The sequence below is a fragment of the Paenibacillus amylolyticus genome, from assembly GCF_001570725.1.
GTDB lineage: Bacteria > Bacillota > Bacilli > Paenibacillales > Paenibacillaceae > Paenibacillus > Paenibacillus amylolyticus_A.
In genome coordinates this window covers 3,228,038-3,343,380 of the sequence record NZ_BCNV01000001.1, presented here as the reverse complement: position 1 = coordinate 3,343,380, position 115,343 = coordinate 3,228,038, and the positions used below count along the sequence as shown (strand labels likewise).

Genomic DNA, 115,343 nt, shown 5'->3' with positions numbered 1-115,343 from the left:
GGAACAACCGTATGCGGCAGGTTCTGAGGTAGTGTTGAGCGCTGATCACATGAAAGGGATGAAGGGTGCGAAGGCCATTATTGATTCTGCTGAAGAGACAACGGTATATATGGTTGATTATCCCCCGACAACAGGGGGAGATTTGGTTAAGAATCACAAATGGGTCACAGAAGAAGAACTGACGGCTATCCAATAGAACCATTTGTATGAAACAGCCCTTTTTATGCAGAAAAATCAAATTCTTACTCCATTATGGGTTATAATGGTATTAGGATTATATAAAGTTGCTGAAAGGGGCATGTACTTATGATGGATTTTAGCAAACCACCCCATGGCTCTGAGACCGATACACACCGTCAGCGTCATCAAGAGAATGAACAGAAATACCTGTCCGGAGGGAAGGGCATTTGGTACGAAATCAGTAACTGGCTCATTCTGGGAGGCATCCTTCTTGTCATCTTCTTATTATTTAAATACGTTTTCTAAGTGCACCAAGCTTGACTATGTCAAAGTACTGTAAATTGTAAAGCTTGTTGATATATATGATAAGGAAGCAAAAGAGCCAAGTTTTAATAGGCTCTTTTTTTGTTATGACGTTATTGAAAGTTAAAAATAATAATAGATAAATAATAACAAATGACAAAAATCAATAATTGTCATTTGTTATCGAGTATGTTAATCTAATCTCATTGGAGGTGGCAAGTGGATGGTGTTAACCATCTCGTTCATATGGTAAAAGACAAAACTTCTGAATTTCTCACCAAAGAGCAGATTATATCAGCTACTCAGGAAACGATAAGACGCTTCGGTGCTGCCAAAACATCCGTCACCGATGTCGCCAAATTACTCGGAGTCAGTCATGGAACGATATACAGACATTATGCCAGCAAGAAGGAATTGCTTGAAGGTGTCACTGAACAATGGCTTAAAGATGAAATAATCACACCTTTAACTTCGGTAACTGAGGATGAGAACAACGCAAGGGAAGGTATATATCATCTGAAAGTATATATAGAAACATTAATACATCTTAAACGTCATTATGCTGAGTCAGATCCCGAATTATTTGAGATGTATGCGCGGGTTACGCAGGAATCAGCTGATCTGATCCGCAAACATGTGGAACATCTTATACTCCATTTGAGCGAAATTATTCGACAGAATCACCAGTTTAAGTTCAGTGATCCTAAGGTAACAGCAACGGCTATTCTTCATGCAACGGCTCGTTTCCATCACCCGGCACATGCCTATGAATGGCGCAGCGATGCGATAGATGATGAATTTGCACAAGTATGGTTATTAGTCGAACACGGTTTATCTAATATGAATGAAGAAGGTGGGAGATCGAATGAATAAACTAACAGGTAAGGTTGCTGTGGTCACAGGATCGTCGCGAGGTATTGGGCGTGCCATTGCGGAGCAACTCGCGGAGCTCGGAGCCGATGTGGTGATTAATTATGCAAGTCGTCCGGACAAAGCAGAAGAGGTAGCAGACATTGTTCGGCAAAAAGGAGTTCGTGCCATTACCGTGCAAGCGGATTTGGCGAGGAAGGAAGATGTGGAACGTCTGTTTTCCGAAACGATCAGCGAGCTTGGCAAAGTGGATATTTTAATCAATAATGCAGGCATCATGAAGACAACTCCTCTAGCGGAAGTGACAGAGGAAGAGTTTGATCAGCAGTTTGCCATTAATGTCAAAGGCACGTTCTTTGCTTGCCAACAAGCGCTTAAACATATGGAAGATGCAGGACGTATCGTGAACTTTTCTACCTCGGTAACAGGACAGATGTTTCCTGGGTACAGTGTGTATGCAGGGACCAAGGGGGCGGTAGAGCAGATCACCCGTCAACTCGCCAAGGAGTTTGGTTCCAAACAGATTACGATTAATGCAGTCGCACCAGGTCCGGTCAACACGGAGTTGTTCTCGGTTGGCAAGACGGAGCAACAGCTGGAAGGAATCCGTAAAATGAATGCATTCGGTCGTCTGGGTGAGCCGGAAGACATCGCGAGTGTCATTTCATTTCTGGTAGGCCCGGAGTCTCAATGGGTTACGGGTCAGACGATCCGAGTGAATGGTGGCTTTATTTAACATAACTGAAATCAGTTCGATTATTCCATTTGACACACAACCGGGCGAATCCCCATATGATGCATTACATCAGTAAGCACTTGGGGAAATGGGGAATCCGGGATGGCAAAGGCAAAAGGAAAGAAAGCTCCCGCGTTAAAGAGTGACAAAATTCGTGTATCCATGAAGTTGGTGACTTCGGATGTATGCGAGAGATGCAAGACACCATGTACACGAGGAATGGATTACGCTGCACGTATGAGAATTGAAGGGGCACTAGGCAAGGGTGTTCCCTGTATTTTGACCCGCCATACTTCTTCGTAACTCTTCGTATAATCCCGTATATATAACAATAATAGGACAGAGGCATCCTTTAATGAGGATCGCCTCTTTTTGAGTACTCCAAGGGGTGGAAAAAAATCTGGATAAAAAATGAAAAATGATGAAAAACAGCGCAACTTTGTGGATGAATCTGCAGTATAAATGTACAACAGCTAGCAGCAGGGGAGGGAATATTGACGGGATGAAATGGAAACGAATATTGCTTTGTGTCACGGTATTCTCCTTGCTCGGCGGGTCTTTATTGTTTGCAGATTCGGTGAACGAGAAGATTCGAGTTCTCATTAACGGCAAGGAAGCAGCTGATGGAGGTTATCTCATTGATGGAACGACCTATGTACCTGTAAGGGAAACCGGAGGCGTCGTCAAATGGGATAGCAGCAACAAGAGAGTAACGGTGATCAAACCGAATGTACATATTTTTCTCTTCAAGGGAGACACTGTATTTGGCAACGTTAACGTAGGTAAGTTGAAATTTAATGTATTTTCACAAGTGGACAGTCTGACAGCTGATGTAGCTGCTGTGAAAGTTACGATCACTAATCCGAGCGGTCAGGTGAAAGATATCCAGTCCCAGGAGCTTACGACCCAGAAGGATAACTTCTGGTTCCGCACATATGATTTTACGTACGATTTCAGTCGTGCTGGCAAGTACCAGGTAGGCTTTCATATTAAAGAAAATGCAAACAGTAGCTACGTCCTGGTAGCGGAGAAAATCATTACAGCGCTGAACGATTGAAGCGAAAGTAACGCTGCCCTTTTAAATTGACCTAGGTCATTGAACATGTTACGATATGCAAGGTTACACAATTTCTATTTATAAAGCGAGGTATTTCAATGAGCGATCACACACATGAACACGGCGATGGCTGCGGATGCGGGCAAGACCACGACCACGACCACGAGCATGAAGAAGTCCTTCTCACATTAACAGACGAGAACGGCCAAGACGTGGAGATGGTTTTGGTGGAGACGTTTGACGTGGAGAAGCATGTTTATGCGCTCCTGCTGGAACGTAACAATCCTGAAGCTGACGGCATCATCCTGCGTATGGAAGAAGAAGACGAGGAAATGGTGCTCTACAATATTGAAGACGAAGAAGAGTGGAACCGCGTTGAAGCGGCTTACAACGAACTCGTTGCATCACAAGAATAGTCATTCTTTTGGAACATAACATGAAGGCTCCTTGATTTCAGGGGGCCTTTTGTTTGTTCTCAAGAGGAAGACGAGCATTTTCATGACCGGTTTGAACGACGAAATAGACGGGAAAATGCAAACTCACTTATCCCATAAAATAAAAAAGGACCAAGCTTAGGGCTTGGTCCTTTACGTTCATCCCATTTACAGCGCAAATGGGGTTGTTTTAGAAAATGGCATCGGCTTCCACGATCACTTTAACGTTGGTTACGCTGCGATCTTCGGGGCCTTTGACAGGCAAGCCAACTTCGACATGATCAATGATGTAGTCGATGTTCTCTTGGGTAATAACTTCACCCGGTAACAGGATTGGAATACCTGGCGGATACACATAGATGAATTCCGAAATAATACGTCCTGCGGATTCCTTGAACGGAATGACTTCGGTATCACCGTAGAATGCATCACGTGGAGTCAGCATCAACTGTGGAATATCCGGAACTTTAACCACCAGTTCATGGGCCGGGTTCACTTGATAATACGTACGGGAGAGATCCTGCAAAGCGTTCAGCAAGATATCTACGCTGTCATCCGTATCTCCTGGCGTGATGAGACAAAGAATATTGTACATATCACTAAGTTCGACCTCGATGTTGTAATGTTCGCGCAGCCAGTTCTCTGTCTCATATCCTGTAATACCCAAGTGACGGACATGGATCGTAACTTTGGTTGGATCATAGTTGAAGGTCGCTTCTGTACCCAGCAGCTCTTTACCGAAGCAATACAGTCCATCCATATCGTTAATCGAACGTCTGGCAAACTCGGCTAATTCAATCGCCTTCTGTGCAATTTCACGACCGTGGAGTGCCAGGTTACGTCTTGATGTGTCGAGTGAAGCAAGCAAAATGTATGAAGTTGATGTTGAGGTGAGCAGACTCAGAATCGTCTGTACACGCTGTGGATTCACGAACCCGTTCTTCGTGTTCAGGTTGAGTACGGAGCTCTGTGTCATGGAGCCACCAAGCTTGTGGACACTGGTTGCAGCCATATCGGCACCTGCTGCCATCGCTGACAACGGCAGATCCTCATGGAAATGAATAAGTACGCCATGTGCCTCATCAACAAGTACAGGGACTTGATAGCTATGTGCAAGCTCAACAATCTCTTTTAGATCGGTAACTACACCGTAGTAGGTCGGGTTAATCACGAGCAATGCCTTGGCATCTGGATGACGCTCAAGTGCGCGACGGATAGACTGTGTAGTCACTCCGTGATCAATACCCAGATTGACGTCTTGTGAAGGGGAAACAAATACAGGTTTGGCGCCTGAGAAAATAATGGCGGACAAAACCGATTTATGCACATTACGGGGCACAATAATTTTGTCACCCGGTGTACATACAGACAGAATCATGGTCATGATGGCACTGCTTGTGCCTTGTACACTAAAATAGGTATAATCGGCTCCGAAGGCATCTGCTGCCAGGATCTGTGCTTCCTGAATGACACCGGTAGGCTGATGCAGGTCATCCAGCGGTGCGATGTTAATCAAATCTATGGAGAAGGCATTATCGCCAATAAATTCACGGAATTCGGTATCCGCTCCCAATCCTTTTTTATGGCCCGGAATATGAAACTGTACCGGATTGAGTGCCGCATGATTTTTTAAAGCGGTAAACAGCGGCGTACGGTGGTGATTCATCAGTGCTGTCACAACCCTTCCTAATAAAATTGGTAAACAAAGATGAGTATAGCAAATTAAGAACCGAATGCAACAGTATAATCGACAATTTTTTAAATTGCCGAGATTTGGGCACATTCCCCACGGTTACACTAAGGATAAGGAATGGGTTAATGAACGCCGAAAGGGGAAAAAGAATGCAAACCGACACAAAACCAGCCAAAATTTTGCGATCACCATTTTTTATCGCGATGTGGCTGACACTTTTTCTAGTTGAAATTATCAAAGGAGCCCTGTTGGTAGCTGTTTTGCCCGTGTATATGGACAATATTCTGGGTCTGTCCGCAGGTGTTATCGGTGTAGCCTTTGCGCTTCAATATCTGGGAGATAATCTGTTCCGGGCACCTTCCGGGTGGGCCGCAGAACGGATCGGCTTTCGTGCAACGATGGTTACAGCACTAATCTGTACCTTAATCGCTGTTATTATGATCCTTTTTCTTAAAAGCGCCTTTGGACTGGCCATGGCCTGTCTGATCCTTGGTGTTGGTACGTCACCGCTCTGGCCTTGCGCCATGACAGGGGTGACTGCGATGTCAGGCCCACAGAACAAAAATGGTACAGCAATGGGAGCGCTGGAGATGGCCGCTTTGGGCGGCACAGGGCTTGGACCCGTGGGCATGAACTGGTTGCTGGAGCGCACGCATCATGATTATCGAACCATATTTCTCGTGCTGATGGGATGTGCCATTCTGGTTATCCTGGTAGCCATGATTCTTCCCGGACGTGTCATCGTCGAAGGAGAGCATGCCGAGCAAGCAGCGAAGAATGGAGATGTGAAGTATCCAGCCAAACCGAATCTGCTCACGCCGTTTATCCGGCTGCAAAAGAGTGTGAAGGGCACATTGCAACGGGTGCGCAGCACGCTTAATGTCAATCCGCTCGTGTATCCTGCGTTGTTTATGCAGTCGTTTGTGATCGGGCTGCTCAGTCCGGTAATTACGTTATACACACGCACAGACCTGCACATCTCTCCGAACCTATACAGTTTGTTGCTGATTGCGGGCGGTGGAATAACAGTCATTGCCTTACTGCCTGTTGGTAAAATGGTAGACAGGTTCGGCACCAAACCGTTCCTGAACGTTGGTTTTTTGATGGCGGCAGCGAGTCTGTTCGCATTCTCCTCCATAACATCCATTCCCGTGGTGTTTGGTGTTGTCATGCTGGTGGGAATCAGTTATGCCATGATTTTGCCAGCCTGGAATGCGTTTGTAGCCACACTGATTCCCAAAGGGGAGCGGGGAGCAATCTGGGGATTTTTCCTTACACTACAAGGATCAGGAATGGTTGTAGGCCCCATTGTTTCCGGACTGCTGTGGGATCACGTTAGTCATCCGGCTCCATTCATCGGTAGTGCCATCGTCATGGCAGGACTTGCCGTCGTGCATTTTGTATTATCTCGGAATCCGTTCCGTACTGCTCCGGCCAAATAAGCAACAGAAAAGGGAGTTCCGTGAACCTTCGTGGTTGTGGAGCTCCCTTTTTCGCGCCCATAATATCAACAAAATCGGGGGCTTGCCCCTGTGCTCCTGCGGAAAGCTGCAATCCTGCGGCCCTTTCGGTGAAAAATAGTCAAATAACCAAGTACCCTTACATAAAATGAAGTATAAAATAGGGTAAGCCGATTGAGTAGAAGCGATTGAAGACGAGGGCCGGAGCAATTCCGGTACAGATGGAGGGAGTGCCGTGAATAAGAGTTATGAAGTTGAATATTGCAATCTGGAGCTGCGGTTCAACCGTCGGCATATCCAAAATTTGATCAAAGACCTTATTCGTGAGGGGTATTCACTATATTGGAGCGAGGACGAATCCTTTTTTATCCTGTCTGTCCGTACTGGCCGCAAGCTGGTAAAGCTCCGTTTTCAACAGACACGCAGTGGTAACTATAAGATGACAGGTGATTACATTATCAAGGACGCGAAGCTTGCAGAGTGGCTGGAGAAGCTGATTGGAGATACACGCGGGCATGCGGTTGTGAAGCGGTTCAAGGATCAGCAGATGACCGTGGAGAACATTTTATTCGGAGAAGTTATTCGGCTCGTGGAAGTGTCCGGGTTCAAACAGCGTGTTATTTTTCAAAAGGAACCTGCGCCGACGGCGGAAGAGATGGAAGAAATGTTCCTCTCGCGCGAAGGCGAAGAGCGACTCATGTTGTTACGCATGGAAGTGGACGATGAACTGGAGCGCCTGTATACGGCTGTTCAGCTGAATAATACGGAAAAGGCAAATGCCTGCCGCGAAGCATTGAAACAGTTGTCTGGACATCTGTTAATGCTGGAAGGTTGATGAATATTTCTTTTGAAAGTCATCTATTCCAAAGCCCCGGCGCAAGCCAGGGCTCTATTTTTGTGCCTAACGGGCATCACGGACGACAGGGGTCGACGATAGAATATTGCGAGCTTTCAATCCAGGCATCAAATTCATCCAATCCTTTGGTGAGCAACAGGTTGGCTTCGAAAGAAGTGATGGGTACTGCCCACAGTAATGCTACCGTCTCATGACCCACATGAATCTGTTCGAGGGATTCTTTTTCTCCCCGCAATTCATCAATGAGAAAGGCATTCGCATTCCATCGGGCTAGTGCTAATTCGCTTGATTCCATCACACGGGGAACCGTCGAATTCGGCACATTTTCGATGTGATGGGAGATCAGATCGACCAGGTACGTGTTGACACGCTCCACCTCTTCACCGCCAAGATCCGGTTGCAGCGCAAGCATCCATTCAGCAGCTACAAGCTCTCCTGAGGGCCGCGTTGCCTGAGACAACCCTACCGTCACGAATCTTGCGATGCCAGATTGAATTGTGGCCGGAAAATAATAGATTTCTACATGAATGTTTCTGTCTGGCTTCGAAAGAACGATCCTGAGCTCTGGCACCCCCCATTCATTCATATACGCCCCCAGAAGAAATGTTCTTCGAATATCCAGGGAAAACCGTTCCTCTTTTGAGAGCTGCTCTAACGCCATTATGTACAATCCTCCTTTTTGTTCGAACTTCATTGGATATAATTATAGCATTGTACAATACAATATTGGATTACTTTGGCATGATGTATTGCCTTCACGGTTCTATTTATGAAAATACGATGAACACCTCAGCAGATTGGGGTGTTTTATCGTTGCGTAACGGTGTCACGGGGTTCACTTCTATACATAAAACCGTTAAAATAGGAGTATTGTTGAGAATTTATTTCAATAAAATTAATTGGAGCAAAGGATGGAGGACCAGATGACAAAACAACAAATCGGCGTAATTGGCCTGGCTGTCATGGGCAAAAATTTGGCCCTTAACATTGAAAGCAGAGGTTTCTCGGTATCGGTATATAACCGTTCCCCGGAGAAAACCAATGATCTTCTGAAAGAAGCTGAAGGTAAAAACCTGACAGGCTCATTCTCCATTGAAGAGTTCGTAGCATCCCTGGAATCCCCGCGCAAAATTTTGATCATGGTACAAGCCGGCAAAGCGACCGACGCTACCATTGAACAACTGCTTCCTCACTTGGATGAGGGCGACATCATCATCGATGGAGGGAACGCATACTTCCCTGACACGCAACGTCGCAGCAAAGAGTTGGAAGACAAAGGCATTCGCTTCATCGGTACAGGTGTATCCGGTGGTGAAGAAGGCGCATTGAAAGGCCCTTCCATTATGCCAGGTGGACAGGAAAGTGCTTATAAACTGGTTGAACCGATTCTGACGGCAATCTCGGCCAAAGTCGGTGACGATCCATGTTGTACATATATTGGACCTGACGGTGCCGGACATTATGTAAAAATGGTGCATAACGGTATCGAGTACGGAGACATGCAGTTGATTGGTGAAGCTTACCACTTGCTCAAATCCGTATTGAACGTTTCCGTTGAAGAGCTGCACGCGATCTTTACGGAATGGAATCAAGGAGAGCTGGATAGCTACCTGATCGAAATTACGGCGGATATCTTCTCCAAATACGATCCAGAAACTGGCAAACCAATGGTTGATGTCATTCTGGACGCTGCAGGACAAAAAGGAACAGGTAAATGGACAAGCCAAAGCGCGCTGGATCTCGGCGTACCATTGTCCATGATTACGGAATCCGTATTCTCCCGTTTCCTTTCTGCCATGAAGGACGAGCGTGTAGCAGCTAGCAAAATCCTGAGTGGACCAGCGACTGAAGCGTTCTCCGGGGACAAAAAAGCATTCATTGAGAGCGTGCGTAAAGCCCTCTTCGCAAGTAAAATCGTATCCTATGCACAAGGATTTGCACAAATGCGTGCAGCTTCCGATGAGTATGGCTGGGATCTGAAATACGGCAACATTGCCATGATCTTCCGTGGTGGTTGCATCATCCGTTCGCAGTTCCTGCAAAACATCAAGGAAGCTTATGATAAAGACGCAGCTCTGAAAAACTTGCTCTTGGATCCTTACTTCCAAAACATCGTTGAGTCTTATCAAGGCGCATGGCGTGAAGTTGTAGCGGCTGCTGTACAACAAGGTGTTCCGGTACCAGGCTTCTCAAGCGCTCTTTCTTACTACGACAGCTACCGTACAGAGCGTTTGCCAGCAAACTTGCTGCAAGCACAACGTGACTACTTCGGTGCTCACACTTTCAAACGTGTGGACAAAGAAGGCAGCTTCCACCACAACTGGATGGAGTAGTACCACATATACAAGTCTATTAGATTTGGCTAGTGCCCCTTTAAGTGGCAGCTTTGGCCTGTTGAAAGGCTCATAAAGAGGTTTGGTGTTCCGGTTATTGCCGGTTAACGCCAGGCTTCTTTTTTATAAATAAGCTCATTGGAGTTCGTTATGTTGCTGGATGGTCCAACGGAAGTCGGTAAGGAGATGGTCTTTCCCAGTCCGCAGGGCTGTGTTATGATAGGACAAAAGTGCTCACGAATTGCTTGAATTAAAGGAGTGTACACCTTGAGCAAGTCTAACAATATTATTCTCATTGGCATGATGGGAACTGGCAAATCTACCGTCGCTGACATGCTTGCACGCGAGCTTGGCTACCGATTGATTGATGTGGACGCCGCGGTGGAAAAAGAGGAAGGTTGTACGATTCCAGAACTGTTCACTGACAAGGGAGAGACGTATTTCCGTGATGCCGAGAGCCGTACGTTATGCTCGGTACTGGAGAAAAAGTCACAGGTCATAGCGACCGGAGGTGGCGTGGTGCTGCGTTCGGATAATTGTGACGTGATGTCGAAGAATGGTTGGGTTGTAGCCCTGACTGCTGATCCAGCAGTGATTGTAGAACGTGTTAGCGGCTGTGACAATCGTCCGCTTCTTGCAGGCAATGCAGAGGAACGCATCAAGACGATTATGGAAGAACGTAAAGACGCATATCGGTTCGCGCATTATACGGTGGATACAACCGAGTTATCCGCTGCTGAAGTGACTCGTTTAATTTTAGCGCATTACCGCGTCTAAGCTTGTGATCATCGAAGTTTCTTGGTGGATAGATGGTGGCAGATAACACAAAACGGGCCATATGGCCCGCTTCTAGGAGTGGAGTAGAGGTCACACAAGGTTACAATGACTTAACTCCGCTCCGAGTTTTTCTAGTCTTCCTGTTGCCATTGAAGCATGCCACCGACCATGTTCGTACAGCCTTCATATCCGAGTTGCTGCAGATATTCACATGCACGTTCACTGCGGTAACCGCTGCGACAGATGATTACGATCTCGCCTGACTTATCAATCTCAGACAGTCGGTCCGGAATCTGTCCAAGCGGGATATGCTTGGCGCCTTCGATCATGCCTTGTGCCACTTCATCGTCCTCGCGGACGTCTATCATCTGCAGCTTCTCTCCTGCCTGTAAACGGCGGCGCAGCTCAGATGTTTCAATTTCAGCTATTTGTGTCATATTCAGGTCCTCTTTTCTGTATGGACTTAACGCCTATAATGATACCCAAGCGATGCACGGAATGTCAATTTGGCAACAATATAATCAACGAAGGAGAATTTCATCCATGGACGTTATTGTTAAACCAACCCCTACCCTGAACGGGGAAATCGGAGCTCTGTCCTCCAAAAACTACACGACTCGTTATTTGCTGGCTGCTGCCTTGGCAGAAGGCACAAGTACCATTCATTTCCCGGCACACAGTGAAGACAGTGACGCCATGCGCAGATGTATTCGCGATCTGGGGGCAGTGCTTGAAGAAGACGACAGCAAGATTGTGATCCAGGGCTTTGGCAGTGATCCCCGTGATGTGCGTGAATTGAATGTAGGCAATGCGGGTGCAGTACTTCGTTTCCTGATGGGCGTTACAGCGCTTTGTCCTGAAGTTACTTTTGTGAATACGTACCCGGATTCGCTCGGCAAACGCCCGCATGATGACCTGATCGATGCGCTTGGTCAACTGGGTGTAGAAGTACAACATGAACAAGGGCGCCTGCCGATTACGATCAAAGGTGGCAATGCCAAGGGGGGACACATTCGTGTATCCGGCTCCGTTAGCTCCCAATATCTTAGCGCATTGCTGTTTGTTACGCCTTTGCTTGCAGAAGACAGCACCATTGAAGTGCTGAATGACCTGAAGTCCAAGGTCGTTATCGGACAGACCCTGGAAGTACTGGAGCAGGCAGGCATCGTTATCCATGCAAGTGATGATTACATGTCCTTCCGTGTACCAGGTGGACAGGCTTACCAGCCAACGACCTACACAGTTCAAGGGGACTACCCGGGCTCAGCAGCGGTTCTTGCCGCAGCAGCGGTTACACAGTCTGATGTGAAGATTTTGCGCTTGATGGAGCAGAGTAAGCAAGGTGAACGTGCCATCGTTGATGTGTTGCGTATGATGGAAGTGCCATTGACACATGAGAACGATGTCGTACACGTTCAAGGCAATGGTAGACTGAAAGCGATCGAATTCGACGGGGATGCCGCGACGGACGCCGTTTTGGCTATGGTAGCCGCAGCTGTGTTTGCGGAAGGCACGTCACGGTTCTATAATGTAGAGAACCTGCGTTACAAGGAATGTGACCGAATCACTGATTATTTGAACGAGCTGCGGAAGGCAGGAGCGAACGTCGAAGAGCGTCAGGCTGAGATTATCGTACACGGGCGTCCGGAAGGCGTTGAAGGTGGCGTTGAGATTAACGCTCATTACGATCATCGCGTAATTATGGCGCTTACAGTCGTTGGTCTGCGTTCCAAGGAACCACTTCGTATTCGGGATGCACACCATGTAGCCAAGTCTTATCCGCAATATTTCGATCATTTGCAGGCGCTTGGCGCCTCGGTTCAATGGGTAAAAGAGTAAATAACTGAAAACTGTCTTTTGAACACGCACTTTAATCAGAAAAGGATGGTGCTTGAACATGGAATTTAACAACCCTACTCGTGAAGAAATTGGACAACTTTTGCGCAAGGCAGGCAACATCGCAGTCGTCGGCTTATCAGACAAATCGGATCGCACTTCCTATATGGTAGCCGAAGCCATGCAGAGCAGAGGCTATCGCATCATCCCGGTTAATCCACAGGTGCAAGGTGAAATCCTTGGAGAGACGGTATATGCCACACTCGCGGATATTCCAGAGCCGGTAGACATCGTCAATGTCTTTCGTCGCGAAGAGTTTTGCGCGGATGTCGCTCGTGACGCTGCCGCCATCAAAGCGAATGTACTGTGGCTGCAGCTTGGCATCCATAGTGATGAAGCGGTCCAGATTGCTGCGGAGAACGGGATGACAGCGGTAACGAATCGTTGTATCAAGGTAGAGGATTCCATCGTTCTGCGCGGCGCTGGACGCGGCTGAGAGGCTCGTTCACCTGTGATCAGATGATCTCCTGATCTGTCCCAATTGAATGATTATAGGATGAATCCCGTTAACTTGAAGTTGACGGGATTTTTTCTGTTCTATTTTTGCCGTATTAATTACCAATTGGTTACTGTTTTACTTTGACAAAACGTTGCGTAAAGCTTACCATCTAGGATAGAAAGGAGAGGTCGCCATGAATTGGCTCGGATCCTTGCAGCAGCTCGGACGAGCGGTAATGCTGCCTACAATGGTCCTGCCCGCCGCCGCAATTTTGCTCAGTGTTGGCAGTCTGCCTTGGGACGCCTGGGGATTGGAAGTTGTCGGTGAAGTGTCTACCGTGGCCGGACACGGTATTTTTTATTTCTTGCCGTATTTGTTCGCTGTCGGTGTAGCACTGGGACTCTCCAACCAGGCCGGACAAGCGGGACTCGCTGCGCTGGCTGGTATCGTGATATATGATCAGGTCACTCGCAACTTCGGCGACGGCACCGTTCAGCCCGCTTCCTTAATCGGAATCATACTCGGCGCGCTTGCCGGGGGAATGCATAATCGCTTTAAAAGCATTAAACTGCCTGAAATTTTACAATTTTTCGGGGGTTCAAGGTTTGTTTTACTCATTGTTGGACTCTGTTCGGCACTGTTCTCCTGTTTTATGTTATGGCTTGCTCCGATCCTTCAGCATGGATTGAACGCCATCGCCACTTGGGAATACAGTCTCGGGGGTTTTGGGCTGTTCATCTACGGGGTGTTATACAGGGTGCTGGTCGCTTTCGGCCTTCATCACCTGCTTAACAATGTGTTTTGGTTCCAGTTAGGGACGTTCGAAACGCCTGATGGTAACATTGTGCAAGGTGATTTGCCTCGATTTTTTGCAGGTGATCCCACCGCAGGATTTTTTATGGCGGGTTTGTTTCCCATCATGATGTTCGCCATTCCGGCAATAGCCTTCGCTATTATTCAGGAAGCCAGGGAAGATCTGAAACCGAAAATCAAGAAAACCTTTCTGACATCGGCACTCGTTTGTTTTCTGACCGGGGTATCGGAGCAGATTGAGTTTGCTTTTTTGTTCGCCGCACCTTATCTGTTCATCGTGCATGCAGTCATGTCCGGTGTTGCCATGTGGATTAGCTACTGGCTCGATATTAGGCACGGGTTTTCTTACTCCGCAGGTATTATTGATTACATACTCAATTTCCATCTATCGGAGAATGCTTGGAAGCTCATTCCGGTTGGCATACTATATGGGCTGGTCTATTACTTCCTGTTCCGATGGGCGATTCGTACGTTCAAGATACCAACACCAGGACGTGAAGAGGGGTCTATGTTGGAAGATTGGGTAGGTAACATTCCTTATCAGGCACCTTTGATTCTCGAAGCTTTGGGTGGAAAAGGGAACATTGTGCAGGTTGAAGCCTGTATTACGCGTCTTCGCCTGACTGTGCATGATGACCGTCTGATCGACACGGGTGCCATGAAGAGTATGGGGTCCGCTGGACTGATCAAGCTGGGTGGCGGTAACGTACAGGTGGTATTCGGTACCTACTCGGAATTGATCCGGGAAGAAATCGCGAAACTGCTGGAAAGAGATCTGCAACAGGTGCTGTTCTGTGCTCCCGTTCAGGGTAAAATGCTCCCGATTGAAGAGGTGCCCGATCAGATCTTTGCAGCCAAGCTTGTTGGGGATGGTGTAGCCTTTGTTCCGGAAAAGGGAGAGCTGGTCTCACCCGTGTACGGAACGATTATGCACTTGTACCCGACCATGCACGCCCTGGGTATTTCCACCCGAGAGGGGCTTGAGGTGTTACTGCATATCGGCATCGATACCTCTCAGTTGAAAGGCCATTTTGAAGCTTTTGTTCAGGAGGGCGATACGGTGGAGCCAGGGCAGTTGTTGATCAAGTTCGATCTGGCAGTACTTCGCGAGCAAGCGGCGTCACTGACAACACCAATGGTAATTACGAATCCAGATCGTGTAAAATCATGGAGTTTTGCTCCATTTAAGCAAGTTAAGAAAGGTCAGGCATCCGTTATGTCCGTGGTGCTCTATGACAGGAACGTTGGAGGGGTAGAATGAAGATACAAGGCATCAACGGAGCTGCAGGCATAGCCATCGGCAAAGCATTTGTCCTGCCCAGTTGGGAATGGGATCTGCCGGATCAGAAGATGGATTCGGTGGATCTCGCCCAGGAGTTCGAACGGCTGTATGAGGGCATACGGACATCTAAGGATGAGATCGAATATATCAAAAATGAGTTCAAGGAAGTCGTTGGTCCAGAGGAGTCCAGTATTTTTGATGCACATCTGGCAATCCTCGAAGATCCGGTATTTATGAACGAAATTCGCGGTATTATCGAACGACAGTACAAGGCAGCAGAAGTGGCGGTCAAAGAAGCCATTGACCATTTTGTCACGATGTTTGATCTGCTGGAAGATGAGTATATGAAGGAGCGGGCTATTGACATCAAGGATGTGGGTAACCGTCTGCTCAAGCATTTGCTTGGCGCACCAGAGATTACACTTCCTTCGGATACCCAGCCTTATGTACTCGTTGCAAAAGAGCTGTCGCCATCTCAACTGGCACATCTAAATCCCACTCATGTGCTAGGCATTGTAACCTTAATTGGCGGGAAAACATCACACTCTGCGATTATGGCTCGTGCACTCGGCATTCCTCTCGTTTCCGGTCTGGAAGCGAGTCTTGGCATGCCGGTAGAGACAGGGGATATGCTTGTGGTAGATGGTGACAATGGCTTGGTATTTACCGATCCGGACCGCAAGACGATTGAACGGTATACGATGCTGCGCAGCAAGCAACTGAAGAAAAAGGAACAACTTCAAGTGCTTGCTACGGTAGATGCCGTGACTAAAGACGGGGCCGTATTACACCTTGCTTCCAATATCAGTTCCGTGAAGGAACTGGACATGGCTTTAAAACATGGAGCGAAGGGCGTAGGCTTGTTCCGGACAGAGTTCCTGTATATGGACCGGGCTACGTTCCCGGGCGAGCAAGAGCAGTATGAGGTGTACCGCCTTGTGGCAGAGAAAACAGCAGGCCAATCCGTTGTCATTCGTACACTGGATATCGGTGGTGATAAGCAGCTCGATTATTTTGAATTGCCTGAGGAAGACAATCCGTTTCTGGGGTACCGTGCCATTCGGATTAGTCTGGACCGCAAGGATCTGTTCAAAACACAGCTTACAGCCATTCTGCGTGCCAGTGCTGCTGGTAATGTCAAAATCATGTATCCGATGATCTCTTCGGTGGAAGAGCTTCAGCAGGCCAATGAGATTCTTCGTGAGGCGATGTCCGATCTGGACGAGCGGGGACTGTCATACGATCCTCACATTCAGGTAGGGATTATGATTGAAGTTCCTGCAGCGGTGATGATTGCTGACCTTCTGGCTGAGGAAGCAGATTTCTTTAGTATTGGTACGAACGATCTGGTTCAATATGTATTGGCAGTAGATCGAATGAATGAGCAGATAGCTCATATGTATCATCCATATCATCCGGCTGTTCTACGGATGCTTCGTGCCACAGCGGATGCGGCTCACACCGCCGGAATTGATGTTAGTGTGTGCGGAGAGATGGCAGGGGACGAACGTGCCATACCGCTTTGGCTGGAGCTTGGCATCCGCCACTTGAGTATGTCTCCACAATCCCTGCTACGTGTGAAGCACAGAGTGCTGAATACAACTGCATCGGAAGCCAAAGAAGAAGCACGTAAGTGCTTCGCCCTGCGCACCAGTGGAGATATTGAGGAGCGCCTACAGGTTTTTAATGATTCCACAGGTAGTCCAGACGAGCAAAGTGGTTCGAATGCATCATGAACTGGATAATTGGATATAAATACCTTTAAGTTAATATATTTACATTTGTGATAAATAGTTGTTAAGAAACTTGTGATAGTAAAATAACCCCGTTGTGCATGAGATCAGCACAACGGGGTTATTTTTATTTGTCAGCGAGTGCATCACAGAATGCTTTACCGTAAGGTGGAAGGTCTGGTGGACGACGCGCTGAGATGATATGGCCATCAACAACAACCGCTTCATCTTTCCATATGGCACCTGCATTTTCCATGTCATCTCGAATGCCTGGTGTAGAGGTTACCGTTACTCCGTCCAGAATTTTGGCGGAGATCAGCACCCAACCTGCATGACAGATCTGTCCAATCGGTTTCTTGTCTGCATTCATTTCCTTCACAAGCTCAAGTACCTTGGGATAACGACGCAGCTTGTCCGGCGCCCAGCCCCCTGGCACGAGAATACCATCATAATGTGAACTGTCGAGTTCATCGAAACTGTATTCAGCTTCAGCAGGGACACCATATTTGCCAATATAGGTTTTTCCTTTTTTCTCTCCAGCCAGATGCACCTCCGCGCCTTCTTCACGAACACGATGCACAGGGTACCACAATTCCAGATCTTCGAATTCTTCATCGACCAGAGCGATGACTTTTTTACCGGTTAATCTCATATCCATCTCTCCTTTTTGTGGTGATTAGGGATGTCGCGTCTATAATTGTAACAGATTCTCCGTGGGAGTTCATGGAAGTGCATATTCACTTTTGAGGAAGCGATTACAAGTCAAGGACTGCCTGCATTCGACAACCTTCATCTGGTGGGAGTGGTAATTTGTGCAACCTCTCATTTGCAGCAGGATTTGAGCCGAAATAGGTCGAATGGTACTTATATAAGAGTATAGAACGAATGAGGTGATGGTTGTGCGCAAGTCGTGCAGATGTGGACATGTAATGGAGTTGGAATTAAGAACAGTGGTATACGCCAAAAAGGTGGAAATTCGAAACGTACCTGTATTTGCATGTACAGACTGTGTATCCTACGAAGTGCTTCCGCCGGTCAAGCCGGACTTAACAGAATGCATAAGCACACTGGGTGAACAACCCGTGAAGCAGGACGTATCTTTTGGTGAACGGAATGAACTGGCAGATCTGTTTCATGAGCAATTGCTAGCCTGGCCAGATGCGACGGATCGGGAGATGGAATATCGCATGCAGCAAGCGGTGGAGGAACGTATTAATCTGCTGCTGGACATTATGGGTTACGCAACGAAGTCTGGAGATACAGCGTGGATTGAGACCACACAGCGCAGATTAAGTCAATTATCCGGATTTGTGTGGCAGGAGTACTTCTCGAATGCTGTCTAATTTTGACGTGTAAAATGCTTGTTTTCATGAAAATTGGCTTTTTCGCGCACTTTTTGTTAAGATATCGAAGAGTGAAAACGCTCAACATAGCGGTATTCCTGGTAAAGGGGGATGTATATCTAATGGCTGACATGACTAAAATGACAAGTATTGAACAGCTAAACTCCGCAGTGGAGGCTACCGAGGATCAACCTTTGCTTCTGTTTAAGCACAGCACACGCTGCCCGATCAGCTCGAATGCTTATCAGGAGATGAACGATTATTTGCATAACAATCCCAATGAACAAGTGAAATATGGCATCATTTATGTTGTGGAAGATCGCCCGGTATCCAATGAAGCAGCAGATAAGCTGGGTGTTAAGCACGAATCTCCACAGGCGATCCTGATCAAAAAGGGAATTCCTGTATGGCATACTTCCCATTCAGATATTACTAGCGCCACACTTACGAATGTTTTGAGTGAGTCCTAAAGCCTATTTTAATTGATTAATGCAAAAATTTGTCGTAATATAAATCTTAATGAAAATGGTATGAAAATTTACTGGTAATGGAGAGAAGTACTGTGACGGTAACCATTTATGATGTGGCACGTGAAGCTGGAGTGTCTATGGCAACGGTATCACGGGTAGTTAATAATAACCCTAATGTCAAACCGCAAACGCGGAAAAAAGTATATGAAGCCATCGAACGGTTGGGATATCGTCCGAATGCGGTAGCCAGAGGTCTGGCAAGCAAGAAGACAACCACGGTCGGGGTCGTTATTCCGGATATTTCGAACTCAACCTTCGCGGAGATTGCCCGCGGAATTGAAGATATTGCGAATATGTATCACTACAATATCATTTTGTGTAATGCAGATAAGAAGAAAGAAAAAGAAATTCGTGTTATTAACACCTTGCTTGAAAAACAAGTAGACGGACTGCTCTTCATGGGCGGAACAGTAACGGACGAACACATTCAGGCGTTCCAGTCTGCGGCTGTGCCGATTGTACTTTGTGCAACGAGTGATGAGAAGGGAACATTCCCTTCGGTGGATATTGACCATGAGGCGGCTGCGTTTGACGCCGTAAACACCCTGATTCGTCATGGACACAAGGAAATTGCAATGATCAGTGGTACACTGCAAGATCCTGCGAATGGATATGCCCGTTTCCAAGGTTACAAGAAAGCACTGGAAGCAGCAGGCATGGAATATCAAGAGGATCTGGTACGTATCGGTAACTATCGTTACGAATCCGGTGTGGAAGCGATGAAGTATTTCCTCGGACTGAAGAAGAAACCGTCGGCGATCTTTGCTGCAACAGATGAAATGGCGATTGGTGCCATTCACAGCATTCAGGATGAAGGCCTGAAAGTGCCGGATGATTTCTCCATTATTAGTGTGGATAACATCCGTATGGCTTCCATGGTGCGCCCTCAGTTGACGACAGTGGCACAGCCAATGTACGATCTTGGTGCAGTAGCGATGCGTTTGCTGACCAAGCTGATGAAGAAGGAAAATGTGGAGAACCCACGGGTTATTTTGCCGCATGAAACGATTCTTCGTCTGTCTGTAAGTCACGCAGATGTAGTTTAATCGGGATTATATACAGGAAAGGGAGAAGTCATTCTCTCTACATAGTGGATATGCGAAAGCTCCGGAGACGGAGCTTTTGTGCTGAATGAGTTTAAAAATAAAAACAGGGGGTATCAGAAGATGCGCGAAACGATTGGTATTATCGGAGCGATGGATGAGGAAGTAGAGCTTTTGCTAGCAGGTATGAAGCAGCTGGAGACGGTCAAACAAACCGGGATTACATACGTTGCAGGCGAGTGGCTTGGCAAGCAAATCGTGGTTTGCAAATCCGGTGTAGGTAAAGTAAACGCAGCGGTTACGACACAGATCTTGATCGATCGTTTTCAGGTCAACCGCATTATTTTCACAGGTGTTGCGGGTGCGGTTAACCCGGAGCTGAACATTGGAGATATGGTTATATCGTCTGTATGTGTTCAGCACGACATGGATGTAACGCCACTGGGGTTCGAACGCGGAGTAATTCCTTACCAGGAGACATCTGCATTCCCTGCCGAGGCTTCACTTATTGCACTTGCTGAAGAAGCGTGCAAAGCTCAGGGGGCCAATTATCTGATCGGTAAAGTGTTATCTGGAGACCAATTTATTGCGAATAAAGATACGGTTAATATGTTATATACCGAAATGGACGGTGCATGTGCCGAGATGGAAGGGGCAGCAGTCGCTCAGGTCTGTTATATGAATCGTGTACCATTTGTTGTCCTGCGTGGGATGTCGGATAAAGCGGATGGTTCAGCGCATGTTAACTTTGCTGAATTTACCGTGGAATCTTCGCAGCGTTCACACCGCATTGTGGAGCACATGTTAGAAAATATGTAATGGCATAGTTTCGAAAGTAATGCGATACGTTATGAATGAAAAACCGCCCTTTGATGAGCTGTTCCATGAATGATGGAGCAACGCTGCGAGAGGCGGTTTTTGTTATGTATATCGTTTTCGAAAATAGATCATCGAATTAGTACATGAACCGATGACGGAAGCGTACACGATCAAACTGTTCTTCCGATGTCATGGGCACCTGACTTCCGATACGTACCATCAAACAGTTGGCAGGATGTGAACAGATTTCAGGGTCGTCTGTTGCATACCACGTCATGTCGATCGTTTCCATCAGCCTCTCCATCATTTTGCGATAATCCCATACGTTTAGTCCGCTGCCCTTAAGGTCCCAATGCCAATAATATTCTGTCGTGAAAATAATGTAGTTCTCCATATGTTTATCTTCCAGAGCCGTAAGCAGCATTTCACGTCCAATGCCAAGCGAGCGGTATTCGTCCGCAACCTCGATTGCCCCAAGCTCAATCAGATCAGTCATGTTGCCCTCAGACCAGCGTTCACACTCATCCGCATAGTGAAAGGTTACATAGCCGATAATCGTTTCATTTTCATGTGCGAGGATAATTCGACCTTCTGGCAATGCTGCAATCTCAGCCAACGCTTCCTGTTGCTCGGTTGGGCGCCGAAAGGCATCCAGATCCGGATGGAAGGCAAGGTGGGTTATTTCCTCGGCCTGCATGGGGCCTTCAACAGTAATTCGGTGGCCGGACTTGAAGATGGAACGAATGTGATATTCCTTGATATGTTCCATGGTTCATGCTCCTCTCCCCCTACTTATAGAGGTTGTTCAAAAAGGCCGCTATAGCAAAAATCCAAAAAATTGAAAAGCCATAGACGACAATTGAAAAGATTTGCTATAATTGCGTAGACAAAAAATGTTCACAATTCAATACAGTATAGTTAACATCTGTTTGGCCGAGCAAGTACATGATGAGAAGTTCTCTCTACTAATGTAAGCGCTAACTGGAAGTTCAGTCAACACCAAGGCAATGAGAATTAACCCATAATGGGAATCGAAATGTCGAGTTGAAGGAGGCTGGCAAGCATGAGTCAAGCACATGGTGAGATGCTGCAAACGGTTGTGTCCGAATCTAACCTGGGCGATTACACGGAGGCGAGAAGCCGGTTCGATTGGGAATCGGTGGAAAGGCACTTTACGTGGCACGCCAGCGGAAAAGTGAACATGGCGCATGAAGCGATTGACCGTCATGTACTGGAAGGAAGAGGCGGAAGAACCGCTTTATTGTATAGTGATGCTTCGCGTGAAGAGGCCTATACCTTCGCTGATCTGAGTGAACAGTCGAGTCGGTTCGGGAATGTTCTCCGCAAATATGGCATAGCCAAAGGGGAGCGCGTGTTTATTTTTATGCCGCGTAGCCCGGAGCTGTATTTTAGTCTTCTGGGTATATTGAAGGCTGGAGCCATCGCGGGCCCTTTGTTCGAAGCGTTTATGGAAACGGCTGTGAAGGATCGGCTGGAGGATAGCGGGGCTGTAGCACTCGTCACGACTCCGGAATTGCTGGGGCGGATTAAACGTTCCGAACTGCCTGAACTCAAACATATCTTTATTGTGGGTGGCGGCGTACAGCATGAAGAAGGACTCATTGATTTTGATGCAGAGATGTCTGCAGCTTCGGATGAGATGGAAGTGGAGTGGTTGAATCGTGAGGATGGCTTGTTAATTCACTATACCTCAGGCTCTACGGGTAAACCCAAAGGGGTCTACCATGTTCAGAATGCCATGATTCAGCACTATTATACAGGTAAGGTTGTTCTGGATTTGCGTGAGGATGACGTGTATTGGTGTACAGCTGACCCTGGTTGGGTGACAGGTACGTCTTATGGGATCTTTGCCCCGTGGCTCAACGGAGTGACTAATGTGATACGTGGCGGTCGCTTCAGTCCTCAAGATTGGTACAATACCATCCAGAAGAACAAAGTCACCATCTGGTACAGTGCACCAACGGCCTTCCGTATGCTGATGGGTGCAGGAGAAGAGACGATTGCCCAGCATGATCTGAGCAGTCTGCGTCACGTGATGTCTGTCGGTGAACCGCTCAATCCGGAGGTTGTTCGTTGGGGATGGAAAGCCTATGGTCAGCGAATTCATGATACATGGTGGATGACCGAAACAGGTGCGCAGCTGATCTGTAACTATCCTGGAATGCCGATTAAGCCTGGCTCCATGGGACGTCCATTGCCTGGAATTGAGGCAGCTATTATTGATGATCGCGGGCAGGAATTGCCGCCGTACAGTATGGGCAATCTGGCGATACGAACACCTTGGCCATCCATGATGGCGAAGATCTGGAATAATCCTGCGAAATACGAGGAGTATTTCAGGCTTACGGGCTGGTATGTGTCTGGCGACTCTGCTTATATGGATGAAGAAGGATATTTTTGGTTCCAGGGACGGATTGATGATGTGATTAATTCGTCAGGTGAGCGTATTGGACCCTTTGAGGTGGAGAGCAAGCTTGTGGAGCATCCTGCGGTAGCGGAGGCGGGGGTAATCGGCAAGCCGGATGTGACACGTGGGGAGATTATCAAGGCCTTTGTAGCGCTTCGTGAAGGATATGAGCCGACCCCGGAGCTAAAAGAAGAGATTTATCGTTTTGTAAAAGAAGGCCTGTCTGCTCATGCCGCTCCGCGTGAGATTGAGTTTAAGGATAAACTGCCCAAGACACGTTCCGGCAAGATCATGCGCCGGGTACTGAAAGCCTGGGAGCTTGATCTGCCAGCAGGGGATCTATCCACCATTGAAGACTAACGTGACAGTATTAGGATCATGAATGTGTCGGTATCGTGTCGATACCAACGAGTGTGGGGAAGAAGTTAATACTTTACGAATCCAAATACGGTGACTCTACGCATTTAAATCGTTTGTAAAAGCCTGCTTTATGCCAATGGCATGAAAGCAGGCTTTTTTTGCTGAGAATGCAAATGAAAAAGCCGCACTCTCAGATATGGTCTGAGCGTGCGGCTTTTTGCGGATCACGATGTTGAATCAGGGTTGAAAATGTACGGCTGCAGAAGCTTCGGATTCACCCGCACTGTTGCTGGCAGATACCTTGAACCATCCAGCGGTAGTCGCAGGTACGCCATAATCCATGGTCGTTCCCGACGTTGTTCCAATTTTGGTGTAAGGAGCCGAACCTGTTTCACTGTAATATACAGCGTAACTATCTGCGTTCGGAGTGGACGCCCATTGAATACGTAGTCCTTGAGAGAGCGCAGATACGCTGACTTGACCAGGTGTACCTGGGGCTGTCGTTGTCGTATTATCGTTCTGCGTTTCTCCCGGAGTAATGACTGTACCTGGAACTTCAATTGGCTCATTAATCTCTTCTTCCACAGGAGGGGCTACACTTCCAGCACTATTTACGGTAGCGCTAGGAGCAGACTCTCTGCCCGCAACATCCACTGCGGTTACATAGAAGGCGAAGTTGCCGCCTGGCGCTGCATATGCAGAGAATGATCTGGATTCACCGGTCAGGACAACTTGACCCTGATTCTGGAATCCTCCACCGTTTACAGAACGATACAGACGATAACCAACGACATCATTTTCTGGTGTGGCATTGAATGTAATTACAGCTCGGTCACCCGAGGTAGAGATTCGTACGTTACCTGGTGCATCAGGAGCTTTGCCGTTATCTGTTCTTGGATCAACCTGTGTTGGCATGTCTGCATCAGCATCTTCAGGAAGGTAATAAGCAAGTGACTCATGTCGACTCATACGTGAGAATGCATTTTGCAATTCCTTGATGAGATCAGAGATCGGCTTTTTACGCTTGATTACCGTTTTTTCCTTCAACATGTCCGCAGGCGTTCCATCACGCGGAATGTAATTCACACCATTGTAAGTAATGTACTTGGCTTTGGCGACGCCGTCATCGCTATCCTTCGGAACAAATTTGCTGTTGAAAATATCCGTAACAAATTTGTCAGTCATGGAGGTTGGCAATTTTCCGCTGTAAGCCGAAACCGTCCGCGTTTCAATGCCAGATGGTTTTTTGAACGAGTCCGTGACAAACAGATCTTTTTGCGTATCGATTACTTCATTCAAGATTTTCGACCACAGTTGCTGCGCACGTTTTCTCTGTGATTTGCTTTCCAGCGTATTCACTGGCTGCTTGTATCCAACCCACACACCAAGTGTGACATCTGGCGTATAGCCTTCGAACCAGACATCTGCATAGTTTTGGGTGGAGCCCGTTTTACCTACGATCGGCACACTCTTGGAATATTTGTAATTTTCCCGTACCTTATCTGCCGTACCTTCCGTAATAACGGTTCGTAACATATCGGTCATCAGGTATGCTGTCTGCTCCGAGAAAGCTTGGACTGGTTCAGTATCATGTTTATACACGATGTTGCCTTTGGAATCTACAATTTTACTAATCATGTAGGAGTCGTTATACACACCATTATTGGCGATGGCCCCATAGGCACTGGTCAGTTCTTCAACGGTTACACCGTACTGGAGACCTCCGAGAACACCTGTTTGAGCCTGATAGTCTTCCTTCTGAATGGTGGTAATTCCAAGTTTCTTGGCGAAGGTCCAAGCCTTCTCGATCCCTACTTCTTCATTAAACAACTTCAGAGCCGGTATATTAAGAGAATAATTTAATGCTCTGCGCGCAGTGACCAATCCCTGATAACGGTTATTGGCATTCTTTGCAATGTGATACCCGCTCGGACCATTTTTCAGGATGATCGGTGAGTCATCAATAATTGAAGCCGGCTGAACAAGACCTTCATCTAGCGCAGGAAGATAAGCGGCAATAGGTTTCATTGTTGAACCTGGCTGACGCACCATCTGCGTTGCGTAGTTCATCTGTTCATCCTGGAAATCCCGTCCCTCAATCATGCCTAGAATAGCACCTGTTTTGTGATTAATCAGCATGGCAGCAGTTTGTTCTTTCCCTTTGACAGGATCATCTGCTGAGAAATTGCTGTCATCTTCGGCAATGGTACGCATCGTTTTGTAGATACTTTTGTTGATGGTCGTGTAAATGCGGTATCCACCTGTACGCAGTTGCGTCTGAGCTTCCTCTAATAACGCACTACTTTCCTTCTGAGGTGTGTCTGCATCCGTACCTTTGTCTGTGGATTCAGCTGTATCGGAATTCAATTGTTTCATCAAAATCTGTGCAGCTTGTCGTTCCGTTTCCATCATAAGATATGGATAAGTATTGTAAGCCTTGATGGTCTTCGGAGCGAGTGAACTTTTAATATCAAAAGCAAGAGCTTCATCATGCTCGGACTGATTGATTTTGCCCAGTTCAAGCATACGGCGTAATACCAGATGCTGACGGTTGATTGCGCGGTCAAAATTTTCCTCTACAAAATCGCCTTTACCGTTAAAGGCAGAGTAAGAGGAGGGGAGCTGCGGCAATCCAGCAAGATAAGCAGCCTGAGCGATGTTGATTTTTTCAAGATCATTAATATTGAACAGACCTTTGGCAGCGGCCTTGATTCCGTAAACGTTGTATCCGCTGGAACCGTTACCGAAAGGAACCTTGTTCAGATAGGCTGTCATGATCTCGTCTTTGGTCAGGAAACGTTCGAGTCGGAGTGAGAGCAAGATTTCTTTCACTTTCCGATCTTCCGTGCGATCCAAATTCAGAAACACACGACGCGCCAATTGCTGAGTCAGTGTACTACCGCCGGTTTGTACTGATTCTTTCAGCACTTTTTGTTTCACGGCACGGAGCGTTCCGCTCATGTCTACACCTTTATGTTCGTAAAAATGATTGTCTTCAATTGAAACGACAGCATCAATAACCTTTTGTGGGATCTGATCCGTAGTGACCGGACGCCTGTCTTCTTCTGTACGTAATTGACCGATCGGACTGCCGTCGGCAAAGTAAGCAAAGCCTGTGATGGAGTTTTCGCTGACTTTTTGTTCAATCAGGGCCCTTGAACGGACAGGCTCGTCTTTCACAATGGAACTGACGTATCCCATCAAAGCACCGCCTACAAATAGTGCCCCCATAAAGCCAAGGACAACCATCCATTTGACGAAACTTCCCAGTCTGCGGGCAAAGCTGCGCTTGCGTACAGGCTGTTCATCGGGCTTTTTCTTATTAACATCAACCATTCAGTGTCTTCCTCCTTTTAACAGCACTTATTATAGCATAAAAAGGCGGGTTTGCATGCCTGAGAAATACAAGTAATGGTCGAAATTTGCCATTCTGCCATGGATTATGCTATATATCATGCGATATTGAAGCACATTTCATGAGTTGTAAGTCAAAATAAGCAGGCCACCTCCATGCTGAGGTGCATAGGGTGGCCTGAATGATGTGTCGTATTTGAGGTCTTCTACATCAGGTTTTGAAGCGTTGAATCAGTTCCAATAGTTCCTGGGTAAGATTAGCCAGCGAGGCAGATGCCGCTGTGATCTCTTCCATGGATGCAAGTTGTTCTTCAGAAGCAGAGGCAACACGAGTTGCGTGATCGGCTGTCTCATGTCCAATGGTTTTGAGATGCACCAACGTGGCATCCACTTGTTGCGATCCAGCTGACATCTGCTGCGCAATGGCTGAGACATGCTCAATTTGCTCATTTACATCTGAAATCTGTGATGAGATGGTAAGGAAGAGTTCCCCGCTTTCATTAATCACTTCCGCAATATGGCTAACTTCGGAGTTCCCGTGTTCCATATTTTCAACGAGAGAAAGGACCTCTTGCTGAACGCTATGAATCAACGCTGCAATCTGCGCTGCTGATATTCTGGATTGTTCAGCCAGATTACGAATTTCCGAGGCAACAACACCAAACCCTCGTCCGTGTTCACCTGCTCGTGATGCTTCAATGGAAGCATTAAGTGCGAGAAGGTTGGTTTGCCGACTAACTTCCGTGATCATGCCCGTAATATGTCCAATCTCTTCAGAGCGTTGACGGAAATTCTCCAGTGCGGTCATGGACGTTTGCACAGAAGAGGTGGCACTATCCACCAGACGCATGGCAGACTGAATTTTATCGGTTCCAACGGTTGTTCGCTCAGCCACAGCTCGTGATGAATCGGATACATCGGAGGCGGCTTTTGCGATTCTTCCGATCCCTGCAGATATTTCATTCATGGAACGGGAGGACTCTTGCAGCTCCTGCACCTGTTTACCTGCTTTATCTGCAAGTTCGACTCCTGTTAATGCAATCAGTTCGGCGGCTTTACCTGTTTCTTCGGCACCGGCGGTCAACTGTTGAGAAGTGGAGCCTACAGATAGAGCATGTTCGGATATAACCGATATCGTATGACGCAGTGTATCCATCATCTGATTCATATGACCTGCCATGATACCGAATTCATCTTTGGATCGTACGGGTAACTTTTGTGTCAGATCTCCGCCAGCCAGCTCTCCAGCCACGATATTGACCTGATTCAACTGTCTTACAATGGAGATGATGGTATAGGTGACTACACCTGCAAGCAAAAGTACAGCCAGTGCGGCAATCAATATGGACCAGTTCAAGCTGTCATAGAAAGGTTGAAGGATATGGCTCTTTGGCAGCGCCGAGACAAGGTACCAGTTCGAATCGGTTCCTTGCAACCTGGCGGGCTCGGCAATAAATAATTCTTCACCTACTTCAGGGTCAGTAGCGTAAAACTGGGACTCGCCAGACTGAATACGCTGAATGACTGACTCCATTTCAGCTGGAATGACGGCTCCTTCATTGGCCAGTTCCGGTTTGGAGCCGTGAGCAGCAATCTGTCCTTCACCAGTAATCAGCATCGCATAACCCTGATCCGGATTGAGTGATGCTATATTTTGCTGAAAACGATCAATGGTAAAGTCGGCCCCAACAATGCCCAGAAACGTTTTGTTTTCATCTAATAGAGGGAGCACAATCGAAACGAGTAGTGTTTCTTTTCCACCAACCGTATAGGTAACAGGCTCAGACCAATAGATGGATTTGGTTTTCTTGGGTTGCTGATAGTACGTACTGGTTTCACTGTTCCCCTCATAGGTAGTCAGAGGCTCAAAATACAGAGAGTTACCGTCCCGTATGGCGTATGGAACGAATCGCCCCGTAGCATCATCATATACATTTTTATTCACGTGATCCGCATCGTTCCCATCAAAGGCATTAGGTTCCCAGCCTGTATAAAAGCCGAAAACTTTCTCATCCTTTTTCAGATACTGTTCAAGAAGTCTAACGACTTCCTCACGGTTGAGAGACCCGTTCTGAGCGGCATCCAATAACGTGGTACTCATGGTGTCTAATGTGTTTTTGACCTGATTAATGTCAGTCATGAACTCGTTTGTAGCCTGGTTTGCTGCCTGTCCAGCAATGGATTCACCGTACTGCAGGCTTTTGTCGTAAATGGATTTGGTGTTAAATGCAATCAGGGCTCCGATACAGCAGAGTAATACGATCCCTAGTAAAAGCCCAAGCTTAACAGCCAACTTGCGATTGCGAAAAAAAAGCATGTTTAATCCCCCTCGATGTTACTCTTGTGATGTTAGTATGGATGTGTGCTTCTCCTATAGGGAGTCTATATTTTATATCGATATTTTTGCTTCTATTATGAAGATAAATAGAAAAAAGCATAGAAAAACAGCTGCCGAGAAAATCTCGACAGCTGTTTGGATTGAAACTTTAATGTGATTGCAACGATTAACGGTTGTAGAACTCGACGATTTGTTTTTCATCGATGTCTTGGGACAATTCAGCACGCTCAGGCAAGCGGATGAATTTACCTTCTACAGCTGCTTCGTTGTATTCAACGTATGCTGGAAGATGCGAACGGCCTTCCAAAGCTTCTTTAACGGAAGAAAGAGCGCGGCTCTTCTCACGCAAGCCGATTACATCGCCAGTGCTTACTTGGTAAGAAGCGATATCGACTTTTTTGCCGTTTACAGTTACGTGACCGTGTGCTACCAACTGACGCGCTCCAGCGCGGGAGTTAGCAAACCCAAGGCGGTAAACGAGGTTGTCAAGGCGGCACTCAAGCAAGAACATGAAGTTTTCGCCGGCAATACCTTGCATTTTTTGAGCTTTAGAGAACAGTGTGCGGAATTGCTTCTCGCCCAAACCGTACATGTGGCGCAATTTTTGTTTTTCTTGCAATTGCATACCGTAGTTGCTCATTTTTCTGCGTTGGTTAGCTCCGTGCTGACCTGGAGGGAAAGGGCGTTTCAATTCTTTGCCTGTTCCGCTAAGGGAAATGCCGAGGCGACGGCTCAATTTAAATTTAGGACCAGTGTAACGTGCCATGTTTAAAGTAGCTCCTTTTTAGTTAAAGTTCATATTAGGGCTCTGTTTGCGCTCCAATTTGTTGATGCGGGCTTGGCCTCGCATAGAACGATCAGGAAAGTTCAGCCGCTGTCCTGAAAGCAACAAAAAGAATGAGGGTGACACAACCGGTAATGCCCAAATTTAAAGACCCATTAGTAGTCTTCATCAACAATTTATATTACAGTTTAAGAGAACGAAAGTCAAGCGTAGAATAAAAGCAAAAAAACGTCTAAATTTGTCGATAGGTCATTGGGCCTAAAATAATGGGACAATTTTCTGAAATATGGATGCAAAAAAGCTTTAAACAGAGTAAAATAGATTGTATCTTAACTTTAAATCATCTTTATGTAACAAGGTTATCGCAGCGAATTTGCAGGTTTGCGATAACGTCTGCAGATTAATGCATCCTGGTGGATGCAAAAACGGTGCAAAGGAGCGCCTGACATGTTAGAACATCTAAGAAGTTTACCTGCCAGCTTGAATTCACGAAGTTCGGGCGATTCCGCATCTTTTGCCGCTCCTCATCCTCATGAAGAGCATGTGTTGTGGATGCAAAAAATGGATATCACACCTTTTGATTTTTCATATTTGGGCAGCTTGCTAGAGCAGGCTTACAGTGACTGGATCATCAAATTAGATCCGGGCCTGGACAGGAGATCAACCTTTTACAGCGTATGGAACACGGAAGGCGATTGTATAGGGTACGATCGTGATCGAGATGCTGATTCGGGCGTGGATGCACGCAGGCTTGTATTGGAATGTTTGGATAAGAGACAAGCCCTGTCCCATAGAGGGACTAGCGAACGTGGAGAATATCTCCTGATAACACATCCCTTATTCTCCAGAACGAACAAGGATATGTTTGCCGTATTCACTGCTGTGATCTATGAATCCAATCGATATGAAACGTCTGAAGCTGTGGTTCGATCTGAGGCATTGCATTACCGCACCTGCTTTTACCGAAGATTTGAATACATATTTATGACGGACCTGTTACATGCTCATGAACAAACAGCGCGTGAAGAACACCGGAGGTCCATCCTCTTTCAGATTGTTCAGCGAATGCATGACAAAATGGATGTCGACGCCATATTGGATGAGGTATTTGACAGTATGGACTATCTGTACCCAGCCACGTATATCAAACTGTATATGTCTCAGGATCAGAGCAACTTTAATCCACGGATTAAACCATTGCTTGTCCAGGAACGAGGAGAAGATATATGTGTGCGTTCGTTTATGGAAGGCAAGATGATCATTGCTCGTTCAGATGATGGAGAGAATCGCATCGTAGAGGTAGGTCTTCCTTTGAAAGGAAAACAAGGCATATACGGTGTGTTCCATATCGAAATGAACGAGGAGATTATGGAAGAATCGGATCTGCAATTGATTACGATGATGGTAGATACCGCAGGCACGGCCTTTGAGAACGCCAAGTTGCACGAACAATCCAATATGTTGATACAGGAACTTCGTCTAATCAATGATCTTACACAGCGCTTGAACAAGAGTCTGCATCTTTCGGAGATTTATCAACTATCCGAGCAAGAGCTAAAGGAAATATTTCAGGCCGAAACGTGCTGCATTTTACAACTCAATGATAATACGAATGACTTCGAAGTCATGTCATCTAACGTGAAAGATGTTTTTCACCAATCATTTTCTGTAGAATACGGTATCGCAGGCTTGCTGTATCGAACAGAGGAACCACTTATTATATCCAATTATGCGCAATATGATAAAGTGTCCTCCTTTTTCATGGAAGATACCGGATCCATGTCACTGATTGCATCACCGATCAGAGTTAATGGTGAAGTGAAGGGTGCCATTTTGCTTGGACACAGCAGAGAGCAATATTTTTCATACGATAATTATCGGCTCTTGCAGATGTTATCTATTCATATCGGGCTTGCCCTGTCGAATGCCATGTTACATGCCGAGGTTAGGCGTTTGGCTAATCTGGATATGTTGACGGGATTGTACGTAAGGCATTACCTGGATAGCGTCATTCACGAGCGTCAGGCTCATGAGTTCTGTGGCTCTCTCATTGTGGTGGATATCGATCAGTTCAAACAGGTGAATGATACATTTGGACACCAGACGGGGGATCAAGTACTGAAGCAAGTGAGTGAAATAGTCACCAGCTCTGTTCGTCCGGAAGACATCTGCGCCAGATGGGGTGGAGAAGAACTGGCCATCTATATGCCGCAGGTAAGTGTGCATCAGGCATTAGAATACGCGGAAGTGATCCGAAGGAGAGTCGCGGAAGAGACCAGACCTCTTGTTACGGTATCCAGTGGCATCGCCGAGTGGAATTGGATGGATGAGAAGGTTAGTGTAGAGTCATTGTTTTATCGAGCTGACATGGCTTTGTACAGCGCGAAGAATGGCGGTCGGAACAGAATCGTAGTAGAAGAACAGGAAGTATCGCGTTAAGAGAGAACCATTCCAATTGCGGAGTCGTTCTCTTTTTTTTATATATTGGAGATCAAGTTGTTTATAGAAGGAAGTATAAGCAAATACGGGCAGGGCAATCTATGGAGAAAGTTGACGGAAGGGTGAAGATGGACATGCTTAACCGCCGGTCGGTATGTACATTATGGTTACTTGTGAGCATCGTGATTATTGGTGTTCCGGGTTGTGGATTGATTCAGCGAGATCGAACACCTGAAGAAGTTTTTTCCCTGGCCTTATCCGGGATAGCGGGAAAAGAAAAGTTAAGTTTTGAAGGAGAAGCAGGACTGCGACGGGAGAACAGTGGGCTGTTCGAGAATCAGTTCAAATTTGAAGGTAAGCTGGAGAATCATGATCGTCTGACCCTTCAGACCCGATTACCTGGAGAGGTAACTGCTGTGGGCACAGGTATTCATACGACCGCCGTAAACAATAACGGACAGCCCAGTGGGTTTAGCGCTTCTTTCGAGCGAAAACAAGGGCAATGGATGGCATTGTCGGCGCAGCATGAGCCGCTGCGTGGTTCTCTTTCCCGTTTTAATCCAATTGCCCAATTGGAGAAGATCGACGGAATGCACAAAACCATTCAATCGGAGTATGGGTCCGGGCGTCGAACCAGAACGTTACGGATTGAACTTGCACCGGAAGACGCCAAAACATGGGCTGTAACCCAGCTAAACGACGAGATGAACGCTATTCGAGCAGAATATATGCATAAGGCAGCTACGGTGAAAGGAGCGCGTAAGGAGAAGCTTGAGAAGGATCTGGAGAAAGTATGGGCACAGGGTGAAACAACAATGCAGCAGATGATGGAAAAAGCCAACGTGCAGACAGTATATCATCTCACTGTAGATCGGAAGAGCAGTTTGCCTCTTCGCTTATCCTCTGAAAGTCAGGTGAGTTACACGGACAACAACCGTAAGAGCAACAAAGAAGCTCTTGTCACCGATGTAAACTTCAAGTCATATCAATAAATGAAGTATAGGACTGCCTGCTGACGGGATGACTGTTCGCGTGCTACAATAGTATCGTAATTTACCGTTGTTCAATTCAAGTAAGGCAGATGACAGGAGGATTTTACCAAGATGAAGGACCCAAGAATTCAAAAGCTTGCAGCAAGCCTAGTAGGCTATTCTGTAGATGTACAACCTGGTGAAAATGTATTGGTTGAGATGATTGGATCAGAACGTGATCTGATTAACGCCATTATTGAAGAGGTAGGAAAAAAAGGTGGTAACGTCTTTGTACAGTTGACCGATAAGACCGTACAGCGTGCAATGTTGAAAAATGCGACAGAAGAAATGGTGAAAACGTGGGCAGAGATTGATCTGAACCGTATGAAGCAGATGGATTGTTATATCGGTATTCGCGCGGGAGAAAATGTGAATGATCTGTCCGATGTGCCGGAAGAAAAAATGAAAATGTACAATTCGTTGTACTCCCACCCGGTACATAGTGAACAACGTGTCAAACATACGAAATGGGTTGTACTTCGTTACCCTAACGCAAGTATGGCGCAACTCGCGAATACGAGCACAGAAGCGTTCGAAGATTTCTACTTCGACGTATGTAACCTGGATTATGCCAAAATGGACAAAGCACAGGACTCACTGGCTAACCTGATGAAACGTACGGACAAAGTTCGCATCACGGGACCAGGAACAGAGCTGAGCTTCTCCATTAAAGATATCGGTGCAGAGAAATGTTCTGGCCAAAAAAATATTCCGGATGGCGAAGTGTACAGTGCCCCTGTACGTGATTCCGTGAACGGAACAATTAGTTATAACTCGCCAACCCTTTACAATGGAGTGACTTTTGAAAATATCAAGTTCACGTTCAAGGATGGCAAAATTGTCGAAGCGACAAGCAACGACACAGAGCGTTTGAATGAAATTTTGAATTCGGATGAGGGTGCTCGTCATATCGGCGAATTCGCGATTGGATTTAACCCGCATATTCTGCATCCGATGAAAGATATCCTGTTCGATGAAAAAATCGCAGGCAGCTTGCACTTTACGCCAGGTCAGGCTTATGAAGAAACCGACAATGGCAACCGCTCATCCATTCACTGGGATCTGGTGTTGATCCAGCGTCCGGATTACGGCGGCGGGGAGATTTATTTTGACGATGTACTGATTCGTAAAGACGGTATCTTTGTTATTCCTGAGCTGGAATGCCTCAATCCGGACCGTTTGAAATAGGAACAGGATTTTGCTGTTGCTAGGAAAGCGGATTCACGGTATCATGTAGTGGTAATTAATAGATGATACCAAAGTAAAAAGACGGAGGGATTCCTATGTCGAGTAATAACGCGGCTGTAGTGGAAATTGCTCAAACAGCAGGCAAGTTTACTTCTTCAATCGTGCTTCATTCGGAGAACAAGTATATCGATGTGAAAAGCATTCTCGGGTTGTTTACAACGCTGATCAGCACGCACAGCTATGAACTGCATGTTCATGGACCAGATGCAGTTGAAGCGAAAGCAGCCATGTCAGAAGTATTTGCCAAGCATGGACTGAATGTAAGCATCGCATCTGAGTAATAGCTCTCAAGAAGCACCTCTGCCTTTTTTGGCAGGGGTGTTTTTTGGCATTGCATGACCTTAATCCTCATCTGGACATCTCTGGAACAGGGGGAATAAGCTGCAAGAGAAGGCTTCACTTTGTGGGCTTATTTTGGTCAGGTTCTTGTATTAGCTCTCCATTTCGTCTAATATTAGAGGTAGAACGTCTTTACGCGATTTTTGGGACATAGGGGGGAAAAATGCATGACTTCATCTGATCTGCAGGACCAGCTGAATTTGAAAGCGATCAGTCTTCTTCAAGAAGATGCAGATAAAATACAGAAGCTTATTGAAGTACAGATGGAGAATCTGGCTACCCGCTACTGCCCTCTCTATGAGGAAGTATTGGATACACAGATGTATGGGTTCTCCAAGGAAGTTGACTTTGCTGTTCGTGCAGGGCTCCTTCCAGAAGGTGCAGGTAAGCAGCTGGTTAGCGCGCTTGAGCGGAATTTGGCCATTTTATATGAAGCCTTGAACAAAAAGAATGAGCAATAGCCTGCAAATGCGCGGGTCAGAATAGAAGGCATGCAGGCGTTTATGCATGCTTTTTTTGTGCGTCTGAATCGATTATGACATAAGTCACTCCGAAGGCGTGTATATGCGAAGAGACAACTCGATATGGATATTCGAGCTGTCTCTTATGGCTTGTTTATTTTAATGCTAGTTTGCTGAGGGAAGGGTTATACCAAGAAGAAAGATACGCCCAGAATAATATATACCACGAGCAGAAGTAGACCCTCATACCAGTTCGTAGAACCATCTTGGGTGATCGACTTTGCAATAAATACGGATACGCCAATGGCCACCAGTTCAATCGTTGTAAACACGATATCCATGGTTCTACCTGTGAAGTAGCTGACAAAAATCAGCACAGGGGCAACGAAGAGTGCGATCTGCAAGCTGCTGCCGACAGCAATCTCGACGGCTGCTCCGATTTTATTTTTCATGGCAAGCATGATGGCTGCACTGTGTTCCGCCGCATTACCGATGATGGCTACAAGGAATGCACCAACAAACAGCTCGCTAAGTCCAAATTCGGAAGTGAATACTTCGAGCGTGCCGACAAGCCATTCACTGACGAAGGCAACCATGACCGTTGCGAGCACCAGATAGAGAATTGATTTTTTCTTGGACCATGCCGGAGCATGCTCATGTGGTAGCTCTTCATCAGAATCCTCAGTGACGTCCGCAAGATAGTTCTTGTGCGTCACCATGGAGAACAGTAGCCAGGCGATATACGCGAGGATGAGCAATCCGGCCACGATCAGACTAAGGGTATTCGTGTCTTTCTGTGTAATGGAATGTGTGTTGAGAAAGACTGCCGGAATAAACAGGGCAATGATGGCAACAATCATCAGGGAACCATTCAGACCTGCGAGTGATACATTATAATTCTGGATTTTGAACTTGAGTCCTCCGGCAAAAATACTTAACCCGAGCACTAACAGCAGGTTTCCGATGATGGAGCCTGTTAGACTTGCTTTGACCATGTCGAACAGTCCCTCTTTCACGAGGAAGATGGCGATGATCAATTCGGCGGCATTGCCGAAGGTGGCATTCAGGAACCCACCCAGCCGCTGTCCGGCGTAGTGGGCAACATTTTCGGTGGCTTTGCCTAAAAAACCGGCCACAAAAATAACCGAAATGGCTGAAATCACGAACTGTAGAATCGAATCCCATTTCAAGTAGTGGGCGATGGCACTGAGTGCAAAGAACGCAATCAGCAAAATGGATGAAATCCGGTTTCTCACAACAAACACCTCGGTTATAAAATATTTTGTTTTGAAATTGTATTGTAAAAGCTTATGAGATTATTTTCATATTTCAATATAACCAAATGGTGGTAGGTTGTAAACGCATCTTTTTGAGTTTAATTTGCTTTTTGGGGTGGAAAGGATTTAAAATACGAGTAACGAAGTGAAGGAGGATGTGGCATGGCAGAACAACTTCAACTGGAGAGCGGAAACATCCGGATTGCCGATGACGTGGTTGCAAAAATTGCCGGAATGGCTGCAATGGAAACGCCCGGAATTGCCGCAATGTCTGGAGGATTGTCAGAGGGCTGGGCGAAGCGACTCAGCGGTAAAAACGTACAGAAAGGCGTGAGCGTTGAGGTCGGCCAGCTGGAAGCAGCCATTGACCTGCGCATCATCGTCCTGTACGAAACCCCGATTCATGAAGTTTCCCGTATGCTTCAGCAGAATGTAAGAGAAGCGGTAGAGACCATGACCGGATTACGCGTGGTTGAAGTCAATGTAAAGGTAGAAGGCGTATCTTTCAAAGGCGACGATCTGTAAAATTTCGCAATCCGCGATGGAGGACAAAGGCATCTTGACTTGTCTCCATCTTGATAGACAGAGTGTACCAGGTACACACAAAAAGGCTGCGCATCCAATTGGGTGCACAGCCTTTTTTGTGTTAGCTTTTTTTGTATTGAGACGTGCTCTGTGCCTTTACGGCCAATCCCGTTCACCGAATCCGACGGATGGACTCCCGTGAACGAAGAGCAGGAGAAGTGCGAGTCTGTGTCTGTACAGTCACGGACTTGGTTTTCTCTTCCTTGATCACGTCCAGATTGTTGGTACGCGAGATACTCAGCAAAATGCCCATGGCGACCATCATCACAAAGAGTGAGGTACCCCCATAACTGATAAACGGAAGTGTGACCCCCGTCACCGGAATGGTCTGAGTTACACCGCCGATGTTGATGAATGCCTGTATCGCAATCAGTCCCATGATGCCTATGCCGACCAGTGTTCCGAATGGATCAGGGCAGCGGAGAGATACAATAATACCTCGCCAGATGAAGTACAGATAAACCAGAAGGAATAAGGTACTTCCGATGAATCCGAGTTCTTCCCCGATTACGGAGAAAATAAAGTCATTATACGCATTTGGCAAATAGTGCAGCTTCATCGTACCTTGTCCAATCCCGGAACCCGTCATGCCGCCATCACCAATGGCAACAAGAGAACGGTAGAGGTTAAGACTTCCGCCATTGATATCGGATAATGGATCAAGAAAAGCTTGAATACGTCCGATCTTGTAGTTTTGCTCCGCAGTGACTGCTGTTGTAGCAGTCGTCGTGTCGGAAGGAGACATGGAAGAGAACAAGGAATTCGCACCGAACGCCAGTGCTCCACCGAGTACAACCAGGAGAATCGAACCCAGGATATGTTTCATACTGGCGCCACCGGCATAAATCAAGAGACCACAGGTGGACACCAGGATGAAGGTGGTACCAAAGTCTGGTTGCAGCATGATTAGTCCTGCGATGAATCCAACGATGAACAAGACGGGGAAATACCCTGTCTTGAAAACCCTGAATTTTTCACCTTTTTTGGTGATAAGAGCAGAAAGATATAGAATGATAGCAATTTTTGCGAACTCTGCAGGCTGAAGACTGAAACCAAAAATGTGAATCCAGCTTCGTGCGCCGTTCAATACTGCACCTGAGATCAAAACAATCACCAGCATGACTGTAGTGATCAGGAAAAAGGGTGCATATAGCTTTTTGTACTTGTTGAAGCGGATATTCATGGCAAAGAACATGCCAAATAGACCGATAATCGCCCACATAAGTTGTTTTTTCGTGAAGTAAAGGGCATCATTGTTAAATCTATCGCTTGCGATTGCAATGCTGGAACTGGAGCTGAATACCATCACCAGTCCGAAGCCCACCAACAATAAAGTGAGGATTAGCAGTTGAAAATCCGGCGTGCCTCTCTTCGTTTTCGTTTGGGCCGTTTGTTGTTTCATCGTTTGGCCCAGCCTATGCTTCCAGCAGTTCTTTAAGCTGCTGTAATTTTTCGGCTGCCAGCTTCACGACTGGCTGTGGAACGGAAGAGTCATAATCCAGACCGTGAGGGAAGGTGGCTTTGCCAAGATAAACGGCTTCAACAGCAAGAACGGTATCCGGTTTTTCCAATTTGCCTTCCACTGCGCGGGTATTAATGCGTACAAAGTATTCTGATTTGGTTTGTTCATCTTCAATTTTGTAGTCATATGTAGCACGGTAATATTCCCATTGCCACCGGACAAATCCGACTTTCTCGGCGCTCTCATCCAGGTATGCCAAGTCGCTCTTCAAGCCATCCAAGCCTGTATTCTCAAAAATCATAAGCGTCTGATCCTCCTCATAAGCTTCCGAGTGTAATTTCTCGTGCATTTCTCTAGTTCATGATAGTATGTTTCCCCTTCTCGTGCAAGCTTTCCAGGGGTGTTTCGTATCGGTTTTCTTCCAATTCTGCTACAATATACAGCAATAGGTTTGAAGAGGAAGGTTCGGGCTTGATCCAAGTCCCGTTCAAGATTGAAAGGGTGGAGAGACATGACTAATAATATTTGGTGGGAAGATCTGCAGATCCACATGGTGGAATGGCGGCGTCACCTTCATCGCAATCCTGAGGTTTCCTTTCATGAGGAGAAGACATCCTCTTTTGTAGCGGATATGTTGGAGAGCTTTGGCGTTGAAGTGAAGCGTCATGTAGGCGGTCACGGGGTCATCGGTACGATTCGTGGGGACAAGCCAGGGCCTGTCGTCATGCTGCGGGCCGATATGGACGCATTGCCAATTCAGGATGAGAAGAATATTGAATATGCGTCACAACAAGCAGGGGCGATGCATGCATGTGGCCACGATGGTCATATCTCGATCTTACTCGGTACGGCATTGTATTTCAGCCGTCACAAGCAGGAGATCCGAGGGGAGATTCGCTTTTTGTTTCAGCCAGCAGAAGAATTGCTTCCGGGCGGTGCAGTCCAGGTCATTGCGGATGGTGCGCTTGATGGCGTGGACGTCATATACGGCATTCATCTGTGGACCCCGTTGCCTGTAGGTGTTGTTGCCAGTAAAGCAGGACCGATGATGGCAGCGGCGGACGACTTTTACATTGAGATCAAAGGCAAAGGTGGACATGGCGGCATGCCGCAATCCACGATAGACAGTCTTATCGCGGGTTCTGCGCTTGTGATGCAGCTTCAGACCGTTGTCAGTCGTTCGGTTGATCCATTGCAACCTGCGGTGCTGACCATTGGCACAATGCAGGCTGGCTCCGCTCAAAACGTGATTGCAGAGCAGTGCAAAATGAGCGGTACGGTAAGAACGTTTGATGAAGAGACCCGAAATGGGATGAAAGAGCGGGTGCTCACCATGGTGGCCCAGACAGGGGCCGCGTACGGGGCCGAGACTCAAGTGAAATATATTATGGGATATCCGCCTGTGGTGAATGATGAACTGGAGACAGCGCGTTTCTTCAGGGAAGCTACAGAAGTATTTGGGGCAGAACGAGTGCAAACGTCGCCGATGCTGATGCCAGCGGAAGATTTCGCGTATTATCTGCAGAAGGTTCCAGGGTGCTTTATGTTTGTTGGAGCAGGTAATCCGGATAAAAATGCGATCTATCCGCATCATCATCCGATGTTTGATTTTGATGAAGATGCGATGCAGACGGCCGTAAAATTATTTATTGCCATGGCTAAGGGTTATACAGCCGAATGACTTTAGATGCAGTTGGGCATCCTGTTCATACCGAGGTATGGGCAGGATGTTTTTTTTTGTGGATTTTTATAGATGTTGTTCAAAAAGTCCACTTTTGATTACGAATCATGCCTGGCGGCATGATCAGCATCTAATATGAAAACTAGACTTTTGAACTCGCAATTATACAGGTTCAATTTCGGAAGTTGCCGGAACTGGACTTTTTTTGATAGGAGGAAGTTTCGAATGGAAGGAACTGAACATAGAGAAAGAACGGATGCTTGTATTGTTCAGCGGGATTTTACGGTTTTGCTGGAAGTGGGACACCCTGGGTTCGAAAGAGCAAGAGAGCAGCTAGGGAAGTATTCAGAACTGGTTAAGACACCGGCGGCGTTTCATACCTATCGAATTACTCCATTGTCGCTCTGGAATGCTGCTGCACTGGGATGGAATGCAGATCAGGTCATCACAAGTCTGGAATTGGTGTCCCGCTGGAACGTGCCTGCTGCACTCATACAGGATGTTCAGAGGATTATGGATCAGTACGGGAAATTAAAGCTGCATTCCGAAGCAAATCATGCCAGAATGCGCCTTTACAGTGAGGATGAGCGGTTGCTGGATGAGTTAAGCGGATTGAAAACAATAGCTGCCTTTCGTATGGAACGAACAGACGCTCATGAGCTTCTGCTCTCAGGAGCACAGCGAGGTCTATTGAAAAGAGAATTAACACGGCTGGGTTACCCGGTTCTTGATTATGTGGGATATCGGGAGGGAACCAAACTTTCATTCGAATGGCGTTCCAATGATCCAGGGGACCAAGAAGAGCGATTTGCGTTGCGTTCATACCAGAGAGAAGCTGTGGATGCATTCGAAGGCAGTGAGGGCATGGGAGGAAGCGGATTGCTTGTGCTGCCTTGCGGGGCAGGCAAAACGGTCATTGGCATGGCCGTTCTGGAGCGGCTTCAGTGTGAATGCCTGATTTTGACGTCCAATACGACATCTGTGCGACAGTGGATTCAGGAAATTCAAGACAAAACAACGATTACCAGTGAACAGATTGGTGAGTATTCCGGTCAGAAAAAACAAGTGAAACCTGTGACTGTAGCTACATATCAGATTCTTACACATCGAAAATCCAAGAATGCTGATTTTACCCATATCAAACTGCTCAGTGAGCGGCAATGGGGTCTGATCATATATGACGAAGTGCATTTGCTGCCTGCGCCAGTGTTTCGTGCAACTGCGGATATTCAAGCTACTCGAAGACTGGGATTGACGGCTACTTTGGTTCGAGAGGATGGCTGTGAACAGGATGTGTTCTCACTGATTGGCCCAAAGCTCTATGATATGCCGTGGAAACAGCTGGAGCAGCAAGGATGGATTGCCGATGTACAATGTCAGGAGATACGTATCCCGTTCTCCCCAGAACTAAGATCGAATTATCTGCAAGCCGAGGTTAAGCATCAGTTTCGTTTGGCTGCCGAGAATCCTGCGAAGGTACATGTGGTCAAGCGTTTGCTGGAGCGTCATCGGGATCTTCCTGCACTTGTAATTGGACAATATCTGGATCAACTTGAGTTGATTGCCCGGGAAATTGAAGCACCTCTGATCTCGGGAACAATGTCCCAGCAAGAGCGAATAAAATGGTTTGCCGCTTTTCGACGTGGGGAGATTAAAACGATTGTTGTATCCAAGGTTGCCAATTTTGCTGTGGATTTGCCCGATGCTGCGGTTGCTCTTGAGATATCTGGGAGTTTCGGTTCAAGGCAGGAAGAAGCACAACGGTTGGGACGAATTCTGAGACCAAAAGCTGGGGAAAACAAAGCTTACTTCTATGCACTGGTATCAGAGGACAGCAAGGAACAAGAGTTTGCGTTAAACCGTCAGATGTTCTTGGTGGAACAGGGTTATGAATATGCCATCGTTCATGAAAACGGATAGTTTATTTATACTCGCAAAAAGAGGAGGGATTAAGGGATGGCTTCATATGAACCAGTAAATGAGCCTATGGTAATGGATATTGATTCATGGTCAAAGCTTACTTTAGTAGAACAAAAAGTACTTGGTGCAATTTTTCACAAACATGCTGCACAGCCTTTCTCTTCCCTCCTGCAGCGAGAACAGTGGGCTGTCGAAGGGCTAAGTGTCGCAGAGGCCCAATCTACATTCGCCAATCTTAGGCAGCAAAGATGGATCGAATCTGTTCATAAGAGTTGGGGGGAGCGATTATTCTATATTCCTGCTTCGCTGATGGAGACATTGACAATTGCTTATGTGCAGAGAGTGGGCTTAACCGTTGAACAGATGACAATACATGCTCATGTACTACAAGAGGGAAAGCCGGATATTGCTGCAGAGCTTCTTCATCTGATCGCTTGGATCGGAAGAGAAGGACTACCCTTGACAGGTAAGGGAACTATACATAAAAAAACGATTCAGAAATTAAGTGCGATCACCGTTCTATCTTCGACAGACTTTAATGGTTTGGGCATCCGATATGGACATTCGGACCTGTATCCGATTCACGTTGCAATCCTTCTCGATCTACTGCTCAGTCTGAATCTGGTTCAGAAGGCAGAGGGGAGGATTCGGATCGTAGATCATCAATTACAGCAATGGTTGAAGCTTTCATGGGGACAGATGCATCGGGAGATATATCAAGCTTGTGTAGACAGATACGGGAATACCGAGCCTGCTCTACAGCATTTCCGTCATCAATTGGCCGTTCTTTCTCCAGGGAAGAACGTATGGTGTCGTATAGTGAATTCCACATGTGAACCTCAGATCAGGGGATGGCTTTATGCACTGGCTAGTTGGGGTTATGGCGACGTTGGAGAAGATCAGTCGGGAGCATTGGCATTCCGTTGGCTGATCGAACCACAGAGCCTGTTGAATCTACGCCAAGAGGCGGTAGGTGAGGCGGAGCCGTGTGGGTTTTACATGCAGCCTGATTTCGACATGTTGGTGCCACCGGAAGCGGGGCCTGATGTAATCTGGATGCTGGGGCAATGCGCAGAACGGGTAACGCGTGATCGGATGTCCATTTATCGCATGACGAGAGAGCAGATTATTTCGGCCATAGCTAAAGGACATGCATTACATGAAGTGATGGAGTTTCTGGATCAATATGCTCTGACAGGCGTGCCGGAGAATGTACGTATTGCGTTAGCGGATTGGGGGAAGGAGACGGATGTTGCAACAGTAACTGTAGATCAGTACATGGAGCCAACGAAGGCAAGTACAAGCTCCGCAGAGGATCAGAAGTTATTCGAAAAAGATGTTTTGAGCAGTGAACATTCTTCTTTTTACACACCTGGTAATCAAGGTCTGGTTGATGTCCCTGCTTTTCTGCATGGATTGGAGCATGATCATTCTGTCATTGAGAAGAGGTTCTCTCTGTTGGGATTTGAGGAGATACCGGAGACCTGGTACAAGGAGTGGCGTCGATATCATAGTTCAACCGCACGACAGATTGCTGCCAAAGCCATTGAGTGGCAGACCAAGCTTGGGATTCAACAGGGTCATGGAACCCAATACCTCATTCCACATCAGGTAGAGGGGCATGAAGAATGGACATTAAGCGGTTGGTGCATGCTGGATTCAAGTGAACATACATCTGAGACAGAATGGCGTACATTCTCCCCGTCACAGTGGGATACAATGCGTCTTATCCTGCCAGATGATGTCATAACCTGACTATTTCACGTGAATATCAGGTTGAAAGGCGAATTTTCGAGTTCCCCCTATTTCTAATTGCAGGAAAAACTCTTCTTAACTATTCATGGATATGCTATGATGAGGTAGTCTACGTTGAGTAGAACTTTATATATAGATAGGATGAATATTTCATGAGCGTAGCGGAAATGAACACGGTCGATATGGCCCAAGTGTTAACGGGCGCATATGAACTGGGCGACATGATTAACCAATCTGCCGAAGTATCGGATTATTTATATTGGAAGCAGCAAGTCGAGACTTCCCCTGAGATTCAGATGGGGATTCGGAAGCTGAATGCCAAGAAGGAATTGTTTGAAGAAACACAGCGTTTCGGTCATTTTCACCCGGATTATCATGCAGCGAAAGATCAGGTGAAGGCTCTGGAACAGGAGTTGGAAAATTTCGAGGCGGTAATTCGCTTCAAACAGGCAGAGAAGTCCCTGGATGATATGTTATTCCAGATGTCAGAGACCATTGCATTTGCAGTGTCAACGACCATTAAGGTACCGAGCAATGATCCGAATCCGAAGGGCGGCTGCGGTAGTGGCGGCAAGTGTGGTTGCAGTTAAGTAATCATTATAGAAGGGCGGGGAACGATGATGTTTGCGGAAAGGACAGGATTCATTATTTGGGTCAGTGATTTGAAGGCTGCCCGTAATCTCGAAAAATATGGCACCGTGCATTATATCTCCCGCCGTATGCATTATGTAGTCATGTATGTTAATGCAGAACGGGCAGATGATACGATGAAAAATGTGAAGCGACTTTCCTATGTGCGCAAGATCGAACGCTCGTATCGTAATGAGATCAAAACCGAGTATGCCAGCAAAACCATGGACAAAACGAGCTTTTACGGAATATAGAAGAGAAACTGGAGGGACCCTTTGGGGTCGCTCTTTTCTTGAATTATACACAAATTGGCTATTGTGAAAAAAAGTTAAACTTACGCCTTGAGGTTGCGGGACTAATGTTGTAATATATTTGGTAATAAATAGATAGAAAGTCCTATCTGGTGGAGAGTGATTCCCATGCGTGATAAGGTGATGCAACGTTGGAGCACCTACGAGCCGTTTTTCGTGGCTCTTGGAGACAAGAAAGTGGCCGACATCGTCATTACCCATCATGCCAAGATGCGGTATGCAGACCGTATTGAGCCTGCACGTAGTGATGATGACCATATTGCGGCGTGGTTATGGGAGTGTCTGAAGCAGGACCGTATAACACCATACTACCGTAATGAACAGGACGTCTACCTGATTGATGAGGATCTGGTGGTGGTCGCCGAATTTTCCGAACTTGAAGGAGAATATGATATTGCGGGCAACCCGCTGCACAAAATGATTGTAGTTACGTTTCTGGGACGTATGTCGGAGACCATTGAGTTGAGGGACCTGAAGTCATATTATTCATGGTTAAGACATTCAAGAAGAATGACGCTGGTCAAAAATAGCCGCAAGCACAAGTAAATTGAGTAGATTTAATAAGTTGAAATCATAGATTCAAGTATCATCGCATGCAGACAAGCTGCATGCTTTTTTTGTTGCCAAGCAGGAAATCGGCTACAATGTAGAGAGTGTAATCGAAGAGGGGCGAAGATATGAATTTTCACCAATTGCATATTTTTTATACGGTAGCAGAGAAAGGCAGCTTCTCGGCTGCTGCACAAGCATTACATATGACTCAACCGGCAGTAACGATGCAGATTCAATCACTGGAGGACTACTTTGGAACCAAGTTATTGCATCGTTCCACCAAAAAAATAGAATTATCCGAGGCTGGCCGGACTCTATTGCCTCATGCGAAACGGAGCGTAGAATTGGTCAGGCAGACAGATGAAGCGATGTCTGCGTTTACCCAGATGTTACAGGGCCGACTCCAGCTTGGAGCCAGCTTAACGATCGGGGAATATGTGCTTCCACGCATGCTAGGACCGTTTGCGCTTCAGTATCCCGATATTTCCATCGTCATGAAAGTGATGAATACAACGCAAATTATGGATGATATATTGAAACACCAGCTTAATTTTGGTCTGATTGAAGCCCCAGTACACCATCCGGACATGATTGTAGAGCCTGTCATGCAGGACGAGCTGAAACTGATTGTACCTGCTGGGCATGATCTGGCTAAGCGTAGCAAAGTGAATCTTGAAGATGTAATGAACTATCCCTTTGTGCTGCGTGAGAAGGGCTCGGGTACCCGTCAGGTGATGGAAGACCAGCTGCAAAAGAAAAATATTGATCCACAGGATATGAATGTGGTGATGGAACTTGGAAGTACTGGAGCCGTAAAATCGGCTGTAGAGGCAGGGGTGGGCATTACGATGTTATCTCCTTCTTCCGTGCAGCATGAGCTTGCTCTGGGACTCGTTCATATTGTGGATATCCGTGGACTCGAATTCAAACGGCAGTTCTATGCCATCCATCTAAAATCGTCCTTGTTGCCGCTGTCAGCTGTCGCTTTCCTGAACTATCTGCGTCAACAGGAGCAATCTGAGCCAGAACACAAGACGGGGAAGGCATAATAGGCGGAAACTCAATGATAGATGAGAGTGAATCCAAATCATTTTACACAAAGGAGCTGTTGTACATGGATCAACGCCAAGGACGCTGTGATCTCCATACCCATAGTCAGGCCTCCGATGGAATGCAGCCACCAGCTGATAATGTGAAGCTTGCCAAGCAAAAAGGACTATCTGCGGTTGCTCTGACGGACCATGACACAGTAGCTGGTGTAGCTGAAGCACAGCAAGCGGGTAAAGAGTTCGAGATTGATGTCGTTGCTGGAGTGGAGATCAGCACCCGGGCTGGCGGCAAAGATATTCATATCTTGGGTTATTACGTGAATACGGAGGATGAGCAGTTCCTACAAAGGTTGCGCGGATTACGAGAAGCACGAGATGAGCGAAATCATCTGATTATTGGCAAGCTACAGGAACTCGGGCTTGATATAAGCTGGCAGGAGGTACTCGATGAGCTAGGACGGCCGTTAGAGCCGGATGAGAGTATCGGCAGACCTCATATGGCTGATGTGTTGGTGAAGAAGGGATATGCTGTCGACATGCGGGATGCATTTGATCGATATCTTGCTGAAGGCAAGCCTGGCTTCGTATCTGTACCCCGAGTTGCACCCGAGGATGCGTGTGAGTGGATCAGAGCCGCTGGTGGAGCCGCTGTGATTGCCCATCCGGGTCTCTATAATGATGATGAATTGGTACGTCGCATCATTGATGATGCCCGTCCGGATGGGATTGAAGTATTTCATTCGGACCATGGCCTGGAAGAGGAACGCAGGTATGCTGAGATGGCCAGGGAGTATGATCTTATTGAGACTGGTGGATCGGATTATCATGGCGAACGGCAAGGTGTTGTTTTCCACGGGGATCTCGGTAGCAAGACCGTAAAGGTTGATGTGTTAGAAAGGCTGAAGGCAGCTGCTTCACAACAAAAGGGAGTGTAAGCGAGACGTGGTAAAGCTCTATCTGACTAAATAAATTCTGTATTACTGGCTACATTTTAAGATCGAAGGAGAAAAGGACATGCAAACATGATAGGGCTGAACCTTCATGTTTGCATGTCCCTTTTTTGTGCTAAAAAGAGACTATGTAATCGAATAATTTACCCAATCGCCACGTACAGCTCCAAGACGCTCGAATAATTGCTGTGCCCGCTCATTAGTTACTGCTGTGATCCAGGACATATAAGCACATCCATGTTCACGCGTATATTGCTGGCAGTGTGCAAATAATTTGGCTTCTGCTTCGCCCTCTCTGAATGTTTCCGTAACAAATAGGTCATTCGTGATGGCGACACGCTCTGCTTTCATCGTGCTGTAGGTAAAGAACAGGGTGGAAAATCCGATAAGCTTTCCGTCCTCTTCTGCCACGAATTGAGCACCGATCTGCTGATTAAGCAGGTTGTTGATCAGAAGCTGGATGGATTGATCACCAGGCCAGGAGTTGTTGTAGAATCCCACCACATAGTCATGCATTAATGCAGTCAGTGGTTTCAGATCATCAGGTTGCGTTTCTCTGATATGTATGGTCATAGTACACTTCCTTAACTATAATTTTATTCGTGAATATTGAATTAGTATACATATAAACGAATTAATATTCAAAAAAAGAGAAATAAGCGAGCTTCACCTATCATTGAAATAACTTATTGCAACCACAAAAATCCCCTGAACCATTAATGGTCAGGGGATTCTGTCTTTGTTACTGTTGCATCTATATAAGTTGAACTAATCATTTACACGATAACGGAGAGGACAGAAAAAACCTGAAAAAAGCGAAGCGTGCGCCTTTATCACCGGATTTTCCCTTTCAGAACAGGGATCAAAAAAATCTGGGGATAACAGCGATTGGAAGGTTGTTCTGTCATCGTAGTGTCAGTGTAAATAATCTTTAGTTCAACTTATATAGCCTTATCCATTTTTAATGGTGGATGGCAGACTTTTGATCAATTCATCATTTGGCGTGACAAACAACGTCTTCTGATGATCATAGATGACAAAACCTGGTTTCGCACCGCTGGGTTTGCGTACATGACGGATAAACGTGTAATCCACAGGCACGCTGCTGGACTCCTTGGCTTGACTGAAGTAGGCAGCAAGCTGTGCTGCTTCTTCCAATGTCGCCTCACCAAAGTCTGTACTGCGAATGACGACATGTGAACCTGGAATGTCTTTGGTATGAAGCCAAGTGTCGTTGGAAGAAGCTAGACGGTTGGTTACATACTCGTTCTGCAGGTTGTTTTTGCCCACAAGAATATCAATTCCCTCGGAGGAGGTGAACTGGTGTACGGTCGGACGGTCGCTTTTTTTCTTCTTTTTACCCTTTTTGTTACGGTCACGAAGGTATCCCTGTTGCACAAGCTCATCCCGAATTTCCTCAATGTCGTTCATCGATGCGATGGAGAGCTGCTGCAACAGATTATCGAGATAGTCAATCTCGTCTTTGGTTTTGCCAAGCTGCTCATGAATGACAGCCAGACTGTTCTTGTATTTGTTATACCGCTTGAAGTAACGCTGTGCGTTGTCAGACGGTGTGAGCAGCGGATCAAGCTGAATAGTAATGTTGGCTTGGTCTTCATCGTAGAAGTTCACAAGCTCCACGCTCTTATCCCCTTTGTGGACCTGATGCAGGGAGGCAAACAGCAACTCACCCCATAGTCTGAACTTGTCTGCATCGTCAGCTTCCAGCAGGTCCTTGTTCAGGTTGTCCAGCTTTTTGATGTTTTTGCTTCGCTCATTCTGCAGAAAACGGAGCAGATCACTTACTCTCTGTTTTACCGTGTCTCGTTCAGCCTTGTCTCCGTAGTAATCTTCCATGCACTTGCTCATCGTGTCATAGGCTTTCTCCAAGTCTTGAATGCTTTGAAGATGAACGGCCGAAAAAATCATTTTGCCTTTAGCGTTCATTCCGGTTACAGGCGTGTAGATATGATCTCTGACAGGTCCCATCACGGCTTCAAAAGCGTTCCAGAGTGCACCAGCCTCAACTCGGCTCTCACCCTCAACCACAGTGGGAGTGCTCACTGTGCCTTCAGGAGTAATCCCACGAGCAGCAATCTCTCCCGCAATTAACGGGCTAAGACCGCTAAAGGAGTTCACAAGCCAGCGTGATGCCTCTTCCTCAGCGGCATGATAGCTGTCCTCGAATGCTGTACGACTTACTTCGAGCGGATTACTTTTATGTTGCTCGGGTGGGGCAGTATACGAGAATCCGGGCATAATTACCCGGTAGCTGCTGATGGACGGAGTTACATGATGAATACCATCCAGAATTGTTCCTGTTACAGGATCAAGCAAAATAATATTACTGTGACGCCCCATCAATTCAATGATGATCCGTTTAACCGAAACATCCCCCAGTTCGTCGCGCTGGCGCACATTGATGTGGATAATACGTTCCATGCCAATTTGACGGATCTCCTCAATGATTGCACCTTCACAGTGCTTGCGGAGCAGCATGCAGAACATGGGTGCTTCAGTAGGGTTAAGAAATGTCTTTTCCGTATAATGCACACGAGGATATGTCGGGCTTGCCGAAACAAGCAATTTACTATTTCCGCGCTGAGCACGCAGTGTGAGAACTACGTCATGGCCATTCGGCTGATGGATCTTGCTGATACGTCCACCAATGCAGCCCTGCAATTCATGAACAATGGCTCGTGTTACGATGCCGTCCAATGCCATTTTTTCCACTTCCTCTCTCTATCGAGCATCTGCATTTTATCATCATGCCAAATGCTTCATCTATATAACTGAAATGAGCAACCAGGTTATGTAAAAAAACAGGACCGGCTGCAGATTCTTCGTTGCTTGCCTGTTGAACGCTGGAATCGGTACTGCGTAGAACATCGCAGACTTTTATTTTAGCTTATTCTGTCCATCAGGGAAAGGATTCGCCTCTTGGGTGCTAATCACAGACCTGTCCGAATACATATAGAGCAGGTAGTTTGTCCGGCATAGTGTACAGCCTGTCGACCAGCGCGCCGGTGAAGCATGTGAGCTTATTTTGCAGATGAAATACAGACTGGGAGGGAACCTTGAAGCATGGAACATACCAAGTGGCATCAACTTAGTGATGAAGAGCTTCGCAACACTCTTGGCGTCAGCCCGCAGGAAGGATTGACGGACGAAGCTGTAGCAGAGAAGAGAAAAGTGGTCGGTTCGAATGAGCTGAGCGAGGGGAAACGCATTTCTCCGATCACATTGCTCTTGAATCAGTTCAAAGATTTTATGGTGCTGGTATTGATGGGAGCAACGTTGGTATCCGGAATGTTAGGTGAGTATCTGGATGCAGTAACGATTGTGGCGATTATCGTACTGAATGCGATTCTGGGGTTTGTACAGGAATTCCGGGCAGAACGATCTCTTCGTGCATTGAAACAGTTGTCCGCACCTCTCGCCAAAGTGCTTCGATCGGGCCAGGAAGTACATCTTGCCGCCAAACAACTCGTACCCGGAGATATCGTTATGGTGGAGAGTGGCGACCGCATACCCGCTGATGTACGCTGGCTGCAAACGAACAGTCTGGATGTCGAGGAGTCGGCACTTACCGGGGAATCGGTTCCCGTAAGCAAGCATTGTCTTCCGATTGCCGACGAGGACGTTCCGCTGGGTGATCAGAAGAATATTGGTTTTATGGGTACCATGGTTACTCGTGGTACGGCCAAAGGTGTGGTCATCCGTACGGGAATGGAGACGGAGATGGGCAAAATTGCCGATCTGATCCAGAATACGGAGGAGCAGGAAACACCGCTACAGCACAGACTGGAACAACTGGGCAAAATTCTGATTTTTGTCGCATTGGGATTAACCGTCATGGTCGTCGTCGCAGGCATATTGCACGGACAACCAGCCGTTGGCATGTTTCTGGCAGGGGTCAGCCTCGCGGTGGCAGCCATACCGGAGGGTCTGCCGGCCATTGTAACCATTGCACTCGCACTTGGCGTGCAGCGGATGATCAAACGTAAAGCCATTGTGCGCAAACTGCCTTCTGTCGAAACCCTTGGCTGTGCATCTGTGATCTGTTCGGATAAGACAGGCACGCTCACCCAGAACAAGATGACGGTAACGGATGTGTGGCTGGAGGGACGCAGCATCAAGGTTACTGGGGATGGTTATGCACCTGAAGGGCAGATGCTGGAGAACGGTCGAACAGTGGAATTAAAGAGTGACCAGTCCCTGCGCAGAATGCTCCAGATTAGCGCACTTTGCAACAATGCCAGTATTGTTGAGAGTGTCGCAAACGAATTAGGGAACAAGAAAAAGGGCAAGGATACCAAAAAGGATGGCAAGAAAAACGCTAAAAAAGATGATTACAAAGAAGAAGCGGCCCAGCGAGAGAATGTATTCTGGGAGCTGAAGGGTGATCCGACGGAAGGTGCACTGGTCACACTGGCCTCCAAAATGGGGCTTACGCCTACTGGTCTCAAAGAGTTGTATGCCCGCCAGCAGGAGTTCCCGTTTGATTCCGAGCGGAAACGCATGTCAGTCCTGGTCAATCACCAGGGAGGGCGAATGATCTACACCAAAGGTGCACCGGATGTGTTAATCGGACACTGCAGTTATATTTTATGGGAAGGCAAGGTCGTACCTTTCACCGGAACACTGCGGCAGAAAGTGATGGCAGCCAATGAGAGCATGGCCGGAGCGGCACTGCGTGTCCTCGGAATGGCCTATCGTGAAGTACGACCGGAGGAAAAAGTGGCTGACGAACATGCCGCCGAAAGTCAGCTTGTATTCGTCGGACTTGCAGGTATGATTGATCCGCCGCGTCGTGAAGTGCGAGATGCGATTGCCACATGCCGCAAAGCGGGCATTCGTACCGTCATGATCACAGGTGATCATGGAACAACGGCAGAAGCTATTGCGCATCAGTTGGGGATTCTTCCACGTGGAGGTGCCTCGCTAAGTGGTCAGCAGCTGGCAGGCATGACAGACGAGCAACTGGATAAGCAGGTAGAAGGCATCTACGTGTTCTCAAGGGTATCGCCTGAACATAAGCTTCGCATCGTAAAATCGTTGCAGCGCAAGGGGCATGTCGTCGCCATGACGGGGGATGGAGTGAACGACGCTCCGGCGATTAAAGCGGCTGACATCGGGATCGCGATGGGCATTACAGGTACAGATGTCACGAAGGAAGCTTCGGCGCTCATTCTAAGTGATGATAACTTCTCAACCATTGTGGCTGCCATTGAAGAAGGGCGTAATATTTATGAGAACATCCGCAAGTTTATCCGTTATTTGCTGGCATCGAACGTAGGGGAGATTTTAACAATGTTCTTTGCAATGATGATGGGCTTGCCCCTGCCACTCGTACCGATTCAGATTCTGTGGGTTAACCTGGTGACGGATGGATTGCCTGCCATGGCGCTGGGGGTAGATCAGCCTGAAAAAGATCTGATGGAACACAAGCCCCGTGGTGCCAAGGAAAATATTTTTGCCCGCAGACTGGGTTGGAAAATCGTCAGCCGGGGGGTATTGATTGGATTGTGTACACTCGGCGCATTTTGGCTTACCCTTCAGGCTGCACCGGATAACCCGGGTCAACTGATTAAGGCACAGTCTGTGGCTTTTGCTACACTCGTTTTGGCACAGCTTATTCATGTCTTTGACTGCCGTAGTTCGCGGTCGATTTTTCACCGGAACCCACTACAGAACAAATATCTGGTTCTTGCCGTGATTTCATCGGTTGTACTGATGCTCGTTGTGATGTACGTTGAACCGTTGCAGCCGATCTTCAAAACCGTACCTCTGGGATTGCGTGAATGGGCGATCTGCATCGTTGCTGCGGGCATTCCAACGTTCCTTATGGGCGCAGGCAGCGTCTGGGGTGGTCGTCGTAACCGCCGCCGTATGGGCGGTTCTGGCCGCTTCGTACCGAAAAGTACAAAGTTTTCGGCATAAAATCAATAGCTTTTCCTGATCCATTTCGGTATGCTATCCTCAAAATGATTCGAAGCGGCAGCTTTGACGTTTTGCAGGATAGCTTTTTTGTGTGCAAATGTTGAATATGAATTTCTATGCTGATCCTGTAGAAGAGCAAGAATATAGCTTTGGCAGCAGACTGCCAAAAGGAGTGGGCAAGATTATGGAATTTACGAAAATGCATGGACTTGGTAACGATTTTATCGTTGTATTTGGTGAAAAGGAGCTTCCGGCAGATGCAGCAGAATTGGCTGTAAAATGGTGCAATCGTTTCTTCGGCATCGGTGCGGATGGCCTGGTTTATATACTGCCTTCGGAGAAGGCGGACTTTCAGATGCGCATCATGAATTCGGACGGTTCGGAAGCAGAGCAGTGTGGGAATGCCATTCGCTGTGTATCCAAATATGTATACGATCATGGTCATGTCAGCCAGGAACAGATTACTATTGAAACGATTGGTGCAGGCGTACAACCTGTCAGTCTTAACATTCGTGATGGCAAAGTGGAAACGGTTCGTGTCGATATGGGTGAGCCGATTCTGAACGGCCTTCAAGTGCCGACAACGGTAGATGCCAATCCTGTGGTTGATCACCACATTGAAGCGAATGGACATGCGTTCAAATTCACTGCCGTATCAATGGGTAACCCACATGCGGTCATCTACGTTGATGATGCTGTGAATTTTGATCTCACAACTTGGGGCCCACTTCTTGAAGTACATCCGATGTTCCCGAAAAAAATCAATGTGGAATTCGCCACAGTTCGTGACCGTGGATATGTGGACATGCGTGTATGGGAACGTGGAGCTGGTCCGACACTTGCCTGCGGAACCGGAGCTTGTGCAACACTGGTATCCTCTGTCCTGAATGGACATACAGATCGTACAGCCATCATCAGCCTCAAGGGTGGGGATCTCCACATTGAGTGGAATGAAGCTGACAATCATGTATACATGACCGGACCTGCTGAAGTTGTCTTTAAGGGAATCACTTCATAAAAAGTGGGAAATTTAACCAAAGAGGCCTGCGGGCCTCTTTTTTTGTCAAAAAGGACAGGTCGTGTCTCCTGTACAGAGACATATTGGGGGCTGTATGGCAAGAAAGTCCATATGAGCTGGATACTCAGTAAAAACCTGTGTTTTTCTTCGTTTTTTAGCGTTTTTTGTGTTACATTAGTATGTAAATGATCACAGCTAGGCGGGGGGAAATGGGATGAAGGCGGATTTGCGCAAAGCTATGCAGGAACGGGTTCTCGTTGGAGATGGGGCCATGGGAACATTTCTGTACCAAATGGGTTTCCCGGTAGGGATTTCATACGAAGAGTTGAACTTGATTTCACCTGAAGTGGTGGCGGATGTACATCGCCGTTATCGGGACGCAGGTACTGAGATATTTGAAACGAATACGTACTCTGCCAATTATGACAAGTTGTCCAAGTTCGGCCTGGAGTCCAAGGTGGAGGACGTGAACCGTGCCGGCGTACGCATTGCCAAAGAGGTAGCTGGCGACACTGGTTATGTGCTTGGTGCCGTTGGTTCCATCCGAGGTGGCAAGCGGACAAACGTGTCTACAAGTGAACTGAAACGCTTCTATCAACAACAGATATTTGCTCTGCTTGATGAAGGTGTGGATGGCATTTTGCTTGAAACCTTCTATGATATCGAGGAAATGGATATTGCCCTTTTACAAGCGCGCAAGCTGAGCGATCTGCCTGTGATTGGACAGTTCGCGGTAGAGGATGTAGGGCACACGCTGGATGGATATACGATGCCTGAAGCATTCCGGATCATGCGGGAGCAGGGCGCGGACGTGATCGGTTTTAACTGCCGCTCAGGTCCAAACGGGATTATGCGAGCCATGGAAACCGTCTCCGGACGTATCGGTATTCCGATGTCTGTTTATCCGAATGCGGGTGCAGCAGATTATGTCGATGGTCAGTTCCGATATGGTGCGACTCCGGAGTACTTTGGTCAGACGGCAGTGCAATTTGCTGATCTGGGCGCTCGTATTATCGGCGGTTGCTGTGGTACGACACCGGATCATATTACTGCAATGAAAGAGGCGCTCGCTGACTATGTACCTTTGCCTATTTTGGAGCCTGATCCGTCAGAATCCAAACCGCGCATCGTGTTGCATGAAAATGTGGATGAGCGTTCCGGACGTGGAGGACAGCCTACAATCGTTGATCTGGTCAAGCAGCGTCACACGGTCATTGTTGAACTTGACCCGCCACGTGACTTGGACATTGCCAAGTTCATGAAGGGTGCCGAGACACTGAAAGCAGCAGGAGCCGATGCCCTGACACTGGCCGATAATTCACTCGCGGTTACACGGATGAGCAACATGGCGCTGGGTCACCTCGTTCAGGATCGCACGGGTCTCCGCCCATTGGTCCATATTGCCTGCCGTGACCGGAATCTCATTGGAACACAGTCTCACATGATGGGTTTTGATGCTCTGGGGATTAATCATGTACTTGCTGTGACAGGAGATCCTGCCAGATTTGGCGATCTGCCTGGTTCGAGCTCGGTATACGATCTGACCTCTTTTGAAATCATACGCATGATCAAACAGTTGAACGATGGAGTGGCCTTCTCGGGTAAACCGCTGAAGCAAAGAGCTGGTTTTGTCATCGGAGCAGCATTTAATCCCAATGTGAAATATTTGGAGAAAGCTGTACAGCGTCTGGAGAAGAAAATTGCCTCTGGTGCAGATTACATCATGACGCAGCCTGTCTATGACCCCGAGTTAATCGTGGCAATGCACGAAGCAACCAAACATCTGGATGTGCCCATTTTTGTAGGTGTAATGCCACTGGCAAGTGGACGGAATGCAGAGTATCTGCACAACGAAGTTCCCGGGATTCAGCTTTCGGATGAAGTGCGTTCCCGTATGGCAGGTCTGGAAGGCGAAGAGGGCCGTGCGATGGGGGTAAAAATTGCCAAGGAACTGCTGGACGTAGCCACAGCACATTTCAAAGGGATCTACCTCATGACACCGTTTATGTTCTACGGCATGACGGCCGAACTGACTCAATATGTATGGGAGAAGTCGGAGCATCAATGTCCTACTTGTTTCAACCCTAATAATCAATTACAATAGTAAAACGGATGTGATGCCGATGTCATTCAGTATGACCGGATACGGTCAATCCGCCTTTCATTTTGGCGGCTATAAGGTACAATTAGAGATCAAATCTGTTAATCATCGTTATTGCGAAGTGATGATGCGTCTGCCAAGAGAGTGGACATATTATGAAGACGGTTTGAGGAAGATCGTACAGAGCCGTTTGAAACGTGGGCGGATTGATGTTTATGTAATGAAAGAAAAAGAGGAAGACCAGGCTCTTCCCGCTGTTCTGAATGAACAGACGGTCAGGGCCTATCTGCAGGCTGCAGAGCAACTGGAGACTCACTTTGGAATGCAGGGCAAACCAAGTATTGTGGATATGCTTGGGCTGCCGGACGTCATGGTTCATTCGGATGGGACAAGTTCCATTCCCGAAGAGCAGAAGAACGAATGGGAGCGAGTTTTGCAGGAAGGATTGAGAGAGGCTCTGTCCAGTCTGGAGCAGATGCGCGCACGCGAGGGTCTTCATCTGGCCAGTGATCTGGAACGGCGGATTATTCGTCTGGAGTCACTGCATACCGAGATGCTTGCTCTTGCACCGACTGTGGTGAGTGATTACCGCAACAAGTTAAGGCAGAGACTTACGGAAATGCAGGAAGAAGGCTCTTTCCCTTTTGATGAGCATAAATTGGGTATGGAAATTGCAATGTTTGCCGATCGTTCTAACATAGAAGAGGAACTTACGCGTCTACTCAGTCACTTTGGACAGAGCAGGGAACTGCTGAAGAGTGATGAACCGGTAGGTCGTAAGTTAGACTTTCTAATTCAAGAGATGAATCGGGAAGTCAATACGATTGGATCAAAAGCCAACCACTTGGCTCTGGTGAACCGTGTTGTCGAGATGAAGGCGGAGCTGGAGAAGATTCGTGAGCAAGCGGCGAATATCGAATGAACGGCCACATTTCGGCAAAAGAGTCGCATGTATAGGGGGAAGAACCTGATTATGGCAATCAAACTCATTAACATTGGATTCGGTAACATCGTATCGGCGAACCGGATTATATCCATCGTGAGTCCGGAATCGGCGCCGATCAAGAGAATTATACAAGAGGCAAGAGATCGTCACATGCTGATTGATGCAACGTACGGAAGACGTACTCGTGCCGTAATTATTACGGATAGCGATCATGTCATACTGTCTGCAGTTCAGCCGGAGACGGTCGCCCATCGTCTTTCTTCGAAAGATGATGATAACGACGAATAAAATGGAGTGTAATATGTCTAAGGGATTACTGGTAGTGTTGTCCGGCCCATCTGGGGTCGGGAAGGGTACTGTATGCAGCGCTTTGCGCAAACTGGTGCCGGAATTGATCTATTCCGTATCGGCGACAACCCGTCAGCCTCGTCTTGGTGAAGAACATGGTGTGAACTATTTCTTCAGAAGTCATGAAGAGTTCCAGAACATGATTGCTGAAGATCAATTGTTGGAACATGCGGAGTATGTCGGTAATTATTACGGAACACCGCGTGATTTTGTAGAGAAAACGATTAACGAAGGCCGCGACATCATTCTGGAGATTGAGGTTCAAGGCGCGTTAAAAGTGAAAGAGAAATTCCCGGAAGGCATCTTTGTTTTCCTGCTTCCTCCTTCATTGGACGAGCTGAAAGATCGCATTCAGGGTCGTGGTACCGAAAGTCAAGCGACCATTGATCACCGGATGTCTGTGGCGGTCGATGAGATCAGTCTGCTGGAGCAGTATGATTACGCTGTTGTTAATGATGAAATTGATTTGGCGTGCAAGAGAATAGAAAGCATCATAATCGCCGAACATTGTAAGATCAATAAATAATCCCTTTTGCCGCTGCAGAATACGATATAAGTGGGGCAGTTGTCATATCATGTATTGAAGCAGTCCTATTGGACTGCCGAATGTGAAGACATGCCACATCAGTTCTGTCAGGCGGCAACTTGTGATTATACTAATGCGAAGAGGTGTTTGTTAATATGCTGTATCCTTCTATTGATGAAATGATGAACAAAGTCGACAGCAAGTATTCCCTTGTTGTTGCTGCTTCCCGCCGGGCTAGACAGCTACGTGAAGGTGAAAAAACGGATTTAAGAGGTGCGAGATCCCATAAACAAGTTGGCGTTGCACTGGAAGAAATCTATGGAGACCTGCTCGTTGTCATCAAAGGACAGGACGAAGAAGAAGAGTAAGCCGCCTGCGGCTGCTCTTCAACTGCATACGGCGTAAGCCGGATTAATTGACAACCGCGAGGTTGTTATTTTTTTACGAATAAGCCTATTTTAACGGAATCTTACTTAGACGTCGTATAAATATCGGGGGAAATAACCATGTTGAACGGTAAAAAAATCGTGCTTGGTGTGACAGGCGGCATAGCCGCTTACAAGGCGGCAACATTATGCAGCAGACTGGTGCAAAAGGGAGCGGATGTTCATGTGATTATGACAGCTTCCGCTACACAGTTTATTACCGAATTGACGCTGCAAACGTTGACCCGAAACACCGTATATACCGATACATTTGATGAACGTGAGCCAGCAGTCGTATCTCATATTCATCTGGCTGATCTGGCTGATCTTGTTCTGGTTGCTCCAGCTACAGCCAATGTAATTGCCAAGATGGCGCATGGCATGGCAGATGATATGCTCTCAACAACTCTGCTTGCCACGACAGCCCCTGTCATGATTGCTCCAGCGATGAATGTACATATGTATGATCATCCAGCTGTAAAGCATAATATGAACCTGCTTGTTGAACGGGGCGCCATGATGATTGAACCGGGTGAAGGTCTGCTTGCGTGTGGATATGTGGGCAAGGGACGTCTGGAAGAACCGGAGAGCATTGTGGATGTGGTGGAACGTTTCTTCGAACAGCGCGAGTCTGTAGACCGTGCCCAGCAAGGACAAGCTTCACTGTTACAAGGTAAGAAGGTTGTCGTTACGGCTGGAGGTACGATTGAGCGCATTGACCCCGTACGATATATTACAAACGATTCGTCTGGCAAAATGGGATTTGCCATAGCCGCAGCTGCGCGTGATCTGGGGGCAGATGTGAAATTGGTTATGGGCAGTACCCAAGCCAAGCCACCGGAGAACGTTGAGTTGATCCCTGTACAGTCTGCACAGGATATGTATGAAGCGGTAACACACGAATGGGACGATGCTGATATCGTGGTTAAGGCGGCGGCAGTTGCCGATTATCGTCCAAAGGAAGTTTATACCGAGAAGATCAAGAAGAAAGGCGACACGCTGTCGCTCGAACTTGTTAAAAATATAGATATTCTTGAAACGCTGGGCAAACAGAAGACCCATCAGTTTTTGATTGGTTTTGCTGCGGAGACTCAGTCGGTTGAGATGTATGCACGTGAGAAATTGGAACGGAAAAACTGTGATCTGATCGTAGCCAATGATGTAACCCGCACGGGTGCAGGATTTGGAACAGACACCAACGCGGTACATATCTATGACCGGGAAGGTTTGGTGGAGGAGCTTCCAGTGATGGCCAAGGACGATGTGGCTCATCGGTTGCTCCGGATTGCGGCGGAGCGCATTGCCGGGAGGAATTAGGATATGGAGATTGCCAAGGTCATTGTCGATGTTCCTGTGAAGGAAACAGACCGGCCGTTTGATTACCTGGTACCTGAATCGATGAGGGAATGGATCGAGATTGGCAGCCGGGTGGGTGTGCCTTTTGGTCATCGGACGGTGCAGGGATTCGTGATTGATCTTGTTCCGCGTACCGGGGAGGAAACATTCAGGCTGAAGCAGATCCAGGAGTTGCTGGACATTGTTCCCCCATTATCAAAGGATTTGGTTGAACTGGCCGAATGGATGAGTGGACGTTATGCCAGTAACCGGATTTTGTCATTGCAGGTTATGGTGCCGACGGCATTGAAGGGGAAAGCGGAACGATACATCTCGCTGGGAGATGCACTTGATGGACAGATGGCGGGTGCACAACCGGATGATGAGGTGTTATTTGTTTGGGGAGAAGAGTCTACGACCGAGAAGGTGCAGCAGGATATCATCCGTTTTGTCAAAAGTCGGGGTCAGGTACCCTTGCAACAACTCAGTCGGAAATATCCCAATCATGCTGCGCTAATTAAGAAACTATTGCTTGGTGGTGTGCTGCTGGAGAGTCAGGCCATCAAGGACAAGTTGAATAAGAAAACGATGAAGTCCGTTGATCTGGCTGTAGATATCACAGCTGCTCAGGAAGCACTTGATTCGTTCCCGGCAAAAGCTCAGCGGCAGAAGGAGATTCTTGCTTTTTTGCTAGAAATGAAAGAGCTGCTGCCTATGCCGATGAAAGAAGTGTTGTCTACACTGCAGGTATCGGCCGCAACAATCAAAGGTCTTGAGGAAAAGGGACTGATCGTAACCGAGGATGTTGAGGTCTTTCGTGACCCTTATCAGGGCAGGAAGTTCAAAGCGACTGAACCTCTGGTTCTGACCGATGAGCAAAAACATGTCTATGACAGTATCAATGGGCGGTTGCAGGAACAACGCCATGGGGTATTTTTGCTGCATGGTGTCACAGGCAGCGGTAAGACAGAAGTCTACCTCCAGACCATTCAACGATGCATCGAGCAGGATCGCCAGGCCATCGTATTGGTGCCCGAGATTGCACTGACCCCGCAGATGGTAGAACGTTTCAAAGGTCGCTTCGGTGATCAGGTTGCGGTCATGCACAGTCGTCTGTCAGGCGGTGAACGTTATGATGAATGGCGCAAGATTCGTGAGGGTCAGGTGAAGGTTGCGATTGGGGCGCGTTCAGCTGTCTTTGCTCCGTTCAGTCGGCTTGGGCTAATCATTATGGATGAAGAACACGAGACTTCCTACAAACAGGAGGAAACTCCGAAATATCATGCCAGGGATGTAGCAGTAAAAAGAGCACAGCAGCATCAGGCCGTGGTTGTTCTGGGTTCAGCGACACCTTCGCTGGAAAGTTATTATGCGGCACGCTCGCAGAGTAACGATGATTTTGCACCACTCTTGCTGGAGATGCCGACACGGGCATTGGGTAACAAGCTGCCTGAAGTGCGAATCGTTGACATGCGCGAAGAGTTGAAGGATGGCAACCGTTCCATGTTCAGTAGAGCTTTGCATAAAGGGCTGGAGGAGCGCTTGGAACGTGGTGAACAGACGGTGCTTCTGCTGAATCGCCGTGGATATTCGACCTTTGTTATGTGCCGAAGTTGTGGCTATGTAGCAGGTTGCCCCGAATGTGATATTTCATTGACGTATCATCAGCGCTCGAATAATCTCCGTTGTCATTACTGCGGGTATGCGGAAGCGGCTCCTGAAGTGTGTCCAGATTGTGGAAGTGAGCATATTCGATACTTTGGTACAGGTACACAGCGGGTCGAGGAAGAGCTTGCGAAGCTGTTTCCGGGCATTCGGGTCATTCGGATGGATGTGGATACGACAACGGAAAAAGGGGCTCACGAGAAGCTGCTGAAACAGTTTCGTGAGAAAAAGGCAGACGTGTTGCTAGGCACACAGATGGTTGCGAAGGGACTCGATTTCCCTGATGTGACCCTGGTTGGCGTCATAACAGCGGATTCAGCACTGAATTTACCTGATTTTCGTGCTGCCGAAAAAACGTTTCAGTTGTTAACACAAGTAGCTGGCCGAGCGGGTCGTCACCAATTGCCTGGTGAAGTGTTTGTCCAGTCCTATACGCCGGAACACTACTCTATTGGGCATGCAAGCCAGCATGACTATGTGTCGTTTGTACGTGAGGAGTTGCTACACCGTCGCAATCTGCAATATCCACCTTACTGTCGCCTGATTCTGGTGACCTTTTCGCATGAACAGCTTCCGGTATTGATTCGTCTTGCTGAGAACTACACGCGAATACTGAAGGAGAAGGCGAATGCAGCCGGATGGCTTGGCAGTCTTGATCGTTTCAGCAATGACGCTTTTGATGTGTTAGGGCCGGTAGCGTCCCCGATTCCACGGATCAAGAATAGATACAGATTCCAATGTATGATAAAATGGCGGGGGGATGTAGACGCCATCGGACTCGCTCTGGCAACAGCCCGGCGCATGGACGATGATGTTCAGGCGCAAAAACTGCTCATTAGTCTGGATGTAGACCCGCAAATGTTAATGTAAGCATTTTGCAGCAATGCGGATGTATACAAGCGGTATAAACATAGATTAAAAATGAATACACCAAAAATAAAGAATATCGTCCTGAAATTATGATGAGGATTAGGAAGGTGCTTACAACATGTCGATTCGCATTATCGTTCAAGAACCAGATGAGGTGCTCCACAAGAGAGCCAAAGAAGTACCGAAAATTACACCGAATGTACAAAAATTGCTGGATGATATGGCTGATACTATGTACGATGCGGAAGGTGTAGGTCTTGCTGCACCACAGGTCGGCATTTTGAAACGTCTGATCGTTATTGACGCCGGTGATGAGCAAGGACTGATCAAGATGATTAACCCTGAGATTATCGCAAGTGAGGGAGAGCAATTCGGACCGGAAGGTTGTCTGAGTATCCCTGGAATTAATGGTGACGTTCGTCGTTTTGAGACCGTTACTGTCAAGGGTTTGGATCGTGAAGGCAACGAGTTGATTATTACGGGTAGTGGCCTGCTGTCCCGTGCATTCCAGCATGAAATTGATCATCTGGATGGCGTACTCTTCACGGATATCGCCGAGAAAGTGTACGAAATTGCAGCCGATCAAACGGGACCGCGTCGTAATTAAGGAGTGATCGATTTGAATATTGTTTTTATGGGAACACCTGAATTTGCAGTTCCTTCTCTCGATATGCTGATTGCAGAGGGATACAATGTGGTGGGTGTGGTGACTCAACCTGATAAACCACAGGGGCGCAAAAAAGTACTTACGCCAACACCGGTTAAGGCCGCAGCAGAACGCCACGGTCTGCCGGTGTTTCAACCTGTTAAATTGCGTGATCCGGAAGCCGCAGCCCGCTTGGCTGAATGGAAGCCGGACCTGATCGTTACCGCGGCATTTGGGCAGATTCTGCCCAAAGCCGTGCTGGATATGCCTGTTCGCGGTTGTGTGAACGTGCATGGCTCTCTTTTGCCGAAATATCGGGGAGGAGCCCCGATCCAACGTTCCATTATTAACGGGGAATCCGTGACAGGAGTCACATTAATGTATATGGCTGAAGGCCTGGATACGGGAGATATGATCTCGTATGTGCAACTGCCGATTACAGATGAAGATACATCAGGAACGATGTTTGACAAACTAAGTGAGGCTGGCTCCAGATTGCTACTGGCTGAAATGCCACGATTGATTGCTGGCGAAACAACGGCGGTCCCTCAGGATGATGCCGAGGCTTCGTATGCGCGTAATCTGACTCGGGAAGACGAGAAGATGGACTGGAGTCGTACATCACGCGAATTGTTCAATCAAATCCGTGGTCTTGTGCCATTCTCGGGTGCATTTACGGTGTGGGATAATCAGGTCTTCAAAGTCTGGGCAGCCGCTAATCCGGATCATTCGAACATAACCTCTTCTTCGGATGCTGGACAAGCAGAGCCGGGAACGGTGTTGCAGTTGAATAAGGCAGGTATTGAAGTGTGTACTGGCAATGGATCTCTCTGGTTGACTGAGGTGCAACCTGCGGGTAAAAAGGTGATGCAAGCTGCTGACTTTGCTCGTGGCGGTACACTGAAACCTGGAACGGTGTTGCGATGAGTGGTAACACACCGGGGCGTTTGTCGGGAAAAAGTCATAAAGCCACAGGAAATGCATCTGGGCGTGAAGGAAACCGCCGCCCGAATTCGGGAAAATCGGGTGGTCATGGAAATGCGTCTACACCCCATTCTGCCTCAGGTGGTGCATCTCGCTCCCAGAAACCCAAAACGTCTGCTCGTGCATTGGCAGTCAAGGTTCTGAGTGCTGTTGAGCAAGATGGAGCATACAGTAATCTGGAGTTGAACCGTCGTCTGAAAGAGGCGGATTTAAGCCCTGCGGATGCTGGACTAGCTACTGAATTGGTGTACGGAACAATCGCCAGATTGAATACACTTGATTATTTCTTGGAACGTTATGTTGCCAAAGGAGTATCCAAACTGCAACCTTGGGTTCGTAGCCTGCTTCGAATCAGCGTATATCAGATGATATACCTGGATCGTATTCCAGAACATGCGGTGGTGAGCGAAGCGGTTAATCTGGCGAAGAAACTGGGCCATCAGGGAATCTCGGGCATGGTGAATGGTGTGCTGCGCAATATGATCCGCAATCGGGATGAACTTCGTATTCCAGAACATCTGCCCGTTGCTGAACGTATTTCACTGGAGCATTCTCACCCGTTATGGATGGTTGAGCGCTGGATTGCCCAGTACGGTGAGGAGACGGCTGAAGCCATCTGTCGTGCGAATAACGAGCCGCCAGCGGTGAGTGTTCGGGTCAACACTACAATGACCACACGGGAGAAGCTGATGCATGAGATGACCAGCACAGGTGCAGTCGTTGAAGCTTCTCAGCTGAGTTCCGATGGAATTCTTGTACGCAGTGGCGGAAATATGGCACTAACGTCCTGGTATCGGGATGGCTTGTTCTCTGTACAGGACGAAAGTTCCATGCTTGTAGCTGAAGCGGTTGCGCCGGAAGAAGACCAACTTGTATTGGATTGCTGCGCAGCTCCAGGTGGTAAAACAGCTCACATGGCGGAGAAAATGCACGATCGTGGTCGTATTGTCGCTAACGATGTACATGCTCACAAGCGCCAGCTGATCCTGGATCAGGCGGAGCGTCTTGGTCTGAGTTGCATCGATGCTGTAACGGGAGATGCCCTTGATCTGAACGAGCGGTACCCGGAAGCGTCGTTTGACCGCATTTTGCTGGATGCACCATGTTCCGGTCTGGGTGTTATTCGCCGCAAGCCAGATGTAAAATGGACCAAATCCGTAGAAGATATCGAAGATATCGCAGGCTTACAGCGTGAACTGCTTAATAGGGTTGCGCCGTTGTTAAAACCAGGGGGTATTCTGGTGTATAGTACGTGTACCATTGAGCCTGCTGAGAATGAGGTTATGGTCGCAGACTTCTTGAACCGACATCCGGAATATCGTCCAGCAGAAGCATTGGTTTGGTCCGAATCCGAGACAATGAACTTGAAGGTTGTGAACGGTGGTATTCAGATTTTGCCACAGTACGCTCACAGCGACGGATTTTTCATCGCACGGTTGACAAAAACAGTATAATAACAGTTTAATAGAGCACGGAAGGATGACCGCCGAGGGGAACTTCGGCGGATTTCTTTGTGATGGGCCTTCGATATAATTGTCAGAGAAAAGTGATGACAGGGTGCGATGGTCGCATTGAGGTGTTATAATGCATGAAGTACAGATATCAAGGGTATACATGGATGTAACGTGGTCTTTGTGATAGAATAGGACGAATGGAACGAAAAGAAGGAAGCCAAACGAAAAGAAAAGAAGGAATAGGTGTTGACAACAAAATGAAACCTTTTATATATGATTATTCCCTGGAAGAACTGCAGCAATGGGCTGTGGAGAATGGGGAACCGGCGTTTCGCGGTGGTCAAATCTTTGACTGGATTTATGTAAAACGCGTGAATGATTTTAGTGAAATGACGAATCTGTCCAAGCCATTGCGTGAGAAGCTGACAGAGCAATTTGAATTTGTAACGCTTAAGGAAATTACTAAATTTGAATCCAAGGATGGAACGGTTAAATTCCTCTTTGGTCTTCATGACGATCATGCTATTGAGACAGTAATCATGAAGCATAACTACGGGAACAGCATCTGTGTAACCACACAGGTTGGTTGTCGGATTGGTTGTACGTTCTGTGCATCCACATTGGGTGGTCTCAAGCGTAATCTTACGGCTGGGGAGATTGTTGCTCAGGTTGTTCAGGCTCAGAAAATTCTCGACGAACGCGGCGAGCGTGTCAGCAGCATCGTGATCATGGGTTCGGGTGAACCTTTTGAGAACTATGAAGCAACGATGACTTTCCTGCGCATTATGATCCATGAAAAAGGACTGAACATTGGTCAGCGCCACATCACGGTATCAACGAGCGGAATCGTTCCGAACATCTACAAGTTTGCAGATGAAGACACACAGATTAACCTTGCTATTTCGATCCATGCACCAAATGATGCACTGCGCTCGAAATTAATGCCTGTTAATCGTCGTTTTCCTTTTGAAGATGTGATGGAGTCCCTTCGTTATTATCTGGCTAAAACAGGTCGAAGAATTACGTTTGAGTATGCACTTATTGGTGGGGTAAACGATCAGCCAGAGCATGCAGCAGAATTGGCAAGTGTGCTTAAAAACATGTTGTGTCACGTGAATCTGATTCCGGTTAACCATGTACCTGAACGCAAGTACGTAAGAACATCGAGAAGTGACATTTTCAATTTTCAGAAGATTCTCTCGGAACAGGGTGTTAATGTAACCATTCGTCGTGAACAGGGACATGATATTGCTGCCGCTTGCGGTCAGCTTCGTGCAAAGCATATGGAGTTGAGGTGAGAACGTTTTGATCAAAACAGTTCATGTGAGCCATATCGGACGAGTGCGTTCGGTGAATGAAGATTCAGCCTGGATTCGTAATCTCGATACAGGATATATTCTGGGTATTGTTGCCGATGGCATGGGTGGACATCTTGCAGGGGATACGGCAAGCCGCTTGGCAGTGGAGACGTTGGTGAACGATCTGGGAACGCTGGAACCAGGTCTGTCACATGCGTCTCTGTCTGCAGCCCTCAGCGATGCTATTTTGCATGCCAACGAAGTTATCTTCCGCACGGCATCTACAGATGACAAGTATCACAACATGGGTACAACGGTGGTTGCGGCATTATTGAACGATACGGAAGGTGTTATTGGCCACATCGGTGATAGCAGAGCCTACAAAATTGCGAATAAAGCTGTAATCCAGTTGACCGAGGACCATACACTGGTGAATGAATTGTTCAAAAATGGCCAGATCAGCAAAGAGGATGTGTCACATCATCCCCGTCGCAACGTGCTAACGCGTGCGCTTGGAACAGATGCCGAGGTGAAGGTAGACCTGGATACCGTCAAGCTGGAAGAAGGCGAAGTTCTTCTTCTGTGCAGTGATGGTCTCAGTAACCTCGTCAGCAATGAGCAGATTATTCAGGTTGCCGGCAATCTGGAACTGGCATTGGAAGATCGTGCAGACCGATTACTTCAGTTGGCTTTACTTGCTGGGGGAGACGACAACATCACGGTTGCCTTGTTCGAGTTGCAGAGGGAAGGTTCCGTGGATACGGAAACGGGGTGTGAGTCATGATTGGGCACCAGCTAGGCGGACGCTATGAAGTGATTGAGCGTGTCGGTGGTGGCGGCATGGCTCTCGTGTACAAAGCCCAGGATCTTCTGCTGAACCGGAATGTAGCGATCAAAGTCCTTAGACAACAGTTTGTGCATGACGAAGAGTTTATTCGCCGTTTCCGCAGGGAAGCACAATCGGCCGCATCACTGTCTCACCCGAATGTAGTCAGTATATATGACGTGGGGCAGGAAGATGATGTTCATTATATTGTGATGGAGTATGTGGAAGGCAAAAACCTGAATGAAATTATAAAAGAACGTGCGCCTCTGCAGGTGGATGAATCGGTGCGAATTGCTTCCCAGATTGCAGATGCTCTTGATCATGCACATCATAATCAAATCATTCATCGGGATATCAAACCCCATAATATATTAATTGGACGGAATGGCCGCGTGAAGGTAACGGATTTCGGGATCGCGCGTGCCGTTACATCTACAACGATTACGCAGACGGGTTCTGTAGTCGGTTCTGTACATTACTTCTCACCGGAGCATGCCAAAGGCATCGTTACTGGCGAAAAATCGGACTTATATTCTCTTGGGATTGTACTCTACCAAATGCTGACTGGGCAACTTCCGTTTCTGGGAGAAAGTCCAATCAGTGTGGCATTGAAGCATTTGCAGGAAGAATTCGATGAACCACGTAAATTCAATCCATTGATTCCGCAAAGTGTGGAAAATGTCATTCTGAAATCAATGCGTAAAAATCCGCAGGAACGTTATCAGTCGGCCAAAGAAATGCAGACCGATCTGGAAACTTGCCTGATGCCGGAGAGACGCAATGAAACGAAGATTGATTTTCCGGATGAGGATGATATAGACCAGACTCGCGTTATGCCAGCCATCAAGCCTGAACCGCGCGGAGTTACATCAACGGGTGCAGTGCCTGTGATGGAATCTGACGAAGTAACTGGCAAGGGTAAGGCGAAAGCTAAGAATTGGAAGAAGCCAACACTACTCATTTCATTAACCGTTCTTATTCTAATCGCTATGGTGGGCGTTGTATGGTATGTCAAGGGTATGCTGGTTGTGCCTGAAGTTACCGTACCTAACGTGATCACCCAGACGGAAGAAAAGGCTCGGGAAATGCTTGAGGAGAAAGGACTCGTCGTCAGTGATGAGGTCATCCGTCTGTATAAGGAAGATGTCGAACCCGGCATAGTCTTTGACCAGAGCAGAAAAGAAGGCGATGTCGTCAAAGAAGGCTCCGAGGTCCAGATCAGTGTTGGTGCAGAAAAAGAACTGGTGAAGATGATTGATGTCAAACAAGAGACTTACGATGAGGCTGTTAAGAAATTAACTGCGCTTGGCATTAAGGAAGATCAGATTCAGCGGAAAGATGAGTTCTCCAATGATGTGGCTTCAGGTACTGTTATTTCCCAGACACCTGGTGTCAATGAGGAATTCGATCCTGAGACCGTTCAGATTGAGTTAACCGTAAGTAAAGGTACCGAAACCGTTAAAATGCCTGATCTGAAAAATCTTACCCGCAGTGAAGCCGAAGAAAAACTGAAATCTGCTGGACTTGTGCTTGCTCAGGTGCAGGAAGAATCAAGTTATACGGTGGACCAGGGCAAGGTGACGCAGCAATGGCCTGTGGAAGCGGGCACAGAGGTGAGTCCTGGTGATAAAATTACCATCTTTATCAGTACAGGGTATCCGCCTGAAGCGCTGCAATATCCTTTTAATATCAATGTATCACCCAAAGAAGAAGGAAAAAACAGTAAAATCCGTATCACATATGAAGACGCACGCGGCAAAAATCAGGAATGGGGAACTCGCACTGTGAACTCAACCCAGACCTTGACCATTCCGCTTGTGCTGGCTCCAAATGAAAATGGGGCTGTGTCCGTATATCGTGATGGACAGTTCCTGGATACGTATCTTGTCTCCTACAGTGAAGCCAAAAACGGAACAGTGAACGTACCTTCCATTGACCCGGAACAAAGCACGCAGACGCCGCCAGAAAATGAGCCTGACCCAGGTGAAGGCAACGTAGATGAGGGCAGTGTTGATCCCAATCAGGAAGGTGAGCCTGAGTCCACACCGGCAGATGGTGAGGGTGACAGCGGAGATGAAGACACTTCAGCCATGAATAATGGTAAAGGGCACGGCAAGGAAAAAGAGAAGAAAAAGGAAGTCATCAACGCATCAAGCCGTCCATAAGGGCGGCTTATGCTGGCGTCTGGAGTAAATGTACCACCATCTAAAGGAGGGCGACGGAGCTATGCCAGAAGGTATCATCGTTAAAGCGCTAAGCGGTTACTATTATGTCATGCCAGTGGAAGACAACGGGGTTCCTTCGGTTGAAGGTTCCGCCGTTCAATGTCGAGCCAGAGGTATCTTCAGAAAACGAGGAACGTCACCGCTTGTAGGTGACCGTGTCAGCTACATGTTGACTGAAAACGGAGAAGGAACGGTAGATGAAATCCGGAAGCGTGAGACAGAACTCATTCGTCCTCCGGTGGCCAACGTAAGTTTGGCTGTTCTGTTATTCTCAGTGAAAGAACCCGATATGAACCTGAATCTGTTGGACAAGTTCCTCGTTCACATCGAGCAAGCTGGACTGGATGCTCTGATTGTGCTGACCAAGCAGGATTTGGCTGATCCAGCCAAAGACACTGTTGCTGAAGTGAAAGCATTGTATGAACAGGTTGGTTATGAAGTGATTTCCACAAGTTCACGTACCGGCGAAGGCAGTGAACTGCTCAGGGACCGTCTCGCTGGTAAGATTAGCGTATTCTCTGGTCAATCCGGCGTAGGGAAGTCGTCCATGTTAAATGCATTGATGCCAGGCCTGACGCTGGAGACGAGTGCGATTAGCATGCGTCTAGGACGAGGGAAACACACCACCAGGCACGTGGAGCTTATTCCGTTGGATAATGGTGGATTCGTTGCGGATACGCCAGGATTCAGCCAACTGGACTTTCTGGAGATCGGTGTGGAGGAACTCTCCACTTGTTTCCGGGAATTTGCCCAGTTTGCAGATCAGTGCAAATTCCGAGGTTGTACCCATACACATGAACCAGGCTGCCGTGTGCTTGCGGCCAAGGAGGAAGGTCTGATCTCCGAAAGCCGATATCAGCACTATGTGCTGTTCCTGACCGAAATGAAAGATAAGAAGCGGAGGTATTAACATGATTAAAATTGCCCCATCAATATTATCAGCTGATTTTGCCCGACTTGGTGCTGAAGTTGCAGAAGCCCAAGCTGCAGGAGGAGACTGGATTCATGTTGACGTTATGGACGGTCATTTCGTCCCTAATATTACGCTTGGACCTGCGATTGTGAAGGCGATCGCTCCACATACAAGCTTGCCGCTTGATGTGCACTTGATGATTGAGAATCCTGAGCGTTATGTTGAGGAATTTGCCAAAGCAGGAGCAGCGGTAATTACTGTTCATGCTGAGGCTTGTGTGCATCTGCACCGGGTTATTCATCTCATCAAGGAGCAAGGAGTGAAGGCAGGGGTCGCCCTTAATCCGGGAACGCCAGCGTCAGCCATTCTCGAAGTTCTGGATGATGTAGATATGGTTCTTGTTATGACAGTAAATCCTGGTTTTGGCGGACAGGCATTTATCTCGGGTACCATGAACAAAATCAAGCAGATTCGTACCTGGTTGAACGAAAAGGGACGCCATGATGTACATATCGAAGTAGATGGCGGAATTGCTGCCGATACAGCCCCGCTTGTGGTGGAAGCTGGAGCCGATGTACTCGTTGCCGGAAGTGCCGTATTTGGTCGTGAGGATCGTGCTGCCGCGATTAGTGAAATCCGTCGTAGCTACGGAGGCTGATCTATGACCCTCAAGGAGACGCTGTGGACGATGGCTGCGAGTCTCGCCACGGGACTTGTGCTTGCTTTGTTTGCGGTTATTCAATCCCCGTATAATGCCATTACGTCATTGATCGGGGTGGGCGTTGTTATTATGTATTTCCGCAAATTTGATCGTACGGGACATCGGGTTACTTTTGTCATATTCAGCATACTGTATTATTTACTAAGTGTTTTCATGATCGCTGTCTATCAATATATTCCTTCCCAAACGTAAATGACCTGATCTTCGGGCTTGTCATTGTGGAATAGGGATCGAAGGTTCCGCATAAATATGGTTACATGAGCAGGTTTCTCATGTAGCCTTTTTTGTCGTGTTAGAGGTAAAGAAGGCCTGAAGCATAGGATACGGCGGACGCATGAGCATGATGGGGAGGGTGAATTATGAAATTTTACACATTCAAACTGCCGAAGTTTTTGGGAGGGTTTGTAAAGGCGATTCTTAATACGTTTCAAAAGAACTGATCAGATTGATAAGGTAACAGGGAATACCGCCGCTTTGGCTCAGGCTTATCTGGAATTCGTACCTGCGAAGCGTCATGCGGCGGCCATTCACATGTTAATGAGCGTATTCAAGAATCCCTTTTTTTGAATACCAAAAAAGCACCTGCAAGGAACAAGGTGCTTTTTGCTTACCCGATTTATAGTAGCTTTGCGTGATTATACGCGAGTCACTTTACCGGCTTTCAGTGCACGGGTGCTTACGTATACACGTTTTGGTTTACCGTCAACGAGAATGCGGACCTTCTGAACGTTTACGCCCCAAGTACGACGGTTACGGTTGTTAGCGTGGGATACGTGGTTACCGGTGCCCGGTTTCTTACCTGTCACATAACATTTGCGAGACATAGATTACACCTCCTATCCTAAAATAACCAGTTGCCTTCAGAAACGATAAGTCATTCCATAAGGACTAAATTGTTCTTCCTGACCAAGAAGATCAGGTTTCAGTAGCTAATGGTGTTGTTTAAGCCGGCATGACCGGATCATTTCCATTACTTAACCTGCATAAAACAATACTTGAATATAATATCATAATCAAAAAAGCTTCGTCAACTGATCCAAAAACTTTATTTATTTCTCCTGTCTAATATAGTACAATGTTGAATAGTCCATAATACAGTGGTGAACAGGCTGTTGCCGCGAGGAAGTCGGAGAATAAACCGTACTTAGAGGTCGGTGGTCTGCTTTTTGGCAACGCTGTGAGCTGCGGCATTCCATCATTGGCACCAGTCTCCATGCGGCATTCATGCCGGCTCTTGATACCGGTGCATATCCGTATGCCCCGAAGTTAGGGGTGCAGAGAGTGCAGGATATTGGTAGCCCGGCCGCCCAGACCGTTAATCCGGCTGACATTATGTATTGTATGCCTGTGCCGGACAAGGTATGGACGAAGAATAACGCAGTCCGCGTTAGCGCATGAACAGACCAGACACATCTTGGTGCAAGGTGTTCGTGTATCAAGCTAGGAAGGGGAATTCTCACTTGAGTATACGTTCTTTAAATGGAACAGATTTCACCGCAATGGTACTTGCCGGAGCGGAACAACTTGGACAGCATGCAGAGCACGTCAATTCCCTGAATGTTTTCCCTGTGCCAGATGGTGACACGGGAACGAACATGAATTTGACAATGAGTGCAGGAGTTGCAGAGATTAAAAGAAAAAGTTCTGCCTCCATCGGCGAAGCTGCCGGTATTTTATCGAAAGGCTTGCTTATGGGCGCACGGGGAAATTCGGGAGTTATTCTATCGCAATTGTTCCGTGGATTTAGTCGTTCAGCTGCTCCCTATGAGGAACTGAATACGCTCCAATTTGCAGCAGCCCTGCAGAACGGTGTTGACGCAGCTTACAAAGCTGTCGTAAAGCCCGTTGAAGGGACCATTCTTACCGTAGCCAAGGAAGCGGCTAAACATGCCAATTACTACGCAAGACGGACGAATGATATTACTGAATTAATGAATGAAGTTTTGTTAAAAGCAAAAGAAGCACTGGCAATGACTCCGGAATTACTGCCTGTACTGAAGCAGGTTGGTGTTGTGGATTCAGGTGGTCAGGGGCTTGTATATATCTACGAAGGCTTTATGGAAGTATTGCTTCAAAGTGACGGAGTGAATCGTACTTCTTTGAAGAAAGAAGTAACTCCATCCGTGGTAGCATCTGCTTTGAAACCGTCTGCACCGGCAGAAGTGGTTGTCAAGAAGCCTGCACAGCAGCAGGTGATTGCACCAGAGATGCCGTTATCCGCTCAGGCGAGATTGGAAACGGAAGATATTGAATTCCTGTATGACATGGAATTTTTCATTAATCGTGAGCTTGGAGAGAACGCAGGAGTGGCATTCGATGACGAGGCATTCCGGAAAGCGTTGTCAGTAAATGGGGATTCGATCATTATCATTGCCGATGATGAAGTGATCAAAGTTCATGTCCATTCCAAGACACCAGGCGATGTATTAAACCTGGCACTTCAATATGGTGAAATCACACAGATTCATATTCTGAATATGCGTGAACAGCATCGGGATCTGCTGACAGCAGGCATGGACATTGCTCCTTCACCTGAATTGTTTGCAGAGATTCCACCTGAGGCAGCGCGTAGCCTGGAAGAGGCTGTGCTTCCTGCGGATGAGATGGCACCGTACGGTTTTATTGCGGTATCCTCCGGTGACGGTATTGCAGAGATTTTCCAAAGTCTGGGCGTCGATGTCGTTCTATCTGGTGGACAGACGATGAATCCAAGTACGGAGGATTTTGTAAAAGCCGTTCGTTCCATTGCTGCGGAGCAGGTATTTATACTCCCGAACAATTCTAACATTGTACTGGCTGCCGAGCAGGCTCGTGAATTGCTTGAAGACGAACGTCGGATTACGGTCATTCCAAGCAAGACTATTCCACAGGGAATGGCTGCTGCTTTTGCTTTCCAGGAAGATGAATCTGCGGAAACGAACCGTGACCAGATGCTCGAGGCGATTAGCCGGGTACAGTCCGGTCAAGTGACTCATGCGGTTCGCGATACGCAATATGATGAACTGGATATCAAAGCGGGGCACTACATCGGTATTCATAACTCCAAAATTGTAGCGACGGATGAAACCATGCTTCAAGCATGTGAAGGTCTGCTCAAGCAGATGATGGAGAGTGGTGATGAAGTGGTGACGATCCTTGAAGGGGAAGAAGCTGACCCTGAGGTTACCGCTGCCCTCGCTGCATGGCTTGAAGAACAGTATCCTGATGCTGAGGTAGAGGTACATCTTGGAGGACAGCCTGTGTATTATTATTTGTTCTCCGTAGAGTCCTAATAGCACTCTAGCGAAGAGGAGGAGAGTCATGAGCCACAAGGTTGCAATTGTAACGGACAGTACGGCAGATATTCCCGAAGAACTCATTCGCAAATACGGGATTCACATTGTTCCGCTGCGTGTTCTGTTCGGGGAAGAAACCTATGCAGACGGCGTTGATCTGACTTGGGAACAGTTCTATGAAAAATTGAAGAAGAGTTCTGTGTTGCCTACAACTTCACAGCCATCTCCAACCGATTTCATGAATGTATATCAGGCACTGCTTGATGAGAACCCGGAACGTCCGATTGTATCGATCCACCTGTCATCCGGCATGAGTGGTACCTATCAATCGGCTATGCTCGGCAAGTCTTTGCTGGAGCGTGAGGGTGACATCACCGTGCTGGATTCGAAGTCAGCATCGTATGGATACGGTCTGATGGTAGTACAGGCTGCTGAACTTGCCGAACAGGGCAAGTCAGCAACCGAAATCGCTGCCGCTATTGAAGGGATGCAACAATCTCGTAAATTGTTCTTTCTCGTGGATACCCTTGAGTATCTGCAAAAGGGCGGTCGGATTGGCAAAGCTTCAGCCATCTTGGGAACGTTGCTTAACATTAAGCCGATCCTGTCTATTGATGAAGAAGGCGTGATCTACGCAGTTGAGAAAGTCAGAGGTCATAAAAAAGCAATGGCACGCATTATTGAACTGTTCCAGAAGGATCTTGCAGGCAAACGGGTTAACCTGGCGGTAGGTCATACCGCTGACCCGGGATCAGCGATCGCTTGTGCAGAGCAGCTGCGAGGTCATTTTACACTGAATGAAGTGATCTATACCAATATTGGAGCCGTAATAGGCAGTCATGTTGGACCTGGTGTCATTGCGATCTTTATGTGGCCTGTTCCGGAATGAGGGATTAGACATGAAATTGGAAGAAATATCAGTTAAGCAAATTAACGGCGTGAGTGCTCTCAAAGAGGGAGAGCTTCACGCCTTTGGCATCTCTACTGTTAAAGACCTGCTTGAATATTATCCGTTCCGTTATGAGGATTATCGTCTGCGTTCGCTTAGTGAAGTGAAGGACGGGGACAAGATCACGGTCCAGGGACAGGTAATGGGTATTCCTGTATTACAACGATACGGCAAAAAGTCCCGTCTCACCTGTAAGATTATGACGGAAGAGTGGATGATTACCGCAACCTGGTTTAATCGCCATTTTCTCAAAGAGCAACTTACACCCAATCGGGAGATTGTAATTACAGGCAAATGGGAACAAAAACGTATGCAGATGACGGTCACTGACTCGGAGTTCCCCGATAAAGGGGATGGGCGTTCAGGCACATTGCAACCTGTATACTCGGTAACCGGCAAGCTGACGCAACAATGGATGCGCAAAACGATCAATCAGGGGTTAGTTCAATTCGGAGATATGATTCCCGAGATTCTGCCCCAATCATTGATGAAAAAATATAGTTTGATGCCACGCAAGCAGGCGATTGCAGGAATTCATCGTCCGCAGGACAACCGGGAAGGTCAGCAGGCCAGACAGCGGATGGTGTATGAAGAGCTGTTTCTATTCCAGTTGAAAATGCAGGCGTATCGTGCGTTGAATCGAAATCGCATGGATGGCGTGGTACATACTACGGATAATACGACGATTCGTGAGTTTGTACGCAGTTTACCTTTTGAACTGACAGATGCTCAGAAAAAGGTGGAGCTTGAAATTTTGCACGATATGCGTTCGCCCTATGCAATGAACCGGTTATTGCAGGGTGATGTAGGATCGGGTAAAACGGTTATTGCGGCCATTGCGCTATACACAACGGTTCGATCCGGTTTCCAAGGGGCTCTGATGGTGCCTACGGAGATTCTGGCGGAGCAGCATATGCGTTCACTGCAAAAGCTATTTGAACCGTTTGGGGTAACCGTAGGGCTCTTAACGGGCAGTGTAAATGGACGTAAACGTAAAGATCTGATCGCCTCGTTGCAAATGGGCATGATTGATATCGTGGTGGGTACACACGCCCTGATTCAGGAAGATGTTTTCTTCCGTGATCTGGGTCTTGTGGTGACGGACGAGCAGCATCGCTTCGGTGTGAATCAGCGCAGCGTTTTGAGACGCAAAGGATATAATCCGGATGTGCTGACGATGACGGCTACGCCAATTCCGCGGACACTTGCGATTACGGCTTTTGGGGATATTGAGGTATCCACGATCTCAGAACGACCGAAAGGACGGATTCCAATCTCCACGTATTGGGTCAAGCACGATATGATGGAGCGGGTGCTCGGTTTTATCTCCAGAGAAGTGGATCAGGGCCGTCAGGCCTATCTGATCTGTCCACTTATTGAAGAGTCGGAGAAGCTGGATGTGCAGAACGCGATTGATCTGCATGTGCAGATGCAGCAGAACTTTCCGAAATATCGTGTAGGTCTGCTGCATGGACGGATGACGGCTGCCGAGAAAGAAGAGATGATGCGCGACTTCTATAGCAATGATATTCAGCTGCTCGTCTCCACCACCGTTGTGGAGGTTGGGGTCGATGTGCCGAATGCCACGTTAATGGTCATTATGGATGCGGATCGTTTCGGTCTGTCCCAGCTGCATCAGCTGCGTGGTCGAGTTGGTCGTGGAGCTCATGCATCCTATTGTGTACTCATTGCTGATCCCAAGACGGAGGTTGGACAGGAGCGCATGAAGGTCATGACGGAGACGGAGGATGGATTCGAGGTATCGCGTCGGGATCTGGACCTCCGGGGCCCAGGTGATTTCTTTGGTACCAAACAGAGCGGATTGCCTGAGTTCCGTCTTGCCGACATGGTTGCAGATTTTGCTGTGCTGGAACAGGCCAGAGATGATGTATCCCAGTTAATTGCAGAAGCGGATTTCTGGACGTCTGTGGACTATACACCTCTGCGTGATTTTCTACAGCAACAGCAAGTATTTAAAGGTGATCTGATTGATTAAAGCTGCCCATGGCGGCGGGTTTTTCGTATTACCTTTGTAAAAAAAGACAAGTGTACAAGCCCTCCCGACATATGAATAAGAAGTGAGTTTATTCTTTGGGAGGTGTTGTACGTTTTGGGTTACCAACAATATGGAATCAGTCCGCAGCTGGTGGAGCGGATCAAACTAAAGATGAAAAATCCCGCTGTCAAAGAGCGTATCAAAAAGTTGATTGATGGCGTGACCAAGTCTGATTTGCAAGATAAGGCAAAGGTTAGAAGATTGGTCAAGTCTTCGGCAGTTATTATGAATGAGAATTTCTCTACGGCGCAGGAGGAGCAGTTTGTTGCTTTTGTGCTCGCACAGAAGATTGATCCGAACAATACGTTTCATCTGATTAAGCTGTGGGGGATGTTTAGGTAGGGATTCGATGTAATGTTGGGTGGGTTAAAATGAACTACAGGGTGTTACACGTGGCCACTCCGAGTGCTGTACCATCTTCCGATCGCTGTTATCCCCGGATTTTTTGTATTCCCTTTTCTAAAGGGTAAAATCCGGGGATAAAGGCGCACGCTTCGCTTCTTCAGATTGGTTCTGCACTCTCCGTTACTGTGTAGCTGGAGTTCATTTTATAAAAAACCAAATTACATCGAATAAATGTTTGGTAATTAAGAAGGGGTGTTCCATTAGTCATGTATGACATGATGGAACACCCTTTTTTGTGGTGAAGGCATGCTATAGAGGGGTTAGTGGGGCTTTAAATTGAGTGTTTATATGTATTTTATCTTTTGGTACTCTTGCTTCTATCCTGGAAAGAGCTGATGAATATTAAAGTTATGATTAGAACTACAATCATAGTGCTGTTGTATGGAATTTCGTTGAGGATGTAGTCCTGTACAATTAAAGTCAGGATTGAAATAAATAAAATAATTTGCAGGACAAGCCTTGTGGACCGATCAGGATCCTTGGATCGTCTGGAGACAGTGTATAGGGTAAGCCATATTAGACTAAAAAGTAAGAGTGAGCCTAGGAGTAGAATGGCAAGCATGCACGAACACCTTTCTTTATTAATTTTCACTGAATAATTGGAATAACATGACAACTGATTATAACATAGGTTTTTCTGGAATCGGACATTTTTATAGAAGTTAAGGGATGAAACTATTGTGTGCTTGGTGCAGTCTTGTTGATGCATTTTCACAGGATGGACTTTGCTTTCCTTTGGGGGGAGCGGTAAACTGTTGCATACGAGCATACGAGCATACGAGCATACGAGCATACGAGCATACGAGCATACGAGCATACGAGCATACGAGCATACGAGCAGTAGCGATCAATGTCCTGGATATAACGCCAAAAAGACGTGGCTGTGTCGGTATGCATTTATATCAGACAGATGTGGAGGAAGTACGATTGGAGATGTTTACGATGCTGCTGGGTTTATTTGAACGGGCGGCGCTGTTAATTATATTTTTATTCTTTCTGTCGAGGGTGCCGAGGTTTAGGCAGATTCTGCAAAAGGGGAAATTAAGGTGGCAGGAGTATATTGCGGTTACCTTGTTATTCTGTGCTTTTGCCATCTTCGGGACGTATACGGGCATTAATGTCGAAGGTTCACTGGTGAATGTGCGGATCATCGCCGTGTTATCGGGTGGTATTTTGTTCGGAGCGCCTGTGGGCATTATTACGGGGATTGTCTCCGGTGTGCATCGGTATTTAATCGATATGGATGGAGTCACAGCCATACCGTGCCTAATCACGAGTATCCTGGCAGGTCTGGTCTCTGGATATATACATAAGTATACGCCCAAGCCGAAGCGATGGATCATCGGTATTGGTGCCGGAATGATCTGTGAAGCGCTCACGATGTTACTGATCCTGCTATTTTCCTATCCCGATCCACTGGGTGCTGATATTGTTTCACAGATTGCGCTGCCTATGATTCTGGGTGAAGTCAACATTGGGCTGATTGTGCTCTTGGTGCAGAGTGTCGAAGGGGAAAAGGAAATGATTGCGGCTCGTCAGGCGAAGCTGGCACTGGAGATTGCAAACAAAACCTTGCCGTATTTTCGTTCGATTGATGAGGATTCTCTGCGCAAAATCTGCCGAATTATTCAGGAGGATATTCAGGCCGATGCGGTTGCCATTACGGATACCCGGAATGTGCTGGCTTATGTAGGGTTTGGTGAGGAACGATATCATATCGGTAATGAAATCATAAGTGAGATGACAAAGAAGACGATATCCAGCGGGGAGATTACGATCAGTAATGATGTCATTGATGAAAAAACACCGGATATCCACTCGCTCTTATCATTCCACTCAAAGAACGAGGAGACATTACAGGTGCGCTCAAAATCTATTATCGCAAAGCGTACAAAATTACGTATCCATTACAAACGATGGCTGTAGGTCTGTCGCAGATCATCTCAACCCAGATGGAGGTATCGAGGGTAGAAGAGATCAAGGCTGCTGCCAACAAAGCGGAACTGCGTGCGTTACAGACGACCATTCATCCTCATTTTCTATTTAATGCGCTGAATGCGATTGCTTCGTCCATCCGAACCAAACCGGATCGTGCACGGGAGCTGATTGTGAATTTATCCGGGTACATGCGCTACAATCTGGAGCTGTCGGATGAGTTAATCGATATTCATAAGGAGCTGGAGCAGGTCCGTAATTATGTAGAGATTGAGAAAGCTCGCTTCGGCAGTCGACTTAACGTGATCTATGACATTGATGAGGTGGCCGTACATATTCCGAGTCTTGTCATCCAGCCACTCGTCGAAAATGCCATTATTCATGGCATTCTCAAGGTGAAAGGACCCGGGACTGTTCGAATTCGGGTACAGGATTATCCGGAGTTTGTACGAATCAGTGTCAGTGATACAGGAGCAGGCATCAGTGCAGATATTATTGAGCGCGTCTACCACGACCGTATGCCTGGTAACCAGATTGGGCTATACAACGTGCATCGCCGGGTCAAACTTATCTACGGACAAGGTGTAACCATTACAAGACTGGAACAAGGAACCGATATTTTATTTGATGTGCCCAAAGGAGATGTCGTAACAAGGTGATGATGGATCAATGAGAGCTCTTATTGTGGAAGACGAGATTCTGGCAAGCGAAGAATTGAATTACTTAATCCAGGAACATAGTCAGATTGACGTGGTGGATCGCCTTGAAGACGGGCTGGATGTGCTGAAATTTTTGCAGGAACAAGAAGTTGATGTCATTTTTCTCGATATCAATATTCCTTCGCTGGACGGTATGATGCTGGCTCATCATATCGGGAAGTTTGCAACGAAACCCTATATTGTTTTTACTACGGCGTACAAGGAACATGCAGCAGAAGCCTTTGAATTAGAGGCGTTCGATTATATTCTGAAGCCTTATGACGAGAAGAGAATCGCTGCGATGCTCCATAAGCTGGAGCTGGCATTCAAGCGCGATCATGCGCCAGTGGAGCAACGTGTTGAGGATGGACTAGCCCCTCTGGCGGACGGACCTTCTGTGCAGGGGGAACTGTTACGAGAACGAGATACGAATTCACATACGGACAGAAGAATTAATTTGCTACGGAATGACAATATTATTGTTACGGATACGGCAGATATCTACTATGCGGAAGCGCAGGAGAAAGTGACGAAGGTATATACCAAAAATGGGGAGTTCACCATGCCAGTAAGCATTACGGATTTTCACAGCCGCCTACCTCAGGACACGTTCTTTCGCTGCCACCGTTCGTATGTCGTAAATCTGTCTCAAATCCGTGAAATTGTACCTTGGTTCAACAATACGTATCTGCTCCGTCTGCGCGATTTGGAAGCTGAAGTACCTGTGAGTCGTGGTAAGGTCAAAGAATTCAGGCAACTCATGCGCATCTAGAAGCATTTCATTCCGCATCTGATGCAACTCATGCTCAAAACGGTGTAATGAATCCCCTTTCATGTATGATTAGCTTGTGAACGCATTCATGTATATGACATCGGCAAAGGGGAGATCACGATGAAAGCAGCAATTTCATCAGCTTCATCAACACCTGAATCAACATTTGCACCTACAAAAATGAACCGCTGGCTTATTGTTTTGGGGACCATCATTGTGCAAATGGGTCTTGGAACCATCTATACTTGGAGTTTATTTAATCAACCGCTGTCTGATCGTTTCGGATGGGACGTCAGCTCGGTCGCGATAACTTTTTCAATTACCAGTTTTGCTTTGGCATTTGCGACATTGTTTGCAGGACGGTTGCAGGAACGTTGGGGTCTTCAGCGCCTGATCCGTGTAGCCGGGGTTGTGCTTGGGCTGGGTCTTATTCTGAGTTCCCAAGTCACTTCGTTAACGTTGCTGTACATTTTGGCTGGATTTGTTGTTGGTTTTGCAGATGGTACGGCTTATATTACGTCGTTGTCTAATCTGATCAAGTGGTTCCCGGAGCGTAAAGGTCTGATCTCGGGGATCTCAGTCGGCGCCTTCGGTACCGGTAGTCTATTGTTCAAATATGTGAACTCGGCATTGATTGGTGCTGTTGGTCCTGCTCAGGCATTTATGTACTGGGGCATTATCGTTCTGGTTCTGGTGGTTGCGGGATCATTCCTGATCCGTGAAGCTGTTGTTCGTGAACAGGCTCCGGCAAGCAAGGAAGGAACCAAACAAGTTGTTGCACGTCATGACTATACGGTAAAAGAGATGCTGCGTACGAAAGAAGCTTATATGCTGTTTGTTATTTTCTTCACGGCGTGTATGAGCGGCTTGTATCTGATCGGTATTGTCAAAGATATCGGTGTACAGCTCGCTGGACTTGATGTAGCTACCGCTGCAAACGCAGTGGCCATGGTTGCGATCTTTAACACGGCAGGACGGATTATTCTCGGTGCGCTGTCGGATAAAGTAGGACGAATGAAAGTCATCGCTGGTGCGCTGCTGGTTACAGCCGTAGCTGTCATGACACTTAGTCTGGTTCCACTGACCTTCGGGATCTTCTTCGCCTGTGTGGCGGCCGTTGCATTTTGCTTCGGTGGGAACATTACGGTATTCCCGGCGATTGTGGCCGATTACTTCGGATTGAAAAATCAGAGCAAAAACTATGGCGTGATCTATCAGGGATTTGGATTTGGTGCTTTGGCAGGATCATTCATCAGCGCTCTGCTAGGCGGATTCCATCTAACCTTTATCGTAATTGCTGTACTCTGCGCTGTCTCACTGTTGCTCGCACTGATCATCACCCCTCCAGGTCAAGGTCGTCGTGCACGTCAACGTGAAAAACAGATGAACCTTAACCCTTCATCACGGGCAAGCTAACAACATGCACTGGAAGTCAAAGTAAACAGAGCGGTCTCCAGATGAGGCCGCTTTTTGGTATCTACTGTTGCCAGATTGCCGGCTGGCCTGTTGGCCTATCGGACTATCCGGCTGTCAGCGACCGTGGTGCCTTGTGTGCATTCCATCATTCGCTTCTGTTATACTCTAGGTGAATCTAGAAAGACTAAGACCAAGTTATGTACCCCAGAGGAGGCATATCATGAAGTTCATTAAATACACACAACCTGATTTTGATGATTATTATGCATTGGTTTCCAATATGGAAGTAATGAAACAAATTACAGAACGTGCAATTCCAGAGCAAGAGGCAAGAACACAATTCGAATCCATGCTGGATTTTAATGAGCGTTCCACTTGTGGACATTACCGGGTATTTAGTGAAGATGGTGCCGGTGTAGCGTATGCCAAATTGATTCCGGATCAGGAGGACCCGACCAGGGCTGAGATAGGTTACATGATCCTGCCTGAACATTGGGGCCAAGGCCAAGGCACATCCATAGCGTCACGGTTGATTATCCAGGCACAAGCTGCAGGGATTGGATCGCTCTATGCAGTTATCGATCCGTCTAATGCTGCTTCCCGCCAGATCTTAACCAGACAGAACTTTGTATCCACCTGGACAGGCGATTACGAGGGTCTTCCTGGTGAGATCCTGGAGTTAAATCTTCAAATGAAGCGGTAAAAGAACTGTTCTAAGGGTAATCAGATATATAGGGCATCTTGCATGAGACGGATGGAGCTCATTATCATCATGGGAGTTCACCCATCTACATTTCATGCAAGATGCACATATAGAGATGTGGAGGAGATGACATATGAGCAATTCAACCATGGAACGTCTGAATGCATTACTGCCGGAGTGGCTGGAAACCAGTCGTCTGCACACCGGGCAGGGTAAGGTGGCTTCTTATATCCCGGAGCTTGTCAAAGCCTCTCAGGATGAGCTTGGTATACATATTATGGACGCCCAAGGGAACCATGTGTCGGCAGGGGATTGCGGTGTTCCGTTTACGATGCAAAGTATCTCCAAAGTATTTACCCTTATTCTGGCCCTGATGGATCATGGAGAAGAAGCGGTCTTCTTTAATGTAGGAAAAGAACCCACAGGCGACGATTACGATTCGATGATCAAGCTTGAATTGGTCGAACCCGGAATTCCGTTTAATCCCTTGATTAATGCGGGTGCGATTACAGTGTCCTCCCTGATCGGAGGTGACTGCAAGGAAGAGAAATCACGCCGCATTCTGGAGTTTTTCCGCAAGCTGGCGAATAATGATCAGCTGGGCTATAACGAAGAGGTATTCGAGTCCGAATCAGAGAGCGGTCACCTGAACCGTTCACTTGGTTATTTTCTGAAGCATAACGGTGTAATCAAGGATGACGTGGAGGATGTACTCGTCGTGTATTTCCGGCATTGCTCCATTGAAGTTACCTGTGCTGATCTGGCGCGAATGTCACTCGTTCTGGCTTATGATGGAACAGATCCGATTACGGGCAACGAGCTCATTCCTCGTCGTTATGTACAGATTGCCAAAACCTTCATGACGACATGTGGTATGTACAATGCGTCAGGCGAATTTGCCATCGAGGTCGGTTTGCCCGCCAAGAGTGGTGTATCCGGAGGCATCTTGACCCTCGTACCGGGACAATTCGGCATTGGTCTTGTTGGCCCGGCTCTGAATCGCAAAGGCAACAGTATTGCCGGCGTGCATCTGCTCGAGCGTCTGTCCAAGGAATTTGACTGGAGCTTTTTCTAAAAAGTTTTCCTTTTAAAAAGAATCCCTACCCTCATATGTAGCCGATGAATCACGTATCCGATATTTTGCTTCTTTTGAACGAAGTGAATGGTCGGGATATGTTTCGTCGGCTGCTTTTGGTATTCATCAGGATGTGTAGGAAGGCAGTCCTGCATGGTAACGACCATGCTGCATCTATCATGGAACATCCACAACATCGAGGTGGGTATATACACCTTCAGTTATTAATTCAGTCATTGGCTAGGGCCACATCTGTAATGAGGTTCATCTGAATATCCCGGGACCCATCTTCCATCAGTAGTCTAAGGGTACGGGCAGGACGGTCCAGCCGAAGCACTTGACCAGTGTAACGGATATCGTCATGTTCGTGAAACAACGTAATAGTGACCCTATCCCCAAGCATCATCGAGTTGCTGAGCAGACGGGACATTTCTTCCGCGGCCTGGGCATCCAGAGATGGGCGGGTGCGAGGAGCGAGTTGTTCCTGATGAAGAATGTAGGCTTCCCGGTGTTCGGGGAGCATCATGCGTGAGGATTCGAAGATCCCGTTTTGCTGCAATTTTTTACTCATTTATAATGACCTCCAATTTTATGAGAACGTTCCTGGGCCTGGGCTGACGAGCAGAGAGAGGATGCCCGCATAATGGCGGTATCTCCGTACCTGCGCTTGATATCATCCGTGGCACGCTCCAGTTCTCTTTTGCGTTCACGGTCATCGAACCAGGACAGCTGCACTTCGGAATCAGGCACAAGTCCGGTCAGTGACACGCTGATGCGGCGGATGGGTAATCCGTCCCAATGGCGCAGGAACAGAGCTGCCGCCGCATCGTATACTTCATCCGTAATATTGGTGGGTTCATTCACCTTCATCTGGCGGGAGAAACCGGTTGGCCGATCATAATCCTGTCCGCGACATCCAACAGACACCACATGACCCATGAGCGATTTGTCCCGGGAACGTCGGCTGACGAGTTCCGCCAGTTCGAGCAGTACCACTTTGATATCTTCCCAGGAGTCATAGTCCCGGGGCAGCGTCATCTGATGTCCGATACCCTGCTGCTGATGGGCATATGTCCCGGGTTTGACGGGGGAATCATCGATACCGCGGGCGATACGCCACAGTACCTCTCCATTCACACCCCAACGTTCTCTCAGCCGGGACAGAGGGGTCTGAGCCAGATCACCAATCGTATGGACGCCCATCTTGTAGAGATGCTGCGCCATACGGGAACCAACCATGAACATGTCTCGCACAGGCTTCTCCCAGATGGTGGACGGCAGATCTTTGCGAGGCAACGTGCAGATGCCACCAGGGACTTTTTTGGCATACAGGTCACAAGCCATCTTACTGACGACCTTGGTATCACTGATACCGATTCGAATGTACACACCCGTCTCATCCATCACTCTGGATTGAATGCTGCGCGCAATCGTCTCGGGACTGCCGAACAGATCCAGGCTTCCGGTGACATCGAGAAACTGTTCGTCAATACTATAGGGTTCCACCAGATCGGTGTAAGACTGAAGGATGCGCGTAATATGAAGGGACACCCGAATGTATTCGGCCATCCGGGGGCGAACGACAACAACATCCGGGCATTTTGCGAGTGCTTCGCCCAGTCGTTCTGCTGTCGTGATTCCATAGGACTTGGCGAGTGGACAGGCCGCAAGAATAATACCCGAACGGCGCGCCGGATCTCCCGCGACAACGAGGGGGCGGTCCTTGTATTCGGGATGTGCAGACTTCTCCACACTGGCATAGAATGACTGGCAGTCGGCCAGCATGATGACACGTCTGTCTTGGCGGGGCATAAGACTTCTCTCCTTATCCGTGATGCTAAGCTCATCTGTTAAGCATCAATTATCTTTATTTGAACATCGATAATTAACAGTTTATTTACAGTATGGAACAAGTGTTCCTGTTTTATAAGCATATCCGACAATTCGAAATGCAGCAACCGGAATTATTTTGCAAATTGGACACAATTATTGGTTAGCTATATTAGAGGCAGAAATTAGGAAATAAGATGTGCTTTTTTACATTTAATGTGAGAGATCTGTGACCTCTGGGTGATGACCGGGCGTTCATTTAGCTTTTTGTAAAAGGTTTATAAATGGGCACAGTCCTATAGAGGGGGACTGATGTCCTTTTTTGATTTTCTGCATTTTTCAGAAAACCTTGATGTGACGCGGAATATCGCTGATGCGTTATCGGACTATAGTATCAATTTTGTAATCTTTATGGTTAATACTGTAAAATAGGCCGCAACTTTAAAATATGACTCGCGTTTAATGGGGTATGTGTTCAAACGGCAAACGTTGCCTGTACCCGCGTTGCACATAACAATAAAGGTTCCAGAATTGCAAGATTAGCAGGGTATCCAAACTATGCGATTCCAGCAAATATTAGTGTTCGGAAATCAGACATATCCGAGAGGTGTCCCGGTGCTAGTTGATGGCTCTTTTTACGAATTATGGGCAGAATGTTCCATTTCATGTTTGCTTCCATCAGCCTAGTTACAAATGCAGAGTCTTAGCGCTATAGTGAGAACTACACCGCTGACATCTCTACCAAGCGGACATCCGAAGCGGAAAGGTTCGTAAACTTCATGTTGGACCATTCGATGTTGAAGCAGGATGCATATTAGAGAGGTGAGCAATCTAAAGACATGAGCAGACAAAGACGAAGACGCTGGCTATTAACGGTGTTGACAGGAGCAGTGGTGGTAACCGGTGGAATATTTGCCGGATGGCACTATATGCAACCCAAGCTCGTTACGTACACAGCGGAGAACGGCACGGAGATGAAATTCAAGACCGATGGAGACCGGTTCATGGAATACGGGCCAGATGGAACGTGGAGGGAGATGTTCGTCAAAGGTGTCAACCTGGGCGCAACTTCACCGGGGCATTACCCGGGAGAATTCCCGCTGACCAAAGAGGATTACTTGCGGTGGTTCCAGCAGATCGAGGATCTGGGAGCCAATGTAATTCGGGTATATACGGTTCACGAACCGATTTTTTACTCCGCATTGGTCGAATATAACCGCGGCCGGGAGCAACCGTTATATTTTATACAGGGCATATGGTCACCTGAAGAAGAGCTGATTGAGAAGCAGGATGCCTATGCGGCGCATATTGAGCAGACGTTCAAGCAGGAGATTGAAAAGGCCGTATCTGCTGTCTATGGCGATGCGGACATTCCTGCCAAGCAGGGAGAGTCCAGCGGCAAATACAAGACGAATGCAGGAAAATACCTGATGGCCTGGCATGTGGGTACGGAGTGGGACCCGGCGATGGTAGACAATACGAACGCGAAACATGCGGACGTACCGCAGTACAAGGGAGTTCATTTCTCGGCGAGTCCAGAAGCATCACCGTTCGAGAACTGGCTCGCAGAGCTACTGGATCATACGGCGGTCCTGGAGAAGAAGTATGGGTGGGAGCATCCGATGACCTTCACCAACTGGGTAACCACCGATGTGCTGGATCATCCCGGCGAGCCGCTGTATGAAGAGGATCTCGTGAGTGTGGATGCCCGTCATATTCAGCCGGAGGCGTGGGATGGTGGATATTTTGCAGCCTACCATGTGTACCCGTATTACCCGGATCTGTTCCATATTGATAAAACGCTCCAAACGATCAAGGATGAGAACGGTGAGTACAACACGTACAAAAGTTATCTGCGCAAGCTGAAAGCCGAGTTTTCCGATATGCCTGTAATGATTACAGAGTATGGCGTACCCTCTTCTCTTGGCATTTCCCATCTGGGTATGGGAGGCCGGAATCAGGGTGGACATAACGAAGTAGAGCAGGGAGATATTGATGCGTCATTGACGCAGGATATCTATGATGAAGGATACTCGGGAGCGATTGTATTCATGTGGCAGGATGAGTGGTTCAAAAAAACATGGAACACGATGCCACTGGAAATCCCGGCTGATCGCCGAGCATATTGGCTGAACGTGCTGACAAACGAGAAGATGTTTGGTCTGCTTGCCATGGACCCGGGTAAACAGGAACAGTTAACCATCGATGGAACACTGGATGACTGGGATGATCTGAAGGATGAAGAAGTCACCATCTGGCAGGGCCAAGTGGACGGCATTCAGGAAATGAAGATGACCCATGATGAAGCCTATCTGTATATTGGGCTGACCTTGGATCAACCTTTTGACCCGGATAAGACAGTGCTGCGAATTGGCACAGATACACTTGCTGGAGGCAGTCAGCCTGATAAGTTACTCCCGGGGCGGACGCTCAGTGATGGTCTTGAGACGGTGATTACATTGGGGCAGGATGAAGAATCTCAGGTGGAGATCGCCAAAGATTATGACTTTAACCAGCGTCTGTACGGCAAGGAAGGATACGATATGCTGCCAGATCAGCAGTTGGATTCCACAGATCCTTTCCACCCATGGAATCTGGCAGTCAGCTTGAGGATGACACCGCCGGATACCCGATCTGCTCATCCATTCATGAATGAAAAGGTCGGAACATTGAAACGGGGAACAACGGCTCCCGGTCAGTCCGATACGGATTCATTAACGGCATGGCAGTATAACGGCAATCAGGTAGAGATGCGAATTCCCTGGATGTTGCTCGGGTTCGGTGATCCGAGTTCGCTGCAAGCGATCGACTATGGACCGCTCCAGAATGGACGTGAGTTCTCCACAGTTGCTGTGGAAGGCGTTACCCTGATTCCATGGTTAACGGATCGCGCCACGAAGAAAGTATCTTGGCCTGGGGGGGAACAGACGACCCTGGACCTGAAGACTTTGCCAGTATATAGCTGGCAGCCTTGGGAGCAGGTGCAGTATAGTGAACGGCTGAAGCTAAGCTACGAAAAAATGAAGAAGAGCTACGAAAAAATTCCTAGTTTTCAGATCGAATAAATGAGTATAAAGGAGGACCTTTTCACATGTTTCCAAGTTTGGCTTTGGCCTATCTGTTTTTGTACATCTGTATCGCACTTGTTGTTGTAGGCGTCATCGTATTGTTTGCCATGAAAATGTCCCACAACGGCAAACGACGCAAGACGGCGTTTTATGAATTGAAGCAGCGTGACTACTTTACCTATCTGCAAACGGCCTTGACCGAGAATAGTCCGCTCAGACTGCCACCAGGCAAGCTAGCTCCGCTGGAACGCAGAGTCATTCAGGATAGGCTGATTGAATGGATCGACCAGTTCAAGGGTGAATATCGTGACAAATTAATTACACTGTGCCGTGAAGCAGGATTCGTAGAGCATGATCTGAAGGAACTGGGCCGTCTGCGTTACGGTCGCCAGATTGATGCGGCTTATCGCTTGGGTGGCATGCGTTGTCCCGAAGCTGTTCCGGGCTTGATGGAATTGTTAAAGGATGAGAAGCCAGGTCCGATGGCGATTATGATTGGTCGTTCTATCTCCAGATGTACGACCAGGCAAGGTGAACTGAAAGACATGCTGGCATTGCTGTTAACCAAAGGCAAGTCCATTCACCATCTGGCAGCAGATATTCTGCTCGAAACGAGTCTGGATACGAGCAGAATTCTAATCGAATTGCTGGAAGACCGGAACCCTGATTTTGTCAAAGTCGGACTGGTTGCCATGTGGGGACAGGCTGTACCTGAAGTAATGCCTGCACTGGACAGACTCGTAGGCGCAGAACATCAGGATGTACGTGCCGAAGCAGTGAAGCTGTATCTTAGCGCAAGTCCGGCGCTCCGGGATGAGACAATTCTGAAGCTGATTCAGGATACCGACCCGGAAGTTCGTGCCGAAGTTGTACAAGCGCTCGGTTCGAAACATGCTTCTGGCAGCATTCCATTGCTGCGCAAAGCGCTGCGGGATGAGGACTGGAGAGTTCGCTATAACAGTGCGGAGAGTCTGAGCAAGCTCGGCGAACCGGGATTCGAAGCGCTGTGTCAGGCCGCGGTGCAAGGTACAGGTGCTGAACGCGAGATTGCGATGCAGCAGATCGAGAGTACCATGCAGCATACGAGAACCGATGACAGAGCTGTAGAGCAGATGATTGCACATAACAAAAAAAGACTGCTCTACGATCGCTATTTTGGCCCTGTACGTGAGAACAGAACCAGCAAGAAACGCACAGGTGTCGCTACGGTAGGAGGGGATTACACTGCTTAGGGATCTATTATTAATCTACGGCATGGTCGCAATCTACTATGTTGTTTTTGTAAATACGCTCTATTTTTCCATTCTGGCCTTATCGTTCCGCAACATCTGGACGATCTTCCGGCGGTCGCATTATTCCAAATACAATACATTGTCAGGCTCGGAACTGGTGCCTTCGGTATCTCTGCTGGTACCGGCGTACAACGAGGAACTGACGATTATTGAAAATGTGAACTGCCTGATGACGCTGAATTATCCAACGTATGAAGTCATTGTGGTGAATGATGGTTCCAGCGATGCCACGCTGAAGATCTTGTTGGAGGAATATCGGCTGAAGCCGGTACCCAATACGAAGATTCGGGGCAAGATCGCCTGTCAGAAAATTCGCGGGATTTACCATAATCCGGAGTTCCCGGATCTGTATGTCATTGACAAGGAAAACGGCGGAAAGGCCGATTCCCTCAATGCCGGGATCAACCTGTCTCATTATCCGCTGATCTCTTCCATTGATGCTGATTCGTTGCTGGAGAAGGATGCCTTGATCCGCATGGCACGCATGTATATGGAGAATCCGGAAGAGACAGTAGCCATCGGTGGAGATGTAAGGATCGCTAATGGCTGCAAAATTGAAAACGGGGCAGTGCAAGATGTGTCGCTGCCACGCAAAATCTGGCCCATGTTCCAGTCCATTGAATATCTCAAAGCCTTTCTGGGCGGACGGATTGGCTGGAGTCACATGAACGGTCTGATCATTGTCTCTGGTGCCTTCGGCATGTTCCGCAAGGACGCTGTTATCGCCGTGGGTGGATACCGGGATGGTTATCCTGGGGAAGACATGAACATTATCATCAAGCTCCACCGTTACATGCTGGAAAACAAATTGAAGTACCGTGTTGCCTTCTGTCCTGAGGCCGTATGCTGGACGCAGGCACCGGATTCCTACCGGATCTTGTCCAGTCAGCGCAAGCGCTGGGGCCGTGGGAACCTGAAGAACATGCTGGAGAATCGCGGCATGCTGTTCAATCCGAAATATAAGGTTATGGGTATGGTGACCATGCCATACAACGTTATTTTTGAAGCGCTGAACCCGTATTTCCGGATTACCGGACTTCTGGCTCTCGCCGGATATGTGCTTTTGGATATGACGCAGTGGCCGATTCTGGTTCTGTTCGGACTATTGAACTTCGTGAGTGGTTATCTGCTGAGTGTAGGCGCACTTGTCCTGGAGGAGATTGCTTTCAAACGGTATAACAAGCTCTCCGATCTGGTGAAAATGCTGGTCTACTCCGCGCTGAAATTCGTGGGTTACCATCAGCTGGGCGTACTGTGGAGATTGCAGGGACATGTGCAGTTCATGCAAAACAACAACTCATGGGGTACCATGACACGCCAAAGCTGGTCCGAGGATGAGAAGAAAACAAGCGAAGCCGCTTAAGTAAAGAATAATCAAAGCAATTATATGTCCAACTAGACATTTACACGATAACGGAGAGGGCAGAAAAAGCCTGAAGAAGCGAAGCGTGCACCTAAAAGCTTTCTGAAAGAAAGCTGCATCGAAAGCATACCTTTATCCCCGGATTTCCCCTTGTATAAAGGAATCAAAAAATCTGGGGATAACAGTGATCGAAAGGCTGTTCTGTCATCGGAGTGTCAGTGTAAATAATATTTTTTGGACTTATATAGATAATCGAGGAGAAGGGTGGAAAAGAACATGCCAAATACGGCGACATTGCAGCGTGAGGCTGCCGTTAATGTGTACCGAAGTGTAGAACAGGGATTGAAGGAAACGGGTGCCGAAACATGCGGCTTAATGTTCATCCATTGTGCAGGAAACTCTCAACCTGAGCAGCAGGTCAGGACACATCTGGAGCAGACGAGCGAGTCTGCTTTCCAAGTGTGGAAGGATGGGGCCACCCAAGCGATTGCCGTCCTTCTGCCAGGGTTATCACTGGATGAAGTTCATTATGAAGGACTTCGGATCAAGCATGAGCTGCAAGAAACCGTGCCCGGTGCCGATCCACAGATTACACTGGCCAGTTTCCCGGAAGGGGAGCGCCCTTCGAAGGCAACCATTCAGCATATGGCTGAATCCTCGAAGCTCGTAGATTCGTCGGAGATTCATATCTACACGCTGGACAATACGGCGGACGAGCCGGAACGAATTTTGATTGTGGATAACGATCCGACGGTACGCGAATTCCTGCAGCTGCGACTGAAAATGCAGGGCTACGAGACCTATGAAGCCGTGGATGGACTGGCTGCACTGGAGTTGATCGAGAAAGTCACACCGGACTTGGTGCTCACGGAGCTGAATCTGTATGGCATCGACGGTTTGCCGTTCATCCATCATATCCAGAACCTGGAGATGGAGCAGCCGCCCAAAATTGTCGTGTTGACCGAGCAACGTGTCGAGCAGACGATCAGTCAATGCTTCCGCAGCGGCGTGGATGATTACATGACCAAACCGTTCTCCCCTGTAGAGCTGGATGCCCGAATCAGACGCTGCCTGCATTAGAAGATAGATTAGAGCAATATTTAGAGCACAGACACTCATCTATTTATATGGATTTTAAGCACCATCAAAATACACTGCCCGGAGGGAATATCATGGAGAATCAACAATTCCACACATTACTGAATGCGATTGAAAATAAAGAAGCTGTACTCGGCGTCGTCGGGCTCGGTTACGTAGGACTTCCACTTGCCGTGGAAATGGTCAATCAAGGTTTCACGGTAATCGGAATTGATCTGGATGCGTCCAAAGTAGAAAGTATCTATCAAGGAGATTCCTATATTCACGATATTTCGTCCGATGAGTTGAAAAAAGTAATGCAAAGCGGTCGTTTCCAGCCAACGACAGATTACAGTATGCTGCGCGTGATCGACGCACTCAGTATCTGCGTACCGACACCGCTTAGTGAGAATCAGGACCCGGATACGTCTTACATCGAGACCGTTGTGGATCAGATCAAACTGCATATGAAACCAGGCATGCTGATTACGCTGGAGAGCACCACTTATCCAGGTACAACCGAAGAGCTGATCCAGGATGAGCTGGACAAAATTGGACATGAAGCAGGTAAAGACTATTTCCTCTGCTTCTCGCCTGAGCGTGTGGACCCGTCGAACGGACTTTTCACAACATTTAATACGCCGAAGGTGATCGGGGGCACAACTGAAGCCTGCCTGAAACTTGGAACAGCGTTATATAGCAAATATGTAGAAACGGTAGTACCGGTATCTTCGCCTAAAGTGGCTGAAATGTCCAAACTGCTGGAGAACACATTCCGCAGCGTGAACATTGCCTTTGTAAATGAAATGGCGATGATGTGCGACCGCATGGGAATCGATATCTGGGAAGTTATTGACGCGGCAGCGACGAAACCATTTGGTTTCATGCCATTCTATCCAGGCCCAGGCATCGGTGGACACTGCATTCCACTTGATCCGATGTACCTGTCATGGAAAGCCAAAGGCTTCCGTTTCTATAGCAAATTCATTGAGCTGGCGCAATCCACCAATGACAACATGCCATATTATGTGTTGAACAAAACGTCAACGATTCTGAACGAATACGCTAAATCCGTACGTAAATCCAATATTCTACTCCTTGGTATGTCGTACAAACCGAATATTGCCGACCTGCGTGAATCACCAGGACTGGAAGTATATGAACTGTTCAAGGAAAGTGGAGCTAACGTAAGCTACTACGACCCACATGCAGATTCCTTCCAGGACAAACATGGCGAGACCGTACACAGCGAAGTGTTCAATCTGGAGCAGTTCAAGAAGTACGATTGCATCGTGCTGATCACCAACCACAGCGATTTGCCTTACTTTGATATTGCCGAGATGGGTGTACCGATTCTGGATACACGTAATGCTTTCCGTTCGTACACACATCCGCATATCTACAAGATTGGTCACTCGGTGCAGCATCCTGTGCTTGAGCCAAGTGAAGCGTTGCTCGTCTGAGGAAATATATGAGGCAACGGGTCAAGCTGGTGGGTATGGCGAAATGGGCCATTCTGGCTGTGGTGTTGTGCCTGCTGCTCCTGTCCTGGATGTTTAAATGGTTCTCTACGGAGGAACACAAAGCGACCTGGCTGTGGGACGCGTCCATTATTGCAGAACAGACGCCTGAGATTATTGCTTTTTCCAAAGAACAGGGCGTAGATACCATCTTCCTTCAAATCCAGGATGAGGTGCCTGATGCAACATACCGCAAATTCATTGCGGCTGCAGGGCAGGCTGAGATTGAAGTGCATGGACTTAACGGTCATGCAGATTGGGCCTATGAGGAGAAGCGGGATGAAGGACTTGCTTTTATCGAGCGAGTACGAGCATACAATGCAGCTTCTGCCAAGAATGAACGCTTTCAGGGCATTCAACTGGATGTGGAGCCGTATCAGCTGAAGCGCTGGGAGAACGAGGAGAGCAGCGTCATTGCAGAGTGGCAGAACAACATGAAGGCCTGGACGAAAGCCGGCGAGGATGCCGGACTGTATATGAGCGCTGCCATTCCGTTCTGGCTTGATGCCCGTCAGTCGGCTGAAGGTGATGGTACATTCAGTCGCTGGGTGATCTCCCACTTTGATGCGGTGGCCATTATGGCTTATCGGGATAGTGGGCAGCAGATGTATGATCTGTCCAAGGAAGAACTGGACGAAGCAGATGATCTCGGCAAGAAAGTCTGGATCGGAGCGGAACTCGCGGATACCCACGAGGGGGATCACCTGACCTTTTTCCGTAAACCGGTTAGCAATATGAATGAAGAGATGGCGAAGGTGTTCGATCTGGGCTCCTCTCATTCTTCTTTTGCAGGTGTGGCTGTGCATCATTATGAAGCATGGTATGCGAAGGAGAATGGCATTCCGCTTGCACGTAAGGATGAGGAGAAGGAATAGCGTTACGTCAACGTAAAAAGTTCATGGTTTCAAGTACGTGCGTCAAGACTATAGTATAGAAAGAAGGCAAGTCCCGGGTTAAGGGGCTTGCCTTTTTTGTTGGTGGATTCAGTAATGGATTTTGCAAGGTATGATGTGCAGGATATGAAACTCAGAAGTCCATTTTTATTTGGTAGAGGCGACATTTTACACAACCGTACTAGGCGTGGTGCATGAGGCATGGAGTATAGGCTGGGGAGCGAAAGGTCGCTCCCTTATTCTTTCGTACTCTCCGCTGTACGATAGCGATTGGGCGGCAGCCCGACTTGCTTTTTAAACGCTTTGGAGAAGGAGAACAAGTCCGGATAACCTACGGAATGAGCCACTTCAGTTAAGCTTAGCGGCGTCTGCACGAGCAGACGTTTGGCCTGATTCATTTTCAATTGTTGGATATATTGCACAGGGGACAGACCATAGGCTTTGCGGAACTGTTTGGCAAAATGGGTTCGATCCACACCCGCATGAGAGGACACACCTTCCACAGAGATGCCGCCTGCAAAATGAATGTCAATGTATTCCTTGCCTTTCTGAAGCCAAGGCGTGGCTGAATCCGGTTGCAATCCTTTGGTTGCGGGAGAACGGGCAATCCGGTCAAAGAGGCTTAGAAACCGGGTGAGTCGTCCCAGATCGCTCGCTCCGTCCTGCGGTTTGCGAACATCCTCCATGAACGAGCGCATGGCGCTTGCAGTCTCCGGCGTCAGTACACCTGAACGATACGGTGAGTCGGGTGTAAGTCCAATTCGAAATAGCAGTTCGGCTGCATGTGCACCGTCAAAGGCAATAAATATTTTCTGCAACGTGTCTTTCGGGTCCGTCCAGTACTCATGGGTAACATGAGGAAACAGACAGAACGCATCCCTGGCTCGAAGGGCATGACGCTGTCCGTTCTGTATGAATGTACCTTCCCCCTCCAGCACAAACAGCAAATAATGATAAGGTGTGGTACGAGGGCCAATGTGATAGTTGGTCTTGGCTATATTGCGGCCAATACGAATCGGCCAGGCGCCACCAGCTTTCTCGAATTCAGATGGAGTAAAGAAAATAATATCCAAAAACTCATGGTGGTCCTCCTTCATGCTCTCGGTCATCAGGAACACCTCTTTATTGTATAAGTATCGTAGATACGATCTAAAAGTTTCGCTTACAGATGTAGTTCAAAAAGTCCACTTTTGATTACGAATCATGCCTAGTGGCATCATCAACATCGAAGCTGAAATTCAGCCGAAATAAGCGGGAGGCTTACGAAGTATGTTTCCTTTGGAAACATTGTGGTTGCTCACGTAGTTTTCCTACGCTCCGCTACTCCATTTCTAGCTTCATTCCATCTTCTCGGTACTGAAAACCAGACTTTTTGAACACGTATTTAAACCTATTATACAGGTGGGTTTTATATATATTCAAGATCAAGAAGACCTAAATCTGAGAAAAAACCACAAAATGACAAAATAAAATTGCCGCGAAATGACATTGATCACAGACAAATCAATTGATATGATGTCCATACCTATTAAACCAAGTTAATTAATCGGCATTTGGAGCTTTCATACGAATAAAATGATCAGAAATTAGGCGCACTTTAAAAATAAGTTTAAGAGATGCCAACGTAGTGGAGGGGACGAAATCGATTCTGAAGAAACGTAGTGTTCACCTTTATCTCCGGATTTTCCCTTTGAAAAGGGAATCAAAAAATCTGGAGATAACAGTGATCGTAAGAACGATTCGTAACCGGAACGTCAAGGAGGCGTAACGGTAACTTTTTTAACATGAGACTTTATTTATTCATAGAAGGGATTGACTTTTGTGAGCGAACAGGAAGAAATGAAGTTTGGATGGTTTTTGCCTACAGCAGGGGATGGTAAGTATGTAGGGGTTGCACCGGAGCGGGAGCCAAGTTTGGATTATCTGATCGATGTGGCACAGACGGCGGAGAAGGCAGGATTCGAATTTGTACTGATTCCGACAGGGGGAGCCTGTCTGGACGCGTGGGTGGTCGGCTCGGCTGTGATGAGTCACACGAAGACATTGCGTCCCCTTGTCGCTATTCGCCCGGGATTGGTTACACCGGTACTCGCTGCACGAATGGGAGCCGCACTGGATCAGCTCTCTGGTGGTCGCGCCATGATCAATGTGGTGACAGGCAGTTCTGTTCGAGATCTGGAGGAACTCGGCGATCCACTGGCACATGCGCATGATGAACGATATGTACGAGCGAGCGAGTATATGGAAGTCATGAAGCGGTCATGGACCCAATCGACGGGACTGAACCTGACGGAGTTTGCCGGAAGTGGTTCAAAATCTGGTGCAGATGCACCCAGTGATCCCAATCCTAAATTCAACGGTCAGTATTACAATTTCAAAGGACCAGTAGGCATGCCGGAGACGGTGCAAAATCCGCATCCACCTTTCTATCTGGGAGGAAGTTCACCAATTGCCAAAAAGGTCGCTGTTGAACATGCAGATACGTTCCTCATGTGGGGCGAGCCTCATGACTGGATTCAGGAGCAGATCGAAGAGATTGAGGTCATCCGTCAGCAGGTGAAAGAGGAAACCGGACAAGATCGTCAGCTCCGTTATGGCATGCGTGCACAAGTGCTCATTCGGGATACCGAGGAAGAAGCATGGGCAGCAGCTTGGGAGATTATTAGCAAAGTACCACCAGAAGCGATTGAGAAAGCCAAAGCCGCTTTTGCCGAAACGGATGCAACCAACCAACGCAGACAAAACGAGTTACGTGAACTGTCCGAGAAGCAGCAGTTTGTCGTAGGTCCCAACCTGTGGACAGGCTTGTCCGTTGTGCGTTCCGGCGGTGCGATCCTTATTGTAGGTACAGCAAAACAGGTCGCAGAACGTTTGATGGAATATGGAGATCTGGGCGTGACAACCTTCATTTTATCCGGTTACCCGCATCTGGAAGAGGCAGAAATCTTCGGACGGACCGTGATGCCCATCATTCGCGAGAAATGGAAAACAAGACAGAAGCAGCATTCCGTTACTACTAACTAAGTAAGTTAACCTTTTTTTACACTTTAACGGAGAGAGCAGAACCGATCTGAAGAAGCGAAGCGTTCGCCTTTATACCCGGATTTTAACCATTGAAAGAAATGATTCAAAGAAATCCGGGTATAACAGCGATCGGAAGATGGTACTGCACTCGGAGTGCCCCGTGTAAAAACTTTCGTGCAACTTACATTAATCATCCTCAGGAGGTCGTCTTTCATGAAAAAAAATAAAAAAATGATCCTGCCGCTCGTCAGTATGCTGGTGATGTCCATCCTGCTGTCGGCTTGCGGCGGCGGGGATAACGCGTCATCTGGAGAGAACGGCTCCTCGGGTTCAGGCAAGGTTACGATCAGCTTCATGCACTGGCGTGGAGAAGATGTAGAGGCACTCAACAAGACCATTGACGCATTTGAAAAAGAGAATCCGAACATCAACGTGGAGATGCAGACGCTGCCCTCCGATCAATACCAATCCACCGTTCAATCCAAAATCAGTGACGGTTCGGTAGGGGATGTATTTGCATCCTTCCCAGGTGCACAGTTCGAGGCTTTCACCAAAGCCGGATTGTTCACGGATCTGACCGGATCATCGTTCCTGTCGGCATACAATTCGAAGCTGATTGAATCAGGACAGCACGATGGCAAACAATATGCAATTCCGTACCAACTCGTATATAACGATCCAATCTATAATGTAAAACTGTTTGAACAATATGGCTTGACGCCGCCAACTGATTGGGAAGGCTTCCTGGCACTTTGCCAGAAGCTGAAAGACAATGGCATCATTCCAATTGCCTTTGCCGGAGCTGACATTGGCCCAGGGCAATTCATGAACACGATGGTGATGAACAATGCACCGAGTGACGACATTTTTACCAAAGTAGAAGCGGGCGAAGCCAAACTGACGGATGAGTTTTGGGTGAAAACGTTGACTCAAATCAAGGAACTGAACGATAAAGGTTACTTCCAGCAAGATGCACTGGGCACGAAGGACCCTGCGGCTGGCGCACTGTTTATTCAAGAAAAAGCAGCGATGCTGGCAAGTGGATCGTATCAATTAGCTCAGAACAAGCAGCAGAATCCGAACCTGGAGCAAAAACTGCTTGCACCGATTACAGTAAGTGCAGATCAAGCGAAGTATGAAGGGGTGCATACCACTACGTTCATGCTCGCGGTGAACAGCAAGTCGAAACATCCGGAAGAAGCGAAGAAGTTCATCGAATTCCTGAGTAATCCCGATGTAGCGAGTGACTATGCCAACCAAACGGGACAGAATGTAACGGTGAATGATGTGAAGTACGATACGCCTGAGCTTCAGGTAGCCGGAGAATGGGCGAGCAAAAAAACCGTGTTCCAGCCACGGTTCACCATTCTGAACGGAGATAATCAAAAAGCAGTAACCAACTCCATCCAGGCTGTACTGAGCGGCACTTCTCCAGAAGAAGCAGCACAGCAGGCGCAAGCGATCATTGATCAGCATATCGGGAAATAAACGATGAAAAACCGTCTTCAGCTATCCCTGTTTCTCATCCCCGGGTTGCTGCTGTACGTTGGATTGTTCGTATTTCCTACATTGACGGGGCTGTTCTACTCCTTTACGGATTGGGACGGGGTATCCCCGTCGTATGCATTTGTAGGGCTGGATAATTACAAGGACAGTCTCAGCAGCATCGTATTCCGCAAAGCCTTTGGCAACAACGTGGAGTTTATGTTAACGGTTGTTATTGCACAAACCTTTATTTCACTTGTCCTGGCCCTGCTCCTGGTACGCAATACCAAGACACGCATTGTGCTTCGGGCATTGTATTTCCTGCCTGCGATTCTGTCCTCCGTATCGGTCGGACTGATCTGGGCATTTATGTATGATCCATCCATTGGATTGATCAACTATGGACTGAATGAAGCTGGGATGAGCAGCATCGCTCGTAACTGGATTGGTGATCCGAAGATCGCCATCTATTCCATCGCTGCGGTACAGATCTGGGCGCATGCCGGGCAGATGATGATCGTATTCATCGCAGGTCTGCAAGGCATTCCGGCAGAACTGTATGAAGCGGCTCGTATGGACGGCGGCAGCAAATGGCAGGTATTCCGTACCGTGACCTGGCCACTGCTGGCACCTTCGGCAACGATTGTTGTGGCCTATACGACGATTCAGTCGTTCAAGGCATTTGACCTCATTTTTACCATGACGGACGGAGGCCCGAATTACGCAACTGAAATTTTGACCACATATATCTATCATACCGCCTTTGGCAGCTATTCATTTGGTCTGGCTTCTGCCGGTTCCATGATCTTCCTGGTGTTGCTCGCGCTCTTGACGCTGTTGCAGTTCAAGGCACTGCGTGCCGACCGGGTAAGCTATTAAGGTTGATGCTGGAGCATTCATCCTGCAATTGAGGCAGAAGGGAGTTCACATGTTTTTAAAATGGTTCAATCGCCTGATCTTATTGGTGTACGCGCTGCTGATTCTGGTGCCGCTGTACTTTGTATTTGTATCTTCGTTCAAAACAAGCAGCAACTTCTTCACCAGTCCATTCAGCTGGCCGGACCCGTTTACGTGGGATAACATCACTGGCATGTTCCGCAATCAGCCGATGTGGCAATATTTCGGGAACAGTCTGGTCGTGACGCTTGGTACGGTTGCGATTGAGTTATTGCTGAGTAGCATGATTGCTTACGCCATTGTCCGCTGGGGCGGTAGTGTAGGTAAAATCGTGTTTGCTCTGTTCGTAGCAGGTCTGATCGTTCCTTCCCAAGTGAGTATGCTGCCGATCTATTCTCTCACGCGTACACTCGGGTGGTCGGACAGTCTCACGGGACTGATTGTCGTATCCGCGGCGATGCTGATGCCAGTCTCAGTATTTATGCTGACAGGTTTCATGAGCATGCTCAATTCGGAGATTCTGGAAGCGGGCAGTATGGATGGAGCAAGCGAATGGAGGCTCTATACCCGGATTGCACTGCCACTCGCTGCACCTTCACTGGCGGCAACAGCTACGTTCCTGCTCGTCATGGTCTGGAATGACTTGCTTATTCCGATGCTGATGCTCAGCAGTAAGTCCAAGCTCACGTTACCGCTCGCGCTTATGCAGTTCCGGGGGGAATACGTGACGAACTATCCGATGATGCTTACGGGTGTGCTGGTAACGGCCATTCCGATGATCGTGCTGTTCCTTCTGCTCCAGCGTTACTTTGTTGCAGGTCTGACAGCGGGTTCACTCAAGGGGTAAGGTATCGGAGAAATCGGAAGGAAAAGCTTATTTTGCATTGATTTCTGGAGCATTCTGCATAATAATGATTTAGTGTCAGAATGACTACATAGAGATCAAGGGAGCTATAAGTGATGAGCAAACTGGAAGTATTGCGGAATCCCAAGCAGCGCAAGCTGCTGTTCAGTGCCGGCATGAGCTGGCTGTTTGATGCCATGGAAGTTGGTATGATCTCCTTTATCGTGGCTGCACTCGCCAAGGAATGGAGTCTCAGTCCCGGACAAGTCGGCGTGCTTACGAGTATTAACTCGATCGGTATGGCGCTCGGTGCTTTGCTTGCAGGTGCACTTGCGGACCGTTTTGGACGGAAGGCCATTCTGATGTGGACCTTGCTAATCTTTACGATTGCAAGCGGTCTATCAGCACTTGCGACCGGATTCGCCGTATTGTGTGCACTGCGTCTGGTTGCAGGTATCGGACTTGGCGGCGAGTTGCCCGTGGCATCTACACTGGTATCGGAGTCGATGCCTACAGCGGAACGTGGACGTGCCGTTGTATTATTGGAAAGTTTCTGGGCAGGGGGCTGGATTGTATCAGCACTCATTGCGAACTTTGTTATCCCGGAGTACGGATGGAGAATTGCTTTTGCCATTGGTGCACTTCCGGCGTTCTATGCACTGTATCTGCGTCGTGCCATTCAGGACCCGCCGCGGTACAAGAATCATACCAAGCTTCATAAAATCACGTTCCGCGAGAAAGTGGCTACCGTCTGGTCAGCACCACATCGCCGTACAACGTTGATGCTCTGGATTTTGTGGTTTACCGTCATTTTCTCTTATTATGGAATGTTCCTGTGGCTGCCTTCGGTTGTGATGGCAAAGGGATTTACGTTGGTTAAAAGCTTCCAATACGTGCTGATCATGACGATCGCACAGTTGCCAGGTTACTTCACCGCGGCGTACTTCATTGAACGTTACGGTCGCAAGTTCGTATTGGTTGTGTATCTCACCTTGACTGCATTCAGTGCGATTGCGTTTGGACTGGCAACAACGGAAGCGACAATCCTGACCGCAGGGATCTGTCTTTCCTTCTTCAATCTGGGAGCCTGGGGTGGTCTGTACGCCTACAGCCCGGAATTGTATCCAACTTCCGTTCGTTCGACAGGTGTTGGTCTAGCTACATCGGTTGGCCGGATTGGTGGCGTACTTGCTCCATTAATGGTCGGTATGCTGGTTCAGCGCGAAGTGGCGATCAGCCTGATTTTCACGATTTTCTTCGTGACGATCCTCATTGGCGCGGCAGCTGTACTGTTCTGGGGCCGGGAAACGAAGGGTCAGGAACTTGCTGAGTAATTGTCAATAAATACAACGCAACTTTTGTACGGGTCTGCCTGCCTACGGAAATAACGGGTTGGACAAGCGGTATAAGGTTGATACAAGAAGGGGCATGACCATGGTGTGACCATGGGCTCATGCCTCTTTTTGCTATGTTCAGCGTCGGTTTTCCACTGCGTCATCGGTCCGATAGACTTCATTTTTTCTATATCCTATAATGACACTCGGGATGTAGAGCCGTGAGGATTTAGGGGAAAGAAGTGGGATCTGGATTCAGAAAAGTGGAGGTTAATAGCATGATGAAAAAGTATAACCAGATGATACAAATGAATGAAAAGACTCACGCAAATAGCATAGATGGAAGCCATAATGCGGTGATTGACATGGTGCGTGCACATAAGAATAACGGCATATATGTAACGTACCGCGATAAGAACAGTAATGCACTGAGTGAGATAAACGGAATGTATGATGTGTATGTTGTGGATGAAAGTAAACCCATGCAAGCGATGGAGGTCAACAATAATATGAATAACATGAGAATTACGAAAAATATGGAGTACACGGGGAGCGAGGATGCACTGATTAGAGCTGGTAGTCTGAATGAAGGATCTGATGTGCGGGCGATTGCTGACACTACGGAACCTATCACCGTCAGTCGGAAAGTCACTCATGGGAAGGGGAGAACGGCTGGCAAAAGAGCAGGGCGGGTCAGCTTGCTTCTCGGTGCCTGCGCATTGACTCTGGGATTGACTGTGGCAGTTCCCTCTGCGGGAGCACAAAAGCTGGAACAGGGCGTTCGCAGCGAGCATGTGCTGCAATTGCAGGAGCAATTAAGCGATTTGGGCTACTTCGATGCTGGAATGACTGGATATTACGGTACCATCACCAAAGGTGCTGTCCGCAAGTTCCAGCAGGCGCAGGGACTGAGTGCAGACGGTGTTGCAGGTCCAGCAACACTGAACAGACTGAACAAAAAGGCCAAAGCCGAAGGCGAGACGTTACGCCAGTTGGCGAAGCTGATCCACGGTGAAGCGCGCGGAGAATCTTTTGAAGGGCAAGTCGCTGTAGGAGCGGTTGTCATGAATCGTGTACATTCGAATGCGTTCCCGTCGTCTATTTCGAAGGTTATTTTCCAGAAAGGGCAATTCACGGCTATAGACGATGGGCAGTTTAATACCAAGCCAACCCAGACCTCTTACAGGGCTGCTCGCAAGGCATTGAATGGGGCTGATCCGACGAATGGAGCGCTGTATTATTACAATCCGAAGATTGCCACTTCGGTGTGGAGTAAGAGCAGGCCAACGCTGCTGACTATTGGGCAGCATGATTTTACGAGATGAGTATAAGTAGAGATATGTAGTGTAACATTTGAAATGATAATGATGAACCTCGGCTGTACGCTGCTGAATGCAGACGTGCTACCGGGGTTTGTTTTATATTTTGGTTATGCAGACGAGGAGTGCGGGGATTTCTTCCGTATCTTAATGTCTCTCTTTTCAATTGACAATGATTATCGTTATCGAATATCATCAAAGGATTACAAAGGGATTTATTACTGAATAATAGGTTCAGTATGGGGTCTATCGGGGGAGAAAAATAGTGAACTGGGAAGAGTATATTCAAATGTGGGATAATTCATCGATTCAGCTGGTGGATATTCGCCAACTTGTAATAAGTAGTGGGGGGAAGCAACAATACCATCTCCCAGTCAGTGGTTTTATATATATCGTGCAAGGACAAGGCACCATTTCACTGGATGAAGATATACATATATTTAAACGGTTTTATCTACTACATGCAGGGAAAGGAAGCAGGATCAGGATCGAGGCCGGGCAAGATGAGGTCACGTACTATTACATTTTATATAGAGGTAGTATGTCTCCCAAAGCCAGTAAAGAGATTCGGCACAACTATGACATGAACAACCCTTTTCAGCTACCGTATGCCTACCAGCCTCTGGCTCCGCTTAATCTATATCGCCATGTCGATTCAATGTATGAGGAATGGAGCCGAAGACAGGTTTTTGAACGTTTTCATGTGAAAATCGGCTTTTACCAGTTCGTATATACACTTGTTCAGCAACTTAAGCTTCAAGGAGTTACCTCAAAAGAAACGGATATGGTAGAAGAGATCATCCAGTACATTCACGAACATTACAATGAATCTATTTCGCTTGAGTCATTGGCGGAACTGTGGAATTACAGCATTCAATATTTATCGAAGCAATTCAAACTCCGTACAGGGAGAAGCCCTATTGAATATGTGATTCAGGCGCGGATGGCAAAAGCGAAGGAATTAATGATTCGCACAGATGCTACGGCACAGGAGATTGCTTCAAGTGTAGGGTATAGTGACGTTTTTTATTTCACACGTCTCTTCAAGAAGCAGGTCGGGATCACACCGGGTCAATATAAAAAGAAAATGAAGGATAGCTTGGTCGATTCAGATAGTCCATGGGAAGGGTTCGTATCCTCTATGGGCAAACATTCTTCTTCTTGTTATGTTATTAATGATAATCATTATCAATATAAAACAGAAGGAGATTGGCAGATGTTTAAAGGAACAAGATCGAAGATGGTATTAACACTCATGTTATGTTTTACGATTATACTTTCAGCTTGCACAAGTGGGAACTCCAGTCGAACGAATCAGGGAGCAGCAGGTGGAAATTCAAATCAGAGTGCAGAGTCTACTCAAAATGTGACTTCCAACGAGGCCAAAGAAGATACAAGCACGCGCAAATTATCAACGGTAATGGGAGAAGTGAGTGTTCCGGTATATCCCAAACGCGTTGTTGTGGACTGGGACTTGGGGCCAGTCTTAGCTGTTGGGGTAACGCCTGTTGGCGCGTCCAGTACACAAATGAACTTTGCAAAATTTCTAAAACCTTATTTGCCTGACACCGTTGAAGATATTGGGTTGGAGGGAAGTATATCTTTGGAGAAGGTGTTGGACTTGTCTCCAGATGTAATTATTACTTGGAATCCGGCAGCCTATGAAAGCTACTCCAAAATTGCGCCAACCGTCGTGTTCGAGACAAGCAAGTATTCCACCATTCAGGAAGAAATTACGGCAATGGGCGATATCCTGGGTCGACAAGAAGAAGCTGAAAAGTGGAATGCTGATTTTGTAAAACGTACCGAAGCTGCCCGCAATAAAATCAAAAATGTCATTCCAAAAGATGCAACGATCTCCATTGTGGATTACGTTACGGTAGACAAATTTTTGATGGTGATCGGCAATGCAGGCGAGCGTGGGGGCAGAGCTACATACGATATCTTGGGTCTGAATCCAACGCCTAAAGTAAAAAGTGATATCATTGACAAAAATGAGGATCGCATTGAAGTTTCATGGGAGACTGTGAACGATTATGTGGGCGATTACGTCATTGTGCTCAAAGTTGAAGGTCAAGAGCCAACCAATCTTCCAGCGACGTGGACATCCTTAGATGCGGTCAAAAATAATCATGTGATCGAGATTGAAATGGAGAAGTATTTCGCGGCGGATTCATTTTCATCCCTGTTACAGGCGGAAGATATTGCTGATCAGATCACAAAAATGGCTGCGGCTGCTAAATGATTAACTGAAACAAAGTATACTGCGTAGTTAGAGGGTATCATCAAAGTCGCCTACATGGCGGCTTTTTTGGCATCATATTCAAATGTATAAATAGTAGAGATTCTGTTTCGGATCAAATTTTGAGTCTAGTGTTTTAGAAATTGCTTAAATGGTGGTGAATAGAATTGAGATTTCTAAAAGGATTATTGATTGTAATCACATTAATAGTCATAGCTTCAGTCACATGGTACGGCTCTTATAAGAATGATATGAAGGAACTTGAAGAAGGTTTAAGAACGTATTTAGTCGTTGAAAAGGGAATGGATGAACATGAGATCATTAGCATCACTGCTCGTCGCAGTAAAATGCCACAGTATCCTGTAGTCGTCATATTGAAGGACAATCCACAGGAAGTTGTATACACCTACAGAGATGAGCACTGGGTGCAATTATGGCCTGATCCATAATAACCAGATGAATTGATGATCCCTTTCTTGATAGGAATAACCGGGTACTGGACGTCACTCTCACTCACTATTTTCTTCTCTACTGTACCTAATGAGTAGTTCAAGTACTGGATATCCTTGAAACCGAATACCAATTTACAAAGTATATATAAAAGAGGATATAATTAGTTACCATTTATAAATTTGTACTCGGTTACATCCATAGAGGGGAGGACGGATATGCCATTTATTGGGGGAATCATTTTAATTTTTATTCTAGCATTTATTCTATGGGCATTAATGATCCCGCTATTCAATAAAATAGGTAGTAGAATCCTGAAGAAATACAATAAATTCAAACAAGAGGAGAATGTTGATGAAAAATTCAAAGACGTTTAGGGTAGGAGCAATCACGGTGGCATTGGTTATTATTGTGGGCGTGCTACTGGTGACCTTCTTTGTCACTCGAATTCCTAACGGATATGTTGGGGTTGTCTATTCACCAAATGGAGGCGTAAAAGATAGTACACTGAGTCAAGGGTGGAAACTTGTTGGAGCGTTTGATAAAGTGACGAAATATCCGATCCGAATTCAAACGGTGGAATACAGAGATATTCAGATTGCTACTTCTGACGGGAAAAACATCACCATCGATTTTGCATACAACTACCAAGTAGAACCAAGTAAAGTATCTTCTATCTTCAATACATTTGGGCCAATTAGCATTCAAGAAATTGAGGATACATATCTCAAAACACGTTTCCGTGACGCAGCCCGTAAAGGTATTTCCAAGTTTACAGTCATTGATGTTTATGGTGAAAAGTCATCCGAAGCAGGAGTAGACGTGCAACAACGTTTTTCTGATGACGTTAAAGAGTTAGGCTTTATTGTATCCAACGTTACTGTAGGTGTTCCTCAACCTGACGCCAAGACTCAGGAAGCAATCGATAAGCGTGTTGAAGCTTCTCAAGAACTGGAACGTAAAACGACTGAACTTGAGATCGCCAAAAAAGAAGCAGAGCGCAAGCGCGTGGAAGCGCAAGGTAATGCAGACAAACTATTGATCGAAGCAGAAGGTCAAGCTAAAGCAAACAAGGAGCTTCAACAATCCTTATCGAGTCAACTCGTTGAATATGAAACCATCAAGAAATGGGATGGAGCCCTTCCATATGTAAGTGGGTCAAATACGCCAATGATTCAATTGCCGACTACAAAAACAGAGCAAAATAGCAGCGCGGGGAGCGTATCTCCCTAATAGCGGTTTGAGTTGCACGCCTTGCTTTCTCATCAATTGAATGTGTTGAATGTTAATGAACAAGCCGGTCCAATCGTGGGCTGACTTGTTCATTTTTTGAGTCTTTTCTAAGGTATCATGAGGGATTAGTTAAGCCATGGCATTGGATTCGCCTGTCCAATCCTGTACAATGGATAACGACAAAAACAACGGTAGATTAAGGATGGATCAGCACGATGAGAATTATTATATCACCAGCTAAAAAGATGAAGATTGATACAGACCTTATGGCTATCGCGCAGATGCCGCATTTTATAAACGAGTCAGAACAGCTATTGAGTCTGCTTCAAAAGTTATCCTATGACGAACTCAAAGCGATGTGGAAGTGTAACGATGTAATCGCCGAACAGAACGTGGAGCGGATTCAGAATATGAATATAAAAGAAAATCTGACACCAGCAATATATTCTTATGAGGGTATTCAGTATCAATATATGGCTCCGGATGTTTTTCAAAATGAGGAACTGGCGTATCTAGAGCAGCATTTACGTATTTTATCCGGTTTTTATGGCATGTTGCGGCCTTTGGATGGGGTAACCCCTTATCGGTTGGAGATGCAGGGCAAGCTGCAAGGTCCAGGTTTCAAATCGCTCTATCAATTCTGGGGCAGCAAACTCGCAGATCAGCTTCAAGTGGACAGCAACTGTATTCTGAATCTGGCTTCCAAAGAGTACAGCAAGAACATCACCCCTTTTCTGAATGAGGAGACCCGTTTTATCACTTGTGTATTTGGACAAATGGTTGATGGAAAGCTTGTTGAAAAGGCAACCCGCGCCAAAATGGCTAGGGGTGAGATGGTACGGTATATGGCAGAGCGGAAAATTACAGATGTGAATGATATCAGAAATTTTGATCGGTTAGGTTTTGTTTTCTCAGAAGAGAAGTCGGATGAGAGTAATTATGTATTTATATATTTAGTGGGACAGTAGCCATATGTCCGCTGATCATATACCAGAATGATAACTATTTATTTAATCAAAAGTCGCCAACTGGCGGCTTTTATATTTTTCAGGTAATAATCTAAGTTCTAGTCAAAATAGGGAAGACGATTGACTCAATTGAAATAACATTTCAACTTCATCTAATCTCTCATATTATTTCGGATAAAGATAATTACAGGCTATATTAATTGTTATCTGAAAGGAAAAAGGAAAAAAGTCCCTGAAATTAGGGACTAATTTACCATACCCTAAAATAAGGAAAATGACGATAATAATTTATTAGGCTCCATTTACAACACTGATGAGGAAGTAAATGGAGAAAAAATATAAAGGAGGAATTTAAATTCCATGAGATTAAGAAAAGGTTTTATTGTTTTTCTGATGGCTTTGTTGTTGATTGGAACTATGTATCCGACTAGCGGTTATGCGCTTTCGGATCATTCGGATGCCATAATAACAACTACAAGTAGCACCGAGAATGTCGATGTTTCTATGGAGGATACAGCTTTAATAGGAGAAGAGTATCTGGATGGTATTGATCCGGACTTCTATGAAGAGCCGGAAGGTGTAGACGAAGTTATTGAAGAACCAGAGGATGCACCGACGGTAACCGACGATACATACGGGGGGAACTTTTTCGCTCCTCAAGCTATGGCCATGGCAGACGGAACTTTGACCATGAGTCCCGGAGATTCCTATACGTTCACGAATAACGGAAGTGCGACAAGATCGTTAAGTACCAATGCGGCGACGGCAAGAAGCAGTGCATACGATTACGTTATTTATAGACCAGATGGCAGCATCATGAGCGAAAACATGAACTCTATTAGCAGTTTGTCAGTAGGTTCAGGGTATACAGCTGTGATCACCTCGACGGGTCAAAACCCTTTTACAGTGACAATCCGTCCTGAATTCTCTTATAGCGTTTCAACCAATCCTGCCATGCTTAGGGTTTCTCTGTCCAAAGGAGAAAGCTATCGATATTTTAATGAAGGAACACAGTCAAGAGTTTTAAGTGCCGATACTTCCACAGCTCAGGACAGGAAGATAGATTACGCTTCTTACAAAGAAGATGGTAGTCTTGTAGCTTCTAATTTTGAAACGACGGGAAAACCTTCACTTGCAGAAGGGAACGAAATTATTATTACTGGAGCGGGCTCACAGCCTGTTAGTGTTGGATTTCCCTATGAAGTATATACCGGTGAATGGAGCGATGAGCCAGCCTATACGCGTATAACTCTAAATCAGGGCGAGAGCTACCAATTCACCAACATCAGTTCCAAATCGGATGCGCTCCAAACGGATGGAACGACCAAAGATAAGCATGATTACGTTGTTTATCTTCCGAATGGAACGGAAAGTTCTACAGGGACGAATACGACCACTAAACCTACTGTAGCAGCAGGAAGAACCGCCGTTGTAACCTTGGTTACAGCAACGCCTGTAACATATGGTGTGCCCTATCGGACATTTGATGTCCAAAAAGCAGGCGGTGATGCGATTACTCGAATCACTGTATATCCTGGAGAATCTATGATTTTCAGTAATAACGGTTCGTTGGCTAATCCGATTAAAAACAATGCAAGTAGTACCAATGGAGCTGTTTTTGATTATGTTCTTTATACAGCAGAAAACGTCGTTCATTCGGATGGTTTCAACAAAAATACAAATCCGATCATTCGCTCACAGGGTTACGCTGTCGTGACCGTAGCTGGGCAAGTCCCAATTGAGTTTAGTTACACGGATGATTTCTCGGTTGAAGAAAGCATGGAACCTGCATACCATCGCGTAACACTCAAACAGGGAGAAAGCGTGACATTTTGGAATAACAGTACCGCTCGGGAATATCTCGACAGTGATGCGTCCACCAGTCAAGGGCGGATATTTGATTACGTCACCTATTATCCGGATGGCACAGAACGAAGTACAAGAAAGGCAACAGCGGTTGAACCTGTTGTTTTTTATGGAAATAAAGCAGTGGTCACGGGTGTGTCCGCTCAACCTGTAACCATAGGTGCGATTTACACCATTTTTGATGTAGAGGACCGACCAAATGAAGCACTAACTAAGATTACCGTATCACCGGGTCAATCGGTCATATTCCATAATGGAGGCTCACTCAGCAACCCAATACGGAGTAACGCCAAAAAATTAGGTGCACTATTTGATATTGTGGTGTATAAGGCAGACGGCAGAGCACATAGTGACAAATTCAATAGCAATGTAAGTCTCGCTACCATTCCTTCTGGTGGTGAAGCTGTCGTGACCGTAGGGGGAAGTACACCTGTATTATTTGAATACACGGATGATTTCTCTGTCGTGGATAGCCAGGAACCGGCTTATCTGCGTGTGACGTTGAACAAAGGCGAGAGCTATGCCTTTACCAACATAAGCTCAGATTCAAAAAGACTCCGAAATGATGCTTCCAGCAGCGCGGGGCGGGTGTATGATTACACGATTTACAACGTAGATGGAACAGTGTCAAGCAGTAGAACAGCAACAGCGATCGAACCGCTTGTTCTGGGTGGTAAAAAAGTTGTCGTTACCAACATCTCAGATCAACCCATAACGTATGGTGGGATTTACCGCGTTTTCCGTGGACAAGATGATCAAGTCCCTTCACCAGAATCGGAAATCACTGTTAACCAAGGGCAGAGCGCAGTATTTACTAATCCGGGTTCGGAACCTGCTCAAATTGAACGAATCGCAGGAGTAAATTCCGTTGTGGATTATACAGTCTACGATAAATCCAATAAAGCATTGTATTTCGTGGAGGGTATGAGTCATGCAACATGGGATATTCCAGCAGGTGCAACGCTTGTTGTTACCGTAGTATCTACGGAGCCTGTAACGATTCAATATCAATCTCCCGTGACAGCCAGCTTAAGTCAGGAGCCTGCACTTATCAAGCGGAATTTGACGCCAAATAACACGCTCTTGTTCTCGAATACCTCACCTTATGAGGCTTTATTCGTTGGTTCTCCTTCTGAAGGAGGAACCTATGATTACGTTATTCGAAATCAGAATCAAGTTGTTGTTAAGGAAGGAAAGAACGCTACAGGAGGACAATTTGTACCTGGAAAGTCTGACATTCAGGTGCATAATGTGTCAGCTCAAACGCTGAAATTTGTAGGTGCTTATCGGCACTTTACGGTCAAGGAAGTGGAAGTGGAGTTTCTGACTTTGTATGAAAACACAGAGACGGCGCTTCCGACAGTTCAGCAAGGGAATGTATACTACCGTTTTAGTCCGTATAGCTCTGACAAGTATCGGATTGCCATAAAGGAATCAGGTGATTTTTCTATTGAACCTCGGATCGAATTGTATTCAGATAAGGAACTCAGCATTCCGGTAGCTGCTTCAATAGAGCAAGAACAGGTATATGGTGAGCAATATACGGTTCTTGAATGGGAGCTTCAAGGTGGACAGAATTATTATCTCAAGCTAAGTGAAAAGGATGGAAAACCGATTCAGGGAGTCATAAAAGCAGCATGGATGAACATTCGTAATGACAATAGCTATGAGTACGGATATGGAAATCAATTGCTTAAAGTCGTTCTATTTACAGGTGATCAAATTGTGTTTGAGTATGATCGCAACGGTAATTTAACGAAACGAACGAAAAAGATTTTCCCATTTAATTAATGATTGTCTAAATCTAGGTTGAGGTGATGGAGTGTTTAAGAAAATAACGATTATTTGGTTATGCGTCATATTGGTTCTTAGTGGGTTCGGTTCTTTTGGATATGGAGGACAAGCAGCAGCGGCGGCGGAAGGTAGGGATTCCCTCCCTTCCGCTACCTACATTACTATCCAAAGTCTAAAAGAGCAATTTGGTATTAAGGAAGATTGGATTGAGAAAAAACTAGATCAAGGTTACTCGCTGTACCAGTTGTATAAAGCTTTACAGACAGATCGCACAGGCGGCGAGGCTGCTGAGAAATGGCTAGAAGCACAAGAAATAAGCGAACCGATCCAAATGGAGGGACTACGCCCTTCCGGATCATCACAGCAAAACAACTTCTCGATTAATGCTCTTAATGAGGATGCTCTAGGTACAGGAACAACCGTGGACCAAACTGGACTTAACCATGTAGATATCCGAGATGACGCATCGCTATATATGACGTCTTATGGAGCGGAATCCATCTCTACTGCTACAGGGGAAATGATGATTCAGAGTACTGACCTTTCTCTACCTGGACTAATTCCGTTTGATCTGACACGCGTCTATGACAGCGCTAGAGCCACTGGGCAACTTGGCGTTGAATATGACGAAACGACACAGACGTATTCCAATATGGTTACGCCACGCAAGGAAGAAATCTCTGCTGGATTGGGGCAAGGCTGGCGTTGGGACATTCCTTTCATGGAAAAGCGTGGCGATCATCAGTATATTCTGATTCCAGGCGTGGGCAATTACCGCTTAAACGCGAACCTGGAACTGGAAGGTTACGTATGGAATGACTTAACCGTTAAGCGAGATGCGACAGTGACTGTTAATGGCGTATCAAGCAGTTATCGTCTATCCATCCGTAACGGCTACGATTATCTATTTAATGAAGCCGGAGAACTGTTGCAAATTACAGATGGCTACCGCAATACCGTGAATTTTTACTATACGACATTGAACGGAAACCAAGCTATTGCACGAATTGAAAACAGCGAAGGTCAGGCGCTGACATTTGCTTATGACAACCTGAAGGTTACTGTACAGCTTGCCGGAACAGATCGGAAAGCAACGTACACGCAACGCGAGGACGAAGGCATTCGCATTTTGCGAGAATACACAGATGCTCTCGATCGGACGACGACGTATACGTATTATTATCCGGAATCTAAATTCAATTTTTTACCTGAGTTGCAAGGCAACCAAAATGCTCAAGGTGTGATGAATACAGCGTTGCTATCGCGTATTACAAGCCCTTCATCAGCTATAACGGATTATGCATATATTCCGGCGCTGAAGCAGATCGGCGAAGCTTCCTCTCATTTCGTATTCAAAGTAAGAGAGCGCAAGAGCCAGTTTAGTACAACGGAAGGCGAAGGCGTTCTGGACAAGGTTAACTTTGAATATTCTGGAGAAGATCTGGAAGCATACGGTCAATCCGCAACATGGACAACGAAAGTGAAAGCAGAGAACACTGTAGATACTTGGACGTTCTCCAAAACGTTTAGCGCTGCAGCTCATCCAGATTTGGTTCGCGCAGATAAGCACACGTTAACTGGAGATGACGTAACTTTTTCCACGGAGTTCCAGTACGACAGTCAAACGAAGCGAAACCTTCCGACTCAAATGACGGAGTGGGTAAGCGAGGGTGGCCGTTCGGGCGAAAAGCTGATAACGACTATCGCTTATGATGCCAACGGCATGGTGACTTCCGAGAAACGTAGCACGGGGCAAGAATCAACC

96 protein-coding genes and 1 pseudogene (2 of these 97 running past the window's edge) are annotated in these 115,343 nt (G+C 47.1%); 80 read left to right on the top strand and 17 right to left on the bottom strand.

All coding sequences use genetic code 11. From position 1 onward, the window contains the following. From PAHA3_RS14800 to PAHA3_RS14775, 7 genes are all read left to right on the top strand, one after another. Positions 1 to 196, top strand: partial view of a YdhK family protein gene (locus PAHA3_RS14800; RefSeq protein ID WP_062835397.1) — the final stretch only. It extends 371 nt beyond the left edge of the window; the window shows 196 of its 567 coding nt (coding positions 372–567); its start codon lies beyond the left edge, outside the window; it ends in the stop codon at positions 194 to 196. 110 nt (positions 197 to 306) lie between these two features. Further along, positions 307 to 486: a hypothetical protein gene (locus PAHA3_RS14795; RefSeq protein ID WP_036614724.1), complete on the top strand. Its 180-nt coding sequence runs from the start codon at positions 307 to 309 to the stop codon at positions 484 to 486. A gap of 243 nt (positions 487 to 729) precedes the next feature. Beyond that, entirely contained in the window at positions 730 to 1,356 is a 627-nt protein-coding gene (locus PAHA3_RS14790; protein ID WP_062836120.1) for a TetR/AcrR family transcriptional regulator, read from the top strand. Continuing rightward, positions 1,349 to 2,089, top strand: a complete 741-nt coding sequence (locus PAHA3_RS14785; protein ID WP_062835396.1) for an SDR family oxidoreductase — start codon at positions 1,349 to 1,351, stop codon at positions 2,087 to 2,089. Before PAHA3_RS14790 ends, PAHA3_RS14785 begins: the two co-directional genes overlap by 8 nt. 102 nt (positions 2,090 to 2,191) lie before the next feature. Beyond that, positions 2,192 to 2,392 (top strand): hypothetical protein, encoded by a 201-nt coding sequence (locus PAHA3_RS29865; RefSeq protein ID WP_074095792.1) that lies wholly within the window; start codon positions 2,192 to 2,194, stop codon positions 2,390 to 2,392. 199 nt (positions 2,393 to 2,591) lie between these two features. Continuing rightward, positions 2,592 to 3,146 (top strand): hypothetical protein, encoded by a 555-nt coding sequence (locus tag PAHA3_RS14780; protein ID WP_062835395.1) that lies wholly within the window; start codon positions 2,592 to 2,594, stop codon positions 3,144 to 3,146. A gap of 98 nt (positions 3,147 to 3,244) precedes the next feature. Then, positions 3,245 to 3,562: a DUF1292 domain-containing protein gene (locus PAHA3_RS14775; RefSeq protein ID WP_036614722.1), complete on the top strand. Its 318-nt coding sequence runs from the start codon at positions 3,245 to 3,247 to the stop codon at positions 3,560 to 3,562. A 208-nt stretch (positions 3,563 to 3,770) separates the two neighbouring features. Here the strand turns inward: PAHA3_RS14775 and PAHA3_RS14770 are convergent, their stop codons facing one another. Further along, positions 3,771 to 5,246, bottom strand: a complete 1,476-nt coding sequence (locus PAHA3_RS14770; protein WP_062836119.1) for an aminotransferase class I/II-fold pyridoxal phosphate-dependent enzyme — start codon at positions 5,244 to 5,246, stop codon at positions 3,771 to 3,773. A 176-nt stretch (positions 5,247 to 5,422) separates the two neighbouring features. Between PAHA3_RS14770 and PAHA3_RS14765 the strand changes: the two genes are divergently transcribed. Together PAHA3_RS14765 and PAHA3_RS14760 are read left to right on the top strand one after the other, a co-directional pair. Next, positions 5,423 to 6,715, top strand: a complete 1,293-nt coding sequence (locus tag PAHA3_RS14765; protein ID WP_062835394.1) for an MFS transporter — start codon at positions 5,423 to 5,425, stop codon at positions 6,713 to 6,715. Between the two features lie 253 nt (positions 6,716 to 6,968). Further along, positions 6,969 to 7,568, top strand: a complete 600-nt coding sequence (locus PAHA3_RS14760) for a hypothetical protein (RefSeq protein WP_062835393.1) — start codon at positions 6,969 to 6,971, stop codon at positions 7,566 to 7,568. Positions 7,569 to 7,644: 76 nt separating this feature from the next. On the opposite strand, the gene PAHA3_RS14755 is transcribed toward PAHA3_RS14760, so the two are convergent. Beyond that, positions 7,645 to 8,250 (bottom strand): suppressor of fused domain protein, encoded by a 606-nt coding sequence (locus tag PAHA3_RS14755; RefSeq protein WP_062835392.1) that lies wholly within the window; start codon positions 8,248 to 8,250, stop codon positions 7,645 to 7,647. A 262-nt stretch (positions 8,251 to 8,512) separates the two neighbouring features. Here PAHA3_RS14755 and gndA point away from each other — a divergent pair, with 262 nt between their 5' ends. Together gndA and PAHA3_RS14745 are read left to right on the top strand one after the other, a co-directional pair. Next, positions 8,513 to 9,922, top strand: a complete 1,410-nt coding sequence (gene gndA / locus PAHA3_RS14750) for an NADP-dependent phosphogluconate dehydrogenase (protein WP_062835391.1) — start codon at positions 8,513 to 8,515, stop codon at positions 9,920 to 9,922. A 267-nt stretch (positions 9,923 to 10,189) separates the two neighbouring features. Beyond that, positions 10,190 to 10,699 carry a shikimate kinase gene (locus PAHA3_RS14745; RefSeq protein WP_235599445.1) on the top strand — a complete coding sequence of 170 codons (510 nt, stop codon included), beginning with the start codon at positions 10,190 to 10,192 and terminating at the stop codon, positions 10,697 to 10,699. A gap of 131 nt (positions 10,700 to 10,830) precedes the next feature. Here PAHA3_RS14745 and PAHA3_RS14740 read toward each other — a convergent pair whose 3' ends face one another. Continuing rightward, complete coding sequence (locus PAHA3_RS14740) at positions 10,831 to 11,136, bottom strand: rhodanese-like domain-containing protein (RefSeq protein WP_062835390.1); 306 nt, start codon at positions 11,134 to 11,136, stop codon at positions 10,831 to 10,833. Between the two features lie 106 nt (positions 11,137 to 11,242). Here PAHA3_RS14740 and aroA point away from each other — a divergent pair, with 106 nt between their 5' ends. From aroA to ptsP, 4 genes are all read left to right on the top strand, one after another. Continuing rightward, positions 11,243 to 12,538, top strand: coding sequence for a 3-phosphoshikimate 1-carboxyvinyltransferase (gene aroA, locus PAHA3_RS14735; protein ID WP_062835389.1), 1,296 nt, complete (start codon positions 11,243 to 11,245; stop codon positions 12,536 to 12,538). Between the two features lie 58 nt (positions 12,539 to 12,596). Then, positions 12,597 to 13,031 carry a CoA-binding protein gene (locus PAHA3_RS14730; RefSeq protein ID WP_017687409.1) on the top strand — a complete coding sequence of 145 codons (435 nt, stop codon included), beginning with the start codon at positions 12,597 to 12,599 and terminating at the stop codon, positions 13,029 to 13,031. A gap of 196 nt (positions 13,032 to 13,227) precedes the next feature. After that, entirely contained in the window at positions 13,228 to 15,108 is a 1,881-nt protein-coding gene (locus tag PAHA3_RS14725) for a glucose PTS transporter subunit IIA (protein ID WP_062835388.1), read from the top strand. Then, positions 15,105 to 16,865, top strand: a complete 1,761-nt coding sequence (gene ptsP / locus PAHA3_RS14720; protein ID WP_062835387.1) for a phosphoenolpyruvate--protein phosphotransferase — start codon at positions 15,105 to 15,107, stop codon at positions 16,863 to 16,865. Before PAHA3_RS14725 ends, ptsP begins: the two co-directional genes overlap by 4 nt. A 124-nt stretch (positions 16,866 to 16,989) precedes the next feature. On the opposite strand, the gene PAHA3_RS14715 is transcribed toward ptsP, so the two are convergent. Continuing rightward, positions 16,990 to 17,514 (bottom strand): type 1 glutamine amidotransferase domain-containing protein, encoded by a 525-nt coding sequence (locus PAHA3_RS14715; protein WP_062835386.1) that lies wholly within the window; start codon positions 17,512 to 17,514, stop codon positions 16,990 to 16,992. A gap of 277 nt (positions 17,515 to 17,791) precedes the next feature. On the opposite strand from PAHA3_RS14715, the gene PAHA3_RS14710 reads away from it, so the two are divergent. From PAHA3_RS14710 to PAHA3_RS14695, 4 genes are all read left to right on the top strand, one after another. Next, positions 17,792 to 18,205, top strand: a complete 414-nt coding sequence (locus PAHA3_RS14710) for a hypothetical protein (protein ID WP_062835385.1) — start codon at positions 17,792 to 17,794, stop codon at positions 18,203 to 18,205. Positions 18,206 to 18,327: 122 nt separating this feature from the next. After that, complete coding sequence (gene ytxJ, locus PAHA3_RS14705) at positions 18,328 to 18,675, top strand: bacillithiol system redox-active protein YtxJ (RefSeq protein ID WP_062835384.1); 348 nt, start codon at positions 18,328 to 18,330, stop codon at positions 18,673 to 18,675. A gap of 92 nt (positions 18,676 to 18,767) precedes the next feature. Next, a complete protein-coding gene (ccpA, locus tag PAHA3_RS14700; protein ID WP_062835383.1) occupies positions 18,768 to 19,781 on the top strand; it encodes a catabolite control protein A in 1,014 nt (337 codons plus the stop codon). 120 nt (positions 19,782 to 19,901) lie between these two features. Continuing rightward, positions 19,902 to 20,597 carry a 5'-methylthioadenosine/adenosylhomocysteine nucleosidase gene (locus tag PAHA3_RS14695; RefSeq protein WP_062835382.1) on the top strand — a complete coding sequence of 232 codons (696 nt, stop codon included), beginning with the start codon at positions 19,902 to 19,904 and terminating at the stop codon, positions 20,595 to 20,597. A gap of 136 nt (positions 20,598 to 20,733) precedes the next feature. Here PAHA3_RS14695 and PAHA3_RS14690 read toward each other — a convergent pair whose 3' ends face one another. Continuing rightward, entirely contained in the window at positions 20,734 to 21,366 is a 633-nt protein-coding gene (locus PAHA3_RS14690) for a GNAT family N-acetyltransferase (protein WP_062835381.1), read from the bottom strand. 294 nt (positions 21,367 to 21,660) lie between these two features. Here PAHA3_RS14690 and acsA point away from each other — a divergent pair, with 294 nt between their 5' ends. Beyond that, on the top strand, positions 21,661 to 23,385 hold the full coding sequence (gene acsA / locus PAHA3_RS14685) for an acetate--CoA ligase (protein ID WP_062835380.1): 1,725 nt from the start codon (positions 21,661 to 21,663) through the stop codon (positions 23,383 to 23,385). 237 nt (positions 23,386 to 23,622) lie between these two features. On the opposite strand, the gene PAHA3_RS14680 is transcribed toward acsA, so the two are convergent. From PAHA3_RS14680 to rpsD, 3 genes are all read right to left on the bottom strand, one after another. After that, on the bottom strand, positions 23,623 to 26,721 hold the full coding sequence (locus PAHA3_RS14680; protein ID WP_062835379.1) for a transglycosylase domain-containing protein: 3,099 nt from the start codon (positions 26,719 to 26,721) through the stop codon (positions 23,623 to 23,625). A 229-nt stretch (positions 26,722 to 26,950) separates the two neighbouring features. Further along, the gene (locus tag PAHA3_RS14675; RefSeq protein ID WP_062835378.1) at positions 26,951 to 29,056 is read right to left on the bottom strand and encodes a methyl-accepting chemotaxis protein; all 2,106 of its coding nucleotides are present in this window, start codon (positions 29,054 to 29,056) and stop codon (positions 26,951 to 26,953) included. Positions 29,057 to 29,243: 187 nt separating this feature from the next. Beyond that, on the bottom strand, positions 29,244 to 29,843 hold the full coding sequence (gene rpsD, locus PAHA3_RS14670) for a 30S ribosomal protein S4 (protein ID WP_062835377.1): 600 nt from the start codon (positions 29,841 to 29,843) through the stop codon (positions 29,244 to 29,246). 465 nt (positions 29,844 to 30,308) lie between these two features. On the opposite strand from rpsD, the gene PAHA3_RS14665 reads away from it, so the two are divergent. From PAHA3_RS14665 to PAHA3_RS14645, 5 genes are all read left to right on the top strand, one after another. Then, entirely contained in the window at positions 30,309 to 32,300 is a 1,992-nt protein-coding gene (locus PAHA3_RS14665) for a sensor domain-containing diguanylate cyclase (RefSeq protein ID WP_062835376.1), read from the top strand. Positions 32,301 to 32,401: 101 nt separating this feature from the next. After that, positions 32,402 to 33,292, top strand: coding sequence for a hypothetical protein (locus PAHA3_RS14660; RefSeq protein WP_062835375.1), 891 nt, complete (start codon positions 32,402 to 32,404; stop codon positions 33,290 to 33,292). Between the two features lie 111 nt (positions 33,293 to 33,403). Then, positions 33,404 to 34,519 carry an aminopeptidase gene (locus tag PAHA3_RS14655; protein ID WP_062835374.1) on the top strand — a complete coding sequence of 372 codons (1,116 nt, stop codon included), beginning with the start codon at positions 33,404 to 33,406 and terminating at the stop codon, positions 34,517 to 34,519. Positions 34,520 to 34,614: 95 nt separating this feature from the next. Beyond that, positions 34,615 to 34,860 (top strand): HPr family phosphocarrier protein, encoded by a 246-nt coding sequence (locus PAHA3_RS14650; protein ID WP_036614658.1) that lies wholly within the window; start codon positions 34,615 to 34,617, stop codon positions 34,858 to 34,860. Positions 34,861 to 35,085: 225 nt separating this feature from the next. Next, positions 35,086 to 35,379 carry a YlaN family protein gene (locus PAHA3_RS14645; protein WP_017687426.1) on the top strand — a complete coding sequence of 98 codons (294 nt, stop codon included), beginning with the start codon at positions 35,086 to 35,088 and terminating at the stop codon, positions 35,377 to 35,379. A gap of 185 nt (positions 35,380 to 35,564) precedes the next feature. On the opposite strand, the gene cax is transcribed toward PAHA3_RS14645, so the two are convergent. Further along, positions 35,565 to 36,635, bottom strand: a complete 1,071-nt coding sequence (gene cax, locus PAHA3_RS14640; protein WP_062835373.1) for a calcium/proton exchanger — start codon at positions 36,633 to 36,635, stop codon at positions 35,565 to 35,567. Between the two features lie 183 nt (positions 36,636 to 36,818). Between cax and PAHA3_RS14635 the strand changes: the two genes are divergently transcribed. Further along, on the top strand, positions 36,819 to 37,181 hold the full coding sequence (locus PAHA3_RS14635; protein ID WP_017687428.1) for an Asp23/Gls24 family envelope stress response protein: 363 nt from the start codon (positions 36,819 to 36,821) through the stop codon (positions 37,179 to 37,181). A gap of 172 nt (positions 37,182 to 37,353) precedes the next feature. On the opposite strand, the gene ftsW is transcribed toward PAHA3_RS14635, so the two are convergent. Next, positions 37,354 to 38,643 carry a putative lipid II flippase FtsW gene (gene ftsW / locus PAHA3_RS14630; RefSeq protein WP_062835372.1) on the bottom strand — a complete coding sequence of 430 codons (1,290 nt, stop codon included), beginning with the start codon at positions 38,641 to 38,643 and terminating at the stop codon, positions 37,354 to 37,356. Between the two features lie 13 nt (positions 38,644 to 38,656). Next, a complete protein-coding gene (locus PAHA3_RS14625; RefSeq protein ID WP_062835371.1) occupies positions 38,657 to 39,004 on the bottom strand; it encodes a YugN family protein in 348 nt (115 codons plus the stop codon). Between the two features lie 210 nt (positions 39,005 to 39,214). Here PAHA3_RS14625 and PAHA3_RS14620 point away from each other — a divergent pair, with 210 nt between their 5' ends. The 8 genes from PAHA3_RS14620 (at position 39,215) to PAHA3_RS14585 (ending at position 47,536) form a co-directional block, all read left to right on the top strand. After that, on the top strand, positions 39,215 to 40,384 hold the full coding sequence (locus tag PAHA3_RS14620; protein WP_062835370.1) for a M20 family metallopeptidase: 1,170 nt from the start codon (positions 39,215 to 39,217) through the stop codon (positions 40,382 to 40,384). A 225-nt stretch (positions 40,385 to 40,609) separates the two neighbouring features. After that, positions 40,610 to 42,304: a DNA repair helicase XPB gene (locus PAHA3_RS14615; RefSeq protein WP_062835369.1), complete on the top strand. Its 1,695-nt coding sequence runs from the start codon at positions 40,610 to 40,612 to the stop codon at positions 42,302 to 42,304. 36 nt (positions 42,305 to 42,340) lie between these two features. After that, positions 42,341 to 44,059 (top strand): helicase-associated domain-containing protein, encoded by a 1,719-nt coding sequence (locus PAHA3_RS14610; protein WP_062835368.1) that lies wholly within the window; start codon positions 42,341 to 42,343, stop codon positions 44,057 to 44,059. 152 nt (positions 44,060 to 44,211) lie between these two features. Next, positions 44,212 to 44,649 (top strand): YlbF family regulator, encoded by a 438-nt coding sequence (locus tag PAHA3_RS14605; RefSeq protein ID WP_062835367.1) that lies wholly within the window; start codon positions 44,212 to 44,214, stop codon positions 44,647 to 44,649. 30 nt (positions 44,650 to 44,679) lie between these two features. After that, on the top strand, positions 44,680 to 44,943 hold the full coding sequence (locus PAHA3_RS14600; protein WP_026080981.1) for a YlbG family protein: 264 nt from the start codon (positions 44,680 to 44,682) through the stop codon (positions 44,941 to 44,943). A 165-nt stretch (positions 44,944 to 45,108) separates the two neighbouring features. Further along, positions 45,109 to 45,546, top strand: coding sequence for a hypothetical protein (locus PAHA3_RS14595; RefSeq protein WP_017687436.1), 438 nt, complete (start codon positions 45,109 to 45,111; stop codon positions 45,544 to 45,546). Between the two features lie 131 nt (positions 45,547 to 45,677). Beyond that, entirely contained in the window at positions 45,678 to 46,601 is a 924-nt protein-coding gene (locus PAHA3_RS14590) for a selenium metabolism-associated LysR family transcriptional regulator (protein WP_062835366.1), read from the top strand. Between the two features lie 65 nt (positions 46,602 to 46,666). Continuing rightward, positions 46,667 to 47,536 carry a PHP domain-containing protein gene (locus tag PAHA3_RS14585; RefSeq protein WP_062836117.1) on the top strand — a complete coding sequence of 290 codons (870 nt, stop codon included), beginning with the start codon at positions 46,667 to 46,669 and terminating at the stop codon, positions 47,534 to 47,536. Between the two features lie 141 nt (positions 47,537 to 47,677). Here the strand turns inward: PAHA3_RS14585 and PAHA3_RS14580 are convergent, their stop codons facing one another. After that, positions 47,678 to 48,124 (bottom strand): GNAT family N-acetyltransferase, encoded by a 447-nt coding sequence (locus PAHA3_RS14580; RefSeq protein WP_062835365.1) that lies wholly within the window; start codon positions 48,122 to 48,124, stop codon positions 47,678 to 47,680. A gap of 378 nt (positions 48,125 to 48,502) precedes the next feature. Then, the gene (locus PAHA3_RS14575) at positions 48,503 to 50,275 is read right to left on the bottom strand and encodes an Rqc2 family fibronectin-binding protein (protein ID WP_062835364.1); all 1,773 of its coding nucleotides are present in this window, start codon (positions 50,273 to 50,275) and stop codon (positions 48,503 to 48,505) included. 360 nt (positions 50,276 to 50,635) lie between these two features. On the opposite strand from PAHA3_RS14575, the gene PAHA3_RS14570 reads away from it, so the two are divergent. The 19 genes from PAHA3_RS14570 to spoVM all read left to right on the top strand — a co-directional run bounded on the left by PAHA3_RS14570 (position 50,636) and on the right by spoVM (position 72,235). Further along, complete coding sequence (locus PAHA3_RS14570) at positions 50,636 to 53,494, top strand: calcium-translocating P-type ATPase, SERCA-type (protein WP_062835363.1); 2,859 nt, start codon at positions 50,636 to 50,638, stop codon at positions 53,492 to 53,494. Between the two features lie 184 nt (positions 53,495 to 53,678). Beyond that, complete coding sequence (gene dapF / locus PAHA3_RS14565; protein WP_062836116.1) at positions 53,679 to 54,512, top strand: diaminopimelate epimerase; 834 nt, start codon at positions 53,679 to 53,681, stop codon at positions 54,510 to 54,512. A 214-nt stretch (positions 54,513 to 54,726) separates the two neighbouring features. Continuing rightward, positions 54,727 to 56,616, top strand: a complete 1,890-nt coding sequence (locus PAHA3_RS14560; RefSeq protein WP_062835362.1) for a bifunctional homocysteine S-methyltransferase/methylenetetrahydrofolate reductase — start codon at positions 54,727 to 54,729, stop codon at positions 56,614 to 56,616. A gap of 19 nt (positions 56,617 to 56,635) precedes the next feature. Next, positions 56,636 to 57,535, top strand: a complete 900-nt coding sequence (locus tag PAHA3_RS14555) for a YicC/YloC family endoribonuclease (RefSeq protein WP_062835361.1) — start codon at positions 56,636 to 56,638, stop codon at positions 57,533 to 57,535. 51 nt (positions 57,536 to 57,586) lie between these two features. Further along, the gene (gene remA, locus PAHA3_RS14550) at positions 57,587 to 57,847 is read left to right on the top strand and encodes an extracellular matrix/biofilm regulator RemA (RefSeq protein WP_006209218.1); all 261 of its coding nucleotides are present in this window, start codon (positions 57,587 to 57,589) and stop codon (positions 57,845 to 57,847) included. 13 nt (positions 57,848 to 57,860) lie between these two features. Continuing rightward, entirely contained in the window at positions 57,861 to 58,433 is a 573-nt protein-coding gene (gmk, locus tag PAHA3_RS14545; RefSeq protein WP_062835360.1) for a guanylate kinase, read from the top strand. Between the two features lie 155 nt (positions 58,434 to 58,588). Further along, entirely contained in the window at positions 58,589 to 58,801 is a 213-nt protein-coding gene (rpoZ, locus tag PAHA3_RS14540) for a DNA-directed RNA polymerase subunit omega (RefSeq protein WP_036614619.1), read from the top strand. Positions 58,802 to 58,939: 138 nt separating this feature from the next. Further along, entirely contained in the window at positions 58,940 to 60,175 is a 1,236-nt protein-coding gene (coaBC, locus tag PAHA3_RS14535) for a bifunctional phosphopantothenoylcysteine decarboxylase/phosphopantothenate--cysteine ligase CoaBC (RefSeq protein ID WP_062835359.1), read from the top strand. A 3-nt stretch (positions 60,176 to 60,178) separates the two neighbouring features. Next, the gene (gene priA, locus PAHA3_RS14530; RefSeq protein WP_062835358.1) at positions 60,179 to 62,728 is read left to right on the top strand and encodes a primosomal protein N'; all 2,550 of its coding nucleotides are present in this window, start codon (positions 60,179 to 60,181) and stop codon (positions 62,726 to 62,728) included. A 118-nt stretch (positions 62,729 to 62,846) separates the two neighbouring features. Beyond that, positions 62,847 to 63,335, top strand: coding sequence for a peptide deformylase (gene def / locus PAHA3_RS14525; protein ID WP_062835357.1), 489 nt, complete (start codon positions 62,847 to 62,849; stop codon positions 63,333 to 63,335). Positions 63,336 to 63,347: 12 nt separating this feature from the next. Next, on the top strand, positions 63,348 to 64,301 hold the full coding sequence (fmt, locus tag PAHA3_RS14520) for a methionyl-tRNA formyltransferase (protein WP_062835356.1): 954 nt from the start codon (positions 63,348 to 63,350) through the stop codon (positions 64,299 to 64,301). Beyond that, positions 64,298 to 65,812, top strand: coding sequence for a 16S rRNA (cytosine(967)-C(5))-methyltransferase RsmB (gene rsmB, locus PAHA3_RS14515; protein WP_201028080.1), 1,515 nt, complete (start codon positions 64,298 to 64,300; stop codon positions 65,810 to 65,812). Before fmt ends, rsmB begins: the two co-directional genes overlap by 4 nt. 257 nt (positions 65,813 to 66,069) lie before the next feature. After that, positions 66,070 to 67,110 (top strand): 23S rRNA (adenine(2503)-C(2))-methyltransferase RlmN, encoded by a 1,041-nt coding sequence (gene rlmN, locus PAHA3_RS14510; RefSeq protein ID WP_062836114.1) that lies wholly within the window; start codon positions 66,070 to 66,072, stop codon positions 67,108 to 67,110. A gap of 7 nt (positions 67,111 to 67,117) precedes the next feature. Next, on the top strand, positions 67,118 to 67,894 hold the full coding sequence (locus PAHA3_RS14505; protein WP_062835355.1) for a Stp1/IreP family PP2C-type Ser/Thr phosphatase: 777 nt from the start codon (positions 67,118 to 67,120) through the stop codon (positions 67,892 to 67,894). Next, positions 67,891 to 70,101 carry a Stk1 family PASTA domain-containing Ser/Thr kinase gene (gene pknB / locus PAHA3_RS14500; RefSeq protein ID WP_062835354.1) on the top strand — a complete coding sequence of 737 codons (2,211 nt, stop codon included), beginning with the start codon at positions 67,891 to 67,893 and terminating at the stop codon, positions 70,099 to 70,101. Before PAHA3_RS14505 ends, pknB begins: the two co-directional genes overlap by 4 nt. A 61-nt stretch (positions 70,102 to 70,162) precedes the next feature. Further along, positions 70,163 to 71,071 (top strand): ribosome small subunit-dependent GTPase A, encoded by a 909-nt coding sequence (gene rsgA, locus PAHA3_RS14495; RefSeq protein ID WP_062835353.1) that lies wholly within the window; start codon positions 70,163 to 70,165, stop codon positions 71,069 to 71,071. A 1-nt stretch (position 71,072) separates the two neighbouring features. Continuing rightward, positions 71,073 to 71,732, top strand: coding sequence for a ribulose-phosphate 3-epimerase (rpe, locus tag PAHA3_RS14490; protein WP_062835352.1), 660 nt, complete (start codon positions 71,073 to 71,075; stop codon positions 71,730 to 71,732). Positions 71,733 to 71,735: 3 nt separating this feature from the next. Beyond that, positions 71,736 to 71,987 carry a hypothetical protein gene (locus PAHA3_RS14485; protein ID WP_062835351.1) on the top strand — a complete coding sequence of 84 codons (252 nt, stop codon included), beginning with the start codon at positions 71,736 to 71,738 and terminating at the stop codon, positions 71,985 to 71,987. 167 nt (positions 71,988 to 72,154) lie between these two features. Beyond that, positions 72,155 to 72,235: a stage V sporulation protein SpoVM gene (gene spoVM / locus PAHA3_RS14480; RefSeq protein ID WP_019424875.1), complete on the top strand. Its 81-nt coding sequence runs from the start codon at positions 72,155 to 72,157 to the stop codon at positions 72,233 to 72,235. A gap of 195 nt (positions 72,236 to 72,430) precedes the next feature. Here spoVM and rpmB read toward each other — a convergent pair whose 3' ends face one another. Beyond that, complete coding sequence (gene rpmB / locus PAHA3_RS14475; protein WP_017687459.1) at positions 72,431 to 72,619, bottom strand: 50S ribosomal protein L28; 189 nt, start codon at positions 72,617 to 72,619, stop codon at positions 72,431 to 72,433. Positions 72,620 to 73,255: 636 nt separating this feature from the next. Here rpmB and PAHA3_RS14470 point away from each other — a divergent pair. The 9 genes and pseudogenes from PAHA3_RS14470 to glsA all read left to right on the top strand — a co-directional run bounded on the left by PAHA3_RS14470 (position 73,256) and on the right by glsA (position 85,079). Then, positions 73,256 to 75,067 (top strand): DAK2 domain-containing protein, encoded by a 1,812-nt coding sequence (locus PAHA3_RS14470; protein ID WP_062835350.1) that lies wholly within the window; start codon positions 73,256 to 73,258, stop codon positions 75,065 to 75,067. Between the two features lie 28 nt (positions 75,068 to 75,095). Continuing rightward, a complete protein-coding gene (locus PAHA3_RS14465; RefSeq protein WP_062835349.1) occupies positions 75,096 to 75,959 on the top strand; it encodes a DegV family protein in 864 nt (287 codons plus the stop codon). 10 nt (positions 75,960 to 75,969) lie between these two features. After that, a complete protein-coding gene (gene recG, locus PAHA3_RS14460) occupies positions 75,970 to 78,015 on the top strand; it encodes an ATP-dependent DNA helicase RecG (RefSeq protein ID WP_062835348.1) in 2,046 nt (681 codons plus the stop codon). Between the two features lie 114 nt (positions 78,016 to 78,129). Then, the gene (locus tag PAHA3_RS14455) at positions 78,130 to 78,417 is read left to right on the top strand and encodes a stage VI sporulation protein F (protein WP_062835347.1); all 288 of its coding nucleotides are present in this window, start codon (positions 78,130 to 78,132) and stop codon (positions 78,415 to 78,417) included. A 1,005-nt stretch (positions 78,418 to 79,422) separates the two neighbouring features. After that, a pseudogene (locus PAHA3_RS14450) lies at positions 79,423 to 81,074 on the top strand (LytS/YhcK type 5TM receptor domain-containing protein). A gap of 10 nt (positions 81,075 to 81,084) precedes the next feature. Next, positions 81,085 to 81,885, top strand: coding sequence for a LytR/AlgR family response regulator transcription factor (locus PAHA3_RS14445; protein ID WP_062835346.1), 801 nt, complete (start codon positions 81,085 to 81,087; stop codon positions 81,883 to 81,885). 180 nt (positions 81,886 to 82,065) lie between these two features. Next, positions 82,066 to 83,301 (top strand): L-lactate MFS transporter, encoded by a 1,236-nt coding sequence (locus PAHA3_RS14440; RefSeq protein ID WP_062836113.1) that lies wholly within the window; start codon positions 82,066 to 82,068, stop codon positions 83,299 to 83,301. A 220-nt stretch (positions 83,302 to 83,521) separates the two neighbouring features. Then, entirely contained in the window at positions 83,522 to 84,004 is a 483-nt protein-coding gene (locus PAHA3_RS14435) for a GNAT family N-acetyltransferase (protein WP_062835345.1), read from the top strand. Positions 84,005 to 84,137: 133 nt separating this feature from the next. Further along, entirely contained in the window at positions 84,138 to 85,079 is a 942-nt protein-coding gene (glsA, locus tag PAHA3_RS14430) for a glutaminase A (protein WP_062835344.1), read from the top strand. A gap of 229 nt (positions 85,080 to 85,308) precedes the next feature. Here the strand turns inward: glsA and PAHA3_RS14420 are convergent, their stop codons facing one another. Both PAHA3_RS14420 and PAHA3_RS14415 read right to left on the bottom strand, forming a co-directional pair. Further along, positions 85,309 to 85,650 (bottom strand): YolD-like family protein, encoded by a 342-nt coding sequence (locus tag PAHA3_RS14420; RefSeq protein ID WP_062835342.1) that lies wholly within the window; start codon positions 85,648 to 85,650, stop codon positions 85,309 to 85,311. Then, positions 85,647 to 86,891, bottom strand: coding sequence for a DNA polymerase IV (locus PAHA3_RS14415; RefSeq protein ID WP_062835341.1), 1,245 nt, complete (start codon positions 86,889 to 86,891; stop codon positions 85,647 to 85,649). The genes PAHA3_RS14420 and PAHA3_RS14415 overlap by 4 nt, the downstream gene beginning before the upstream one ends. A gap of 857 nt (positions 86,892 to 87,748) precedes the next feature. Here PAHA3_RS14415 and PAHA3_RS14410 point away from each other — a divergent pair. From PAHA3_RS14410 to PAHA3_RS14385, 6 genes are all read left to right on the top strand, one after another. After that, on the top strand, positions 87,749 to 89,974 hold the full coding sequence (locus tag PAHA3_RS14410) for a hypothetical protein (RefSeq protein WP_062835340.1): 2,226 nt from the start codon (positions 87,749 to 87,751) through the stop codon (positions 89,972 to 89,974). Between the two features lie 26 nt (positions 89,975 to 90,000). Beyond that, positions 90,001 to 91,209 carry a HEAT repeat domain-containing protein gene (locus PAHA3_RS14405; RefSeq protein ID WP_062835339.1) on the top strand — a complete coding sequence of 403 codons (1,209 nt, stop codon included), beginning with the start codon at positions 90,001 to 90,003 and terminating at the stop codon, positions 91,207 to 91,209. Between the two features lie 22 nt (positions 91,210 to 91,231). Then, positions 91,232 to 92,632, top strand: coding sequence for a glycosyltransferase family 2 protein (locus PAHA3_RS14400; protein ID WP_175623795.1), 1,401 nt, complete (start codon positions 91,232 to 91,234; stop codon positions 92,630 to 92,632). Between the two features lie 276 nt (positions 92,633 to 92,908). Next, entirely contained in the window at positions 92,909 to 93,712 is an 804-nt protein-coding gene (locus PAHA3_RS14395) for a response regulator transcription factor (RefSeq protein ID WP_036674925.1), read from the top strand. 92 nt (positions 93,713 to 93,804) lie between these two features. After that, on the top strand, positions 93,805 to 95,172 hold the full coding sequence (locus PAHA3_RS14390; protein WP_062835338.1) for a nucleotide sugar dehydrogenase: 1,368 nt from the start codon (positions 93,805 to 93,807) through the stop codon (positions 95,170 to 95,172). An 8-nt stretch (positions 95,173 to 95,180) separates the two neighbouring features. Beyond that, entirely contained in the window at positions 95,181 to 96,104 is a 924-nt protein-coding gene (locus PAHA3_RS14385) for a hypothetical protein (RefSeq protein WP_062835337.1), read from the top strand. A gap of 254 nt (positions 96,105 to 96,358) precedes the next feature. On the opposite strand, the gene PAHA3_RS14380 is transcribed toward PAHA3_RS14385, so the two are convergent. Further along, complete coding sequence (locus PAHA3_RS14380; protein ID WP_062835336.1) at positions 96,359 to 97,231, bottom strand: helix-turn-helix transcriptional regulator; 873 nt, start codon at positions 97,229 to 97,231, stop codon at positions 96,359 to 96,361. Between the two features lie 730 nt (positions 97,232 to 97,961). On the opposite strand from PAHA3_RS14380, the gene PAHA3_RS14375 reads away from it, so the two are divergent. From PAHA3_RS14375 to PAHA3_RS14320, 12 genes are all read left to right on the top strand, one after another. Next, the gene (locus PAHA3_RS14375; RefSeq protein WP_062836111.1) at positions 97,962 to 99,146 is read left to right on the top strand and encodes an LLM class flavin-dependent oxidoreductase; all 1,185 of its coding nucleotides are present in this window, start codon (positions 97,962 to 97,964) and stop codon (positions 99,144 to 99,146) included. Positions 99,147 to 99,359: 213 nt separating this feature from the next. After that, positions 99,360 to 100,634 (top strand): ABC transporter substrate-binding protein, encoded by a 1,275-nt coding sequence (locus tag PAHA3_RS14370; protein ID WP_062835335.1) that lies wholly within the window; start codon positions 99,360 to 99,362, stop codon positions 100,632 to 100,634. 3 nt (positions 100,635 to 100,637) lie between these two features. Continuing rightward, positions 100,638 to 101,510 carry a carbohydrate ABC transporter permease gene (locus PAHA3_RS14365; RefSeq protein WP_201028079.1) on the top strand — a complete coding sequence of 291 codons (873 nt, stop codon included), beginning with the start codon at positions 100,638 to 100,640 and terminating at the stop codon, positions 101,508 to 101,510. Between the two features lie 49 nt (positions 101,511 to 101,559). Beyond that, a complete protein-coding gene (locus PAHA3_RS14360; RefSeq protein ID WP_062835334.1) occupies positions 101,560 to 102,375 on the top strand; it encodes a carbohydrate ABC transporter permease in 816 nt (271 codons plus the stop codon). Between the two features lie 113 nt (positions 102,376 to 102,488). After that, positions 102,489 to 103,706, top strand: a complete 1,218-nt coding sequence (locus tag PAHA3_RS14355; protein WP_036614537.1) for an MFS transporter — start codon at positions 102,489 to 102,491, stop codon at positions 103,704 to 103,706. 278 nt (positions 103,707 to 103,984) lie between these two features. After that, positions 103,985 to 105,031, top strand: a complete 1,047-nt coding sequence (locus PAHA3_RS14350; RefSeq protein WP_235599444.1) for a cell wall hydrolase — start codon at positions 103,985 to 103,987, stop codon at positions 105,029 to 105,031. 259 nt (positions 105,032 to 105,290) lie between these two features. Then, a complete protein-coding gene (locus tag PAHA3_RS14345; RefSeq protein WP_062835333.1) occupies positions 105,291 to 107,270 on the top strand; it encodes an AraC family transcriptional regulator in 1,980 nt (659 codons plus the stop codon). A gap of 248 nt (positions 107,271 to 107,518) precedes the next feature. Continuing rightward, positions 107,519 to 107,716: a hypothetical protein gene (locus PAHA3_RS14340; RefSeq protein ID WP_371327911.1), complete on the top strand. Its 198-nt coding sequence runs from the start codon at positions 107,519 to 107,521 to the stop codon at positions 107,714 to 107,716. A gap of 355 nt (positions 107,717 to 108,071) precedes the next feature. Continuing rightward, on the top strand, positions 108,072 to 108,950 hold the full coding sequence (locus PAHA3_RS14335) for a prohibitin family protein (RefSeq protein ID WP_082762809.1): 879 nt from the start codon (positions 108,072 to 108,074) through the stop codon (positions 108,948 to 108,950). 215 nt (positions 108,951 to 109,165) lie between these two features. After that, a complete protein-coding gene (yaaA, locus tag PAHA3_RS14330) occupies positions 109,166 to 109,918 on the top strand; it encodes a peroxide stress protein YaaA (RefSeq protein ID WP_062835330.1) in 753 nt (250 codons plus the stop codon). 360 nt (positions 109,919 to 110,278) lie between these two features. Further along, complete coding sequence (locus PAHA3_RS14325; protein ID WP_062835329.1) at positions 110,279 to 113,575, top strand: hypothetical protein; 3,297 nt, start codon at positions 110,279 to 110,281, stop codon at positions 113,573 to 113,575. A gap of 31 nt (positions 113,576 to 113,606) precedes the next feature. After that, positions 113,607 to 115,343, top strand: partial view of a polymorphic toxin-type HINT domain-containing protein gene (locus PAHA3_RS14320; protein ID WP_062835328.1) — the beginning only. 3,456 nt of this gene lie beyond the right edge of the window; only the first 1,737 of its 5,193 coding nucleotides appear in the window; the start codon lies at positions 113,607 to 113,609; its stop codon lies off the right edge, out of view.

Bases quoted from the DNA above. Each gene is read 5' to 3' on its own strand.
- PAHA3_RS14355 (WP_036614537.1), top strand. From the start codon at position 102,489: ATGAGCAAACTGGAAGTATTGCGGAATCCCAAGCAGCGCAAGCTGCTG.
- PAHA3_RS14360 (WP_062835334.1), top strand. From the start codon at position 101,560: ATGTTTTTAAAATGGTTCAATCGCCTGATCTTATTGGTGTACGCGCTG.
- PAHA3_RS14325 (WP_062835329.1), top strand. From the start codon at position 110,279: ATGAGATTAAGAAAAGGTTTTATTGTTTTTCTGATGGCTTTGTTGTTG.
- pknB (WP_062835354.1), top strand. From the start codon at position 67,891: ATGATTGGGCACCAGCTAGGCGGACGCTATGAAGTGATTGAGCGTGTC.
- acsA (WP_062835380.1), top strand. From the start codon at position 21,661: ATGAGTCAAGCACATGGTGAGATGCTGCAAACGGTTGTGTCCGAATCT.
- PAHA3_RS14340 (WP_371327911.1), top strand. From the start codon at position 107,519: ATGAAGGAACTTGAAGAAGGTTTAAGAACGTATTTAGTCGTTGAAAAG.
- PAHA3_RS14590 (WP_062835366.1), top strand. From the start codon at position 45,678: ATGAATTTTCACCAATTGCATATTTTTTATACGGTAGCAGAGAAAGGC.
- glsA (WP_062835344.1), top strand. From the start codon at position 84,138: ATGAGCAATTCAACCATGGAACGTCTGAATGCATTACTGCCGGAGTGG.
- dapF (WP_062836116.1), top strand. From the start codon at position 53,679: ATGGAATTTACGAAAATGCATGGACTTGGTAACGATTTTATCGTTGTA.
- PAHA3_RS14385 (WP_062835337.1), top strand. From the start codon at position 95,181: ATGAGGCAACGGGTCAAGCTGGTGGGTATGGCGAAATGGGCCATTCTG.
- def (WP_062835357.1), top strand. From the start codon at position 62,847: ATGTCGATTCGCATTATCGTTCAAGAACCAGATGAGGTGCTCCACAAG.
- PAHA3_RS14405 (WP_062835339.1), top strand. From the start codon at position 90,001: ATGTTTCCAAGTTTGGCTTTGGCCTATCTGTTTTTGTACATCTGTATC.
- rpsD (WP_062835377.1), bottom strand. From the start codon at position 29,843: ATGGCACGTTACACTGGTCCTAAATTTAAATTGAGCCGTCGCCTCGGC.
- PAHA3_RS14380 (WP_062835336.1), bottom strand. From the start codon at position 97,231: ATGACCGAGAGCATGAAGGAGGACCACCATGAGTTTTTGGATATTATT.
- PAHA3_RS14620 (WP_062835370.1), top strand. From the start codon at position 39,215: ATGACTAATAATATTTGGTGGGAAGATCTGCAGATCCACATGGTGGAA.
- PAHA3_RS14395 (WP_036674925.1), top strand. From the start codon at position 92,909: ATGCCAAATACGGCGACATTGCAGCGTGAGGCTGCCGTTAATGTGTAC.
- PAHA3_RS14765 (WP_062835394.1), top strand. From the start codon at position 5,423: ATGCAAACCGACACAAAACCAGCCAAAATTTTGCGATCACCATTTTTT.
- PAHA3_RS14795 (WP_036614724.1), top strand. From the start codon at position 307: ATGATGGATTTTAGCAAACCACCCCATGGCTCTGAGACCGATACACAC.
- PAHA3_RS14485 (WP_062835351.1), top strand. From the start codon at position 71,736: ATGACCCTCAAGGAGACGCTGTGGACGATGGCTGCGAGTCTCGCCACG.
- PAHA3_RS14645 (WP_017687426.1), top strand. From the start codon at position 35,086: ATGACTTCATCTGATCTGCAGGACCAGCTGAATTTGAAAGCGATCAGT.
- PAHA3_RS14780 (WP_062835395.1), top strand. From the start codon at position 2,592: ATGAAATGGAAACGAATATTGCTTTGTGTCACGGTATTCTCCTTGCTC.
- PAHA3_RS14715 (WP_062835386.1), bottom strand. From the start codon at position 17,514: ATGAGATTAACCGGTAAAAAAGTCATCGCTCTGGTCGATGAAGAATTC.
- gmk (WP_062835360.1), top strand. From the start codon at position 57,861: ATGTCTAAGGGATTACTGGTAGTGTTGTCCGGCCCATCTGGGGTCGGG.
- PAHA3_RS14370 (WP_062835335.1), top strand. From the start codon at position 99,360: ATGAAAAAAAATAAAAAAATGATCCTGCCGCTCGTCAGTATGCTGGTG.
- rlmN (WP_062836114.1), top strand. From the start codon at position 66,070: ATGAAACCTTTTATATATGATTATTCCCTGGAAGAACTGCAGCAATGG.
- rsmB (WP_201028080.1), top strand. From the start codon at position 64,298: ATGAGTGGTAACACACCGGGGCGTTTGTCGGGAAAAAGTCATAAAGCC.
- PAHA3_RS14785 (WP_062835396.1), top strand. From the start codon at position 1,349: ATGAATAAACTAACAGGTAAGGTTGCTGTGGTCACAGGATCGTCGCGA.
- PAHA3_RS14625 (WP_062835371.1), bottom strand. From the start codon at position 39,004: ATGATTTTTGAGAATACAGGCTTGGATGGCTTGAAGAGCGACTTGGCA.
- PAHA3_RS14710 (WP_062835385.1), top strand. From the start codon at position 17,792: ATGGAGTTGGAATTAAGAACAGTGGTATACGCCAAAAAGGTGGAAATT.
- PAHA3_RS14650 (WP_036614658.1), top strand. From the start codon at position 34,615: ATGTCGAGTAATAACGCGGCTGTAGTGGAAATTGCTCAAACAGCAGGC.
- spoVM (WP_019424875.1), top strand. From the start codon at position 72,155: ATGAAATTTTACACATTCAAACTGCCGAAGTTTTTGGGAGGGTTTGTA.
- PAHA3_RS14580 (WP_062835365.1), bottom strand. From the start codon at position 48,124: ATGACCATACATATCAGAGAAACGCAACCTGATGATCTGAAACCACTG.
- PAHA3_RS14790 (WP_062836120.1), top strand. From the start codon at position 730: ATGGTAAAAGACAAAACTTCTGAATTTCTCACCAAAGAGCAGATTATA.
- gndA (WP_062835391.1), top strand. From the start codon at position 8,513: ATGACAAAACAACAAATCGGCGTAATTGGCCTGGCTGTCATGGGCAAA.
- PAHA3_RS14560 (WP_062835362.1), top strand. From the start codon at position 54,727: ATGAAGGCGGATTTGCGCAAAGCTATGCAGGAACGGGTTCTCGTTGGA.
- remA (WP_006209218.1), top strand. From the start codon at position 57,587: ATGGCAATCAAACTCATTAACATTGGATTCGGTAACATCGTATCGGCG.
- PAHA3_RS14410 (WP_062835340.1), top strand. From the start codon at position 87,749: ATGAGCAGACAAAGACGAAGACGCTGGCTATTAACGGTGTTGACAGGA.
- PAHA3_RS14610 (WP_062835368.1), top strand. From the start codon at position 42,341: ATGGCTTCATATGAACCAGTAAATGAGCCTATGGTAATGGATATTGAT.
- PAHA3_RS14695 (WP_062835382.1), top strand. From the start codon at position 19,902: ATGCGCGAAACGATTGGTATTATCGGAGCGATGGATGAGGAAGTAGAG.
- PAHA3_RS14465 (WP_062835349.1), top strand. From the start codon at position 75,096: ATGAGCCACAAGGTTGCAATTGTAACGGACAGTACGGCAGATATTCCC.
- PAHA3_RS14445 (WP_062835346.1), top strand. From the start codon at position 81,085: ATGAGAGCTCTTATTGTGGAAGACGAGATTCTGGCAAGCGAAGAATTG.
- PAHA3_RS14635 (WP_017687428.1), top strand. From the start codon at position 36,819: ATGGCAGAACAACTTCAACTGGAGAGCGGAAACATCCGGATTGCCGAT.
- PAHA3_RS14375 (WP_062836111.1), top strand. From the start codon at position 97,962: ATGAAGTTTGGATGGTTTTTGCCTACAGCAGGGGATGGTAAGTATGTA.
- PAHA3_RS14365 (WP_201028079.1), top strand. From the start codon at position 100,638: ATGAAAAACCGTCTTCAGCTATCCCTGTTTCTCATCCCCGGGTTGCTG.
- rpe (WP_062835352.1), top strand. From the start codon at position 71,073: ATGATTAAAATTGCCCCATCAATATTATCAGCTGATTTTGCCCGACTT.
- PAHA3_RS14730 (WP_017687409.1), top strand. From the start codon at position 12,597: ATGGAATTTAACAACCCTACTCGTGAAGAAATTGGACAACTTTTGCGC.
- PAHA3_RS14595 (WP_017687436.1), top strand. From the start codon at position 45,109: ATGCGTGATAAGGTGATGCAACGTTGGAGCACCTACGAGCCGTTTTTC.
- PAHA3_RS14555 (WP_062835361.1), top strand. From the start codon at position 56,636: ATGTCATTCAGTATGACCGGATACGGTCAATCCGCCTTTCATTTTGGC.
- rpmB (WP_017687459.1), bottom strand. From the start codon at position 72,619: ATGTCTCGCAAATGTTATGTGACAGGTAAGAAACCGGGCACCGGTAAC.
- yaaA (WP_062835330.1), top strand. From the start codon at position 109,166: ATGAGAATTATTATATCACCAGCTAAAAAGATGAAGATTGATACAGAC.
- PAHA3_RS14680 (WP_062835379.1), bottom strand. From the start codon at position 26,721: ATGGTTGATGTTAATAAGAAAAAGCCCGATGAACAGCCTGTACGCAAG.
- PAHA3_RS14655 (WP_062835374.1), top strand. From the start codon at position 33,404: ATGAAGGACCCAAGAATTCAAAAGCTTGCAGCAAGCCTAGTAGGCTAT.
- PAHA3_RS14400 (WP_175623795.1), top strand. From the start codon at position 91,232: ATGGTCGCAATCTACTATGTTGTTTTTGTAAATACGCTCTATTTTTCC.
- PAHA3_RS14575 (WP_062835364.1), bottom strand. From the start codon at position 50,275: ATGGCATTGGACGGCATCGTAACACGAGCCATTGTTCATGAATTGCAG.
- PAHA3_RS14350 (WP_235599444.1), top strand. From the start codon at position 103,985: ATGATGAAAAAGTATAACCAGATGATACAAATGAATGAAAAGACTCAC.
- PAHA3_RS14665 (WP_062835376.1), top strand. From the start codon at position 30,309: ATGTTAGAACATCTAAGAAGTTTACCTGCCAGCTTGAATTCACGAAGT.
- PAHA3_RS14415 (WP_062835341.1), bottom strand. From the start codon at position 86,891: ATGCCCCGCCAAGACAGACGTGTCATCATGCTGGCCGACTGCCAGTCA.
- recG (WP_062835348.1), top strand. From the start codon at position 75,970: ATGAAATTGGAAGAAATATCAGTTAAGCAAATTAACGGCGTGAGTGCT.
- PAHA3_RS14605 (WP_062835367.1), top strand. From the start codon at position 44,212: ATGAGCGTAGCGGAAATGAACACGGTCGATATGGCCCAAGTGTTAACG.
- PAHA3_RS14390 (WP_062835338.1), top strand. From the start codon at position 93,805: ATGGAGAATCAACAATTCCACACATTACTGAATGCGATTGAAAATAAA.
- PAHA3_RS14675 (WP_062835378.1), bottom strand. From the start codon at position 29,056: ATGCTTTTTTTTCGCAATCGCAAGTTGGCTGTTAAGCTTGGGCTTTTA.
- PAHA3_RS14775 (WP_036614722.1), top strand. From the start codon at position 3,245: ATGAGCGATCACACACATGAACACGGCGATGGCTGCGGATGCGGGCAA.
- PAHA3_RS14755 (WP_062835392.1), bottom strand. From the start codon at position 8,250: ATGGCGTTAGAGCAGCTCTCAAAAGAGGAACGGTTTTCCCTGGATATT.
- PAHA3_RS14690 (WP_062835381.1), bottom strand. From the start codon at position 21,366: ATGGAACATATCAAGGAATATCACATTCGTTCCATCTTCAAGTCCGGC.
- PAHA3_RS14740 (WP_062835390.1), bottom strand. From the start codon at position 11,136: ATGACACAAATAGCTGAAATTGAAACATCTGAGCTGCGCCGCCGTTTA.
- PAHA3_RS14585 (WP_062836117.1), top strand. From the start codon at position 46,667: ATGGATCAACGCCAAGGACGCTGTGATCTCCATACCCATAGTCAGGCC.
- PAHA3_RS14770 (WP_062836119.1), bottom strand. From the start codon at position 5,246: ATGAATCACCACCGTACGCCGCTGTTTACCGCTTTAAAAAATCATGCG.
- priA (WP_062835358.1), top strand. From the start codon at position 60,179: ATGGAGATTGCCAAGGTCATTGTCGATGTTCCTGTGAAGGAAACAGAC.
- coaBC (WP_062835359.1), top strand. From the start codon at position 58,940: ATGTTGAACGGTAAAAAAATCGTGCTTGGTGTGACAGGCGGCATAGCC.
- ytxJ (WP_062835384.1), top strand. From the start codon at position 18,328: ATGGCTGACATGACTAAAATGACAAGTATTGAACAGCTAAACTCCGCA.
- PAHA3_RS14440 (WP_062836113.1), top strand. From the start codon at position 82,066: ATGAACCGCTGGCTTATTGTTTTGGGGACCATCATTGTGCAAATGGGT.
- PAHA3_RS14600 (WP_026080981.1), top strand. From the start codon at position 44,680: ATGTTTGCGGAAAGGACAGGATTCATTATTTGGGTCAGTGATTTGAAG.
- PAHA3_RS14435 (WP_062835345.1), top strand. From the start codon at position 83,522: ATGAAGTTCATTAAATACACACAACCTGATTTTGATGATTATTATGCA.
- PAHA3_RS14615 (WP_062835369.1), top strand. From the start codon at position 40,610: ATGGAAGGAACTGAACATAGAGAAAGAACGGATGCTTGTATTGTTCAG.
- rpoZ (WP_036614619.1), top strand. From the start codon at position 58,589: ATGCTGTATCCTTCTATTGATGAAATGATGAACAAAGTCGACAGCAAG.
- PAHA3_RS14660 (WP_062835375.1), top strand. From the start codon at position 32,402: ATGGAGAAAGTTGACGGAAGGGTGAAGATGGACATGCTTAACCGCCGG.
- PAHA3_RS14335 (WP_082762809.1), top strand. From the start codon at position 108,072: ATGAAAAATTCAAAGACGTTTAGGGTAGGAGCAATCACGGTGGCATTG.
- aroA (WP_062835389.1), top strand. From the start codon at position 11,243: ATGGACGTTATTGTTAAACCAACCCCTACCCTGAACGGGGAAATCGGA.
- PAHA3_RS14725 (WP_062835388.1), top strand. From the start codon at position 13,228: ATGAATTGGCTCGGATCCTTGCAGCAGCTCGGACGAGCGGTAATGCTG.
- PAHA3_RS14570 (WP_062835363.1), top strand. From the start codon at position 50,636: ATGGAACATACCAAGTGGCATCAACTTAGTGATGAAGAGCTTCGCAAC.
- ftsW (WP_062835372.1), bottom strand. From the start codon at position 38,643: ATGAAACAACAAACGGCCCAAACGAAAACGAAGAGAGGCACGCCGGAT.
- rsgA (WP_062835353.1), top strand. From the start codon at position 70,163: ATGCCAGAAGGTATCATCGTTAAAGCGCTAAGCGGTTACTATTATGTC.
- PAHA3_RS14420 (WP_062835342.1), bottom strand. From the start codon at position 85,650: ATGAGTAAAAAATTGCAGCAAAACGGGATCTTCGAATCCTCACGCATG.
- ptsP (WP_062835387.1), top strand. From the start codon at position 15,105: ATGAAGATACAAGGCATCAACGGAGCTGCAGGCATAGCCATCGGCAAA.
- PAHA3_RS29865 (WP_074095792.1), top strand. From the start codon at position 2,192: ATGGCAAAGGCAAAAGGAAAGAAAGCTCCCGCGTTAAAGAGTGACAAA.